Raw genomic sequence first — 111436 nt, 5'->3', positions numbered from 1 at the left:
CTTCCCCACGACGGCGTGTTCGCGCTCGCGGACGCGGATGACGACCAACTGTGGGTGGGGACGAGCGCGGGCCTGGCGTTGCTGGACCCCTCGACCGGGCGAGCGATGCGCGTGCCGCTCGTACCGGGAGGCGGCGAGGAGTTCGTGATGGCGCTGCGTCACGACCGCGCTGGCGCGCTCTGGGTGGGCACGCTCAAGGGTGGCTTGTTCCGGCTGGATCCGGGAACCCACGCCTTCGAGCACGTCTCTCCAGACGAGGGAGGCCCCGACGCGAGAGATGTCTTCAGCCTCGCCCCGGACCTGGGCGGAGGAATGTGGGTGGGGACGCGCGCGGGGCTCTATCGGATCGTGCCGGGCGAGCAGGTCCTTCGCCGCGCCAGGCTCACGCCGTCCGACGTCGTGGACAAGCTGCGCACCGTCACCGAGCTCGAGCCCGATGGGCGAGGGACGCTGTGGGTCGGTTCCTTCGGCTCGGGCCTGTTTCGGGTGGACACCGTGACCGGGGTGGTGAGCGAGGAGCGGCTTCCTTCGGCGGGGCCCGGCTACGAGCAGCGTATCGACGAGGGTTCGCTCGCCGTGGGCGCGAGCGGAGACCTGTTCATCGGCACGTTTGGAATGGGCCTGTTCCATGCGCCGCTGCGGTCCGACGTCTTCCAGACGCTGCGGGCGAGGGGTGGGGACAGGACCTCCGGGCTGACGAACGAGGACGTATGGGCGGTGACTCCCGAAGACGAGGGCCACCTGCTGGTGGGCAGCTTCGGCGGGGGCGTGGACCGCGTGGATGTGCGCACCGGTCAGGCCGAGCCTCTGCGCGTGCCCGTTCCCGAGGGTGCGGATGCGCGCGGTGTGCTGAGCCTGCTGCGCACGAGGGAGGGCATGTTGTGGGCGGGCTTCACGCAGGGCTCGTACCGCTTCGAGCCCGGGACGGGCCGGTTGAAGATGTACCGCAGTCGCCTGGACACCGGCGCGGGTGACAATCCTCGCTACGTCACCGCGCTGCTGGAGGACTCGCGCGGGCGGGTATGGCTGGGCAGTGGTGGAGACGGGCTGCAGCGCTATCGCCCGGAGACCGACGACTTCCAGGCCTTCCGGCACGGAGCGGACGCGCCGCGCTCGCTGTCCGACGACTATGTGACGGCGTTGATGGAGGACCGGCGTGGGCGCTTCTGGGTGGGCACGCGCTCGGGCGGGCTCAATGTCTGTACGGCGGGAGAGGACACGCTCGACTGCACCCGGCTGGGCGCGAGCTCGGTGCCGCGCCTGAGCCACTTCTACGTGAGCACGTTGATGGAAGACCCGACAGGGGCGGTCTGGGTGGGAACGGTGGGCGGTGGGTTGCAGCGCGTCTCCCTCGACGAGGCGGGCGTGCCCGTGGACGTGGCGTTGTGGACCAGCGCCGAGGGGCTCATCGACGACAACGTGATGGCGCTGGCGCGTGCCCCGGATGGCGCGCTCTGGGTGAGCACCCGCGCGGGACTCTCCCGCCTCGAGGTGCACACCCAGGCGTTCGAGAACTACGCCGCGTCGGATGGACTGCCCACGGGGGTGTTCAACCCAGAGGCGGTGGCCCTGCTGGGAGGACGGCTCTACTGGGGAAGCTCCAAGGGACTCGTGGACCTGGACCCCACGGTGCGTCCGCCGCGAGAGCCGCCGCCGCCCCTGGTGCTCACCTCCATCGAGGGGCTGGAGCGCGACGCCCTGCCAGACAAGCCCGTGTGGGAGCTGTCCCGCCTGGACGTGCCGTGGCATCAGCCGTTCTCGCTCGAGTTCTCGTTGCTCGACTACGGACGCAGCGGCACGGAGTACGCGTACCGCTTCACCTCCGACGAGCCCTGGCTTCCGCTGGGCACTCGGAACCAGATTTCCTTTCACTCGCTCCCGCCGGGGGAGCACTCCCTGCAACTGCGCGCGCGCAGTCCGGGGCGTGAGTGGGTCCGGATGCGCCCCTTCGTCCTGCGCGTCGCCCCGCCCCTCTGGCAGCGCACCGACGTGCGCTTCGGCACGCTCGCGGTGGTCCTCATCCTCTTGGTGGCGGGGCTCGCGTGGCGCACCCGCCTGCTGGGCCGGCGCAACCAGGCGCTGCGCACCTTGCAGGTCGAGCGCGAGCAGGCCCTCGAGGAGGCGCAGACGGGGCGCGACCGGCTTCGTCGCCTGACCATGCGACTGGAGGCGGCGAAGGAAGAGGAGCGCAAGCACCTTGCCCGGGAGCTGCATGACGAGTTCGGCCAGGCGCTCACCGCGGTGAAGCTCAACCTGGGCCTGGTGAGCGCCACGGTCCCCATCACCGGTCCCGCGGCGGTGCGCCTGCCGGACGCCGTCGCGCTCATCGACCGGCTCATCGGCCAGGTGCGCGCGCTGTCGGTGGACCTGCGTCCTCCCCAGCTCGACGAGCTGGGGCTGGTCTCCGCGCTGGAGTGGTACCTGCGCGGGGTGACCCAGCGCAGTGGGGTGGAGCTGGTGTTCACCTCGGCGGCGGCGCCTCCCTCGCTGGGCGCGGGGCGAGACATCGTCGTCTTCCGGGTCATCCAGGAGGCGGTCACCAATGCCTTGCGCCACGCGAAGGCCCGGCGCATCGACGTCAGGCTGGAGTCGGTGGGGCAGCTCATCCGGCTCGAGGTGCGGGACGACGGGAAGGGCTTCGAGGTCGACCAGGTCCTGACGGGCCGTGCACCCGGAAGCTTCGGGGTGTTCGGCATGCAGGAGCGGGTTCGAGACCTCGGAGGACGTTTCGAGGTGACCTCGCGCCCGGGGGAGGGGACGCGGGTGGTGGCGGAAGTGCGACTGGAGGACGACTCCATCGGAGGAACGCATGCGCGTGTTGCTGACGGATGACCACCAGTTGGTGAGGGCGGGGCTTCGCGCGCTGCTCGAAACCTTCGGTGGGGTGACGGTGCTCGCGGAATGCGGCGACGGGCAGGAGGCGCTGGTGTTGACGAACAAGCTCCAGCCGGACGTGCTGCTGCTGGACCTGTCGCTGCCCGGGCTCAATGGCATCGAGGTCGCGCGGCGGGTGCCGAAGCTGAGCCCCTCCACGCGGGTGCTCGTGCTCTCCATGCACACCTCGGCGGAGTACGTGGCGCAGGCGCTGCGCGCGGGCGTGGCGGGCTACCTCGTCAAGGACTCGGCGGTGGAGGAACTCAAGGTGGCGCTGGACTCCGTGTCGCAGGGGCGCACCTACCTGAGCCCCGCCATCTCCCAGACGGTGGTGGCGGGCTTCCTGCGCATCACCGAGGAGACGCCCGCGGCGAATCCGCTGGACCTCCTCACCTCGCGCCAGCGGGAGATCCTCCAGCTCATCGCGGAGGGAAACGGCACGCGTGCCATCGCCGAGCGGCTGGACGTGAGTGTGAAGACAGTGGAGGCACACCGGACGCAGTTGATGGACCGACTGGACATCCATGACGTCCCCTCGCTCGTTCGCCTCGCGGTGCGCCACGGGCTCGTCCCGGGGGAGCCCGTGGGGCCGTAGGGGATTCCTGAGGGACGGCTAGGGGGCTCCCCGATGGTGGGCTCATCCGAGGGTTATTTAGCGTCGCGCCGTGTCCTCGTCCCTCACGGAGCGCCCCCACCGCATGAGTCTCCATCCCCGTCCCCGTCTCTCCAGCGCAGTGCTGGTGGGACTCCTGAGTGTCGTGCTCACCGCTTGCGGTTCGGACCCGAAGTCGCCAGGCGAGCCAGATGCCGGAGGCGGGATAGATGCCGGAGGCGGGACAGATGCCGGAGGCGAGACAGATGCCGGAGGCGAGACACCTGTCAGCCACGCGGTGGGTGGCACCGTCACGGGCCTGCGTGAGGGCGCCCAGGTGGTGCTGCGCAACGGCGAGGATTCGCTGCGGGTGAGCGCCAATGGGGCCTTCGTGTTCGGCCAGAAGGTGGCGGAAGGGAGCGCCTACTCGGTCGTCATCCAGGAGCAGCCGGTGGGCGCCACGTGCACCACGGGCGAGGCGAGCGGCACCGTGGGGGATGCGGACGTCACTCGCGTCCTCGTGAGCTGCGCGGCGAACCTCCACGCGGTGGGAGGCAGCGTGTCCGGTCTGGTCGCGGGCTCCACGCTGGAGCTCCAGAACAACGGAGGGCCTGTGCTCACCGTCACGGAGAGCGGAGCCTTCCGTTTCGCGGAGGAGGTCGCGGACCTCACGGACTACGCGGTGACGGTGAAGACGCAGCCCGAGGGCCACGACTGCATCGTGGAGCACGGCGCGGGCACGCTGAGCGGCTCGGCGGTCACCGATGTGGCGGTCAATTGCACGGCGCGGACCTTCGCCCTGGGCGGCTCGCTGTTCGGCCTGACCCCAGGGAACTCGGTTGTGCTGAGGAACAACGGCGAAGACGCCGTCACCGTGTCCTCCAACGGCCTCTTCACCTTCGCTCGCCCGGTGGCCTTCGGGGCGACGTACGCGGTCACCGTCGAGGCGACCTATCCCGTCACGTGCAGCGTGTCGCGGGGCGAGGGCACCATGGCGGCGCAGGCGGTGACCAACGTCGCCGTCACCTGCAACACCACGCGATACCTGGTGGGCGGAACGGTGTCGGGCATCATCAAGGGAGGCGTGCTCAAGCTGCAGAACGGCGCCGAGTCGCTCCTGATCAACACCAACGGCCCCTTCACCTTCGCGCAGCCCGTGGACGACCTCGCGAGCTATGCGGTGAGCCTCGTTTCCTCGCCCATTGGACATACCTGCGAGATGGTGGGGGGAACGGGCACGCTGAGCGGAGCCAATGTCAGCTCGGTGGTCGTCACCTGTGAGCCGAAGCAGTACCACCTGGGTGGGGCGGTGACGGGCCTCTCCAGCGGTCAGTCGGTGGTGGTGAAGAACAACGGGACGGACGCTGTCACCGTCACGACCAACGGCGCCTTCACCTTCCCGACCGGGGTGCTCTATCGCGGCACCTATGCCGTCACCGCGGAGGCCACCTATCCGCTGAGCTGCATCGTGCCGAATGGCACGGGCACGCAGGGCTCGGCGGACATCACGAATGTGGCGGTCGCGTGCCGCACCCAGGCCTTCGCGGTCGGGGGCACGGTGACAGGATTCGTCGAGGGGATGACGTTCGAGCTGTGGCTCAACGAGAGCGAGGTCCTCACCGTCGGCTCCAACGGTGCCTTCACGTTCACCCGTCCGGTGGCGGACCTGGGGGCCTACGCCGTCGCGGTGAAGACGCAGCCCCCGGGGCAGTCCTGCTCGGTGCAGCAGGGGACGGGCACGGTGGGAGGCTCGAATGTCACCCAGGTGGCTGTCACGTGCAGCCCGGACTCCTTCGCAGTGAAGGGCACGGTGGCGGGGCTCGACGGCTCGCAGTCCGTGGTGCTGCGCAACAACGGAGGGGCGGCACTCACCGTTGCCGTGAATGGTGCCTTCGTCTTCCCGGCGCCGGTGGCGTTTGGTGGCGCCTACTCCGTCTCGGCGGAGATCGCGCCCCCGCTGGGGTGCAGCGTGGCGAAGGGCTTTGGCACCATGGGCGCCGGGGATGTCACTGACGTGACGGTGCTCTGCGGAGGGACGTCATACCCTGTCGGAGGAGTCGTGGCGGGGCTGGCGGCGGGCGCCACGCTCGAACTCCAGAACAACGGCGACGACGTGCTCGCGCTCTCCGCCAACGGTCCGTTCACCTTCACCCGGTCCGTGGTGGACCAGGCCACGTACGCGGTGACGGTGAAGACGCAGCCGGTGGGGCAGCGCTGCTCCGTCCGGTCCGGGGACGGCGCGGTGAATGGAGGTCCGGTCTCCGACCTCGCGGTCTCCTGTGAGGATGTCTACGCGCTGGGGGTTCACGTCGCGGGGTTGACGGGCACGTTGGGGCTGCGCTCCGGAACAGACACCCTCACCGTCGTCGCCGATGGAGAGCACGCCTTCGCGCAAGGGCTGCTCCCCGGTGAGTCGTACTCGGTGCAGGTGAGCCGTCAGCCGCTGGGGCAGACGTGCGAGGTGCTGAGCGGCACGGGCACCATGGGTGATGCGGGCCTCACCGTGGCCGTCTCCTGCGCTCCCAACGTGATGGTGCTTCACGTGGGGGGCGGCGCCTCGGCCCTCAACGCGACCGCCACCGAGGCCTTCCTCGAGGAGTACCGCCCCACGGGGGGCGCTCCGGTGCGGACCCTCCCCATTCCCGCCATGGGCCCTGCTGGCGCGAACCGGCTGACCTTCTCCGGCAGTGACGACTATCAGGGGGCCCTCGCGCTTTCCGGGAACGGCCGCCTGCTCACCTTCGCGGGGTATGACGCGGCGGCGGGAACCGCGAATGTCTCCGGCACGTCCGCGGCGCAGACGTCCCGCGTGGTGGGTCAGGTGGACGTCGCGGGAGCCTTCACCATCGGCGCTCGCCTGAACGATGCCTACGACCTCGACTCGGTGCGCTCGGCCACGACGGTGGATGGCTCCGCGTACTGGCTCGCGGGGCGGGGTGGTGGCATCCGCCACGTCCTGGCGGGCGCGAACCCCAGGGCATCGACCGTCCTCTCCAACGGGGTGAATGACTGCCGTGTCGTGAATGTCTTCGACGGGCGTGTCTACTTCACGCTCGGCATCGCGCCGGTCCCGAACCCGCAGGGCTACCGTCAGGGCGTGCACGCGTTCCCTTCCGCGCTCCCCACCGTGATGGAGACCCCGGTTCAACTGCCCTCGTTCGCCATCACGCTCACGACCTCCGGCTTCGCGCTGCTCGACCTGGACCCCGAGGTGGAGGGAGTGGACACGGCCTACGTCTCCATCAACATCAGCCTCCCTGCCTCGCAGGGTGGAACGCCGGACACGTTGCGCCTGGAGAAATGGACCTTCGACGGAGTGGCCTGGAGCAAGAAGGACTCCTTCGTGCCCACCTTCGCCGTCGCGGGGACGACGACCAACCGCATGGCAGCCCATGGTGTCTCCGCGACGAAGACTCCCTCGGGCGTGAGGGTCTACGTCACCACCTACCTGAGCAGCTCGGGTGGCGCGGGCAACATGGTGGTCACCTTCCTGGACGACGGGAGCACGGTGACTCCCTCGGTGACCGTGCTGGCGACGGCCCCGGCCAACACCGCCTTCCGTGGCGTGAGCGCCAGTCCGCGCCCCTGAGCCGTGCGCGGCGCCACGCGCCCCTAGGGGATTCCTGAGGGACTCCTAGGGGCGCCCCCGATGGTTCGCGGTTCCCTCCTTCTTCACAGTCACCATTCCCCATCCCCGGTCCTCGCGTGTCGGATGCGCGGCGCCGTGCAGAGAGGTCGATTCATGAGAGAGCGTTCCGGTCGTCGTTGGCTTCACCGCGCGTTGCTCGGGCTTGTCTCCGTGGCCGCCATCGCGGCGTGTAGCAGCGACAAGTCTCCCTCCGTGAAGTCCCTGCGGATTGCGCCCACGAGCTTCACGCTCGTCGCGGGCCTGGGGGGCGAGGTCGTGGCGACGGCCACCCTCTCCGATGGCAGCACGCGCGATGTTACGCGGGAGACGACGTGGTCCTCGGATGATGCCGCCATCGCGACGGTCTCTCAGGACACGAGTGGCGCCCCCCAGGTGCGAGCGCTGGCCCAGGGCCAGACGACCGTGCGGGCCCGGTGGGACGCGGTCTCCGCGGAAGCGCCGGTGCAGGTGACCAACGCCACGCCGGTCTCCATGGTGATTGCTCCCGCGGCGCCGTCCCTCGCCGTGGGGCTCTCCCAGCAGCTCACGGCCACGGCCACCTTCACGGATGGCGGCACGCACGTCGTCACCAGTGACGTCCAGTGGAGTTCCTCGGCCGAGACGGTGGCCACGGTCTCCGAGAGCGGCCAGGTGCGCGCCCTCGCTCCGGGGCAGACCACGGTCCAGGCCGTGCTCGGCACGGTGGAGGTCTCCGCCTTGGTGACTGTCACCGACGCCGTCGTCACCGCCATCGCCGTGACGCCCGATGCGGCCTCGCTCGCCCGTGGAAGCACCGTGTCGTTGGTCGCCACCGCCACGCGCTCCGACGGTACGGTGGCGGATGTCTCCACCGAGGCGACTTGGAGCTCCAGTGACACGGCGGTCGTGTCCCTGAGCCAGCGCCTCGCGAGCGGTCAGGGGATGGGCACCGCGCGCATCACGGCGACGTTCCGTGAGGTGAGCGGGAGCACCCAGCTGACGGTCGCGGAGGCCACCGCGCTCACGCTCTCGCCAGCGGAGGTCACGCTGGTGGAAGGACACCCGCGCCAGCTCCATGCGACGGCCACGCTCGATAACGGCACGAGCCAGGACGTCACCACCAGCGCCACGTGGAAGAGCAGCCAGCCCACGGTGGCCGTCGTCTCCATGGATGCCTCCACGCGCGGTCAGGTCACGCCGGTGGGGCCGGGTGCCTCGTCTCTCACGGCGACCTTCAACGGCCTGAGCGCCAGCGCCCAGGTGAACGTCGCGCGCCTGAGTGTCTCCGCGGTCGTCCCCACCTTCCAGACGCTGGAGGATGGGGTGGTCTCCTTCACGGCTCAGCTCGCCAAGGCGGTTTCCCCCTCCACGAAGCTGCGCTGGCGGGTGACGCTGAGCCGCACGAATCCCCCCATGACTTCGTCCGAGCCGGAGATCCAGTCTCCTGTCGTGGGGCAGGCCCTGCGCTACGACACGGGGACGGCGGGCGAAGTGTCGGACCGGCCCGAGACCTGGATGGGTGGCTTCGAGACGGACGCGAGTGGTGTCACCTATCTGGGCCCGGAGGAAGGGTTCGAGGTGGGCACGACGCAGCTCCAGACGAGCGAGGGCCAGACCTGGGCCTTCCGCACGCGCTTCGCCATCAAGGGCCGCTACACGCTGCTGCTCGAACTGCTCGATGTCAGCGAGGCGGGCGCTCCCGTGCGCCTCGGCGGAGAGACGGCGCTGAGCGCCACCGTGGGCACCCTGCGCGCGCCGGACGCGTCCGAGTTGCTGCTGTATGCCGCGTCACCGACAGGGGAGGCCACGAGCGAGGAGTCGAGCTTCCCGCAGGCGTACGCCGTGTCCCCGGACGGCACACGGCTTCGTCAGCTCACGCCGGTTCCCGCTCCCTTCGTCTCGCCTCGCGACGTGCACTCCGAGCTGACCCGTTCGCCCGACCGCAAGACGATGGCGTGGGTGGATGGGCGCGACATGTTCGGAGGCATCTTCTTCCGGGGCGTCGTCTATCTCGCGGATGCGGATGGCAGCCATGTGAGGCGCCTCTCGCAGGTGAGCCCCGCGCTGTGCGGAGAACGCTCCGTCGAGTTCTCGCCGGATGGGCAGTGGATCTCCTTCGTGAGGTCCTGTTCGTACGACCCATTCCCGGGCCGTGCCTCCACGGAGTTCCAGTACATCATCCGCCCCGACGGGACCGACGAGCGGCGCATCCTCATCGCGGACGTCAATGACATGCCGTCGCCCACGCCCATCTCGTCCGTGGTCTACGGCACCTTCTCGCGCGACAGCGCCACGCTCTACACCGTCGAGTATCTGGCCAAGGGCACCCGGCTCTGGGCCTACTCCCTCGCGGATGGGAGCGCGCGCAAGGTGCTCGACTTCGCGGTCCGGGGGCAGGAGATGGCGGCCCTTTCGAAGTTCCCGATGGTGCTGCCCAATGGTGACCTGCTCTATCACTACCGGAACCTGGACGTGACCTCGGACACCTGGCTGGAGCGTGTGAAGCCCGATGGTACCGGGCGAGAGATCGTGCGTCCCATCGGGCTCGGCAACCACGGCCAGTATCTCCAGAGCCTCTTCACGCTCTCTCCGGACGGTACGCGCGTGGCCTACGCGCAGGTGGACCCGGAGACAGGCATTGCCACCATCATGGTCTCAAACCTCGATGGCACGGACGCTGTCTCCATGGGCAATCCGCCCGCGTACTTCGTGAGGCGCGTGTCTTGGGTTCGCTAGCGCCGTCCCCGGCCCGTCTCGCACTTCGCCCGCTCTCGAGGTCCCTCTCATGAAGACTCTGCTCAGAACCCTTGCCGGGGTGGTCCTGGCGCTCGCCGGCACGCGGGCGGGTGCCAGTGCCCCTCCGAACCACGATGCGCTCCTGGAACACGCCCCCGCGCGGGACGCCGGTGCCATGCCACCGGAAGGAGCGTTCCCGGATGCCCGGGTGCTGCACACCGACTCCCGGCTCGGAGTACCCACCTTCGTCTGGGCCTCCAAGCCCATGGCGGGTGCCGCGCGGCCCCTGGCGCTTCGAGCCGACAGCGCCTACGCCCGGATGACTCCGGCCACGGCGGCTCGCGCCCAGCTCGACGCGCTGGCGCCCCTCTATGGGGACCGCTCGCTCTCGCAAGAGGGCGTCTTCGTCGCCAGCACCCGCCGCAGCCCGCTGGGCTCCTCGGTGGTGACGCTGAGACAGGAGGTGGGCGGAGTCGAGGTGTTCCGAGGCGGCGTCAGGCTGCTGCTCGACTCGCGCAATGTGCTGGTGGCCGCCTCGGGTCACCTGGCTCGGGATTCGGGGCAGGGCGCCAAGCGCTCCGCTCGGGGCGACTCGCTGGGGGCCACGCAGGCCGCGGCCGTGGCGTTCGCGGACCTGACGGGCCAGTCGCTCGACGCGAGCCTGCTGCGGACCACGGGGCCCGCCTCAGGGCGCTACACCCGCTATGAGCTGGCCTCCTACGCGCGCCCGCTCCCGGTGAGCCTGCGACTTCCCGCGCGCATCAAGCCGGTGCTCTTCGAGCTGCCCGAGGGGCTGATTCCCGCTCACTACGTGGAGCTGAACACGGGAGTCCCGGAGTCATCGACGTCGGACTACTACGCGTACGTCATCGCCGCGGACGACGGCCGCGTGCTCTTCCGCAATGACCTCACGGCGGACGCGGCACACAGCTATCGGGTCTGGGCGGATGCCACGACGCCGTACACGCCGTTCGCGGGCCCCTCCGGCAACGAGCAGATTCCTCACCCGACGGGGACTCCGAACGGCTACGTGCCGCCCTTCGTCGAGCGAAACCTGGTGACGCTCGACAGCGCGCCCTTCAGTCGCAATGACCCCTGGCTCCCGGTGGACGCCACCGAGACGACCGGCAACAACGTGGATGCCTACGTGGACGCCAGTGCGCCGGATGGGTTCGGTCCTGGGGACGTGCGTGGCCACATCAGCGGGCCGGCGACCTTCGACTATCCCTACAGCTTCGACCTGCTGCCGTATGAGACGCCGCAACAGCTCCAGTCCGCGGTGACGCAATTGTTCTACGTGAACAACTGGTTGCACGACGACTACTACGACGTGGGCTTCGACGAGGCGGCTGGCAACGGCCAGCAGGACAACCTCGGACGGGGCGGGCTGGGCGGAGACCGCATCAAGGCCGAGGCGCAGGACTACAGCGGCGTCAACAACGCGAACATGGCCACGCCCGCCGATGGGGCCAGTCCCCGCATGCAGATGTATATCTTCACCGGCACGCAACCGCAGCTCACCTTCGAGGTGACGGCTCCCGAGGAAGTCGCGCGGCCGTACACGTTCATCACCGCGCAGTTCAGCCCTCGCTTCTTCGCGGCGAGCGCTCGGGTGGTCCAGGCGCTCGACGCGGCGGATGCGGCGGGCCCCTCGACGACGGATGGCTGTTCGGCGCTGACCAACGCCGCGGAGATCGCGGGGCAGATCGCGCTCGTGGACCGGGGCACCTGCGGCCTTCACCTCAAGGTGCTGCTCGCGCAGGCCGCTGGGGCCACCGGTGTCATCATCGCCAACAGCCCGGGCCAGGCGTTGCCCGCCGGCATGGGGGCCACGGAAGGGCTGGCGCTGCCCGCCATCGGCGCGGTGATGATCCAGTCGGGGGATGCGGAGCTTCTGCGCAAGCACCTGTCCACCGGCGTGTGGGTCACCCTGGCCAAGCGGTCCGTGGGCGACCTGGACGGCACCATCGACACGGGCATCGTCGCGCACGAGTGGGGGCACTACATCAGCAACCGCCTCGTTCACGACGGCGCGGGTCTTGGAAACAACCAGGGGCGCAGCATGGGGGAGGGGTGGGCGGACTTCCATGCCCTGCTGATGATGGTGCGGGAGGAGGACGCCCAGGTCGCGTCGAATCCGAACTGGACCGGCGTGTTCCCCACGGGCGAGTACGCGACACGCAACATGGGGCCGGACTCCTCCTACTTCGGCATCCGTCGAGTGCCGTACTCGGTGGACTTCCGGAAGAATCCATTGACGCTCCAGCACATGAGCAATGGCATCCCGTTGCCCTCGGGTGTTGCGTATGCCTTTGGCGCGGATGGCTCCAGCAATGCCGAGTACCACAACGCGGGTGAGGTCTGGGCCAGCATGCTGTGGGAGTGCTACGTCGCGCTGCTGCGCGACACCTCACGGCTGACGTTCGCGGAGGCCCAGCGGAGGATGAAGAGCTATCTCGTCCTGGCGTACACGCTGACTCCGGCTTCGCCCACCTTCCTGGAGGCTCGCGATGCGTTGCTCGCGGCCGCGTATGCGGGAGACCCGGTGGACTTCGAGCGCTTCTCGGCGGCCTTCGCCCGGCGCGGCGCGGGCATCGGCGCGGTGGCTCCGGACCGGGCCTCCGCGTCCCATGCTGGCGTGGTGGAGAGCTATCGCACGGGCCCGGACGTGATGTTCGTCTCGGCGGAGCTCACCGATGAGGGCGCTGGAGAAGCCTCCGCGCGGACGTGTGACGCGGATGGGTACCTGGACAACGGAGAGACGGGTGTCCTGCGCATCACCCTGCGTGGCACGGGAAGCGAGCCGCTGCGAGCGACGAGCGTCACCGTCACTGCGGACAGCCCCGGCGTCAAGCTGGCCAACGGAGGCCAGCAGTCCTTCCCCGTCGTGGGCCTCTTCGAAACCGCGACGGTGGACATTCCGGTGTCGCTGACGGGAGCGGCGCCGCGTTCGCTCATTCGCTTCGCCATCGCCTATCGCGATGCCAATGGTGTCGTGGCGGGCGACAAGACGGCGACGCTGGTGGCCCGCGTGGAGCAGGACGAGCTGCCAGGCGCGTCCGCGGTGGAATCGGTGGATGCGAGGTACCTGCCGTGGGAGATGACGTCCGCGCTGGGTGATGTGTCCTTCCGGGTGAGTGAGAGCTCCACGCTCGAGCGGGCCTTCCTGGGCGAAGCGGTGGGACGGGTCGCGGACTTCGCGCTTGTCACGCCCGAGCTTCAGGTGGGGCAGGGCGCGCTCTCGTTCTCGTTCCGCCACCGGTACTCCTTCGAGACCTCCGGTGGGGAGTACTTCGACGGAGGTGTCATCGAGCTGTCCGAGGATGGCGGGAAGAGCTGGACGGACATTGGCGAGAGCATCGTCCTGAATGGCTATACGGGTGTGCTCACGCCGTATGAGGGCAACGTGAATCCCCTGGTGGGGCGCCGCGCCTTCCGCGGTGCCAGCTTCGCCTTCTCCCAGAACACGTGGATCACCACGAATGTGAATCTCGGCACCCGCTACGCGGGGAAGGCCGTGCACATCCGCTTCCGCATCGGCACGGACGAGGCGGTCGGCGCCGCCGGCTGGTTCATCGATTCCGTTGGCTTCACGGGCCTTACCCAGACGCCGTTCACGGTGCTCACGGACGAGCAGGGCCTGTGCACCTCGGGGCTGGTGCGAGCCGAAGCGGGCGAGGGGCTCGCCGTCGACGAGCACTCCCTGGTGAGTCTGCACGGCAGCGGGAGCAGCGAGCTGCCCGGTGTCCTGGCCTATCGCTGGGAGCAGGTGGCGGGCCCGGTCGTGACGCTCAGCGACGCGCAGACGGCCACCCCGAGCTTCACGGCTCCGGAAGTGATCGCCGATGCTACGCTGACGTTCCGGCTGACGGTGTTGAACGAGGGGCTGCAAGACCGGGACACGGTCCAGGTCCTCGTGCGCCAGGTGAACCAGGCGCCCGTGGCCTTCGCGGGACCCGCCCAGACGGTGGACGAGGGCGGTTCAGTGACGCTCCAGGGCAGTGGCGAGGACCCGGAAGGGGACGTGCTCGTGGGCTATCGGTGGACGCAGGTGTCGGGTCCGGCCGTGACGCTCACGGGGGCGGAGACCTCGACGCCGAGCTTCACGGCTCCGGCGGTGGTGAGGGGCTCGGTGGAGCTCACCTTCCAGCTCAAGGTGGGTGATGGCTTGCTGGAGAGTGAAGGCGCGACGGTAAGCGTGACGGTGCGCCATGTCGCGCTCGCGCCCACGGTGAGCGCGGGTGAGGACCTGTCCACGGAGGCCACGAGCTCCGTCACGCTCACCGCCTCCGCCGAGGATCCGGAGCAGGGCACCCTGACCTACGCATGGCGCCAGAGCGAGGGGCCTTCGGTGTCGCTGAAGGACGGGGCCACGGCGGGCGCCACCTTCACCGCGCCGGAGGTGAGCGCCCCCACGACGCTGACCTTCGTCGTGAAGGTCACCGCCGAGAGTGGCTTGTCCGCCGAGGACAGCGTGACGGTGTCCGTGAGCCCGAAGGTGGTGCCACCGAAGGAGTCCGGGTGCTCAGCCACGGGCACACCGGCGATGTTCCCGCTGACGCTGTTGTTGCTCGCGCTGCTGGCGCGGCGGCGGCGCGAGGCCCCCTGACGGGGTGATTCAAGCGGGGTGGTGGCCTGGTCGCCACCACCTCGCTTGCACGACGGACTCACCGCCCGCGATGACGAGTCGGGATGAAACCGATCTGCTCCGGGCCTTCGAGGCAGGCGAGTGCCGCATCCTGGCGGTTTCCTCGGAGCCCCCTGGTTCAACGCGGTGATGATGCTGGCACGTGAGGGCATGCACTGACGTCATGCCCTCGTGACGGCTGGCCGGAAGATGTTCGACGGCTCCGTCCACGCCTTGCAGCTCGACAGGGGCGCGCCGTCGCTCGACAGCGAAGCCAGAAGCAGCTCGCTGTATGCGAATGGTTTCCTGGTGGGAGACCTCTCCATGCAGCGCGCCACCGAGTTCAGGGCCCGTCGGGGCCAGACGTCAGAGCGCCTCGCGCGGCTGCCCTCGCGGTGGCAACTGGACTACCAGCGCCGCCTGCCCCAGGGACGTTGATGACCTGAGGTCTTCGCGCCGGGAGTCCGAGCCCGACGCGCGAGGCTCGGCGACGGTCCTGTCGGTGTGTGTGAGGTCCCTCGGGAGGAAGCCGGCGCGGTGCCGGGCCCGTCCGCGAAGGAAGTCCTCACCGCCCGCGAGGCTTCAGGTCCTCTTCTTCATCGTCCGGACCCATGGCGTCGGGGTCCGGCTCCGGCTCTTCATCCGGACCCATGGCGTCCGGGTCCGGCTCGTCTTCCATGCGCTCGGTCTCGTCGAGGCCATCGTCGTAAGCGGCTACGACGGGGGCCGCCGCATGCGCTTGCAGCTGCGACTCACGCAGTTGACGGAACGCCTGCACGCCCACCGCACCGAGCCCGATGACGAAGATGATGGGGCCCGGCGACAGTCGGATGTGCAGCAGCGCCCAGAGCAGACTCACCCCCACGACACCGGCCGACGCGAAGCGCGTCCACGCGGGCCGGGCGACTTCCGGTCGCAGCGCGAGCAACCCCAGCAAGGACAGCAACAACAGCTCCACCACCACGGACCCGGACAGGTCCCACCCGGACAGCGTGGTGATGCCAGAGCCCGCCGTATAGAGCACGTCGTCCGCGGCGCGCTGCGCGGGGATGACGTGCAGCTCAGGGGGGCCCGCGGGCACCGGCGCATCCGCCACCACGGGTAGCGTGCTCACCGTCGCCCACGGCGCGAAGAGCGTCAGCACGCACAGCGCCACGCCTCCCAGCGCCACCACCTCCGGAACGACCAGCAACTGCTTCACGTCGAAGTAGCGCGCCAGCACGCCTTCCGGGCCCACAATCACCTTGCGATACTGGTCATGGACGATGAGCCCCGCGCCCAGCAGCCACAACACGGGCGTGAAGCCCAGCCCCAGCATCCGCACCGCCAGCGCCGTCAGCAGCGCCGCGTACGCCGCCGGCACCTCGGGGCGGTAGAGCACCATGGGAAGGAGCTTCGTGACACCCGTGGCCTCGCCGGCCAGCCGCAGCTCGCGCGCCAGCACCAGGACCGCGCCCACCAGGGCCAGCACCGTGCCCACCACGCCCACGCCGTCAAAGGCGGGGAGGATGGAGAGCGCCAACGCGAAGGCGAGAATCGCGAGCCCCACCACGCTCTGCGAGTGCGCCGGCACGCTCGCCAGCCACCGGGGGCCATCGAACCTGGGCCCCGTCTGTCCCGGGTCCGTGTCCTCGGCCGTGTCGGCCGGCGCAGCAGCCTTCGCCGCTGCTGGGACGTACGCGGCGCCCAGACTGTGCGCCTCCGCCTCGTCGAGGATATCCGCTGCGTAGGACGGCTCATCCATCGCGCGCTTGGGCCGGAGCGCGGGACGCGAGCCCGTGCCTCCCTGGGGGGCCTCCGGCATCTTCGCGCCGCAGTTCTCGCAGTACCTCAGCCGACTGTTCGAGGCTTCGCCGCACTCCGGGCACCGCATGGGTCACCTTGCTGTGCGGAGGGCGGGGGGAGGCCCTCTCGGTCCAGCGCAAGCCCTGGAATAACACGCCGATTTCACCGGAAGCGAGAGGCCCCCGGTGGAGCAGCTACGGCCGTGCCGCCTCGGCGGCGGGGGGCGCCTCCGCCGTGGCCGTCAGCTCGCGGATGCGCCTGGTCAGCGACTCCGGGTCGATGGGGCCCACGTGTTTGCCCTGGATGATACCCGCCGGGTTGATGAAGTACGTCTCAGGCACACCCGCCACGCCGTAGCTCACCGCCATGCGCGAGCGAGGATCCACCAGCTGCGGGAAGCTGTACCCCTGGCGCCGCAGGAACGCGCGGGCGTTGTCCTCGGAGTCCTCGAACACGACCCCCAGGAACACCGCCTGCGAGCCGAACTCCCGCTGGCCCCACTCCAGCACCGGGTGCTCGTACTGACACGGCCCACACCAGGACGCCCAGAAGTTGATGACCACCGGGCGGCCCTTCAGGTCCGCCAGGCTCACCTTCTCACCTGTGTCCAGCGAGCGCAGCACGAAGTCCGGTGCCGGCTTGCCCGCGAGCATGAAGGGCACCTCGTGCGGATTGCGCCCGAAGCCCTTGGCCAGCACCACCAGCAGTCCCGCGCAGAGGGCGGCGAAGCCCAGCGTATAGCGCCACCGACGCATCAGGCCGCCCCCCGCTCCGCGTCACCGCCCGGTAGGGGCGAGGCCCCCGCTTCCGAACTGGCCATCGCCACCGCCGCCCGACGGCGCGGCCACAGCGCGATGATGGTGCCCAGCACGAAGAGCGGGATGCACCACCAGATCCACCCCACCAGCGGGAAGACCCAGACGTTGAAGCTCGCGTTGCCCGCCTGCTCGGAGAAGGCCATCAGGGAGATGTACAGGTCCTCACCCGCCGTCTCGCGCACCGCGGGCGTGCCGATGGGGTCCGTGCTCCGCTCGTAGTAGTTCAGGCGGGGCTTCATCTCCTCCACCTTGCCGCCCGGCGTCGTCACCTCCACGCGCGCCGCGACGAAGGTGCGGTGCGGCTCCTCTCCGCTCACCAGCCCCAGGTACTTGAGCTGATAGCCGTCCAGCATCATCGTCTGGTCCTTCTTCAGCGTGCCGGACGTGTGCTTCACGTACGAGGACGACGCGGACACCGCGACGATGAGAATCACGATGCCCAGGTGCACCACGTAGCCGCCGAAGCGGCGCTGCGCCTTGGTGGCGCTCGTGAGCACCGCGGTGACGAGGCCCTCCTTGCGCTCCGTCATGCGGACCCGGATGGGCGACACCAGCTCCCGCAGCGTGACAACGGTGACGAAGCCCGCCAGCCCGAAGGTGAGCAGCGGATACACGCCGCGCAGCCCCACCGCGAAGCAGATGGCCGTGACGATGAGACCCACCGCCGCGGGGATGAGGAACTGCCGCCGGAGCGTGGCCTTGTCCGGCGTACCCCACGGCAGTACCGGCCCCACGCCCATCAGGAAGAGCACCGCGATGCCACCCGGCACCGCCATCTTGTTGAAGTACGGCTCACCCACGCTGACGCGCACGCCGCGCACGGCCTCGGACACCAGCGGGTACAGCGTGCCCAGCAGCACCGTGAACGTGATCGCCACGAACACCAGGTTGTTCATCAGGATGCTGGCCTCGCGTGACGCGAGCGAACTCAGCCGTCCTTCGGGCACCAGCAGCGGACCGCGCACCGCCAGCAGGCCCACGCACACCACCAGCAGCACGCCCAGGAACACCAGGAACGTGGGGCCGATGTCCGACTGGGTGAAGGAGTGGACCGAGTTGAAGATGCCCGAGCGCGTCATGAACGTGCCCAGAATCGTCAGCACGAAGGACGCGAGCGCGAGCGACAGCGTCCACAGCTTCAGCATCCGCTTGCGCTCCTGCACCATCGTCGAGTGCATGAACGCCGTCGCGGTCAGCCACGGCAGGAAGCTGGCGTTCTCCACCGGATCCCACGCCCAGTAGCCGCCCCAGCCGAGCACGGCATACGCCCACCACGCGCCGAGGATGATGCCAATCGACAGGAACAGCCACGCCACCAGCGTCCAGCGACGCAGGGGCGCCATCCACGCCTCGCCAATCTCGCCGCGCAACAGACCCGCCACCGCGACGCCGAACGGCACCGTCATCCCCACGTAGCCCAGGTAGAGGAAGGGCGGGTGGATGACCATCAGGATGTGGTTCTGGAGCAGGGGATTGGGGCCGGGGCCGTCCGCCGGCACGGGCGACACAGCGCCCCAGGGGTTGGCGGGACCGGCGATGAGGAACGCGAAGAACACGCCCACCGCCAGCATGGTGCCCAGCGCCAGTTGCATGTAGCGCGCGTGCTCGCGGCGGTGCATCCACGCGAAGGCCGCGATGTACAGGCCCATGATGAGGCCCCAGAAGAGGATGGACCCCTCCAGCGCGCTCCACAGCGACACCACCGTGTACAACAGCGGCGTGTCCCGGCTGCCCACCTGCGCCACGTACTTCACGCTGAAGTCGTGCGTGACGAGCGCGAAGACCATCATCAGGTTCGCGGCGACCATGCAGCCGGCGAAGCCCCACACCGCGCGCATCACCCAGGGGAAGCCCGCCTCACTGCGGCGCAGCCCGGTGACCAAACCCACCAGCGCGCCAAAGGTCGCGAACGCGAGCCCTCCGAGCACCAGCCCGTATCCAATCGACCCGTTCACCGCGCCTCCGCGCCCGTCCCCGTGCTGGCCGTCGTCGTGCCCTCGGAGAGCGTCTCACGCCACTTGTTCGGGTCCTCGCCCTCCTTGGGGGCGCGGTACTCGTTCGAGTGGTTCACCATCAACCGGTTGGAGCTGAACACGCCGGACGCGTCGTAGGTGCCCTCCACCACGACGCCAATCTTGTCGCGGAACATCTGCGGCGGCGTCTCCGTGGAGCGCACCAGCACGCTGGGGGTGCCCTCGTTGGCGTCGTTGGCCACCCGGAAGTGCAGGGTGGTGTGCTCGGCGTTCCACTGGATGCTGCCCGGCTGCACCACGCCACCCAGGCGGATGGTGGCCGAGTACGCCTTCTCCCCCTGGGCCAGCATCTCCGAGGGGCTCCAGTAGTAGACGAGGTTCTCTCCGATGTTGCCGAAGGCCACGAAGCCCAGGCCAGCGCCCGCGACGAGCAGGGCTCCCAGGGCGAACAGTCGATTGCGAGCGACAGGCGTCATGACGGGCTCACTCCTTCGCGGCCTGGGGCCGGCGCAGCCAGAGAGACAGCGAGTAAAGCACGAGCGCCACCACGGTGATGCCGTAGCAGGCCCAGACATAGCCCCAGCCGCCCTGGATGCGGCCACTGCCCACCTGGCCCGCGGCCTGGGCGAGGACTCCCAGCGTCGTCAAAGTCGTCATGTTCAGGCCACCTTCGGGGTGTCGTGGACGGAGGCCGCGCCGCCCGTGCCAGGCAGGGCTTCCGGGAGGGCCACTTCCGCCCGGCGCTCGGCCAGGGCGATGCGATAGCGGTGCATCAGCATGGCGATGGTCAGCAGCAACAGCCCGATGGCCGACACTCGCAGGCACAGCACCATCTGCGGATCCACCGTCTTGGGGCTCGACTGCACCTGATGCAGGCTGCGCCACCAGCGCACGGAGAACCAGACGATGGGCAGGTTGATGGCGCCCAGGATCGCCACCACCGCGCTCCACGTCGCGCGCTTGTCCGGGTCCTCCACGAAGCGCCGCAGGACGAGGTAGCCGGTGTAGGTCACCAGCATGATGGCCTCCGACGTCAGGCGCGGATCCCACGACCAGTAGACGCCCCAGGTCGGACGGCCCCAGATGGCCCCCGTCACCATGCCCAGCGCGCCGAGCACGAGGCCGACCTCCGCCGCCGACTCCGCCGTCGAGTCCAGCTTCCAGCTGGCGTTGGAGCGCACCAGGTACGCCACCGCCGCCACGAAGTTCAGGAACATGGCCAGCATGGCCATCCACTGGAGTGGCACGTGCACGTACATGATGCGCTGCACGTCCCCCATCTCCCGGTCCGGCGGTGCCCACGCCAGCCCCAGCCACCATCCGGCGGCCAGCACGCCCAGCCCCACCACCGGCAGGCCCCACTTGATGAGCTTGTTCATCCGTCAGTCCTCGATGATGCGCGGGAACAGCACGAAGCCTACGCCCCAGTAAATCAGATTGAACCCCAGCAAAAGCCCCAGCCATGAGCCCAACTGATTCATGGGGTCTCCCTGAAGCACGAGCGAGGTCGCCTTGGCCAGGGACAGCAGGGCAGGGATGACCAGCGGGAACAATAGCAGAGGCAGGAGCACATCCCGCGCCCGGGCATTGCTGGAAATCGCGGCGTACACGGTACCCGGCGCGCTGAGGGCCAGGCTGCCCAGAAGGAGGACTGTTCCCAGGTCCACGAAGCCGGTGACGACCTTGACCCCGTAGAGGGCCACCATGACGGGGAGCAGCACGATGCCCAGGGCGATCAGCAGGAGCGCGTTGCCCAGGGCCTTGGACAGGTAGATGGCGCGCGCGTCCGCGGGGGCCAGTCGGATGCCGTCCAGGCAGGCGTTCTCGGATTCGACGCGGAAGGACTCGCCCATGGCCAGCACGCTGGCGAAGAGGATGGCGAGCCAGAAGTAGCCGCCCGCGTTCTTCTCCAAGAGGCGCGTGTCTGGCCCGAGCGCGAAGGAGAACATCAGGAGGGTGGCCAGCGCGAAGAAGACGATGGCGTTGAGGCGCGCGCGCGTGCGCCACTCGATGAGCAGGTCCTTGCGCAGGAGCGCCAGCGTGGCGCCGATGAGGCCGATGGGCCTGGGGCGGGGCGTACTCATGCGGCCACCGCCCGGCCGTCCTGCAGGTGCAGGCGCTCCTCGCACAACGTCATGCCCTGCTCGACCAGGTGCGTGGCCAGCACCACCGTGACGCCGCCCGCCTTGAGCTCCGCGATGATGGCCTCCATGTCGCGGATGCCGGAAGGGTCCAGCTCACCGAAGGGCTCGTCCAAGAGCGCGATGCTCGGGGCCTTGAGCAGGAGCCGGGCGATGGCCAGGCGCTTGCGCATCCCCGCGCTGAAGCCGCGCACGGGATTGTCCGAACGCTTCTCCAGGCCGACGCGAGACAAGAGCGCGCTGGCGCCATCCTTGGGCGAGGGGTGACCCAGCAGGCGCGCCAGCACGGTGAGGTTCTGGTGCGCGGTGAGGTCCTCGTAGAGGAAGCTCGCGTGGGACAGGAGCGCCACGTCGCGCCGCACCGACTCCCGGTCCGTCACGGCGTCGCGACCCAGCACCTCCACGCGTCCGGCCGTGGGGCTCAGCGCGGTGGCCAGCATGCGCAAGAGGGTCGTCTTGCCGGAGCCGTTGTGGCCGGTGAGCAGCAGCGAGCGACCGCTGGGCAGCGCGTACGTCAGACGCGCGAGCGCCCAGCGACGCCCGTAGCGCTTGCTGACGTCGTGCAACGCGAGCGCGGGGGCGGAGGTGGATGGCATCGGGAAGCCGGTTCGTAGCCGGAATCGCAACTGTCATCCAGTGAAACCCGGGCGGCAGGCCGGGCAGGGACGGAGCGGGCCTGAAGACAGGAAAGTTTTTCCAATGGGTGGGGCCTCGTGTGCCCGCGGGAGCCGTCGATTTTCCACCGCGCGTCGTGTCCACCGGTGACCACGCGTCCCGTCCCGCCGGGCTCCCCCCGCGAAGAGGTGGTTTCGCCCAGGATTCGGGTGTGGCATCCCGCCTGCAATAACCCCCCGCGCGAGTTGGGGAGTTCCGTTGGGGAACGTGGGCCAGAGGAAGCTTTTCCGCGGAGGGGCGTGATGGCGACAGCGAGGGTCTTGCGGAGGGCGGTCAAGGCGGCGGCCGCTGGCGTGCTGCACTACAGTGGGATGCGCAGGGCGATGGCGGCATATCGGAGGGTGCAGTCGGGCGGCCGGCGCATCCTCATCGTGAGCTACCACCGCGTGGTGAGCGACTTCACGGGGGAGCTGCAGCGCTCCATCCCCGGGTTGCTCATCAGCCAGGAGACGTTCCGACGCCACCTCGAGGAGGCCTCGGCGGCCGGCTTCGAGCTGACGTCGATTGGTGACGCGGTGGATGTGATGTCGGGCCGGAGGGTGGCGAAGAAGGACTTGTGCGTCATCACCTTCGACGATGGCTACCGGGACGTGTACCGGTACGCGTACCCCATCCTGAAGCAGATGGGGATTCCGGCCATCACCTACCTGCCGACGGCGTTCATCGGCACGAAGCGGCGGTTCAATCATGACCGCCTGTTCCACCTGCTGCGCCGGGCGCAGGAGCGGCACTACCACCCGGTGTACGCCGCGCTGCCGGAGGCGTCGATGGAGCTGCTCGGCCCCATCCTCTCCGGACAGAAGACGGTGTCGGCCGCGCTCGACGACTTCATCGGCGAGCACCCCACGCGGGTGCTGACGTCCATCATCGATGCGCTGGAGCAGCAGCTGGGGGGCGGGCAGGACCTGGTGCCGGAGCAGGGCGACATCATGAACTGGGACGAGGTGCGCCGCATGGCGCGCGACGGCTTCGAGTTCGGCGCGCACACGCTGGGGCACACGGTGCTGACGCTGGAGCCGCAGGAGGTGGTGGAGCAGGAGATCCTCGAGTCCAAGCGGACGATTGAAGCCGAGGTGGGCATCCAGGTGCGCGACTTCGCGTACTGCAACGGGTGGTACTCGGATGAGGTCATCCGCGTGCTGGCGTCGCACGGCTTCCGCTCGGGTGTCACGACGGAGGACCTGCCCAACCGGATTGGCGGAGATCCCTTCACCCTCAAGCGCAAGGTGCTGTGGGAGAACTTCAGCCTGGGCATGCTGGGGGACTACTCGTCGCCGCTCACCGGCTGCCAGCTGGATGATTGCTTCGGGTTGCTCGGCATGAGCCACCCGGTGCCTGGCAGGAGGACCCACTCGTTCCGGGAGACCCTGCTGGGCAACGTGTTGCTGAAGCCGACGGGGGCTTCCTTGAAGGAGGCTCCGTGAGCGGAGGTGGCTCGTCGGCCGCGTCTGGGAATTCATTCCTCGGACGCGCCGGCCCCCTGGTGTTGGCCCGGTTGTTCACCGCCGGGTTGACGCTGTCCATTCCACTCGTCCTCGCCCGGGTGCTGCACCTGGACGAGTACGGTACTTATTACCAGCTCTTCCTCATCGCCACGACGCTGTATTACGTGCTGCCTTTTGGCGTGGTGCAGAGCCTGTATTACTTCCTTCCGCGCACCAGCGAGAAGCGGCCCTACCTGGGACAGACGCTGCTGTTCATGTCCGGTGCGGGCCTGCTGGGCGCGGTGCTCGTCTATGTCTTGCTGGGCCCGGTGGCGGCGTGGTTCTCCAATCCGGCGTTGCTGGAGTACCGGGGGGCGCTCGCGGCCTATACCGCGTTCCTCCTGGGCAGCTTCCCGCTGGAGGTGTCGCTCACGGCGCAGGGACGCACGCGCGCGTCGGCCTGCGTGTATCTGATTTCAGACGCGGTGCGCGCGGCGGTGATGGTGGTGCCGCCCCTGCTGGGCGCGTCGCTGCACGGGATGATGGTGGCGGTGGCCGTCTTCGCGGCGCTGCGGTTCGTGGCGACGTGGGTCGTCTCGCTCAGGGGGTCCACGGGGCCGCTGGCGAGCGCGTCGCTGTTTCGCGCGCAGCTGGCCTACTCGGCGCCCTTTGGCGCGGCCATGTTGTTGGCCATTCCGCAACAGAACGCGCACCTGTACGCGGTGGCGGGCGCGGTGGCGCCGGCGCTCTACGCGCTGTACCGGGTGGGGTGCTTCCAGCTTCCGGTGGTGGACCTGCTCTACACGCCCACCAGCGAGGTGCTGATGGTGCGCCTGGGGGAGCTGGAGCGCGAGGGCCGCCTGGAAGAGGGCGTGGATGCGTTCCGAGACGCGGCCGGTCGGCTGGCGTATGTCTTTCTTCCGTTCGCGGCGTTCCTCTTCGCGGCGGCGCCGGAGTTCATCGGCGCACTGTTCGGCGAAACGTTCCTGCCCGCGGTGCCTGTCTTCCGCGTCAGCGTGCTGGGGGTGGTGCTCTCCATCCTCCCCATGGATGGGACGCTGCGGGCGCGGGGGCTGACCCGGGCCATCTTCGTCTCGTACGCGGTGAAGGCGGCGGTGACGGTGCCGCTGGTCATCCTCGGGGTGAAGCACCTGGGGTTGATGGGAGGCATTGGCTCCTGGGCGGTGGCGGAGGTGGTGGGCAAGGCGATGCTGCTCGTCCGGGTTCCGGCGGCGCTGTCCACTCCCCGACGCCAGCTCCAACTGGTGGACATCATTCCCTGGCAGGCGCTGGGGCGCTCCGCGCTCGCGGCGGGCGCGGCGGGCGTGGCTGTCTTCCTGTTGAGGGCGGGCGCGCAGGGCGCGTGGATGCAGCTGCCGACGGGCTTCTTCTGGCGGGTGTTGCCGCTGGCGGTGGCCGGGGTGCTGTTCTGCGTGGGCTACGTGGGGGTGCTGTACGCCGCGGGTGTGCGGCCGCTCACGGTGCTCGCGGGGTTGAGGCCTCGTAGGACGGCTTGAGGAAATCAGGGTGGCGCTTGAGGGCCTACTTCCCACTTGGGGGGCCGGTACCTAGGTTCCACCCCGTCGCGCGGTTGGGTCAGGGAGGCGTGGATGGGTGTCGATGCGATGATGTTGTACCGGGTGGCTCGCGGCCTGCGGCTGAAAGGGGTTCCCTTGCTCCCGGCCTTGCTGCGAAAGGCCATCTACTACCTTCACAGCTCCTACGTTCCGGACGAGGCCGACATCGGCGAGGGGACGCAGCTGGGGTACGGCGGAATCGGCGTCGTCATCCACAAGGCGGCGAAGATTGGCCGGCACTGCCTCATCTCCCAGCAGGTGACGATTGGCGGGCGCTCGGGGCTCGAGGGTGCTCCCGTCATCGGTGACTACGTGCGGGTCGGCGCGGGCGCCAAGATTCTCGGCAACATCCAGATTGGCGACTTCGCTGTCATCGGGGCCAATGCCGTGGTGCTCAAGGACGTGGCGCCAGGCACTGTCGTGGCGGGCATTCCGGCGCGGATCATCCGGCAGGACCCTGATCCGCTCACCACGTATCAGCGGGAGATGGGGTTGTTGCCCCGACGCTCGCCCCTGTCGGCGGTGCCTCCGTCGGCGTCCGTTCCTCGATAGGGCTCCCCATGCGTGTGCTCCTGGTTGGCGACCATCCTCCGCCTTTCGGCGGCGTGGCGATTCACGTTCAACAACTTCACCGCTTCCTGCGCAGCCGTGAGGTCGAAGCGAAGGTGCTGGACATCGGGAAGGGCGGCCGGCCGGTTCCGGACGTACTCCCGATGCGAGGCCCCGCGCACTTCGCCCTCAGGCTGACCGGGTTTCTCGCCTCGGGGTGGACGGTTCATGTCCACACCAGCGGGAACAACCCCAAGGCCTGGCTGCTCGCGGCGGCGGTGGGCAGTCCGCCGGGGGCACGCGCCCCCCGCTTCATCACCCTGCACTCGGGGCTGTTGCCCGACTACCTCGCGGCGGCGCCCTCTCGGCGGGCCTTCGCGCGGGTGGCGCTCGCGGGCTACTCGCGCATCATCGCGGTGTCCGCGGCGGTGCGCGATGCACTCGTGTCGTGTGGCATTCCGGAAGAGAAGCTCCTCGTCCACCCGGCCTTCTGTGCCTCGCAGGTTCAGGCGGGGGCCGTGCCCGTGCGAGTCGAGGCCGCGCGTGCGCGTCGCCGCCCGTTGCTGGTGATGGCGCACCATCCGTCGCCGGTCTACGGGCGCAAGCTCGCGTTTCGCGCCTTGCGACTGCTGACGGAGTCCCACCGGGGAGTGGGCCTGGCGTTGTTCGGTCCGGGCACCGACTCCGAGGACTTCCTCCGCGACGCGCGCGAGCTGGGTGTGGCGGGTCCGCTGGAGCCGCTGGGGGAGCTGGATCATCCGGCGGCGCTGGGGCTCATCGCCCGGAGCGACGTCTTCCTGCGACCCACCACGCATGATGGTGACTCCATCTCCGTGCGAGAGGCGCTGGCCCTGGGCGTGCCCTGCGTGGCCAGCGACGTGTGTGTGCGGCCCGAGGGGACGCGGCTGTTCCGCGCGGGGGACGCGACGTCGCTCGCCGCGACTGTCCGCGAGGCGGTGGCGGCGGGCCCCCTGCGCGTGGCCTCTCCCGACGTGGGGCCGGTGTTGCTCGACATGTATGAGGCGTTGTCACCCCGGCCTTCGCCGGTCAGACCGGTGCCCGTGACGTGGTGAGCTTTGTTTCATTTTCCACTCGCGGGGAGACCGCGAGGATGTTCGACACAGGAGAGAAGAGAGATGCGGCGCAGTGATGACTTGGATATGTCGCGCCGGGCCCTCCGGGGGCGCGACCTGGTGGTGTTCTCCAACGACTGGGATGGGGACCCGCTGTCGAAGGTCCACATCATGCGGATCCTCTCCCGGGACAACCGCATCCTCTGGGTGAACAGCATTGGCAACCGCGCGCCGAAGGCGAACGCGCACGACGTGAAGCGCATCTTCAGCAAGCTGGAGCGCTTCACGCAGGGCCTGCGCGAGGTGGAGCCCAACCTCCATGTCCTGTCGCCGCTGGCGATTCCGTTCTACGGCAATGAGCTGGTGCGGGGCGCCAATCGCGAGCTGCTGCGGCTCCAGGTGCGCCGGGCGATGAAGCAGCTGGGCTTCCAGCGGCCCATCTCCTGGAGCTTCCTGCCCGCGTCCGCGCCCGTGTCGGGCACGCTGGGCGAGGAGTTCGTCGTCTACCACTGTGTGGACGAGTTCTCCGCCTTCAGCGACACCAACGGCCGTCACATCGCGGAGCTCGAGGACCGGCTGCTGCGCCGCGCGGATATCTGCATCACCTCCGCGGAGCGGCTCCGGGACAACAAGTCCCGCGTCAACCCGCGCACGGTGCTGGTGCGGCACGGCACGGACTTCCGTCACTTCGTGAAGGCGTGCGACGCCACCACGCGCATCCCCGAGGACATCGCGCGCCTGCCCAAGCCCCTCATCGGCTTCTTCGGGCTGGTGGCGGACTGGGTGGACCAGGAAGCCATCATCGCGACGGCGCGGGCGCACCCGAAGGGCTCGGTGGTCATCATCGGCAAGACGACGCCGGACTGTGACGACTCGAAGCTGCGGGCCGAGCCCAACATCCACATGCTCGGCCGCAAATCGTACGCGGACCTGCCGGGCTACAGCCGGGCCTTCGACGTGGCGCTGATGCCGTTCAAGATCAGCGAGCTCACGCTGAACGCCAACCCGCTCAAGGTGCGCGAGTACCTGGCCTCCGGCCTGCCGGTGGTGTCCACGGACCTGCCGGAGGTCCGCAAGGTGGGGCTGTGCAAGATCGCCACCTCGACGGAGGACTTCGTGAAGAAGGTGGGCGAGTGCCTCGCGGACGGCCCCGGGCCCAATCGCGAGCGCGCCGAGAAGATCTTCAACGAGAGCTGGGATGCGCGCGTGGAGGAGATTCGCCACCACGTGGGCTCGGCGATGGTGGCGGCCGGCAAGACACTCTGAATCGCGGCACCACGTCCATGCGGCGGTGAGGGGCTCTTCGGGGCCGTCACCGCCGCGCGTGTGTGAGGTGGCTCACGCGCGGATGAGGGACTGTCGTCCCGTCACGGTGCGCTCCAGGTGCGCGTAAAGACGGGCCACGCGCGCGTAGTCCGAGGGCCGGATGGTGGGCTGCGAGAGCAGACGGGTGAGTTCCGCCTTCGCCTCCAGGTAGTGCGAGGCGGGGATGCCGCCATTCTCCTCGAGCAGTCGCGCGGCTTCCGCGTCCTCCAGGGCAGGGGAGATGCCCAGGCGTTCCTGCAACCGCTGGCGGAGCGCCTTGTCGAGTTCTGGAAGCAGGTCCTTCTCCACCTTTGAGCGGCGCATGAGCCAGCCCATGCTGCGCACGTACTCCAGGGCGGAGCGGTGTTTCTCCACGAGCACGGGCCTGGGGGCGCCAAAGCGCGTGCCACGGGAAAGAACGTACACACCGCCCACGGCCAGCACCTGCGCGACGAAGACCCAGATGCCACGCGACAGGGGCGGCGGGGGCGCGAGCTGGTGGTGGTACTCGTCGATGACGAGCGGCCCGCGCGCGGCGAGCGCGTTCCACAGGCGCGCGTTGTCCAGCAGCTCCAGGCGACGATTCTCCAGCACGTCCGCGCCAGCGAGGACGTAGACCTCACCCTTGCCAAGCGCGCGTCGCCACACGGCCACCGCGCCACCGAGTCCGGCGAGCGGCACCGCGTCCGGGTGGTCCATGCGCAGCCCCCGGTCCTGTGACATGCGAAGGGCCGTCAGCCCCCGGAACGGGCCCGCGCCCAGCCACACGTCCACCGTGGTGCCGCCCGCGTCCGCGAGGTCCGTGGACAGGCCGCGCTCACTCGCGGGCAGGAGCGGCCCCTCGTCGAGCCGCAGCCACGTCTCCAGCGCGGCCTGGTGCATGCCGAGCTCGCGCGTCGACAGGTACACCAGCGTGCCGCCTTCCTGGACGAAGCCCTCCACTGCGCGCACTTCCTCCTCGGACACGGGGCGGCCCGTGGGCGCCGCCAGCACCAGGGTGCGTGTCCCGGAGGCGAGCGACTCCAGCGAGGTGAGCTGGGTGCTCACGGCGCGTCCCTCCTCGCGCAGGAACAGGAAGAGCGCGCGTGCGCCTTGAGGTCCCGGGTTCTCCACGGAGGCAATGGGTGAGTCGGGGGCCTCCCGGCTCGTGGAGAGGCCCATCGCCAGCGCGAGCGCGATGAGCAGGCCGAAGACCGCCACGGTCCGCGCGTTCTTCATGAGGCACGCTCCCGCGTCCCGGTAGGTCGGTCCTTTTTACCGGGAGGACTCGTGAGGCTCATGCCGCGACCTCCGTGCCCAGCGTCCCGTGCAGTCGCTCCACCGACTCGACGAACCGCGTGGCCTCTGCTTCCGGCACGGGTGTCAGCGAGTAGAAGGCGGCGTCGTACCAGGTCACCAGTCGTTCGACCTCCCGGGTGATGGAGGCGGGGGCTCCTCGCGCGGGAAGCTCCGCCGCCAGTTCGCGATTGGTCTTCACCCGGTCCGGACGGGCCAGCCGTCGCTCTTCCAGCGAGGACAGCATGGCCAACAAGGCCTCGCGAATCGCCTCGCGCGAGTCCGCGGCCAACGCCGAGCGGGCCCGCTTCAGGTGCTCCGGTGGAGCGTCCAGCACCAACGGCGCGCCGGGCTCGGCGGCTCCCGGGCGCACGACGTTCCGGCGCAGGCGCAGCGAGCGCAACTTCAGTGCGCCCCACAACACCATCGCTATCGCGAAGCCCAGCATCACCGCGCGCGTCGCCACCGCGAAGCCCTGGGCCTCGCGTGATTCGAACAGGCCCTCCAGCCACGCCTCCAGCTTGCGCAGCAGTTGCTTCACGACGTCGCCGTGGCGCTGTCGGGCCCGGGAGAACTCGGGTCGGTCGAGCACGGCCTTGAGTCGCTCGCGCTCCTCTCCAGAGAGGTCCGTGAGGGCCTCCTCCGACGTGGCCGCGTGCTTCTCCAGCGCGCAGGCCTGCTCCAGGAAGTCCGCCACCTGTCGGGCCCGCTCGGGCGCGGTGGCGTCCTCGTCCGCGGGGGGCAGGGGCATGCCACTCATGCGCCGTCCCAGCTCCTCCACGGCCGAGGAGACCTCCGCGGGGCGGGACCTGGCGGTCTCTTCGAGGGCGCGCGCGGTGGCCTCGCGGTCGTCACACGGCAGCGAGGCCAGCAGCAGCAGGAGGGGCAGGCTTGGCACGAAGGAACTCGCGAGCGGGTGGCGTCAGGCGGCGAGGGGCGGCGACGGCTCGGTGCCCAGTCGCTGCTCCAGGTCCAGGGCTTCCCGGCGCACGCGCAGGTCCAGGTAGAAGAACGAGCAGACGACGAAGTTGACGGGGGAGAAGAAGGACTGCGCCGCCACCTGGAGGATCTCCACGGGCACCAGCAGGAGCTGCGGCGTGCGCGCCATGGTCTCCGCCGAGAAGGGGTTCCCATACGGCAGCATCACCAGCCACGCGGGGATGCCGAAGAGCAGGTGCACCGAGAAGAGGATGAGGCTCACCACGGTGAAGAGAATCATCCCGCGCACCATCACCCGTCCCAGGAAGCCCGGCTCCACGCGTCCGGACAGCATCGCTCCCGAGCGCGTGAAGGCGCCCCAGGCCCCCAGGTCTTCCATGGCGAGCACGGGAGGCAGCAGCAGGAAGCGCAGGAAGTACCAGAGGATTGCTCCGAGCATGCCCAGGGCCAGCAGCAGTCCGCCCGCCACCAGCAGCACGATGCCCAGCACCTGGGAGTCCATCGCCGTGGCGATACCACCGGCCACCATCAGCACGGTTCCGGGGATGCTCGCGACCAGCGTCACCAGGGTCGACCACCCCACCGACAACAGGAAGGCGCCCGTCACCGCGCCCACCTTGGACAGGCCCCGGCGAAGGCCGTCCGCGGGGCTCACGGGCGTGCCCAACTGCGCGGACAGCACGTAGCGGGCGGTCGCCACCGTGGTCAGCCAGTAGCTCCAGATGAGGAACATGAACAGGCCAGACCAGAGGACCAGCGACAGACTCGCCTGCCCCAGCATCTCGAAGGGCGCCTCCTTGGTGACGGCGTCCTTGTCCGTCACATAGAGCATGGGCGTCAGCCAGCGCGTCAGCTGGAGCGTGGCCTTGGTCGCGATGAAGCCGACCAGCGAGTAGCCGAGGTTCAACACGAAGAGGGGCTTGAGGTGGCCGCGCCAGAAGGTCACGGCACGGTCAATCAACTCCCCCAGGGCCAGGGGGCGCAGTTCGGAGACGGAGGAGGGCGAAGTCACGAGACGCGCAGCATAGCCCGGGGCGCGCACGCGGCCAGCAGTGCTCGCGCCGCCTGAGCCGGGTCCTCGGCTTCCAGCACGGAGGAGATGACGGCGAAGCCCGCCGCGCCGGTGAGCCTGCTCGCCCTCTCCTCGGTGATTCCTCCGAGCGCCAACGCGGGACAGGGCAGCCCCGCCGTGAGCGCGAGGAAGCCCTCGGGGCCGAGCGTTGTCCGGGTGTCCCCGGGCTTGGAGCCGGGGGCGAACACGGGGCTCACCAGGGCCAGGTCCGCGCCCCGCGCCGCGCGAGCCTCGCTCTCGTCATGGACGGCCAGGCTGATGAGCCGGCCCGGGGGCAGGCGAGGGCGGACGTCCTCGGGTGTGGGGCCGTCCGAGGGCAGATGCAGGTGCGCGCCCACGAGCAGGGCCACGTCGAGCCGGCCATTGACGAACAGGGGATTGCCTCGCGTCCGGCAGAGCGCGGCGAGGACCCGGGCGTCCTCGAGGAAGCGGCGACCGGAGGACTCGGGATGGCGGTGCTGGACCGCGACGTCAGGGCCCGCCTCGAGCGCGCGGCTCAGCGCGCCCAGGAGCCGCTCACGCGGCAGACGCCAGTCGGTGATGACGACGAGCCGGGGGAGGGAGGGCGCCACCGGGAGCGTCATGGGTGGGCGCGCCTAATGGACGATTCCGTCGAGCGGGCTGGACGCGGAGCCGTAGGCCTTCCGGGGGATGCGGCCGGCGAGGTACGCGTCCCGGCCCGCTTCCACGGCCTTCTTCATGGCGACGGCCATGCGCACCGGGTCCTGGGCGCCGGCGATGGCGGTGTTCATCAGCACGGCGTCCACGCCCAGCTCCATGGCGATGGCCGCGTCGGACGCGGTGCCGACGCCAGCGTCGACGATGACGGGCACCTTCACCGTCTCCAGGATGAGGCGCAGGTTGTGCGGGTTGCGGATGCCCAGTCCGCTGCCGATGGGGGCGCCCAGCGGCATCACCGCCGCGCAGCCCGCGTCCTCCAGCTTGCGCGCGGTGATGGGGTCGTCGCTGGTGTAGGGCAGCACGGTGAAGCCCTCCTTCACCAGGATGCGGGCCGCCTTCACCGTCTCCTCGACGTCCGGGTAGAGCGTCTTCTCGTCGCCGAGGACCTCCAGCTTGACCCACTTGCTCATGCCCAGCTCCTCGGCGAGCCGGCAGGTTCGCACCGCGTCCTCGGCCGTGTAGCAGAGGGCCGTGTTGGGCAGGAGGCGCAGCCGCTCGCGGTCGATCCACCGCATGAGCGAGGCCTCGCCCGTGGCCTTCAGGTCCAGCCGGCGCACGGCGACGGTGACCATCTCCGTGCCGGAGGACTCGTGGCAACGCTTCATCACGTCGTGGCTGGGGTACTTCCCCGTTCCGAGGATGAGGCGGGAGGCGAACGTCACTCCCGCGATGGTGAAGGGCTTGTCCTGGATGCTCATGGCCATCTCCTCGCTACCCGCCGCCGACAAAGGTGACGATCTCCACGCGGTCCCCGGGCTGGAGGTGGTGCTCGGGGTGGCGGGCGCGGCGCACCACCTCGGCGTTCACCTCCACGGCCACACCCGGACCGCCGACTCGCAGCGATTCCAGCAGCGCCGAGAGGGTGGTGGCCTCCGGCACCTCGCGTGTTTCTCCGTTGACCCAGACCTGCACGGCGTCACGGCTCCTTGCGATGGGGACCCGGGGACGCACTACAGGGGGGCATACCGTGCTGTCAACGCACACTCCGGCAGTACGTTCGCCACCGTCACCGGTATACTCGACGTCATGCTCATGGCTCCCAGCAGGCTTCTCTCCATCGCGCTCGTCGTCGCGCTCGGGCTGCCCCTCACCGCGCTCGCGGACGAGCCCGTTGCCACGCTGGACGCCCCGGTGCGCGCGCCCACGCCGGTGCTCCACGGCCACCGGTATGCCTTCGTCGCCGGAGGCGTGCTCGCGCTGGGGGGATTGGGGCTGGGCTTCTTCGCGCAGGGCGAGGCGAAGCGCGCGCAGGGGCTCACGTCGGCCCGGGATGCACGGGAGACGATGGACCGGGCCCGCTCGGCCTCCACCGCGGCGAACGTGATGTACGCCGCCGCGGGCGCCGCGGTGCTGTACGGTCTGGTGCTGGAGCTGCTGCCCGACGAGGCCGCCGACACGGCGAGCCTCACCTACCACTTCTGAACGAGCCCCCCGTGGCCCTCCGCTCTCCTGTCCCCCTCCTGGCCTGCGGCGCCGTGCTCGCCGTCGTGGCCTGCTCTCTCAACGTCGACGACCTCGCCGGCAAGGCCTGCACGGACAACTCCGAGTGCCCCACGGCCTATGCCTGTACGGCCCTGGGCGCCGACGGCCAGCGCACGTGCGAGGTCATCTACCCGCCGCATTACACGGAGGCCGACGGTGGCGCGGACGCGGGGCCGGTGCCCACGTACTGCGAGGACGTCGAGCCCATCCTCGCCGCCACCTGCGTCAGCACCTGCCATGGCGCGGACACCAGCGGAAGCAGTCAGACGTCGTTCCGGCTGGACTACTACGAGCCGACTGGCAACGGCGTGCCCGGTGCGAGGGCCAAGGCGCTGCGCATCCGGGTGCGCGCGTCGGACCTGAAGGACATGCCTCCCACGGGCAGCCCGCAGCCCACCACGGAAGAGCGCGCGTTGATTGCGCGCTGGGTCGCGGGGGGCGCGCCTCTCTGCGACAGCACGGGCACCAACGACGCCGGGCCCTGAAGTCCCCGCCGTACCTCCTCGCTTTCAGGTTCCAGGTTCCAGGTTTCAGGTTCCATGACGAGCCCCATCATGAAGAAACTCCTCGCGAGCGTGGCCGTCATGGTCGCGTTCACAGTGGCCTGCACCATCGACGTGGCGGACTTCACCGGCAAGACGTGCGAGACGGCCAGCGACTGTCCCGACACGCACGTCTGCGTCGCGGTGCGACAGGGACAGGGCCGCACGTGTGAAGTGCTCGGCCTGCCTGGTATTCCCGACGCGGGGGAGATCGACGCGGGGCCGGTGCCCACGTACTGCGACGACGTGCAGCCCATCCTCGCCGCCAGCTGCGTGAGCACGTGCCACGGCGCGGACACCAGCGGAAGCAACCAGACCTCGTTCCGGCTGGACTACTACGAGCCTCCGGATGGCGGTGGCGCGGACGGCGGAGGACTTCCGGGGGCTTTCGCGAAGGCCGCGCGAATTCGCGCCCGCACGTCCGTGTTCCAGGACATGCCGCCTTCGCCCACCACCGTCACGTTGCCCACCGCCGAGCAGCGGGCCATCGTCGCCCGGTGGGTGGAGGGTGGAGCGCCCTTCTGCGACGCGGGCACGGGTGAGCCGGATGGCGGAGCCGCCGACGGTGGCCGCGCGGACGGCGGAGTCGACGCGGGGCCGTGAGCGGTGTGAGCCCGCGCATTCTCGCGTGTGAGGGAATGAAGTGTGCCTGCCTGGGCACCTTCGTTCCTCGCACGCGGTCGTGACGGGGATTGTTCCCACGGAGAGCGGCCGGGCGACCGGGGCCTCCGTGCGCGGATCGACGCCCCTGTGTCTTCCAAACGCGCCGCGCAACCCCTGTGCAAGTGCGAGAGGAGCGCTCACTTTCTGCCCAACACCGGGAGACATGCTCTCCCGACAGCCTACCGAAAGGGGCAGGACGATATGCGCAAGCTCATGATGGCGGTCGGTGCGATTGCGGCTCTGGCGATGGTTTCCGGTTGCAGCAAGCGGGACAACGTCGCTGAACAGCGCCAGGACGTCGCGGAGGCGCAGACGGAGGCTCGCCAGGAGACGGCGGAGATCCGTCAGGACGAACAGAAGGACATCGCGGACACGCAGCGCAACGCGCAGGAAGACATCGCGGAGACGCAGCGCGAGGCGAACCAGGACATCGCCAGCGCGCAGAACGACGTCCGCGACGAGCAGGGGGACCTGGCCGAGGCGCAGCGGGACTTGAATGAGGACGTGGCCACGGGCGGCTCCGGCGCCGCGGGGGCCACCATGGCCGCGACCAGCGTCCAGGGCCGCGTGCTCTCCACGAGCGGTGACTCGCTCACCGTGGTGGACACCACCAACAACCGGCAGCTCAAGCTGAAGACGAACGACCAGAGCCGCATCCTCCAGAACAACCGCGCCGTGAAGGTGAAGGACATCAAGGAGGGTGACCAGGTCCGCGCCTCGTACGTGCTGGACGGCAAGGACATGGTGGTCCGCGAGCTGAGCGTCACCCAGGCCGTGACGCCGACGAACCAGTAACGCAGCACAAGCGGGCGGTCCGCCTCCTCGCGGATGGCCCCGGGACGGCTCCCACTCCGGTGGGGGCCGTTCCCTTTTTTCCCTGAATCCATTCCGAGGGGTTGGAAGGGTGTGTCGGACCTGGGTGGTAGGAGGGACGCGTGGGGTTTCCTCACGCCTTCCCAACCCTGGGGAGGACCTTCATACCCGGGAGCAGTCATTCGAAATGGGCACCCACCACCCTGCACAACCCCCTGCCAGACCCTTCATCCTCTTCACCGCCGGGGCCACGGCCTACGAACTCATCCGGTACCTGGGCGCGCGCGGCTCGGGAGAGCTGCTCATCGCGCGCAGGCACTACCTGGACACGCCGGGAGACCTGGTGCTCATCAAACGCTTGCAGGACGCGGGAGACGAGCTGGGGCGCGCGCGGCTTCGCGAGGAGGTCAAACTGCTGATGCGCTTGTCCCATCCGGCCATCGCCCAGGTGTTCCTGGTGCGGGTGCATGACGGGTTGCCCCACCTCGTCATGGAGTACGTGGAGGGGCACAGCCTGGAGACGCTGGTCAGCTTCGCGGCGTTGCGGCGCCGGCCGCTCTCGGAAGCCTTCGCCGCCTACGTGGGCGCGGAGATCGCGGACGCGCTCCACCACGCGCACACGCTGGAGGATGATCGCAGCCGGCCGCTGGGGCTCGTCCACCGCGACGTCAGTCCCCGGACGCTGCGCCTGGACGTGCGGGGCCACGTGAAGCTGGCGGACTTCGCCCTGGCGTGGGCCCGGCTGCCGGGGCGCGTGGCCACCGAGGCCCACCTTGTCCGGGGAGACCTGGCCTATGCGTCGCCGGAGGCCCTGCTGCGCCGGCCGCTGGACGGGCGCTCCGACCTGTTCTCCCTGGGCGTGGTGCTGCTGGAGCTGCTCACCGGGTTGCACCTGCTGGACCTGGAGGCCGTGGAGCGCGCGGCGCTTGCGTCCGGCCCGCTTCCGGACGCGGAGCTGCTCCAGGCGGAGAACCCCAGTTGGCTTTCCGCGCCCATGATGGCGGCGCGCATGGCGTGCTTCGCGCCGGAGCACGTCGAACACGCCACGCGCACCCTGTCCTCACCGCTGCGAGCCATCCTCGCGCGGCTCTTGCGCCGCGAGCCGGAGGAGCGCTTCCAGACGGCATTGGAGCTGCGGGACTCGCTGCGCGCGGTGCTGGGTGGACGGGGCTACGCGTATGGGCCCTCGGAGGCCGCGCGCGAGGCGACCCAGGTCCGTCAGGATGCCCGTTCCCGGAGGCGCACGGCGGATGTGCTGTCCTCGGATGAGGCGCTGCCCACGGGGTCGGGGCGTGGCGGCGCCTCCATGGCCGGGACGTGAGCGGGGCGGGCGTGGTGTTCAGGGGATGCACGCGGTGGGATGGGTGCTTGTCTGGCGCGCGCGGACAGGCAGACTGATGCGCCTATGGGCGACGTGAACGAACTCCACCAGCGCTGGTGCATCGCGGACGGACACGCGGACTCCCTCATGTGGAACCGGGACTTGTGCACGCGCTCGGACGAGGGGCACGTGGACTTTCCCCGGCTGCGGGAGGCGGGGGTGAAGCTCCAGTGCTTCACCATCGTCACCCGGGGCTTTCCCTTCATCGGGGGCTTCCCGGTGTTCGCCGCGTGGCGCGGCTGGCCCCGGGAAGCACGTGCGAGCGAGTGGACGCGGGCCTTGTGGCAGATAGAGCGCATGGAGGAGTTCTGCCGTCGCTCCGAGGACGCGGCGCGAATCACCACCACGCCCGCGATTCTGGAGGACAACCTCGCCCGGGGGCGGCTGTCCGCGGTGCTGGGGGTGGAGGGTGGGCATGCGATTGAAGGCAAGGTGGAGCGACTGGCGGAGCTGCACCGCCGGGGCGTGCGCTTCATGGGGCTCACCCACCTGTCCAACAATGACCTGGGGGGCTCTTCCTTCCCGATGATGGGCAACCGGGGGCTCACCTCCCTGGGGCAGGAGGTGATGGAGGAGATGGCGCGACTGGGGTTGAGCGTGGACGTGGCTCACGCCTCGGAGCGCACGCTGGAGAACCTCTTCACCCACCCTTCGGTCCGGTTCTTCTGCTCACACACGGGCGTGCGGGCGGCGGGGGGAGGGTGGCGCAACCTGAGTGACGCCTCCTTGCGCTTCATCGCGGACCGGGGGGGCGTGGTGGGAATCATCTTCGCCCCCGTCTATCTGGGAGGCGACGCGGTGGATGACGTGGTCCGCCATATCGAACACGCGGTGGACGTCATGGGCGAGGAAGGCGTGGGTCTGGGTTCGGATTACGACGGAATGGTGCCGCTGCCACGGGGGATGAAGGACGTCACCGACTTGCACCTGCTCACCACGGCACTGCTGCGCCGACATCCGGAGTCCTGGGTGGAACGAGTGATGGGAGGAAATTTCCGGCGTTTCTTCCAGACGACACTGGGTGGTTGACCGGCGGCGGTACGCTCGAAATATTGGTCGCAAGCTCATGAACCGCTCTCTCTTCGTCCTAGTGTCCGTCGTTGGTTCCCTCCTCCTTGCCGGCTGCGGTGGCGCCAGCGCGGGAGATGATTGTGACGAGGCGGGCAGCTTCGTCTGTCAGGAGAACGTCCTGGCGCTGGAATGCCGCACCGGGACGTGGCGGGAAGTTCCCTGCCGGGGTCCGCTCGGCTGCCGCGAGTCCGACGAGGCCGTGCGGTGCGACACCTCTGGCAACGTCGCGGGGGACGCGTGCTCCTCCAGCTCCGAGGGCCGGGGGCTGTGCCGACAGGATGGCAAGGCCGTGCTGGAGTGCCGCCAGGGAGTGCTGGTGGAGACGGCGACGTGCGCCACCTGTGAGGTGGACAACTCCGAGGTGACTTGCCAGCCGTGAGCCGTTGAAGGCGAGCGTCAGGAGTCTTCACTGGGGGACGTGTGGTAGCTTCGGAGCGCCGCTCGCGGGACTCCGATGCGACTTCCGATTCAAGCCTTTGGAGCCTGACACGCTGGTCGTTTCACTTCTCCCCGAGCGGCGCTCCTCTCTCCCATCTGGAGGCAGTGCGCGCGATGGCCCTGGCCGCCGAAGTCCGCATCGAACAGGTCGCTCGCGAGGACCTGGTGATGTTCGTCAACGCGTGTTTCTCCTGCACGGGCCAGCGGGAGTTCTACGGTGACGCGCGCGGGCAGTCGGTCTCCATCGAGTTCCTGCACCAGTACATCCTCGGCAATTACCGGCGCCTCTATCGGCGCACGCTCGCCGCGGGCATCAACCACTTCAATCAAGCGCAGATCATCCTCAACCTGCTCGCCGTCGGCAGTCCGGCGGACGCGGCGGAGCGGCGGGAGGAGGGCGCGCTCATCGCCGCCGCTCTGCGGAGCCTGCCGTCGCAGCGGGCCTACCGGGTGCTGGAGTCCCTGCGCTCGCGGCACATCAACAACCGCAGGACTCGCGCCATCGTCCGTGAGTACTTGTCGGGGCGCTCCAGCCTGCCGTTCGACGCGGTGAAGTACCGCGCCAAGCTGCGCGCGGCGGTGGTGCATGGCCACCTGAAGCTGGACGGCGAGCTGGGGCCGTTCCTCTTCCACGGTTGGAAGAAGCGCGTCTACACCCAGCCGTTGCTGGAGACCTTTCGCAAGGCCCACTTCGCCCAGGAGGCGCTCTACGAGCTGCCCTACACGGTGGCGGAGGGGCTGGCCCAGAAGCACGGCGTCCCCCGCGACGTGTTCCTCCAGCGAATCGAGCCCCGGCTCACCCAGGCGGAGCGGCTGCGCCTTCAGGAGTCCGCCGCGCGCGAGGGGGGCGTGGAGCCGCCGGTGGACCTGTCTCGCGCGCCGCTGACGAAGCTTGCGCTCTACGCCCTGTCGATGACGGACGAGGTCCGTGAGGCGCGCCGGGACGAGCTGCACACGGCGCTGGAGCGCGCCTCGGCGCGGGTGCTGGCGCGGGCACCGGCCTCCCTGGGCCGGGTGGCGGCGGTGCTGGACAACAGCTACTCCTCATCGGGTTCCTTGCAGAAGCGCCGGCGTCCGCTGGGGGTGGCCCTGGCGGCGCACTACCTGCTGTCCGCCTCCGCACGCGAGTACCGGGCCTTCTGGACCTGTCCCGTGGAGGAGCCGTTGCGCGTCACCGCGCGCGGGCAGACGGACCTCGCCACGCCGCTGTTGGATGCGCTGGCCTGGGGCGCGGAGCTGGTGGTCATCGTCTCCGACGGCTACGACAATGACCCGCCCAAGGCCGTGGCCGAGCTGACGCGGGTGTTCCGGGAGCGGCTGGACCCGGGGCGTCGCACGGCCCTCGTCCACGTCAATCCCGTCTTCGACGCGGAGGAGTATTCGCCGCGCTCGTTCGGAGGCGCCGTCGCCACGGTGGGCGTGCGAGACGCGGAGGACGTGCCCACGGTGCTGGGCTTCGCGCGCTTCGCGGAGGGCACCGCGTCGCTGGCGGAGCTGGAGCGTTATCTCTCCGCGCGGGTGGCTTCCTGGCTGGAGCGGGATGCTCGCCGGAACGCGAGCGTGGAGGTGGGCGTGGCACCGGGCGCGCCCGTGAGCGTGGAGGAGGGCGAGGCATGAGCGACGCGCGACTCATTCAGCGGCTGGAGCCCAAGGGCCTGAGGCTGGCTCCGTCGCAAGTCTTCGGACGCATCCGGCTGGTGCCGGTGCTGCGGGACGAGGTGAGGGGAGACCTGCGCTTCGCGCGCAGGGACTACTCGGACGCGGTCTCCGTGGTGTCGCTGGAGGGCCCGCTGACGGGGCGCGGGCTCAAGTACGTTTCCTACATTCCCCACGGCATGGTGGTGAGCTGGACGCACCGGCAGACGGAAGCCGTCTTCGGCACGCGCCTGCAGGCGCCCGAGGGCAAGCGCGTGAAGGTGGGCCCGGTCCCCGTGCGGCTGCTGCATCGGATGGTGCACCGGGAAGACCGCAACCAGCTGCGCATGCTGCCCCTGCACCTGGCGATGGAGGGCTTCCTGGCCCTGCACTTCGGCGGGCCGGATATCGCCTGGGCGGAGTACTCGCGAGAGGCCCTGTCCCACGGGTTGAGTCCGCGGGTCGAAGGCGTGGTGCCCGGGTGGGCGAGCACCGCGCTGGATGGCGCGCTGCGCACGTTCGAGGTCCACGAGAAGCAGGTGGGCATGCTGCTGTTCAACGCGGACGAGCTGCTCTCCGCGTTCATCGTCGCGCACCCGGATGACTACCGCCTCCTGCACCGGACGTTGCTCGAGGACTTCTACGGGGACCTGCTGCTGCAGTACGGCTATCTCATGGACGCTCCGGAGCTGGGGCTGTCCCTGGACGCGAAGCGGGTGTCCAGCGTGGAGGACCTGCGCGCGGAGGTGGCGCGCATGCGCGCGGACTGGGCGGCCTTCCATGGCTTCATGGCCGGCGGGCTGTTCGGCGTGGAGGTGACGTCCCGGAAGGTCTACGAGGCCGGGCCGTTCCTGCTCCAGCACTTCCACACGAGCCTGCTTCCCTCGGAGGAGAACCACCTGGGCGAGGCGATTGTGAGCCCCGACGGAACGCTGGAGTACCTCAAGACCTACCGGCTCTCGGCGGCGCAGACGCGGCGGGCGTACCTGCTGCAACGGCTCGCCACGTCCGGATGGAACCTGGACGATGCCGCGGAGGAGCTCGGCTCCACCCGACAGGACCTGGTCCTCCGTCTCCACAACGCGGGCTTCGGTTATCTGGTCAAGGACCACGTCCTGGAGGAAGCCCGGCGCTCGAAGGCGCGGGGCACCTGAGGCTCAGAGCGCCGCGAGAAACGCGTCGAGCGCCGCGTTGACCTTCTCCGGCTGCTCCTGGTTGGACAGGTGCGCGGCGCCGGGGATGACCTCCAGCTTCGCCCCGGAGATGAGGTCCACCATCTGCTTCGCCTTCTCCAGCGGGGTGATGGCGTCATGCTCGCCCACCACCACCAGCGCGGGCCCGGCGTAGCGCGCCAGGATGTCCTTGGAGTCCGGACGCAGTGCCATGCCCCGCTGGGCGGCGGCGATGCCCTGGCGCGAGGCGGTGCGAATCTGCGCCTCCACCACGCGCCCCACAGGCGAATCCGGGGGCGAGGAGATGAGTTTGGGCATCAGGGCCTGGATGACGGGGTCGGCGCCCTTCTCCAGGGCGTCCTTCGCGGAGGCCTCCCGTCGGGCCTTGCCCGCGTCGTCGTCGGCGGTGCACTGCGTGTCCATCAGCACGAGCCCGGCCACCCGGCCCGCGTCCTCGCGCAAGAGGGCCATGGCCGCGTAGCCGCCCATGGACACTCCGCCCACCACGGCCCGGTCGATGTTCAGTGCGTCCAACAGTCCCAGCGCGTCACTCGCGATGCGTGACATCTCGGTGGGGCCTTCACCCGGCATGCTCTGCCCGAAGCCTCGGATGTCCGGGATGATGAAGCGGTAGCGCCCGGACAGGGCCTTCACCTGGGCATCGAAGGCGTCCCCGTTGAGGGGAAAGGCGTGCAGCAGCAGGACGGCGAGGCCCTGGCCCACGTCGCGGTAGTGCAGGGAGAGTCCATCCACGGTGACGGTCTGCATGCATCCTCCGAGCAGGGCTCAGAGCCACTGCTTGTGCTTGAACCAGAAGAACAGGCCCACGGGCAGGGCGATGATCATCACCCACATGGCGATGTAGGAGCCCTGACTCGACAGGGCGTCGAAGTTCTGTCCGAAGAATCCGACGATGAACGACAGCGGCAGGAAGATGGTGGCGAAGATGGTGAGCTGCTTGGTGATGTCGTTCGTCTTGTTGGCCACCATGGACAGGTAGCCGTCCATGACGTTGCCCAGGATGTCGCGCCCGGCATCAATCTGCTCGTACAGGCGCACCAGATGGTCATACACGTCGCGGAAGTAGAGCGTGGAGCGCTCGTCGACGTGGGGGATGCCCCGCCGCGCCATCAACCCCACCACGTCCCGCTGCGGGGACAGCACCCGGCGCAGCTGCACCAGCATCCGCTTCATCTCGAAGATGCGCTGCAGCTGGGACTTCTCCGCCCGCTCGAAGATGGACACCTCCAGGTCCTCCAGCTCGTCACCGAAGGTGTCGAGGATGGGGAACTGCGCATCCACCAGCCCGTCCGCCAGCAGGTAGAGGATGAAGTCCGTGCCCCGCCCCAGCGTCGCGTTTGGATCCGCGCGGACGCGCTGCTGGACGCTGTCCAGCCCCGCGAAGGCCAGCTCGTGCACGCTGATGATCCACTCCTTGGCGAGGAAGAAGTGGTGCTCATGCAGCGTCAGCTCGCACACGTCCTTCCCGGCGGTGAAGCCCTGGAGGACGATGAAGACATGGTTCGGGTACTCCTCCAGCTTGGGCCGCTGGTCCAGGTGGAGGCAGTCCTCGACGGCCAGTCTGTGGAGTCCGAAGCGCTCGGCCAGCCGGGCCATCACCGCTTCGTCGGGGTGGAGGACGTCAATCCACTTCCGTCCCTCCTCGGCGAGCAGTTCCTCACCCCCGGTGAAGAGGGTTCCGTCCTTCATCAGACAGACCTGAATCATCCCGTAGCGCTCCCGGGCCTTGCGGCGCGGCCCCGATCCGAGTGCTAGAACTCCCCCGCGCGGAAGTCGAGCGCTAGAGTGTGCCCCCCGTGTCCGCTGACGCTGAAAACCCGCAGGCCTCCCTGACCCCGAGGCTCGAAGAAATCCTCCAGTCCCACCCCGACCGCGCCTTCGCGGGCCGGCTGCGCAAGGTGTACGCCGCCGCCGCCCAGGCCATTGGCCGGCTGAGTGACATGGACCTGGTGAAGTACGAGACGCCGGTGGTGGACTCCAGCCCGGACCTGTCGCTCTGGGAGGAGATGGCGCCCGTCATCCGAGACACGGTGATGGACGTCAACGCCCTCTTGAACGTCATCCGCGAGCAGTTCCCCGCACAGCCTTCCGCGGGCCTCGCGGACATCCTGCGCGAGGTGGGCGGGGCCCGCTTCCAGGACCCGGCCACGTTGCTCCAGGACGCCATGACGCAGCTCGCGCAGGGGATTACCCAGCTGGGCGAGGCGATGCGCAACCCGTCCGTGGTGAGCGACCGGTGGACGCTGCTGGCTGAAATCCAGAGCTTCCGGGCGCGCTTCCGCGAGCAGGTCAGCAACCTCGTCTTCGAGACGGCGAGCACCTTTGGCGAGGTGACACGGGCGCAGGTGGTGCCCGGGCACGAGGCGGAGGTGAAGGCGGCGGTGACGGTGCGCGCCATCACCGCGGACCTGGGGCGCATCCTCACGGCGCGGCACAACAAGGTGCGCGAGGCGGAGCCCGAGGACGTGCAGTGGAACGCGCAGCAGCTCCAGACGGAGATGGACGCCTTTGGCCGCACGGCCGCGTACCGGAACCTGCGCGCGCAGGACAAGCGGCACATCGTGGAGATGCGCGCGGAGGTGGGGCGGCTGGCGATTCTCCCCAACCCCTCCCGCCAGGACCTGCTCAAGGTGGTGAGCGAGCTGGACGCGTTCGTCCGGGGCCTGTCCGCGGTGAACCAGCGCCAGGTGCTCATCATCCATGACCGCGAGGTGTGGGCCTCTTGCGGCGTGAAGCTGGAGCGGGCCCTGATGCTGTCGGACTCGGACGCGCCGGCCTCGGCCCGACTCCTGGCCGAGGCGGCTGTCAGCGCCCAGTCCCTCTACGGGCGGGCCTCCGACATGGACGCGTTCCTGCGCAAGGCGCGAAAGCAGCCCCTGGCCCAGCTCGTGGGACCGGAGCTGCGCGCCACCATCGAAGTGTTCCAGGGACTGTTGGCCCAGCTGGACGTGATGTGATGGCGGCTGCCAGCAAGGCGGTACCGCGCCCGTTGCGCGAGGCGGACCTGTCCCGTGTCGAGGGTGTCTTCACGGACGTGGATGGCACGCTGACCACCGGCCACCGGCTGCGCGCGGACACCGTGCGGGCGCTGGAGCGGCTGTCCGCTTCGGGCCTGCGCGTGGTGTTGGTGAGTGGCAGGCCGGCGGGGTGGGGTGAGGCGTGGGCGCGGCAGCTCCCGGTGGACGGCGTCATCGTGGAGAACGGTGGCCTGTTCTTCCTGCGAGGCAAGCGGGGGCTCCGCAAGGTGTACCTGGAGGCACCGGCCGAGCGCGTGGCGAACCGGCGTCGGCTCGAGAAGGAAGTCGGGCGCGTGCTGAAGCAGGTGCCCGGGGCGCGGCTGTCGGTGGACAGCGCGTACACGGAAGTGGACCTGGCCGTGGACTACAACGAGGAAGCCCGGCTGGGTGAGGCGGGGGCGTCGCGCATCGAAGCGCTGCTGCGGGCGCGCGGGGTGACGGCGGTGCGCTCGTCCGTGCATGTCAACTGCTGGCTCGGTCGCTTCGACAAGCTGAGTGCGACGCGGCGCTTCGCGCGGGTGGCGTGGGGCGAGCGTTTGGAGCCTCGGGACGGCCGTTACGTGTATGTAGGGGATTCTTTCAATGACGCCCCGATGTTCCAGGCTTTCGAGCTGGGCGTGGGCGTAGCCAACGTGCGCGCGGTGTTGGACCGCATCGACGCGCCGCCGGCTTTCATTACCCGGGCTGCCGAGGGGAAGGGGTTCGAGGAGCTGGCTCGGGCCCTCCTCGCTCGGCGGGGCCGTGGGGCTCGTGAGGAGTGACACCGTGAATGTCGTGAAGCTGGAGCTGGCGCGGGGACTGGGGCGCCACCTGCGCGCGGGACACCCGTGGGTGTTTCGCAAGGCGCTGGAGCATGTGCCGAGGATTCCCGCCGGCAGCGTGGTGGACCTGACGGAGAACGGGAAGTTCGTCGCGCGGGGGTATTACGATCCGCATTCGGCCATCGCGGTGCGGGTGCTGACGCGCGACTCGCGGGACACGGTGGACGCGGGCTTCATCACCCGTCGGGTGCGACGCTCGCTGGCGGAGCGCCAGTCGCTCCTCGACCTGACCGACACGGACAGCTACCGCCTGATTCACGGCGAGGGGGACGGGCTGCCGGGCGTGGTGGTGGACCTCTACGCCGGCTGGGCGGTGATGAAACTGTATTCGGCGGGTCTGACGCCGTATCGCCCGCTCATCGTCGAGGCGCTCAAGGCCGGCATCCCGGGCCTCAAGGGCATCGTCGGTCGCGATGAAGTGGCGCGGGACGACGTGGAGGAGGACGAGGGTCGGGGCTCGGGGCGCATGTTGTACGGGCAGGACGCGCCGGAGCAGATCGCCATCCGCGAGCGCGGCGTCACCTTCATGGTGGACGTGTGGCGCGGGCAGAAGACGGGGTTCTTCCTGGACCAGCGGGAGAACCGTCACCTCATCCGGCGACTGGCCAAGGGCCGGGACGTGCTCAACTGCTTTAGCTTCAGCGGCGGCTTCTCCGTCAACGCGGCGCTGGGCGGGGCGAACACCGTGTTCTCGGTGGACATCGACCCGGAAGCCATCGCCCTGGCGCGCGAGAACTTCACGCGCAACGGGCTGCCCGCGGAGAAGCATGACTTCCTCGCGGCGGACGTGTTCACGGTCATCCAGTCCTTCAAGGACGAGGGCCGCACCTTCGACATGATCATCCTGGACCCGCCGGCCTTCGCGAAGAGCCAGCGCGCGGTGCAGGCGGCCCTGGACGGGTACGCGTCCCTGAATCGGCAGGCGCTGAGCCTCTTGCGGCCGGGCGGTCTGCTGGCCACGGCGTCGTGCTCGGCGCGCGTGAGCCCGGACGACTTCATGAGCGCGGTGCGCGAAGCGGGCTTCAAGGCTGGCGTCGACCTGGCGCTCGTCGAGGAGCGCTACCAGCCGCCCGACCACCCGGTGCGGTTGCAGTTCCCCGAGGGCAAGTACCTCAAGTTCTACGTGCTCCAGGCGGTGTAGCTCCGCCGCTCAGCGGGCCCGGGATATCGCCCGGGCCCGTGCGGGGAGCGGGAGCCCGTCAGGTGCCGAAGACGTTCCGCGCCACGCGGTCCAGCACGGTGGTGCCCCAGGAGAGGCTGGCCTTCATCAGCCGCTCCATGTCCTTCGTGAACGCGGCGCCCGCGGGCATCTGCGCGTACGTCCGGCTCAGGAAGAGGCTCTTGTTCTCCTCCTCGAAGTCCACCGAGCCACCGCCGGCGTCCGTGCCGTCCTGGGCTTGCTTGCGGAAGCCGTCGATGACACCCGGCTTGGGGTCTTCCCGGAAGCGGTAGACGAGCGCGCTGCACTCCAGCACCTGCGTGTCCGCGTGGTGCTCGAAGTAGAGCTGCGCGCTGCCCACCATGGTGCCGCCCAGCCCGTTCTCGTTGAGCCCCTCGCTCATCCCGGCGCCCTGCGTCTGCAGGTACCACCGGACGAGCGCGCGCGCGGCCTCGCGAGTCATGGGCCCGCCCGGAGGGGGCGGGGGTTTGGCGAGGCCCATCGTGGCCAGCAGCCACTGGATGTGACGGGAGAACGCGAGGGCCATGTCAGCGGGACTGCGCGGGGATGACCTTCGCGGCGACGCGCTCGAACACGTCCACGCCCCACACGAGGCTCGCCGCCATCAGCTTGCTCAGCTCGGAGGCGAACACCAGGTCGATGGGGCGCGTCGTGTACGAGCGACTGAGGAAGAGGCTCTTGCTCTCCGACTCGAAGTCCACCGTGCCGCCGCCCGCGTCCGTGCCGGCCTTCTGCTCGTCGCGGAAGCCGTCGAGGACGCCGGGGCGGGGCGCGTCGCGGAAGCGGTAGATGAGGGCGCTGCACTTCAGCTCGCCCGTGTCGGCCGAGTGCTCGAAGTACAGCTGCGCCTCGCCGACAGCGGCTCCGCCGAGCCCCTTCTGATTGAGACCGGGGCTCAGGGGAACGCCCTGAGCCGCCAGGTACGCCTGCACCAGTTGAGTCGCCTCGTCTCGCGTCATGGTGGCTTATCTACCACGACTGACGGGCAGCTCTCAGAACTCGCCGGCGCGGGCCTGCTCGAAGGGCACGCGGTGGTTGAGGTACGTGTCGACCAGCGAGTGCGCGCCCGAGAACACGGTGTCCTCGGAGAAGTAGTGCACCTTCGCGTCCTTGCCCGCGTGGCGCAGCATGTCCGCGGGGCTCCAGCCCTTGCCGCCCAGGCCGAAGAGGGTGGGGACCGCGTCGCGGTTGTTGATGTAGTGCACGTAGTTGGGGCCGTCCGGGTAGGTGCAGGCGGCGGCCGCGAACGTCTCCACGTTCAGCTTGCTCATCGTCTGCTGGACCTGCTCCGGCGACATCCCGTCTTCGATGCGCAGCCGGCGCGCCACGTCCGACAGCGCGCGCGAGGTGATGAGGCCACCCTGGCTGTAGCCGACGAGGTGCACGTCCCGGCCCGCCTTCAGCTCGCCGTAGACGGCGTCGGCCAGCGTGTCGACGGCGGGGTTGGTGCCCTTGCCCAGCTTGTCCTTCACGGCCTGGAGCAGGTCGCCGACGGTGCCCTCGGTGGAGTTGTGCACGCCGATGGTGCGCATGCCCGTCTCGTCCGCGAGCGCCTGCAGCTCACGCGCCTGCTTGTCCTTCTCCGTGCGCATGCCGTTCGTGTAGATGAGCGTGGCCGTCGCGTTCGGGTTGTTCTTGGGCGTGAAGGCGGGGATGTCGCTCAGCGGCGTGCCGGGCTCGAACGTCTGGCCGCCCGCGCCCACCAGCTTGCCGTCATAGACCTTGTCCTTCGAGCCGGCCGGAGCGGTGAACACCTGCGCGGCGGCCACGGTGTTCGTCGTCTTCGCGCTGTCGAAGCCATCCACCACCGCGCCGGTGCGCTGCGCGGTCGGCTGCACCGCGGGCGTCGCCACCGTGTTCGCTTCAGACGTGCGCGCAACGGACGTCCGAGGGGTGGTGCCGACGAGGGTGCGGCCGCGCTCGATGGTGCTCATGGTGGGGGGCTCCAGCGGATAAAAAGGGGGATGGAAGAAAGAGTCCTTGCCCCATTGTCCCAGGACGCCGTCTGAAGTTGCGCACAAACGCGGTAATTCGCTCCAAACGCTGAATTCCGACGCACCGCGTCGCGGACCTCGGGCGAAGACCTGGTGCGTCATGTTCCGAGGGAATCGCGGATCCCACGCCGGACCTGGGGCCCGCGCCCAGAGGCGGGGTGCGCCAGAATGGAGCATGTGCTGGGAGTATCGGCTCGGCGCGAGCCCTCCTAAGGTGGGTGACATGGTCCAGAAAGGTCAGTTCCTGGAGCGCTCCACCCTGATTCCGGTGGGGGCGGTGGTGATGGAGGGCACGGCGCACCGCGGCAAGCGCGCGCCCCCGTTGTTGATCCTCCCGCCGAGGCCCGAAGAGGGTGGGGGGATGGATCACGTCATCGCCGCGGAGCTCGCCTGGGCGGCGGCCAGCGCGGGCTTCCCCACGCTGCGCTTCAACCACCGGGGTGTGGGCGCGAGCCAGGGGACGCGGGGCAAGGACCTGGCGCTGCTCGAGGACGCCGAGGCGGCCATGCGGGTGTTGCTGGAGAACGCGGGGACGAGCGCGCTGGCGGTGGCGGCGCTCCACGGGGGGGCCCAGGTGGCCCTGGCGCTCCAGGCGCGGTTCCCGTCGGTGGGAGGGCTGTGCCTCGTCGCGCCGGCGGATGTGGACGCCTCGGTGCTGGCCCGGGTGACGTGCCCGCTGCTGGTGGTGCAGGGGGAGGAGGACGGGCGGATGCCCCGGGCGGCGGTGGCGGCCGCGGTGGCGCGGGCCGGGGGGGATTTCGAGGTCATCGATGACGCGGGGGCGACGTTCCAACGCAACCTGCCGCAGGTGGGACGGGCCGTGTCCACCTGGCTCCAGCGGCTCTCCGGCGGATGACCGATGCGCTGCAACCCACCGGACTCCTTCACATTTCTTCAGCCTCCCGCACTTGCACGCCGGGAGAGCGGACGTACAGACTGTCTGTGCAGACCCAATCGTTTCGCCGTTCGTTCGTAGGGTCTTCCGGAAGCGTGCCTCGTTCCTCAAGGAGTAGCCCGATGCGGATGGTGCGATGGACCCTGGGTGGCGCCGCGCTGGCCCTGGCCGTGACGGTAGCCCCTGCGTGCAAGTCCGCGGAGAGCGACGCCGAGCGTGCGCCCGCGCCTCCCGCCTCGCTCGAGAACCTGGCGGACGACGTGGATGTCGTCCCGCACGCCATCCTCGTGGACTTCAAGGACGGCACCACGCAGGCCCAGTTTGACGCCTGGGAGGCCGACTGGGGCGTGGACCTGGAGCTCAACTCCGTGGAGAGCGCCGACGAGGCCCTCACCCTGGCGGTGGGCGTGGATGACGTGCAGGGCGTGCTGGAGCGCATCCGCCAGCATCCCAGCGTCGAGGCCGCCGAGCCGCTGATGGAGGTCCGCGCCAGCTTCACTCCGAATGATCCGGAGTACGCGCAGCAGTGGAACCTCAAGATGATCGACATGCCCAAGGCGTGGGAGCGCAGCCGGGGCAAGGGCGTGGTGGTGGCGGTGCTCGACACCGGCATCGCGTACGAGGACCACGACGACTTCAAGCAGGTGCCGGACCTGAAGGGCGTGAAGTTCGTTCCGGGCTACGACTTCGTGAACGACGACGAGCACGCCAACGATGACCACGGGCACGGCACGCACGTGGCGGGCACCATCGCCCAGGCCACCAACAACGGCGAGGGCGTGGCGGGTGTGGCCTTCGAGGCGACGCTGATGCCGGTGAAGGTGCTCAACCACTTCGGTGGCGGCACCACGGCGGACATCGCGGACGCCATCCGCTTCGCGGCGGACAAGGGCGCCAACGTCATCAACATGTCGCTGGGCGGTGGCGGCTACTCGCAGGTGATGGCCAACGCGGTGGAGTACGCGCGCAAGAAGGGCGTCACCGTGGTGGCGGCGGCCGGCAACGGCGGGCGGGCGCGCGTGGAGTTCCCCGCGGCCTATCCCGGCGCGGTGGCGGTGTCGGCGGTGGGGCCCGAGGGCTCGCTCGCGCCGTACTCGTCCTACGGCAAGGAGCTGGATATCGCGGCGCCCGGTGGTGACAAGCGCAAGGGCGACCAGGGCGGCATCCTCCAGAACACCATCGACCCGAGAGACCCCTCGCGCTCCGTCTACGCGTCGTACCAGGGCACCAGCATGGCCACCCCGCACGTGGCCGCGGTGGCCGCGATGCTGTACGCGGCTGGCGCGAAGACTCCGGACGCGGTGGAGAAGGCGCTGTACGCCGGCGCGGCGAAGGTCGCGGACCAGGCATGGACCGAGCAGTACGGCCACGGTCTGCTCAACGCGGAGGCGTCGCTCGCGTCGCTGGGTGGCGGGATGTCGCGCTGGCCGCCGCTGTACTGGGCGCTGGGCCTGCTGGCCTTCGTGCTGCTGACCCTGCGGGGCCGCGAGCGTCCGGGCTACCTCAACGCGCTCCTGCGTCCGGCCTTCCTGGTGCCGCTGCTGCTGTCCACGGTGGGCGTGTACTTCGTGCGCACGTGGTTCGTGAGCTCGGCGGACGTGACAGGGAGCGTGGTGGAGATGGCGTCGCTGCCCATCCCCGACTGGGAGCGCATCATCTTCGGCCGTCGCACGGTGAGCCCGCTGTTCTACAGCGCGCTCATCCCGGTCCTGCTGTCGCTGCCGGCCATCGGTTGGAAGGGTCTGCGTCCGGCGGTGGGCGGACTCGCGCTGGGCTTCGCGGGCTTCCTGGCGTACTCGGCGTGGGCCGGCGCGCCCGCGCTGTCGTGGATGCCCTTCACGTTCCTGGCGAAGCCGTGGCTGGGCTTCAACACCGTCCTCTGCATCGTCGTCGCCCGGGCCATGCTCAAGAAGGAGGACGTGCCTTGAAGCTGTCCGGGCGCGTGGTCTTCCGGGACGTCGAGACGGGCGTCTGGGTGCTGGAAGGCGACGACGGCACCACCTACCAACTGGCGGGTGGCGACCGGAAGATCAAGAAGGACGGCCAGCGCATCGAGGCCGAGGGCGACGTGGACCGTGACGTGCTCACCAGCGCCATGGTGGGCCCCGTGTTCCACGTCAGCTCGTATCGCTTCGTCTGAGGGGTGAGGGGCCGTGGCTGCCCCTCGCGCCTGTCAGGGCTGTTTGGGGCCGCCCGCGCTCTTGTGGGCGCGGGCCTGACGCAGCCGCTCCTCGTGGTACGCCTCCATGGGGGCCGCGCCTCGACGAGCGGCGGCCCGCAGCTCCTCCAACGCCTCTCGCTCCGCCTGCAGCCCGGGCTCCGCGTCCTTCTTGAGCGGTGTCAGGGGATTGGCCACGTCGAAGAGGTTGAGGGAGATGCCTCGCCTGTCCACGACGCCCAGCAGGACGAGGGACACCGTCGCGGCCGTCACCCAGGGAAACAGCAGCGTCGGCAGGGACGGCACCGGCCGAGTCTCCCGGGCGCTCTCGTCGCTGTGTGGCGCGCCCACGCCCCAGACCGACGCGTGGTGGCGCGCGAAGGTCATCAGCCCCAGCAGCCCCACCCAGCCCAGTCCCGCCAGGGAGAGCACGGCCAGCGGCGAGGTGTCCGTGTCCGTCGCCCCCTGGTCCATCGCCTTGGCCGCGAGGAACAGCACGGAGGACACCAGGTTGTTGGCCGCGTGCGCGCCGATGCCCGGCCACAGCGAGCCGGTGCGCAGGTAGAGCCAGCCGAACAGCAGGCCCAGCTCCACGCGCGCCACGAAGCCCACCGGGTCCAGATGGAACGCGCTGAACACCACGGCGGAAATCACCAGGGCCTTCACCGGTGATGCCGGAGGCCGAGGCGTGATGCCCCGCTGGAAGACGCCCCGGAAGAACAGCTCCTCGCAGAAGGGAGCGGCGACCGTCACGCCCGCGAGGATGACGGCCAGCTCCACGGGCGTCTGCTGATCGAAGAGGCGCGAGCCGTCGAACATCTCCGTCAGCCACTCGGGCGCGAGCTTCTGGGCAACGAACTGGATGGGCACCACCAGCGCGAAGAAGTTGGCCACGCCCAGCAGGAAGCCAAAGAGGGTGGGCAGCGCGGGCAGCGGCGTCAGCCCGGTGTACAGCGCGGGCTTCCATCCGCCCATCCGCGGCAGCAACCAGCCCAGGCCCAGGAAGATGAACACCTCGGTGAACCAGATTCCGAAGGCCGCGTTGAGGAACTGGACCGAACCTCCCACCGCGATGAACAGCACCAACGCCAGCGCCGCCCCCGCCAGCGCGAGCCTCCGTGGGCTCCCTGGCTCAGGGCGCTCCGGGGGTGGCGGCTCGGAGGGACCCGTCGGCTCATGAGGCCGGGCGTCGCTGGGAGCGGAATCTTCCAATTTGGCGTCTCCTTGGAGCGAAAAGCTGAACTGTCCGCACTTCGACTTCTCTATACTGTGCGCACCTTGACGTCCTTCATCCTGGCTCGAACGGCGCAGCGGACGTGTTGGAAGCTCTCACAATCCCTGGGTGTGTGGTGTGCCCTGGGCGTGGGGCTGGGAGCGGCGACGTCGCACGCGTCGGCGTTCTTGGTGGAAGCGCGAACCGAGGCGCAGGCGTACCAGATTCGTGCGTGGCGTGGCAGCACACCGGATGACCCGGTGCTGCTTCCTCGGCGGCGAATCGTCCAGTACCTGGGCCTCAGCGCCTTCGAAATCGCCACCGGGCAGGACCTGGGCTTCGAGTCCAACCTGCGCATCTGGGCGGACTTCGGATTGCCCAAGGGCGAGGCCGAGCGCGTCGACGGCCTGAAGTCCGAAGACGCAGAGCTGTTGCATGCGTACGTGCGCTACGCGAAGGGCGGCTTCGAGGGGCGCCTGGGCCGACAGCTCTACACGGACGTGTCGGACATCCTCGCGTTCGACGGCTTGCGCGTGCGGTACATGAGCCGCCTGGGATTGGGCGCGGAGGTGTACGGCGGGCTGTGGGTGAAGGGCACGAGCTTCCTGGGCTCCTCCGTGTACCAGTTGGAAGGGACGCGGGAGAGCGACGCGCGGCGCCTGGATGCGGGCGTGACGGGCGCGGACTCGACGCTCGATGCGATGGAGCCCCTCATCGGCGCGAAGCTGCTGATGGAGGACGTGAAGGGCTTCCACGCGTCGGTCGGCTATCGCAAGGCGCTGGTGGAGGGGAAGACGAACCTGGAGCGCGCCACGGTGGAGGCGCGCTACGGCCGCGGGCTGGGGGTCAACGTCCTGGCGGGCGTGGACTACGACGTGCTGATGGGCAAGGTGGCGCAGGTGCGCACGCAGCTGCGCTGGGATGCCACGCGCTTCGCGGCCACTGCGGAGGTGATGCGGCTGTCGCCCGTGCTGGCCGCGGACTCCATCTGGTACTACTTCGCGTGGGCGCCCCGTGACGAGGCGCGGCTGCGCGTGGACCTGTTCACCCCTGGCGCGCTGCGCTTCTACGTGCAGGGCCTTGGCAGCAAATACAACGAGAACGTCAACCCGGACCTCGCCATCGCCGCCCAGGTGGACGCCGAGGGTGCTCCCGAGTCCACCAGCGTCGGTGGCTCCGCGGGCGCGGCGTGGCGCTCGGGGTCCTTCCGGTCGGCGTTGGATGTGACGTACCGCACGGGCTACGGCGGCGACCAGCTCTGGGGGGACCTCACCGGCGGCTACACGTTCGACCGGGAGCGCTTCACCCTGGACGCGCGGGTGTCCTTCGCGCGCATCTTCGACAGCTTCAACGCGCGCCTGGGTGGCAACTTCTACGGCGCCCAGGTGTGGGCCAGTCGATCGCTGACGCGGGCGACGCGGCTCTCCCTGGTGGTGGAGCAGAACTTCAATCCGTTCACCGACTCGGACACGAAGGGCTTCCTGCTCTTCGACCTGAAGGCGAGCCTGTAGATGCTGCCGCACCGCCAGAACCGAAACGCGCTGCTCGCCCTGGCCGCGCTCGCCACCATGGTGGGCGCCGGCGTCGCCTGGGCCGCCACGGCTCGCGAGCGCAGCCTCGCCGTGTATCCCGCGCAGCATGTGCCCCTGCGCTTCGACCATGCGCAGCACCTGGAGGCCGGGGCTGAGTGCGCCACGTGCCACGACGCGGCCCGCGCCAGTCAGTCCCCCAAGGACGTCAACCTCCCGGGGCACGAGGAATGCGAGACGTGCCACGACATCGAGGCGGGGCGGAAGGGCAAGCCCACGGACCCGAAGTCGAGCTGCAACACGTGTCACCCGGGTTTCGACGCCACGGTGCGCAAGGAGCCCGCGAAGCTGTCCATGCCCACCGCCAACCTCATCTTCAGCCACCAGCAGCATGTGGAAAAGAAGGTGGAGTGCTCGGTGTGTCACGGCGAGATGACGGACGTGAAGCTCGCCACGCGCAACCAGCTGCCGAAGATGGCCACGTGCTTCAAGTGCCATGACGGCAACGTGGCCTCCAACACCTGCGCCACGTGCCATCCGACGGAGCCCTCCGGGCGACTTAAGCTCGTCTTTGATTCGGGCCTGCTGCGTCCCATGCAGGGCAACCCGCTGGGCCTGGACCACGGGCCGCGCTACGAGTTCAACCACGGGGCGCGCGCGTCGACAGACCGGTTGACGTGCATGCAGTGCCACAGCGAGAGCTATTGCCAGACGTGCCACGACGGCATGCAGAAACCGCTGTCCATCCACCCGAACGACTACATCACGCTGCACCCGGTGCAGGCGCGAGCGGGCTCGCCCCGGTGCGAGAGCTGCCACCGTGCGCAGTCCTTCTGCGCCGCGTGTCATGAACGGGTGGGCGTGGGCATGGACGCGGACAAGTCGCTGCGTCCGCGCAACCAGAAGGTGCACCCGGACTACAGGGCCTGGGTGGAGCTGCCTGGCCCGCAGCACCACGGCATCGCCGCGTCGCGTGATTTGACGAGCTGCATCTCCTGCCACCGTGAGGAGTCCTGCATGAGCTGCCACTCCGAGCTGTCGTCGCGGCGGCAGATCAACCCGCACCCGGCGGGCTTCGCGCAGACGTGCAAGAAGCTGGCGTCCGCGAATGACCGGGCCTGCCTCAAGTGCCACTCGGCGGAGAGCCTGGCGCAGAAGGGGTGCCGGTGATGCGCGCGCGCCAGTCTTTCGTGAGGGGCACGCTGCTGGTGGCCTTGTCGGTGACGTCGCTCTCGGGGTGTCTGGAGCCAGGGGACGCCATCTACGACCGGCGCGACACGGTGCCGCCCAGGGTCATCTCCACCGACCCGGGTGGCGGTGGGGTGCTGGCGACGGATGGCACGCTGCGCATCACCTTCTCGGAGGCGATGGACGTGCGCAGCCTGCGTCCCGGCATTGCCGTGTTCGCCGCGCGCGATGAAGTCCCGCTCACCGTCCTCGCGCCGGAAGTTCCGGAGCTGGAGCAGGACGTGGAGCGGGGCGACGTGGAGTACACCGTGGAGGCCAGGGTCGCCGAGGGCTCCACGCTGTCGCCCAACACGCAGTACACGCTGGTGCTGCGCGACGTCCTCACGGACTACGAGGGCAACCCGTTGGCCACCGAGGTGCGGGTGGTGTTCCGCACCGCGCCGTGAGCCGAGCGCGCCCGGCTACATCCGCGTGAAGTCGAAGTCCTGGGCCACGGCCTTGCCGTTCTCGTCGCCTTCGATTCGCGCGGTGAGGCGGCCTGCCGAGGGGCGCTGGTAGAAGATGCGCTTGGGGTGGTCGTTCTGGGGGTTCTCGAAGAGCGCGCCGTTGCTGTTGCAGCGCACCAGCTTGAAGTCCGTGCCCGGGCGGCCCATGGGCTGGGCGACGTAGTAGAGGCCGTCGGCGCGGGCTTCGATGCGCATGTACTCGAAGAACACCGTCTTGTTGCGGACGATGGCGCGGCTCACCCCGAAGAGCGTGCCGGCGTCCGCGTGCGTCCAGTGCTCCTCCACCGTGCTGCCTGCCTTGTCCTGACGCCAGCTCCCCGACATCCAGGCGAGGTCATGGATGGAGTCCCCGCAGGTGCGCGAGGGCGTCTCGCGCTCGGGTGGCGTCGACTTGCAGCCGAGGAGGGGGGCACCACAGAGCGCGAGGGCGAGGAGGGCAGGGCGGACGAGCATGTCCGCATCCTCACATGCCTCGCTGACGGGCCGCACCGCCGATGGCGACAGTGCGGCCCGCGTGAGTGAGGGTCAGCGCTTGAGGTACTCGCGGATGGCGTCGGCGAGCTGCCGGCGTGCCTCCGCGTCCGTGGCCTGCGGCCCCAGCTTGAGCTTCTTGTCCTCTTCGACGAGGAGCTTCTGGTCCTGCAGGTACGTGACTGCGTTCTCCAGCGTCACCTTGGCCAGGGACTCGGCGGCGGTGATGCGGCCGGCGTGGTACTCCGCGCGGCCCGTCTCCAGCGCCAGGCGGATGAAGGCCTTGCGGTCCTCGGCGACGCCGTTGGCCACGTCGTTGAGCGTCATGGCCGCCAGGAGGTAGGCCTCCAGGTAGTCGCGCAGCAGGTCGGCCAGGAACTCCAGCTCCGGCTGGGCGTGGGGCTCGGGGGCCACGCGCAGGAACTCGCCCTCGTTGATGACCAGGCCCATGCGGACCAGTCGCTCCACCGTCTCCGCGAAGATGGTGTCGAACGTCGTGTTCACCCGGTAGATGAACTCGACCTTGAAGAGGCGCGAGAGGAACAGGGCGCGGGCCTTCACCGCGTCGTAGGGCGCGGGCGAACCGGCGGCCAGCATGGCGTTGGCCACGAGGCTGCGCGCCGAGACGAGGTTCATCAGCGTGTTCTTGTAGAAGGACATCTCCGGGCGGCGGTTGTCCTCCACCTGGTAGATGACGTCGCCCTTCGCCTCCTGCGTGCGCACCATCTCGTCGTCGATGAAGGTGCGCATCGCGTCCTGGATGGGGCCCATCGTCTCCGGGTTGCTGGGGGCGTTGCCCAGCTCGCGAGACTGGGGCGCTCCGTCTTCCTGGGCGATGCGGCGCAGGATGCTGATGCGGTCCGCCAGCTCCCGCTGCGTCAGGCCGCGGCGGCGGTGCGCCAGGAGGGACGTGCTCACCAGGGCATGCGGCGTCACGGTGGACACCTTGCTGATGCCGTACATGACGCGGTTGCCGAGCGCGCGGACCAGGCCCTTCTTCTGCTCGTCCGTCACGGGCTCGTCGGGGTTGAGGCCGCGTTCCTTCATGAACTCCAGGAGGGAGATGGGCTCATCGAAGCCCAGGTGGATGCGGCCGTAGCGCGCCGCGAGCACCTTGGGTGTGCTCAACAGGGCCTTGAGGTCCTCGGGCTTCTTCTCTCCGCCCGCCAGCTCCTTCGAGTAGCTGCCCGACTCGACGACCTTCTCGTAGTCGATGGCCACCGGCACGAAGAGCAGGTCATTGCGCGCGCCCTCGAGCACGGACTCCACCTGCCAGGTGAACATGCCCAGCTTGGGCGCCAGCAGCTTGCCCGTGCGCGAGCGGCCGCCCTCGGGGAAGAACTCCTGATGGATGCCGTCGTGCACCAGCTTGCGCACGTACGCCTTGAAGGACGCGGCGTAGACCTTGTCGCCCTTGAACGAGCGCCGCAGGAAGAAGGCGCCGCAGCGGCGGAAGATGCTGCCCAGGGGCCAGAAGGACAGGTTGGCGCCCGCGGCGACCAGGGGCACCGCGTAGCCCCGGTTCCAGAGCACCCAGCTCATCACCAGGTAGTCCACGTGGCTCTTGTGGCTGGGGCACAGGACGATGGGGGCGCGCGTCGCGGCCTTGAGCGCGCGGTGCAGGCCCGCCTCGTCCACGTGCATGCCGTCGTAGATGCGGTTGAACACCCACTCCAGCACGGGCGCGACGAAGGCCAGCGTCGTGGGGCTGGGCTTCGCGGCGATGGCCTCCAGGTTGCGGCGAGCCTCTCGCAGCACGCTCTCCGGCTTGCGGTTGGACTCGACGGCCTGCTCGTCCACCACCTTGCGCAGCTGCCTGTCACGCAGCGTCTCGTCGATGACGCGCTCGTGGGGCTTGGCCGGAGGGCCGAACACCGCGCGAGTCTCCCGCGACAGGTGCACGTGCAGCGTGCTGCGCACCTTGCGCGCGAGCACCTCCACCGAGTCCTTCGGGTTCTCCTCGGCGAAGGCCCGCAGGTCGATGGGCTCTCCCACGCGGAACTGGGCGCGCTTGTAGTTGCGGAAGAAGGCCAGCATCGAGTGCAGGAAGCCCGGTGCCTCCGGGCTGCCGAACACCACGTCCACCCAGTTGGGCTTGAGCCGGGCGCTGCTCTTCTCCCAGACGAACAGCTCAGGCACCAGGTACACGGGCCGGTCCGACTTGCGCGCCAGCTCCACCAGCGCGGGGAAGGGGTCCTCGTGGGTCTCCTTCCCCGACGCGTGCATGAGGGCGGTGCGGCGCAGGAAGACCAGACCGCTGCCCCCGTTCTGCTGCGCGTACTCGAAGCGCTCCTGGAAGGCGCCGGACTGCTTCGTCTGGCGCCACGGCTTGGTGAACCACGGGCGCAGGTTGGACACCGCGCGGATGGGCGGCAGCGTCCTGCGCACCATGGCCCAGGTCAGATAGAGGAAGTTCACCCAGGCCGTGGAGCGCATCACATGCACCACGAAACCCTTGGCGTGCAGGTTGCGCAGCTCATCCTCGGCCTCGGGCGGGAAGTGGACGCTCTCCAGATAGCGAGCACCCAATGCCCGGCCCATCGGGCCGAACTCGGCCTTCAGCAAGGACTCTCCCTGATTCGCAGACGGCGACAGCGCGGTTTCCAAGGCAGCCCCCGGGGCTACATGTTCTCGGGCGTTGGAATGCCCAGAAGTGTCAGACCCGCCGCGAGAGTAACCCGGGCCGCGTCCGTGAGGGCGAGTCGTGCGAAACGCAGCGCGTCATCGTTCTCGACGAGGATGCGCTTGTCCCGCTCCTGATTGCCCAGCGTGTAGTAGCGACTGAGGGCCGCGGCCACGTCCAGCAGCAGGCGCGCGACGAGGCTCGGCTCGTACTGCTCGGCCGCGTCCTTGACGACCTCGGGCAGCCGCATGATTTCGCGCACCAGGGCCTGCTCCTCGGGGAGCGTCAGCAGGCTCGCGTCGTAGCTCGCGGGCGCGCCTCCGCCCTTGCGGAGCACGTTGACGACGCGTGCGTGGGCGAACTGTACGTAGGGGCCGGTGTGGCCCTCGAAGCTGAGGACCTCGTCCCAGTCGAAGGTGTAGTCGCTGGCGCGCTTGTGCTTGAGGTCGCCGAATGCGATGGCGCCCAGGCCGATCTGCTCGGAGAGCTGGTCCGGGTCGTTCGTCTGGAGCCGACCGGCCTCCTGGTTCTCCTTCACCTTGACGGAGGCGCGCTCCTTGGCCTCGTCCAGCACGTCGTTGAGCTGCACCACCAGGCCCTTGCGCGTGCTCATGCCGTGAATGCGGCCGAAGGCCACGTGAACGCAGCGGTCCGCCCACGGCTGGCCCATCGCGCTCAGCGTGCGGAACACCTGGCGGAAGTGCAGCGCCTGGTCCTGCGCGACGACGTAGAGCGCCTTGTCGTAGTGGAACCGCTCGTAGCGGTCCTCGGCGGCGGCCAGGTCTCGTGTGGCGTAGAGCGTGGTGCCGTCGTTCTTCTTGAGGAGGATGGGCGGCTCGTTCTCCGCGTAGGGCAGGTCGACGATGAGCGCGCCCTGTGACTCCTTCACGCCGGGCTTCTTGGCGATCTGCTCGATGACCGCGTCCATCTTCCCCTGGTAGCGGCTCTCTCCTTCGATGTGCTCGAACTCGATGCCCATCCGCGCGTAGATGGTCTTGAAGCCGCGGATGCTCGTCTCGCGGAACTGGTTCCACACCTTGAGGGCCTCGGCGTCACCGGCCTCCATGCGGCGGAAGAAGTCGCGGGCCTTCGCGTCGAACTCGGGCTCTTTTTCGGCGCGCGTGTTCGCCTTGACGTAGACCTCCACCAGGTGGCCCATGTCGTCGATGCGAGCGGGGTCTCCGTACTCCTGGAAGCCCACGGCCACGAGGCCGAACTGCTTGCCCCAGTCGCCCAGGTAGTTGATGCCCTCCACCCGCCAGCCGAGCGCCCGGTAGATGTTGGCGATGCAGTGGCCCAGGAACGTGGTGCGGATGTGGTGGAACGCGATGGGCTTGGCGATGTTCGGCGACGAGTAGTCGACGGTCACCGTCTTGCCGCGTCCCGCGTCCGCGTCACCGCCGTAGGCCAGGCCCGCCGAGCGAGCGCTGTCGAGGACCTCCGCCGTGAATGGCATGAGGGCGAAGCGGGCATTCACGTAGGGGCCCACCGCCTTGATTTCGAGCCCCGGCACGCTGAGCGTCTGGGCGAGTCCGGCGGCGATGGCGGGAGGCGCCTTCTTCTGGGCCTTGGCGAGAGGGAAGGTGGCGAAGCTCAAGTCACCGTGCGCGGCTTCCGCGGGCTTGACCTGGGGTTCGATGTCTGCGGCCGGCACGCCCAGGGCGCTGGCAAGGGCCTGGGCGAATGCGGCGCGGTGGCGGGAATAGACGGAAGAGCTCATGGGACGGCGCGGATACTAGCCAAGCAGAGGCGGCTTACGGCCACCTCTTGTTCGTTCCGCGGTCCATTCCTCCCCGTTAGGGGACAGCCGGAGCCCGGCGGCTGGGCCGCACCACCGCCGCCACGGTGTCCAGCAGCTTGGGCAACTGGAGTGGCTTCTCGAAGAAGCCGTCGATGCGCTCCAGGCCCTGTCCGGACGTGAGCGAGGCCACCTCGCTGGCACCCGAGATGATGTACACGACGATGTCCGCCAGCGACTCGTTGCCTCGGATGAAGCGGAGCACCGACTGCCCGTCCTCTTCGCTCAGCCTCAGGTCCAGCAGCACCATGGCCGGCCGGATGTGCGAAAGGATGGAGCGGGCCTCGGAGGCTCCCGAGGTGGCCATCACCCGGTAGCCCTCCTGCTCGAGGACCTGCTGAAGGACCTCCCGGCAGTCCGCGTCGTCCTCCACGAGCAGGATGCCGCCCGCCTTGGGGGCCGCCTGGTTCAGGTCCGGCGAGCTCACCGCCCCGGCGAACATGGGCAGCACCATCTCGAAGGTGCTCCCATCGCCCAGCACGCTCTTCGCCTCCACGCGCCCCCCGTGCAGCGCGACGATCTTCCCCACCAGGGGGATTCCCAGTCCCGCGCCCGGCGGCCGAGGCACGCCCGGCTGCGCCCGGTAGAAGGCATCGAACACGTGCTCCAGCGCCTCGGCGGACATGCCGGGGCCGCTGTCCTTCACCCTGAGTGTGGCGAGCCCATCCTCGGCGGAGACGCTGACCTCGACGGTGTCATCCGCCTCGCTGTGGTGGATGCCGTTCTCGACGAGGTTGTGGATGGCCTCGGCGATGCGCTCGCGGTCTCCGCGGACGAAGACCTCGGGGCAGGGTGGAATCGAGACACTGACCTTGCCGTGCTCGGCGAGGACGCCCAGGGAGCGGACCACTTCCTCGGCCACGGCCTTGAGGCCGAAGGGGCGCTGGTTGAGCTGCATCTTCCCGGACTGGAGCCGGGACATGAGCAGCAGGTCATTCACCATGCGCAGCATGCGGTCGGAGTTCCGGTCGCAGATCTGCACCGCGCGGCGCTGGGAGTCAGTGAGGGCTCCCAGCTTCTCGCGCCCCATCATCGCCAGATAGGACTTGATGGTGGTGAGCGGGTTCTTCAAGTCATGGGAGACGTTGCCGAGCAGCTCCTCGCGGTTCTGCTCCAGGCTCTTGAGGCCCGCGATGGCCGTCTGGAGGTCCTTGTTCCGGCGGGCGCTGTCGTCGCGGAGGCGAGCCACCTCGTACGCGGCGGCGAGCTGCGCGGCCAGTGACTGGAGCACCGTGTCGGAGACGGTGCGGCGCGCGCCGAGGACGACGAGGACACCCGTGACGCCGTGGGGGCTCTCGAGCGGCACGGCGAGCGTGTCCGCCTCGTGCAGCAGCTTCTTCTCGGAGAAGGCGCGTCCCACCACGCCCTCGCCCGGGACGGCGGCGACGACGCGGCTGTCGTAGCGACCGCGCACATGCTCGACGTGGAGCTGCTCCCGGGAGGGGAAGTAGCGGGCCACGTAGCAGACCTTGGGTTTGAGCAGTGCGTGGAGCGTCTGGAGATGGGAGCGCAGCGCCTCGGTGGGGCCGGCGTTGTCGGTGAGGTGACGCGCCATCTCCAGGAGGGCGCGCGCGGTGGCGTCGGAGTCCGCCGGAGGAGGCGGTTTCACGGCGCGACGGGTGGACTTCTTCGAGGTGTTGGGGCGCAGCGGCACGACCTCTGCCAGGGCCCCTTTCTTCTTCGAGCGCACGGGAGAATCCTGCTTCAAGTTCCGAGCGCCTGGGAACGGCCCTGATGTGCAGGGCCATCCGGAGGACAGTGGCCGTGTCGGCTGCCCGACAGCCCGGCCTCAGGCGCGGCGCTGGATGCGGCCGTCCTTGTCCAGGACGAACGGTTCCACCAGGAGCGACTCCACCTTCGCCCGATGGCTCGCCACGCTGAAGCCCGAGTCCGCCAGGGCGGCAATCGCGGAGGTCTGCACCCGGCGGGCCGTCTCGTCGGCCGTCAGCAGCTTGAGCATGGGCTCGAGCGCCGGCTCGTACTTGAAGGAGGCGAGCGCCTTGAGGGCGGCGATCTTCACGTCGTCCGACATGTCCTCGAGGAAGGGGAGCACGGCGGGCGGCACGCGCGCGTCCTCGCGACCGGTGACGTGGTGGAGGAGGACGACCTTCTTCTCCGGGTTCTTCGTATAGGTGGCGGAAAGATGCTGGAGCGCGTTCACGCAAGCGCCCGTGGCTTCTTCCTCGGTGACCAGCTCGCCCAGGAGCCGGAGGGCCCAGGACGTGGCCTGCTCCGTCTTGCTGAGGAACTCGACGATGGGTGGGACGGCGGCGTCCTTGCCAAAGGCCTTCACCAGCTCGAACGTGTGCTCCTTCTCGTCCGCGTCCGTGGTGAGCGGGTCCACGGTGATGGTGAAGCGGGCGAGCAGCACGGAGACGGCTTCGGGATACTTCATCTCCCCCAGCTGCTGGATGGCCTTCTGCCGTGTCGCCGGGTCGCCGTACTTCTGGGTGACCTTGGGCTTGAGCTTGAGGGCTTTCTCGGGCCCCGAGCCGCCCGTGAAGATGTCGAAGAGGCCCATGTGCGCGTGTGCTCCGTTTCCTGCGGCGACGTGTAAGGAGGAAGAAGGTAGAGGGGCCGTCTATGACGGGGCGGCGCCCAGGACAAGAGACAAGACGGTCAGAGCGTCAGCTCGCGACGGACATCATCGCGGTAGGCCTTGGACAGGGTCTCCGCGGCGGCCCGCGTCTCCGGAGTGTCGGTATCCGGCACCTTGACCTGGAGGTGAAGGTAGAGGTCGCCCGGGGTTCCGCCCTTGAGGGAAGGCACCCCGCGCCCCTTGAGCCGCATCTGCCGACCGGACTGGGAGGCTGACGGAACCTTGACGGTGACCTCGCCCTGGAAGGTGGGGACGCGCACTTCCGCGCCGAACATCGCCTCGGACACCGTCACGGGGAGGTCCACGTGCAGGTCGTCGCCCTCGCGGCGGACCAGGGGGTGCTCCAGCACCTCCGTTTCGATGAAGAGGTCCCCCGGTGGGCCGCCGCGCAGGCCGGGAGCGCCCTGGCCCGCGAGCCGCACCTTGGAGCCCGTCTGGACGCCGGCGGGAATCTTCACCGTGAGGCGGCTGGGCTCGTCCGGGCCGGTCCCCCCCCGTCCTGGACGGGTGACGGACAGTGACCGCTCCGCGCCGTTGACGGCTTCCCCCAGTGTGACGCGGACCTGGGTGGACAAATCGTTGCCCCGCTCGGGGCCCATGGGGGGGCGTCGCCTGCCTCGGCCGAACACCTCTCCGGGGTCGAAGCCTCCTGGGCTGGAGCCTCCGGCGCCCCTGCGTCCCCCGAAGAGGTCGTTGAAGAGGTCGCCCAGGTCGAAGTCCTCACCCTCGTAGGGGATGCCGCCCGCCCCGCCACGAGAGGCGGCGGCCCGGTACTGGCGATAGGCCTCCGCCTTCTTCTCGTCGAAGCCGATCTTCTCCGCGTCCTCGCCGAACTCGTCGTAGAGCTTGCGCTTCTTCGGGTCCGACAGCACCTCGAAGGCGTTGCCGAGTTGCTTGAATTTCTCCTCGGCGCCCTTGTTGTTGGGGTTGACGTCGGGGTGGTACTTCCGAGCCAGCTTCCGGTACGACTTCTTGATGGCCTCCTCCGAGGCCGTCCGATCAACGCCGAGGATCTGGTAGTAGTCGTCCGCCATTTGTTCCCGCCGGGCTGTACGTGAATGAAAGTAACCAGTCGGTGGGAGTGCGCCAGCAAGGACTGTTCGGCTGGTCTCGGATGTATAAAGTCGCCGAAAGATGAGGGAGGCCATGGCAGCGCCGCGCCGAGCAGGAGCGGGGACCTTGTGGTTGGCGGGCTGGCTCCTGGTGCTGCCCGTCTCCGAGGCTCGGGCCCAGGGTGCCTCCAAGGAGGCGCGGGGCAGGGTGGTGGACCGGGTCGTCGCCATCATCGAAGGTCGGGTCCTGTCCTTGAGCGAGCTGGAGTTCGAGGCCCGGGTGGCCCTCGTCCAGCGAGGCGGCGTCCAGGCTCTCGATGCCCCACTTGACGAGGAGACCCTCCGAGGCGCCCTGGAGCTGGTCATCAACCAGCGGGTCCAGGTGCTCAACGCCGACCGGCTCCAGGCGTTCCCCGCCGAGCCCTCCGAGGTGGAGGCGCGGTTGGAGTCCTTCCGCACACGCATCGGTGGCCCCGCGGCGCTGGCGCGGTTCCTGGCGCGCGGTGATGTGGACCTGGAGGGGCTCAAGGCGGTCCTGGCTCGGGGGCTGCGGGCCGAGCGCGTCCTGGACAGCCGCATCCGGCTGAGGGCCCAGGTGGGCGAGACGGAGATTCGCCGCTACTACGAGCAGCACTCGGCGGACTACCCCGCGGACTACGAGACGGTGCGAGACGTCATCCGGGAGAAGCTCTTCCGCGAGCGGTATGCGGCCCTGGCGGTGGAGGAACTCGCTCAGGTCCGGGCCTCGGCGCAGGTGCGTCGGGTGGCGCCCTTCACGCGGGAGGCGAAGCGATGAGGCGGCTGCGGGAGGATGGCGCGCCCCATGGCTTCCTGATCCGTCAGATGACGGTGGACGACCTGGCCGCAGTGATGGCGCTGGAACAGGCGGCCTTCAAGAATCCGTGGTCGCAGGAGTTGCTCAAGCGCGAGCTCCAGCACGAGTGGTCCACCATCCTCCTGGTCGAAGAGGCCCAGGAGTCCGGGCCACCGCTGCTCCTGGGCCTGGCCATCTTCTGGATCGTCCACGACGAGGTTCACGTGCTCAACGTCGCCACCGCGCCCCAGCATCGGCGGCGGGGCGTGGCGAGGGCGGTGATGGAAGAGGTGCTCGAGCGGGGCAAGGGGCGGCGCTGTTGCCTCGCCACGCTGGAGGTCCGCAAGAGCAACGAGGCGGCCATCCAGCTCTACCGCGCGTTCGGTTTCCGGCCGGTGGGCATCCGTCCGAACTACTACGCGGACGAGGGCGAGGACGCGGTGGTGATGGTCCTCGACTTCTGAGCGCACGCGGAGTAGAGGAGCGACCTGTTGTACCCTGGGTTGTCGAGTCACTGGGAATGACCTCGCTGGCGCTGACCTGTTCGGGTCTGCGTCATGCCGTGCTTGACACGGTGGGGTCGGTCCCTATACTCGCGGCCCTTTTCAGTAGTCCTGTAGGTAGATATGCGCCGCCCCGTATTTCTGGCGGTGGCCAACCCGAGGAAGAGGTATCAGTGCCGACCATTAGCCAGCTGGTCCGCAAGGGCCGCGAGAAGCTGAACATCAAGGGCAAGAGCCCCGCGCTCAAGGAGTGCCCCCAGAAGCGCGGCGTTTGCACCCGCGTGTACACCACGACTCCGAAGAAGCCGAACTCAGCCCTCCGCAAGGTGGCGCGTGTTCGTCTGACCAACGGAATCGAAGTGACGTCCTACATCCCCGGCGTGGGCCATAACCTCCAGGAGCACTCGGTGGTGATGATCCGTGGCGGTCGTGTGAAGGACCTCCCGGGTGTGCGCTACCACATCGTTCGTGGAACGCTCGACTCCGTGGGCGTGGCGGGCCGCAAGCAGAGCCGCTCCAAGTACGGCGCCAAGCGCCCGAGCTGAGAGCAGCCGACCACCTTCGTTGTTTCAGAGTTTGGACGTTGAGCCCCGCACCCTGGGGAGCGTCCTGGTTGTTTCCTTCAGCAGATCAAGAAGCCCCGGTTGCAGCGACTCTCCAAGGAGAGTGGGGCGTAAGGGAAGAGAGAAGAGATGCCTCGTCGTCGCGTAGTCGCCAAGCGCAAGATTCTTCCGGATCCGAAGTTCCAGGACCGGCTCGTCACCAAGTTCGTCAACGACCTGATGCGGAAGGGCAAGAAGTCCATCGCGGAAGGCGTCTGCTACGGAGCCTTCGCCCTCATCGAAGAGCGCGCGAAGGAAGACCCCCTCAAGACGTTCAAGAAGGCCCTCGACAACGTCAAGCCGGTGCTTGAGGTCAAGAGCCGCCGCGTCGGTGGCGCCACCTACCAGGTGCCCGTCGAGGTCCGTCAGGACCGTCGTGTTGCCCTCGGGATGCGTTGGATCATCACGTACTCCAAGGCGCGTGGCGAGAAGACCATGCAGGAGAAGTTGGCCGGCGAGATCATGGACGCCGCCAACAACCGCGGTAACGCGGTGAAGAAGCGTGAAGACACGCACAAGATGGCGGAAGCCAACAAGGCCTTCGCGCACTACCGCTGGTAGGTCTTTCGGCCTCGCGGTATCCCGCCCGGATGCAGAGGTTGCATCCGGGCGGTTTCTTTAGGTGAAGCAGGTTCTCTGAAATCGTCCGGGTGGGTACGTGAGACGGGGCCCTGTGCCCTCCCGCCCTCATGGAGAGGTACCGACGCAATGGCTCGCGAGCATCCCCTGGAGCGCTACCGCAACATCGGCATCATGGCGCACATCGATGCCGGCAAGACGACCACCACCGAGCGGATCCTCTTCTACACCGGCGCCATCCACAGGATGGGCGAGGTGCACGAGGGGAACACCACCACGGACTGGATGGTCCAGGAGCGCGAGCGCGGCATCACGATTACGTCGGCGGCCATCACCGCCTTCTGGAGTCGCGGTGAGCATCGCTACCGCGTCAACATCATCGACACCCCGGGGCACGTCGACTTCACCATCGAGGTGGAGCGTTCGCTGCGCGTCCTGGACGGCGCCATCACCGTGTTCGACGCGGTGAACGGCGTGGAGCCGCAGTCCGAAACCGTCTGGCGTCAGGCGGACAAGTACAAGGTCCCCCGCATCTGCTTCATCAACAAGATGGACCGGGTGGGCGCGGACTTCGAGATGTCCGTGAGCACCATCCGCGAGAAGCTGGGCGCGCGCGCGGTGCGGATGCAGCTGCCGCTGGGGGCCGAGGACAAGCACCGCGGCGTCATCGACCTGCTGACGATGAAGGCGCTGGTGTTCGTCGACTCGGAGCAGGGCAGTCGCTACGACGTCGCGGAGATTCCGGAAGACTACCGCGAGCAGGCGGAGGCGGCGCGCGCGGAACTGCTCGAGGCGGCGGCGGAGCAGGACGACGCGCTGACGGAGAAGTTCCTGGAGGGCCTGGAGCTGACCGAGCAGGAGGTCCGCGCGGCCATCCGCAAGGGCTGTGTGGCGCTGAAGCTGTTCCCGGTGTTCTGCGGCTCGGCGTTCCGCCACAAGGGCGTGCAGCCGCTGCTGGACGCGGTCATCGACTATCTGCCGAGCCCGCTGGATATCCCCCCGGTGCATGGCAAGACGCCGAAGGGCGAGGATGCCATCCGCGAGACGCGGGACGATGCGCCCTTCAGCGCGCTCGCGTTCAAGATCATGAACGACCCGGCGTTCCAGTCCCAGACGCTGACGTTCCTTCGCGTGTACTCCGGGAAGCTGGAGGCGGGGACGGCGGTGTGGAACTCGGTGAAGGGCAAGCGCGAGCGCGTCAGCCGCCTGGTGCAGATGCGCGCGGACAAGAAGGACGAACTCACCGAGTGCTACGCCGGTGACATCTGCGCGGTGGTGGGGCTGAAGCTGGCCAGCACCGGCGACACGCTCTGCGACGACAAGCAGCCCATCATCCTGGAGCGGATGGAGTTCCCCGAGCCGGTCATCGACATCGCGATTGAGCCGAAGTCCACGGCGGACCAGGACAAGATCATCCAGTCGCTCCAGCGCCTGGCGATGGAGGACCCGTCGTTCCGCGTGAAGACGAACGAGGAGACGGGTCAGACCATCATCGCCGGCATGGGCGAGCTGCACCTGGAGATCATCGTCGACAGGCTGCTGCGCGAGTTCAAGGTCGATGCGAACATCGGCAAGCCGCAGGTGGCGTACCGCGAGACCATCACCACCCAGACGGAGTCCGAGGGGAAGTTCATCCGTCAGACGGGCGGCCGGGGCCAGTACGGCCACATCTGGCTTCGGGTGATGCCCAACGAGCCCGGCAAGGGCTTCGCCTTCGAGAACAAGGTGACGGGCGGCGCGGTGACCAAGGAGTTCGTGGACGCGGTCCGCGACGGCGTCGCCGAGGCCCTGCAGAACGGCCCGGTGGCGGGCTACCCCATGGTCGACGTGAAGGTGGAGGCCTACGACGGCTCCATGCACGACGTGGACTCCAGCGAGATGGCGTTCAAGATCGCCGGCTCCCTGGCCTTCAAGGACGCAGTGCGCGCGGCCTCACCGGTGTTGCTCGAGCCCATCATGAGTTGTGAAATCGTCACGCCTGACGACTTCATGGGCGACGTGATTGGCGACCTCAACGGCCGCCGCGGCAAGGTGATGGGCATGGCGCCCCGGCCCGGCCGGTTGCAGGCCATCCAGGCGCAGGTCCCCCTGGCCGCCATGTTCGGGTACTCGACAGACCTGCGCAGCCGCAGCCAGGGAAGGGCGACGTACACGATGCAGTTCAGTCACTACGCGCCAGCGCCCAAGACGGCGCTGAACCGGTACTGACGGCCACGGCAGGTGGCCCTGCGGGCGATTTCAGTTGACGTTGTGGCGGGTTTGGAGCAGGACGCAGCACCTTCGCAGTGAGTTTTGCGGGATTCGAGACGCGCCGGGTGGTTGACCGGCTCAGCCCCGGTTGAGGAGTTGTCATGGCCAAGGAAAAGTTCGAGCGTAACAAGCCCCACGTGAACATCGGCACGATCGGACACGTGGACCACGGCAAGACGTCGCTGACGGCGGCCATCACGAAGGTGCTGGCGAAGACCGGCGGCGCCACGTTCCTGGCGTACGACCAGATCGACAAGGCGCCGGAAGAGCGTGAGCGCGGCATCACCATCTCCACGGCGCACGTGGAGTACCAGACGAAGAACCGGCACTACGCGCACGTGGATTGCCCGGGTCACGCCGACTACGTGAAGAACATGATCACGGGCGCGGCGCAGATGGACGGCGCGATTCTCGTGGTCTCGGCCGCGGACGGCCCGATGCCCCAGACGCGTGAGCACATCCTGCTGGCGCGCCAGGTCGGTGTCCCGTATATCGTGGTCTTCCTGAACAAGGTGGACCTGCTGGACGACCCCGAGCTGCGCGAGCTCGTGGAGATGGAAGTCCGGGACCTGCTGAAGAAGTACGACTTCCCGGGCGACTCGATTCCCATCGTCCCTGGCTCCGCCATGAAGGCGCTCGAGGGTGATACGAGCGAGGTCGGCGAGGGCGCCATCCTGAAGCTGATGGAGGCGGTGGACAGCTACATTCCGACGCCGCAGCGCGCGACGGACAAGCCCTTCCTGATGCCGGTGGAAGACGTGTTCTCCATCGCCGGCCGTGGAACGGTGGCGACGGGCCGCGTGGAACGTGGCATCATCAAGGTTGGCGAGGAAGTTGAAGTCGTCGGTCTGCGCGATACGCAGAAGACCGTCGTCACGGGCGTGGAGATGTTCCGCAAGCTGCTGGACGAGGGCCGGGCGGGAGACAACATCGGCGCGCTGGTGCGTGGTCTGAAGCGCGAGGACATGGAGCGCGGGCAGGTGCTGGCCAAACCGGGCAGCATCAAGCCGCACACCAAGTTCAAGGCGCAGATCTACGTGCTGTCGAAGGAAGAGGGTGGTCGCCACACCCCGTTCTTCAAGGGATACCGTCCCCAGTTCTACTTCCGCACGACGGACGTGACGGGAACGGTGAAGCTGCCTGAGAACGTGGAAATGGTGATGCCGGGCGACAACATCGCGATCGAGGTGGAGCTCATCACTCCGGTGGCGATGGACAAGGAGCTGCGCTTCGCTGTTCGCGAGGGTGGCCGCACGGTGGGCGCCGGCGTCGTGGCGGAAGTGATCGAGTAGCAGGCCTCCTCCCGGCTCCCATGGACATCCCCTCGGGGAATTTCCAGGGAGCCGGAGGAAATCCAGTTGCATACACCGGGGCGGGATGGTAATCACCGCGCCCCTTCGTTCTGAAGAAACGGCTCTGTGACAACCAGGGGACGTCGGTCGTAGCGCCTCCCGGGGCGTTGGCACAAAGTTCGTTCTAAGAGGTTCTTGCGAATGGCGACACAGAAGATCCGCATCCGGCTGAAGGCATACGACTCGAAGCTCCTGGACCAGAGCGCGGGTGAGATCGTCGAGACGGCCAAGCGCACGGGCGCGAAGGTGGCCGGTCCGATCCCCCTTCCTACGCGCATCAACAAGTTCACGGTGCTGCGTTCGCCGCACGTGGACAAGAAGAGCCGCGAGCAGTTCGAGATCCGCACGCACAAGCGCCTGCTCGATATTCTCGAGCCCACGCAGCAGACGCTGGATGCGCTCATGAAGCTGGATCTGTCGGCCGGCGTTGACGTCGAGATCAAGTCCTAGGAAGCGGGTGGGCGTCCGAGTGGTTTCACTCCGACCCCCGCGAGGAAAGTGCCATGGCGAAGTTTGACGTTGTCGACCTCGATTTGAAGAAGGTGTCGGAGATTGAGCTCTCCGACGACATCTTCGGCGCTGAGCCGAACGCGCACCTCTTTTACGAGGTCGCGAAGATGCAGCAGATCAACCGGCGTCGCGGCACGGTGGGTGTGAAGAACACCTCGCTAGTCAGCGGCGGCGGCAAGAAGCCCTGGAAGCAGAAGGGCACCGGCCGCGCCCGCCAGGGTTCCATCCGCGCTTCCCACTGGGTGGGCGGCGGCAAGGCGATGGCTCCCAAGGCTCGCGACTACTTCTACCGCCCGCCCCGCAAGGTGCGTCGCGGCGCGCTGAAGTCGGCGCTGTCCCTGCGCGCCAAGGAGAAGACGCTCATCATCCTGAGCGGGTTCTCCCTGGACGCCCCCAAGAGCAAGCAGGCCTTCGAGGCGCTCACCAAGCGCCTGAAGCTGCAGAACGCTCTGGTGGTGGACGAGAAGAGCAACACCAACCTGCACCGCAGCGTGCGGAACCTGGCGAAGTTCGACGTGCTTCCTCCCGAGGGTCTCAACCTCGAGGCCGTTCTGAAGCACTCGCACCTCGTGCTCACCTCCGCGGCCGCGAAGACCCTCGAGGGGGCGCTCTCATGAATCTCAGCGACGTCATCAAGGGCCCGCTCATCACCGAGAAGCTGGACAAGGCCCGCGAGAAGTTCCGCCAGTACTCGTTCATCGTGGACCGCAAGGCCACCAAGCACGACGTGGCTCGCGCGGTGGAGACGCTGTTCAAGGTCACCGTCGAGGGCGTCAACACGAACGTCGTTCGCGGCAAGATCAAGCGCGTGGGTCGGAGCATCGGCAAGCGGCCCAACTTCAAGAAGGCGGTCGTCACCCTCAAGGAAGGCGACTCGATCGAACTCTTCGAGGGAGGGGCGGCCTGACGCTACGGCGTTGAGGTCAGCCTGAGGAACACACCATGGGCATCAAGAAGTACAAGCCGACAAGCGCCGCCCGCCGTCACATGACGGTGTCCGATTTCGCGGACATCACCAAGGACGCGCCCGAGAAGAAGCTGACCGAGCCGCTGAAGCGCTCGGGTGGCCGCAACGTGCACGGACACATCACCCGGCGTCACCAGGGTGGTGGTCACAAGCGCCGCTACCGCGTCATCGACTTCAAGCGTCGTGACAAGGACGGCGTGCCGGCCAAGGTCACCGCGGTGGAGTACGACCCGAACCGCACCGCCAACATCGCCCTGCTGACGTACGCGGACGGTGAGAAGCGCTACATCCTGGCCCCGGTGGGCCTGAATGTGGGCGACACGGTGTTCGCCGGCGAGACCGCCGACATCCGTCCGGGCAACTCCCTGCCGCTGCAGAACATCCCGGTGGGTACCATCATCCACAACGTGGAGCTGAAGCCGGGCCGTGGCGCCCAGGTCATCCGCTCCGCGGGAACCTCCGGACAGCTGATGGCGAAGGAGGGCCGCTACGCGCAGGTGCGTATGCCTTCTGGAACCGTCCGCATGGTCCTCATCGAGTGCCGCGCCACCGTGGGCCAGGTGGGTAACATCGAGCACGAGATCATCCGCATCGGTAAGGCGGGTAAGAGCCGCTGGCTGGGCATCCGCCCGACGGTTCGTGGTCTCGCGATGAACCCCGTGGACCACCCGCACGGTGGTGGTGAGGGTAAGTCCGGTCAGGGCAACCCGCACCCGGTGTCGCCGTGGGGCAAGAAGACCAAGGGTCTGACCACGCGCACCAACAAGCGTACTGACAAGTTCATCGTGAGCGGCCGCCGCCAGGGCGCGCGCAGCCAGTAAGAGGATTCGCAAGCCATGGCTCGTTCGATCAAGAAGGGTCCGTTCGTCGACGACTTCCTCGTCAAGAAGATCGAGGACATGATCAAGACGAACAAGAAGACTGTCGTGAAGACGTGGTCCCGCCGCTCCACCATCCTTCCGGAGTTCGTGGGTCACACCTTCGCGGTGCACAACGGGAAGAAGTTCATCCCGGTGTTCGTCACGGAGAACATGGTGGGCCACAAGCTCGGCGAGTTCGCCCCGACGCGTACGTTCGGTGGACACTCGGCGGAGAAGAAGGTCGCCAAGGCCCCGGGCAAGTAGCCTGGCGCATTGCCTGAGAGCCTGAGGAGATGACCATGGAGTCGACTGCACATCTGCGTTTCCTGCGCATGAGCCCCCGCAAGCTGTCCGTCGTTGCGGCGCTCATCCGGGGCAAGCCCGTCGAGGCTGCCCTCAACATCCTGAAGTTCACCAAGCGCGCCGCGGCCCTGCCGGTGGAGAAGCTCATCAAGAGCGCCGTGGCCAACGCGACGGACCTGTCCAAGGGTCAGGTCGACGTGGACACGCTCTACGTCAAGACCATCTCGGTGGACCAGGGTCCTACCCAGCGCCGGTTCATGCCGCGCGCCATGGGTCGGGCCACCCCGATCAAGAAGAAGACCGCCCACGTCCATGTGGTGCTGGCCGAGGCCAAGAAGTAGGACCCGTCGGGCCCAGCCCGGACGTTCAAGGAGATTCACGTTGGGACAGAAAGTTCATCCGATCGGGTTCCGGCTTGGCGTCATCAAGACCTGGGACTCCAAGTGGTTCGAGCACAAGAACTACGCGCAGTGGCTCCATGAAGACATCCGCATCCGCGAGTTCGTGAAGAAGTCGCTGAACCACGCGGGCGTGTCCAAGGTGGAGATCGAGCGCGCAGCCAACAAGGTGAAGGTCAACGTCCACACCGCGCGTCCGGGTATCGTCATCGGCAAGCGTGGCGCGGGCATCGAGACGGTGAAGAAGGACCTCCAGCAGTTCACGAAGAACGAGGTCTTCCTCAACATCGTCGAGGTCCGCAAGGCGGAGACCGACGCGCAGCTGGTGGCGGAGAACATCGCCACGCAGCTCGAGCGTCGCATCGCGTTCCGTCGCGCCATGAAGAAGGCGCTTCAGACGGCGATGAAGTTCGGAGCCAAGGGCATCCGCGTGGCCTGCTCGGGCCGCCTGGGTGGCGCCGAGATGGCTCGCTACGAGTGGTACCGCGAGGGCCGCGTGCCCCTGCACACCCTCCGCGCGGACATCGACTATGGCTTCGCCGAGGCCAAGACGACCTACGGCAAGATCGGCTGCAAGGTCTGGGTCTGCAAGGGCGAGGTTCTCCCGGGCAAGGGCGGCCAGGCCCCCATGCCTTCCAACCGCTAAGAGCCCTCCCGCTTTGGGCGCTCTCGAGAGAGGGCGCCCGGGGCAGGGCAGTGAAGGACAGCGACGATGCTTCAGCCTGCACGTACGAAGTACCGCAAGATGCACAAGGGCCGCACGCCCGGCGCCGCGCACCGTGGCAGCGACTTGACCTACGGTGAGTTCGGCCTGATGAGCCTGCAGCCGGGGTGGATTACGTCCCGGCAGATCGAGGCGGCTCGTATCGCGATGACCCGCCACGTGAAGCGCGGCGGCAAGATCTGGATCCGAATCTTCCCGGACAAGCCCATCACCAAGAAGCCCGCCGAGACCCGAATGGGTACCGGTAAGGGTGGCGTGGAGTACTACGTCGCGGTGGTGAAGCCCGGCCGCATCCTCTACGAGATGGAGGGGATGACGACCGAGGTGGCCACGGGGGCGCTGAAGCTGGCGCAGGCGAAGCTGCCGGTGCTCACGCGTATCGTGACGCGCACGGACCTGAGCCTCTAGGCACCGCGGCGGGAGCCGCCTTCGGGTGGGCTCCCGCACGCATGTGGAGATAGCAATGGCGACTGCGAAGGAACTGAGGGAGCTGTCGGCGGACGACCTGCAGCGGCGGGCGACGGAACTGCGTGAGACGCTGTTCCAGGACCAGCTCAAGCGGCGGACCGGCTCGCTGGACAGCCCGGCGGAGCGAACCCTGCACCGGCGTGACCTGGCTCGGGTGCTGGCGGTTCTCGGCGAGAAGAAGAAGGCGGCGAAGGCCTAAGGCCGACGTCGCGATTCCTCCAAGCGCGCTCGCCCGGAAGCGGGTGCGTGCGGCCATCCGGGACGCGAGAGCGCCCGGGTGCATGAGAGACAGTGAGAACAAAGATGGCTGAAACGACTGAAGCGCCCAAGGCAGAGACCTCCTCCCGCGGCCGTCCGAAGACGCGCGTGGGAATCGTCACCTCCAACAAGATGCAGAAGACGGTCGTGGTCACCGTCCAGCGCCGGGCTCCCCACCCGAAGTACGGGAAGATCATGAGCCTGCGCGAGAAGTACAAGGCGCACGTGGAGGACCACGACTATCCGAAGAAGATCACCATCAACGAGGGTGATCGGGTCCGGATCGCCGAGACCAAGCCTGCCTCGAAGGACAAGCGGTGGCGTGTGGTCGAGGTGCTGGAGAAGAGCAAGAACGTCTAGCACGCACCTCCACCTGCGCGGCCGTGAGGCGGTGTGGTGGAGTCACCGGCGATAGGAGATTCTCAGATGATTCAGATGACGAGCGTGCTCGACGTGGCGGACAACTCGGGCGCGAAGAAGGTGTTCTGCATCAAGGTGCTCGGCGGTTCGAAGCGCAAGTACGCGTCCATCGGCGACGTCATCGTCGTGTCGATCCGCGAGGCGCTGCCCAACTCGAAGGTGAAGAAGGGTGACGTGGCCAAGGCCGTCATCGTCCGCACCAAGCGCGAGGTGGGTCGTCCCGACGGCAGCTTCATCAAGTTCGATGGCAACTCCGCGGTCCTCATCAACAAGGACATGGAGCCCATTGGTACGCGCATCTTCGGGCCGGTGGCCCGTGAGCTCCGCGCCCGCAAGTTCATGAAGATCATCTCGCTGGCGCCCGAAGTCCTCTGAGAGGACCGCAGGCCGGACGGCGAGCAGCCAGAGAGACGAGGAAGCCATGCAGAAGATGAAAGTGGGAGACACGGTCCAGGTCATGGCCGGGGCCGAAGCCTCCGAGAAGAGTCCTGCGACGAAGCGCGGCAAGGTGCTGAAGATCGACCGCGAGGCGGGTCGCGTGACCGTTGAGGGTCTGCGCCTGGTCAAGCGTCACCAGAAGAAGACGCCCCAGAATCCCGAGGGTGGCATTGTCGAGAAGCCCGGCACCATCGCCCTGGCGAATGTCCAGGTCGTGTGCGCCAAGTGCGACAAGCCGACCCGCGTGGGGGTCAAGACCGAGGGCGAGAAGCTCCAGCGGTTCTGCAAGAACTGCGACGCGCTGATTGACTAGGAGTCCCTGTTGGGGCATGTATGCGCGCCCTTCTGCCCGCCCTGGTGGGCGGGTAGGGGGGAGTGCAGGCAACGAGGGCCTGGGTGGTTCCGGGGCCCTCGCGGTGTTTTCAGTTTCCAGATGAAGGACTGATCGGACGCGCTGGGTCCACAACGGCGCCCCGAAGCAGAGGATACGACGATGGCTGACGAGAAGAAGCCGGACCAGAAGGAAAAGAAGGCGAAGCGGGGCAAGAAGGAAGAGGCCAAGAAGGTTGGCTTCGCGGCGAACATCGAGGAAGGCCTCGAGAGCAAGCCGGCCCGCATGAAGGAGCGCTTCCGCAAGGAAGGGGTGCCCGCCCTGATGAAGGAGCTGGGCCTCAAGAACCCGATGGAGGTTCCGCGTCTCCAGAAGATCGTCGTCAACATGGGTCTCGGCGAGGCGCTCGCCAACAACAAGATCCTGGAGTCAGCGGTGGACCAGCTCGCGGCGATCACGGGTCAGAAGCCCATCGTCACGCGCGCTCGCAAGTCCATCGCGAACTTCAAGCTGCGTCAGGGCCAGGCCATCGGTGCCGCCGTGACGCTGCGTGGTACTCGCATGTACGAGTTCATGGACCGCCTCATCACCGTGGCGCTGCCGCGCGTGCGTGACTTCAAGGGCGTGTCCCCGAAGGCTTTCGACGGGAAGGGCAATTACACGCTCGGCGTGCGCGAGCAGATCATCTTCCCTGAGATCAACTACGACCAGATCGAGAAGGTGAAGGGGCTCAACATCAGCTTCGTCACCACCGCCGCGAACGACGAGCAGGGGTTGGCGCTGATGCGTCACTTCGGCCTGCCGTTCCGTCAGTAAGCCCTCGAGCCAAGGACCTCAAGACAATGGCCAAGCTCTCCAAGATCGCCCAGGCGAAGCGCAAGCCGAAGTTCGCCGTGCGCCAGTACAACCGCTGCCCGCTGTGCGGTCGGCCGCGCGCCTTCCTTCGCAAGTTCAAGATGTGCCGTATCTGCCTGCGCAACCGTGCGCTGCGCGGCGAGATCACCGGCGTCACCAAGTCGTCCTGGTAGCCGGAAGGGCAGGGTGCTGAAGGGCTCGGAAGGGCTCATCGGCACCCTGGGCGCGCTCCGGGAGGAGCTCGCTCAATCGAAGTTTCAACCTCAGCAGTGGCGGTCGGCGCGAACCCCCGGGATGGGCCCGGCAGGCGCGGCGGCCGCGAACGCGAGATGCTCGATGAGGGCTCTTGCTTGGAAGGTAGCTCATGCCGGTCAATGATCCTGTTGGCGACATGCTGACCCGCCTGCGCAATGCTTCGCGCGCGCGTCACGACAAGGTCGTCATTCCCCACTCGAAGCTCAAGCTCGAGATCGTCAAGGTCCTCAAGGATGAGGGCTACATCGGGGAGTTCGCCGTCGCCACCCCCGAGGGCTCGCCGCAGAGCGAGATCACCGTGCAGCTCAAGTACGGTCCGGACCGCAGCCCCGCCATCACCGGCATCCGCCGCGTGTCCAAGCCGGGCCTGCGCCGCTACTGCGGCGTGAGCGACATCCCGCAGGTGCTGGGTGGAATGGGTATCTCCATCCTGTCCACGTCCCGCGGCATCCTGGTGGACTCCGAGGCCCGCAAGCAGAAGGCGGGCGGCGAGCTGCTCTGCACCGTCTACTAGCCAGCTGCCTGGTGGCCGCGCCTCGTGAGAGTGCGCGCCCCGGGCATACAGGACCGAGGCAACCATGAGTCGGATTGGAAAACTGGCGATCAAGCTCGGCGACAAGACGAAGGCCATCGTCGCCGGCCAGCAGGTGAATTTCGAGGGCCCCAAGGGCAAGCTGTCCGTGAAGCTGCCCGCCCGGGTCAAGGTGGAGATCAAGGACGGCCAGGTCAACGTGCTGCGCGAGGATGATTCTCGCGAGGCGCGCAGCCTGCACGGCCTGACCCGCACCATCCTCGCGAACGCGGCGAAGGGCGTGTCCACCGGCTTCGAGAGGAAGCTGGACATCCGCGGCGTTGGTTTCCGCGCCGAGGTGAAGGGCAAGGCCATCCACTTCGCGCTGGGCTACTCACACCCGGTGGTGTTCAACCTGCCGGAGGGTGTGACGGCCGAAGTCGACAAGGCGGCCCGCACCGAGGACAGCCTCCCCACCGTGGGGCTGACGCTCCGCTCGGCGGACAAGGAAGCGCTTGGCGCGACGGCGGTGAACATCCGCTCGTTGCGTCCGCCTGAGCCGTACAAGGGCAAGGGCATCAAGTATTCCGAGGAGCGCATCCGCCGTAAGGAGGGCAAGACCGGAACGACCTAGTCGTTTCGTCTGTCCTGAGGGTTCCCAATCCCGTCGGGCCCGTGGGGTCCGACGGCATCATCCGGCGGCGGAAGTCCGCATCGCCGCCGGAAGGACAAGGAAGCAGCCATGCCGACGAAGATCGATTCCCGTCTCAAGAGGAAGAACCGCATCCGCAAGAAGCTCTCGGGCACCACCGAGCGGCCGCGGCTTTCCGTTTACAAGAGCCTCAAGCACATCTACGCGCAGGTGGTGGACGACACCACTGGCAAGACCCTCGCGTTTGCCTCGTCGCTGTCCAAGGACCTGAAGGGCCAGGACGAAGGCGACAAGAAGGCGGACGCGAAGCGGGTGGGTGCCCTGATCGCGCAGAAGTGCAAGGCTGCCAACGTCGAGGCGGTGGTGTTCGACCGCAACGGCTTCCCCTATCACGGGCGCATCGCCGCCGTGGCTGACGCCGCGCGCGAGGCCGGGCTGAAGTTCTAGCTTTCGAAAGGATTTCCAAGTGGCAACTCCGATCAATCCGAACGATCTGGACCTCACCGACCGCGTGGTGAACATCAACCGCGTGGCCAAGGTCGTGAAGGGCGGCCGCCGGTTCTCGTTCGCCGCCCTGGTGGTGGTGGGCGACGGCGCTGGACACGTGGGCGTCGGCCTGGGCAAGGCCAACGAGGTCCCCGAGGCCATCCGCAAGGGTGGCGAGAACGCGAAGAAGAATCTCTTCCGCGTCCCGCTCATGGGTCACACGATTCCGCACGAGGTGCTCGGGCACTTCGGCGCCGGCTGGGTGCTGTTGAAGCCGGCCAGCGAAGGTACGGGCGTCATCGCCGGTGGCGCGGTGCGCGCGGTTCTTGAGGCGGCGGGCATCCGCAACATCCTGACGAAGAGCCAGGGTTCGCGGAATCCGCACAACGTGCTGAAGGCCACGGTTGCTGGCCTGAAGCTGCTGCGGAGCGCGGCGCAGGTGTCGCGGCTGCGTGGCAAGGACGTCGAGTCGGCGAAGCTCGCCGGGGAGCAGAGGGGCTAGTCATGGCGCTCAAGGTGAAGCTGACGAAGAGCTACGCGGGCGCTTCCGAGGACATGCTGGCCACCATCCGTGGCCTGGGTCTGAAGAAGTTTGGTCAAGAGCGCCTGCTCAAGGACACCCCTGCCATCCGTGGGATGGCGTTCAAGGTGAAGCACCTGGTCTCCCTGGAGACGGTGAGCACCGAGGCGCCGGCGCCGAAGCGCCGCAAGCCGCGCAAGATCGCCCTGCGGGATCGCGCGCGCGCCTACCAGGCCAAGCAGACCAAGGCCTGAGCACGAGAGGACTGAGACAATGAGCACTCTGCACGATTTGAAGCGTCCCTCGCGCTCGTGGCACCGCAAGAAGCGGGTGGGTCGCGGCCAGGGTTCTGGTCTTGGCAAGACGGCCGGCCGTGGTGGCAAGGGTCAGAAGGCCCGTTCCGGCAACATGCGGTTCGAGGGCTTCGAGGGCGGTCAGAGCCCTCTGCAGCGCCGCCTTCCGAAGTTTGGTTTCAACTCCCCCAACCGCACGGTGTACGCGGTGGTGAACCTGTCGGATGTGGACACCCACTTCGACGCGGGCTCCACGGTGGATGAGGCCTCTCTGAAGAAGGTCGGTCTGGTCAAGGGTCGTTACCACGGCGTGAAGCTGCTGGGACACGGCGCGCTGACCAAGAAGGTCACCATCCGTGTCCACAAGGCCTCCGAGGCCGCGAAGTCCGCGGTCGAGAAGGCGGGCGGCGCGGTGGATGTCCTTCCGCTGATGGCCCACAAGCCCGAAGCGGCCGCGAAGGCCCATGCTGGCAAGGGCGTCAAGGCCCCTCGGCAGCCCAAGGCTTGAGCATGTTCGGCGCGCATCACTTGACGGTGGTGCGCGCCATTTCGCTTGTGTAGGCTTCTGCGCCCCTTTCCCGTCCGTGGAACAGGGGCGTTTTGTCGTCCTGGCAGAACCCTCACGAAGAGGATGGCTACCCCGTGGCTCTCAATGCCTTCGCCAACGTCTTCCGCATCGCGGAGCTGCGCAGCCGGCTTGCGTATACGCTAGCCCTGCTGGCCGTCTACCGCATCGGCATCTTCATCAATACGCCCGGCGTGGATCGGGCCGCGATGAACGCCTTCATGGACGCCCAGAAGCAGTCGGGCGGACTGGTGTCGCTGTTCAACCTCTTCTCCGGCGGCGCGCTGGAGCAGATGTCCATCTTCGGATTGGGCATCATGCCTTACGTCAGCGCCTCCATCATCATGCAGCTGCTGGCGGTGGTCATCCCCAGCCTGGAGCGGCTGCAGAAGGAGGGCGCCGCGGGGCGGCAGAAGATCAATCAGTACACCCGCTACGGCACCATCGTCCTCTCCGTCATCCAGGGTATCGGAATCTCCCGGTGGCTGGCGTCCCTGGGGCGCTCCGACGGGGGCCAGAGTGGCTTCAACCAGGTGGTGGTTCCGGACGACAGCGTCTGGTTCACCTTCATGACGGTCATCAGCCTGACGGCTGGTACGGCGTTCATCATGTGGCTGGGTGAGCGCATCACCGAGCGTGGCATCGGCAACGGCATCTCGCTCATCATCTTCGCGGGCATCGTCGCTGGCGTGCTCCCGGGCGCCAAGTCGCTGCTGGACCTGACGCGGCAGGAAGTCATCGCGGTGGCCGAGGTCCTGGCGCTGCTGGTCTTCATGCTCCTCATCATCGCGGTGGTGGTCTATGTGGAGCGCGGCATGCGCCGCATCCCCATCCAGTACGCCAAGCGCATGGCGGGGCGCCGGATGTTCGCGGGCCAGGCCACGTACTTCCCGATGAAGGTCAACACCGCTGGCGTCATCCCTCCCATCTTCGCGGGCGCGGTGCTGTCGTTCCCGGCCACGCTGGGCACGTGGTTCCCGTTCCTGCAGGACCTGCAGCGCGCCATCGAAGGCAACCTGTGGATCTACAACGGCCTCTTCGTGCTGATGGTCATCTTCTTCGCCTACTTCTACACGGCGCTGACCTTCCGGCCGGATGACGTGGCGGACAACATCAAGAAGCAGGGCGGCTACATCCCGGGCATTCGTCCGGGTCGTCAGACGGCGGAGTTCATCGAGCGAGTGCTGAACCGGCTCACGTTCGGTGGTGCGCTGTACCTGGCGGTCATCTGTGTGATTCCATCCGTCATCAGCGGCATGCTCAACGTTCGCTTCACCTTCGGCGGCACCGCGCTGCTGATCGTGGTGGGCGTGGCGCTGGACACGGTGCAGCAGATCGAGGGTCACCTCATCAGCCGCAACTACGAAGGCTTCGCCGGGCCGCGTGGCCCCCGCATCCGCGGCCGGGTGCGCGTGGCGGCCTGAGTCACGACGTTCCACGTCCCGGGCGCCTCTCCCCGTCGTGGGGAGGGGCGCCTCGTCGTTCCGGGATGGAGTCGTTCAAGGTATTCGGTGGTGCACATGGGGGGCGCTTGGAAGCTTCGTGGCCGACGACTTCCGTGCCTTCCTTGGGAGCTGAGAGGAGCACATGAACCTGATCCTGTTGGGACCGCCGAACGCGGGGAAGGGTACCCAGGCGAAGAAGCTCTTCGCCGACTTCCACATCCCGCAGATCTCCACCGGTGACATTCTCCGCAAGGCAGTGGCGGAGGGGACGGAGCTGGGGAAGGTCGCGGGTCCGTTGATGGCGGCGGGCCAGTACGTGCCTGACGAAGTCGTCATCGGTATCGTCGAGGAGCGCTTGAAGCAGTCAGACGTGGCCCAGGGCTTCGTGCTGGATGGCTTCCCGCGCACGCCGGGCCAGGCTGACGCGCTGGAAAGGATGCTGGGGCGGCTGGGCAAGCAGCTCGACGCGGTCGTCTCGCTCGAGGTGCCGCACACGACGCTGGTGGAGCGTGGCTCCGGCCGGCGCGTCTGCCCCGTGGATGGCAGCGTCTACCACGTGGATCAGAGCCCGCCGAAGCGCGCGGGGTACTGTGACAAGTGCGGCACAGGGCTGGTGCAGCGTCCGGATGACATGCCAGACGTCATCGAGAAGCGCCTCCAGAAGTACGACGCGGAGACGGCCCCGCTGAAGGCCTTCTACGCGAAGAAGGGCGTGCTCAAGAGCGTGGACGGTGTGGGCTCGCCAGACGGCATCTACGAGGAGATCAAGAGCGCCGCGGGTCGGGGCAAGGTCTGATGGCCGGACGGGCCGGCGAGCGGACGTTGGGCGCTTGCGGCGCCCATTGCCGCTTGCCACCCGTTCTCCGTGCGCGGATGGCGCGCACGGAGCGCTGATGAGCCAGGTGGCGATCAAATCTCGGGACGAGATTGCCCTCATGCGCCAGGCGGGTCGGATTGTCTCCGACGTCCTGGACGCGCTGGAAAAGGCGGTAGCTCCGGGAATCAGCACCTGGGACTTGGATGCCCTGGCGGAGAGGCTGACAGCGGAGCGGGGCGCCAGGCCGGCGTTCAAGGGCTACCTCGGCTTTCCGTGTGTGCTATGTGCCTCCATCAACGATGAGGTGGTCCACGGCATCCCCAGCAAGCGGCGGAAGCTGGCCGAGGGCGACCTCATGAAGCTCGATTTCGGGGTGTCGTACCGGGGGTGGTTCGGGGACGCGGCCAGGACGGTGGCGGTGGGAAAGGTGTCGGCCGAGGCCAGGTCCCTGTTGGACACGACGCGTGAGTCCCTCCACAAGGCCATCCAGGCCATGAAGCCGGGCAACCGGTTGGGGGATATCGGGCATGCCGTCCAGCGGCACGTGGAGGCTCGGGGGTACGCTGTCGTCCGGGATTTTACCGGCCATGGGATTGGCCGGAAGCTCCATGAGTTCCCCCACGTGCCCAACCATGGGCAGGCGGGGGCGGGGATGAAGCTCCGGTCGGGGATGGTCCTCGCGGTGGAGCCGATGGTGAACCAGGGAACCCACGAGGTGGAGCTCCTGGACGATGACTGGACGGCGGTGACGGCGGACCGGAAGTTGTCCGCCCACTTCGAGCACACCATCCTCATCACGGATGGCGGAGCCGAGGTGCTCACCCGAGGGGCGTGAAGGGGCCGGGACTGCGGGTGAAATATGAGCGTGTTATGGTGGGTTGGTAGGAATCCGAGTTTTCCCGCGCGGGACGCTTGCCACTTGCGGACCAAAGTGATAATCCGCCGCGCTTCCAGAAGGTTCGTGGTCCGGGAAGAGGGTTTGACGCTTGCCGAAGGATGATTCCATCGAAGTTGAGGGGACGGTGATGGAGCCCCTCCCCAACGCGATGTTCCGCGTGGTGCTGGATAATGGCCACAAGGTGCTCGCGCACATCTCGGGCAAGATGAGGATGCACTTCATCCGCATCCTCCCGGGAGACAAGGTGAAGGTCGAACTGTCTCCGTACGACCTGACGCGCGGACGGATCACGTACCGGGCGAAGTAGAAAAGGGCGCCGCTCTGGGACTAGGGTGGCGACCCTCATGGCTTTTCATCTGTTCGAAGGAAGGAAGTTCGCTCCATGAAGGTTCGGGCGTCCGTCAAGAAGATCTGCGACAAGTGCAAGGTTGTTCGCCGCAAGGGCATCGTGCGCGTGATTTGCGCTTCCAACCCCCGGCACAAGCAGCGCCAGGGCTAACCGCCGACAGGCTGTTGGCTCCAGACCAACTCCACTCCAGAAGGAAGACCGAAGATGGCTCGTATCGCCGGCATCGACCTGCCGCCCAACAAGCGCGCCGTGATCTCGCTTCAGTACATCTACGGGATCGGCAACAAGTCCGCGCAAGACATCATCGAGGCGGCGGGCATCGATCCCACCACCCGGACCAAGGACCTCACCGAGGACCAGGCTCGCAAGATCCGTGAGATCATCGAGGCCAGCTACAAGGTCGAGGGTGACCTCCGGCGTGAAGTGACGATGAACATCAAGCGCCTGATGGATCTGGGCTGCTACCGGGGTCTCCGTCACCGCAAGGGCCTGCCTGTCCGTGGCCAGCGCACCCACACCAACGCGCGTACCCGCAAGGGTCCCAAGCGCGGCATCGTTCGGGCGAAGCCGGCCGCTCCGGCTCGGTAAACCGCAGCGCCGGCCCGTGAGGTGCCGGCGTCGATCACCTCCTCTCAGGAGCAGCAACTCACATGGCTGACGAGACCAATACTTCGGCTGCGGCGCCCACGGGCACCGAGGGCGAGGCCCCTGCCGCGAAGAAGGCCAAGCGCAAGGGCAAGAAGAGCATTCTCAATGGCGTGGTCCACATCCAGTCCACGTTCAACAACACCATCATCACGATCACGGACGTGTCCGGGAACGTGATCTCCTGGTCCTCGGCCGGGGCGCGTGGCTTCAAGGGAAGCCGCAAGTCCACCCCGTTCGCCGCTCAGGTGGCCGCCGGTGATGCCGCGGCGAAGGCGATGGAGCACGGGCTGAAGAACGTGTCCGTGTTCGTGAAGGGTCCGGGCGCGGGCCGTGAGTCGGCGCTGCGCGCGCTGGCCGCCGCCGGTCTGAAGATCAACCTCATCCGCGACGTGACGCCCATCCCGCACAACGGGTGCCGTCAGGCCAAGCGCCGCCGCGTCTAACCCCTTCGTCCGGGCCGCCCTTCGCGCCACCGGCGTGGGGGCGGCTCCAGATCACCTTTAAGGAGAAGTCTGTGGCCCGTTACACCGCGAGCGCTTGCCGTATCTGCCGGCGCGAAAACCTCAAGATGTACCTGAAGGGCGACCGCTGCTACACGGACAAGTGTGCCATCGAGCGCCGCCCGTATCCCCCCGGCCAGCACGGCCAGGGCCGCGTGAAGTTCTCTGGTTACGGCGTGCAGCTGCGCGAGAAGCAGAAGGTCAAGCGCATGTACGGCCTGCTGGAGAACCAGTTCCGCGGCTACTACCACCGCGCGTCCGCCGCCAAGGGCAAGACGGGTGAGAACCTCCTGCAGCAGCTGGAGCTCCGCCTGGACAACGTGGTGTTCCGCATGGGCTTCGCGGATACCCGCAACGAGGCGCGCCAGCTGGTCCGCCACGGCCACTTCCAGGTGAACGGCCGCAAGGTCAACATCCCCTCGTTCTCCATCAAGCCCGGCACGTCCGTCGAGGTCGTGGAGAAGAGCCGCAAGGTGCTCCGTATCTCCGAGGCGCTGGAGACGGTGGACCGCCGTGGCGTTCCGCAGTGGATCGACCTGGACAAGAAGTCGTTCAAGGGCACGGTTCGCACGGTCCCCAACCGCGAGGACCTGACCATGCCCATCCAGGAGCAGCTCATCGTGGAGCTCTACTCCAAGTAATCGCCGCGCCAGGCCAATTCGGGCCTGGACGACGTACTCAACGCCCTGGCCGACGAGGCCGGGGCGTCGTGCTTTATCGCAGTCCCCTACGTGGCCATCCTCCCGCCCTTCCGGTGGGTAAGTCGGTGGTGGCGCACGTCTCGAGGAGTCGTACACCATGGCTGATACGTACATTGCGAAGAACTGGCGTGACCTCATCAAGCCGCGCCGCATGGAGGTGGACCAGGACAGCCTGACGCCCACCTACGGGAAGTTCATCGCGGAGCCGCTGGAGCGTGGTTTCGGTACCACCCTGGGCAACTCGCTGCGCCGGGTGCTCCTGTCGTCGCTGCAGGGCGCGGCCATCACCTCGGTGAAGATCGAGGGCGTGGACCACGAGTTCACCACCATCCCCGAGGTGTCCGAGGACGTCACGGACGTCGTGCTGAACCTGAAGGAAGTCCTCCTTCGGATGCACACGAACGAGCCGAAGACGCTGCGCATCGAGGCGGAAGGGCCCAAGGAAGTGAAGGCGGGCGACCTCATCACCGACGCCGACGTGGAGATCCTCAACCCGGGTCACCACATCTGCACCATCTCCGAGGGTGGCAAGCTCCGCATGGAGCTGACGTGCCGCCGCGGCCGTGGCTACGTGCCGGCCAACTCGAACAAGGTGATCGGCGCGCCCATCGGCACCATCCCCATCGACTCGCTGTTCTCGCCCACCCGCAAGGTGAACTACCAGGTCACCAACGCGCGCGTCGGTCAGGTCACCGACTTCGACAAGCTGTCGCTCGAGGTCTGGACGGACGGCTCGGTGTCCCCTCAGGACGCGGTGGCGTACGCGGCGAAGATCATCAAGGAGCAGCTCACCGTCTTCGTGAACTTCGACGAGACGGAGGAGCCGGTCATCGCCGAGGCGCCGAAGGAAGAGGCGAAGCTGAACGAGAACCTGTTCCGCTCGGTGGATGAGCTGGAGCTGTCGGTGCGTTCCGCCAACTGCCTGCAGCAGGCGAACATCAAGACCATCGGCGACCTGGTGCAGCGCACCGAGGCCGAGATGCTCAAGACGAAGAACTTCGGCCGCAAGTCGCTGAAGGAGATCAAGGAGATCCTCGCGGAGATGGGCCTGTCGCTCGGCATGAAGCTCGAGAACTGGCCCCCGAAGCAGGCTCCGGCCCCGGCGGCGCCGAAGGCGTAGAGTCTTCGTGGTACTTTCCTCCGTGCCCGCGACATGGCAGCACGCGGCGCGGAGGGAAGGGGACTGGTGCGGTTGACCAGGCCCAACCAGCAGTGGCGAGCCTCGTGTCGGGTTCGCCCTTCCCACCCGGTACCTGATACGGCCGGAGTGGTGGCCCCCACGCGGGGACCCGGAGCACGACGATGCGTCACAAGGTCGGACAACGAAAGCTGCACCGCACCACGAGCCACCGGCTCGCGATGCTCAACAACATGGTCACCTCGCTGCTCGAGCACCAGGCCATCCGCACCACGGTTCCCAAGGCCAAGGAGGCCCGGAAGCTGGCGGAGCGCATCATCACGCTGGGTAAGCGTGGTGGGCTCTCCAACGTGCGTCTGGCGGCTCGGACGGTGAAGGACCGCGACGTGCTGCAGAAGGTCTTCAGCGAGTACAAGGACCGCTACGCCACGCGTCCCGGCGGCTACACCCGCATCATCCGCCTCGGCTTCCGCCGGGGTGATGCCGCGGAGATGGCGCTGCTGGAGCTGGTGGACCGGCCCGAGAAGAAGGCCACGCCCGCCGCCGACGCTCCCGCCGAAGAGACCAAGGCCGAGTAAGGCCCGTCTCCATGCCCCTTCGTGAGGAGGGGCTGGTGGAAACGCAGAGGGCGCTCTTCCCGTGGGGAAGGGCGCCCTTCGTGTTTGCGGGGCTTCACGGAGCTACTTCGGTCCGAGCAGGCGCTTCCACTCGTTGAGCAGGTCCTCGGTGAGGTTCGCGCTGTCGTCGCTGCTGCGCATCTCCAGCGTGTTGAAGCGCAGGTCCGCGGGGGCGGCGCCGCTGGTGCCCATGAGCTGCTTGGGGGTGATGGTGATGAACTCACCAGCGCCCACCGAAGGCACGGCGGCGCGGTACTGGCCGTTGACGATGAGGGTGACGTCCTTCCACGCCTCCTTGCTCTCGTTCCAGATGGTGATGGAGGGCCGGTCCAACTTGTCGCTGAGCACCAGCCGCGCGTCCATGTCCCCTGTCTGAACGGAGCTGCCGGGGCAGGCGATGGCGAAGCTCGCCACCGTCAACGCCAGCCACCCGGCGACGATGGACGCCTTGTACTTGAAGAAGCGATCCCGCTGACGGAAGTCGCCCGCGAACTCCTTCAGGATGGAGAGCGCATTGAGGGCCTGATTGGACGCCTCGCCCGCGAGCCGCTGTCCGAGGGCGCCGTCCTGCTTGCCCTTCTGGAGCGGCGCGGTGCGCGCGGCGGACATCACCCGCAGGGTGCCTGGATCCGTCGGCGTGCGAGGCATGCCTGGACTGCTCGGCGTCCGGGGCTGCGTGCCGGGATTGGTTGCCGTGCGCGGGGACTTGCGGCCATCACTCATCGAGCGCGAAGTGTAGAGGGCACGACCCGTTGGTGGCTACTGGCCCTTGAGGGATTGCAGCGCACGCGAGGCGATGGCGTTCTCCGGCTGCGCCTCCAGCACCTTGGAGAGCCAGCGCTCGGCCTCCTCGGCCGCCGTCTTCCTCACCTGCGGACGCGTGGACTTCATCGATTGTTCGGTGAAGAGCAGCCCCAGCCGCAGCGAGAACTCCACATTCTCCGGGTCCTTTTCGACCACGTAGCGCAGCTCTCGTTCCGCTGCGGGGTAGTCGCCGTCGAGCTGGTACACGAGCGCGAGCTTTCCCCGTGCGGGGATGGAGTCGGGCGACAGGGACACCGCCACGATGAAGGCCTCGCGGGCCGCCGCCAGGTCCCTGCGATCGAGATGCAGGTCACCCAACCGGAACCAGGCCGCGTCCAGCAGCGGATGCAGCGCGACGGCCTTCTCGAACGACGCACGGGCCGCGTCCGGACGCTGACGGGAGGCGTAAAGCTCCCCGAGGTAGAGGTGGTTCTTCCCGTCGCGAGGAGCGCTTTCGATGGCCTGCTTGAACTCGTCCACCGCGCGGCCCGCGTCGTCCAGGCGCTGATAGGCGAGGCCCAGCAGCGAGTGCAGCACCGCCAGGTCCGGGTAGTCGTGCAGCACCTCCTCGAAGGCGAGGATGGCGTGCTGGGGGGCATCCAGGTCGTTCAGGTAGCGCAGGCCCTCTTCGAGCTTGGCCTCGGCTGCCTTGGGGATGCCACCGAAGGGGTCGCTGATCTGCTCCATCAGCGCGCGCGCCGTGGCCACGTCGGACGGGGCGGGCCGGCCTCGGACCACCACGCCCAGGGCCTCCACCGCGCCCGCCGGGTCTCCCGTGCGGTGCAGCGCCTTGGCCAGGGGCAGGCGCCAGGCGGTGCGCTCGGGGGCCAACGCCGCCGCGCGACGCAGGGGCTCCACGGCGGCGGCGTACTGTTCGGACTCCAGGCGGGCGACACCCAGGCGGTGATGGTACTCGGCCGTGTCCGGCGAGAGGGTGATGGCTCGCTCGAAGGCGGTGACTGCCGGCGCGCCGGCGTCCTTCGCCCGGGAGAACAGGGCCAGCCCGAGCATGTACTGGTCCACCGCCCGCTCGCTCGTGGCGATGCGCGCCTGGAGTTCCTCGATCCACGCGTCGGTGCGGCCCGCCTTCACCTGGGCCTCCGTGAGGGTGCGGGCCACGTCCAGGTCCTCGGGGGCCTTCGCGTGCAGGTCCTTCAGGAGTCCGAGCGCCTTCTGCGGCTGGTTCTCCTCCAGGTACGCCCGCGCCCGGGAGCGCTCGTCGGTGGGCCGGGGAGCGCCCGTCGTGGCCGAGGTGGTGTGGCCGCAGCCGGCGGCGAGCAGACCCAGGCCCAGTACGGCGGCGCGGGCCCAGGGGCGAAAGCGGAAGGCGGGAGTCGTCGGCACGGGAGAACGTCTCAGGGAGTGGAGGTGGCGCGGGCGGCGCTGATGCCTTCGAGGCCCGCGGCGGCGACGGAGTCCTCGGGGTCGCCACCCTTGCCGCCCAGCGCGAGGCTGTCGGCGATGATGACCTCTCGCACGGCGCGGGCGAGGCCCTCCCGGTCATTCTCCGCGAAGCCCGTGGTGTCGATGGGCTTGCCAATCTTCACGCGGATGGGGCCGGGAGTGATGTTCCAGCTGTCCTTGGGCATCAGGCTGCCGGAGCCCTCGATGGTGACGGGGCAGATGGGGACGCGGGCCTTGAGCGCGAGCGCGAAGGGGCCCTTCTTGAAGGGCAGGATGTGGCCGTCCGGGGAGCGAGTGCCCTCGGGGTACAGGAAGATGCTCGTCCCGCCGCGAATCTTCGCCGCCGCCGCGTCCAGAGAGGCGATGGCCTTGGAGCGGTTGCTCCGGTTGACGAAGACGTGACCGGCGAGCGCGAGATACCAGCCGATGAACGGCACCCACTTGAGCTGGTCCTTCGCCACGTAACGGAACGGCACGGGCACGGCCATGAAGTGCGCCGGGATGTCGATGGTGGACTGGTGGTTGGCCACGTAGATGGTGGCCCGCTGCGGGTCCACGTTCTCCTGACCCAGGACCTCCAGCTTCGCGCCACCCGCCCAGAGCAACACCGGGGACCAGATCCTGCGAGCCACCCAGACGGAGTTGGCCGGCCTCAACGTCAACACCATCGCCAGGATGGCCAGGACGAAGCTGATGGGGGTCCACACGCCCGCCGTCACGACACAGAAGAGCTTACGCATCCCTCAGCCCCCTCCTCGGGGCCGGTTCGTCGGGCCGACGGAAGTCGCGGCCCGAGGGCAGCCCCGAGGCCAGATGTCCTGTCCCGGACGGCCGGACAGGCGGCCGCACCCCGGGAGGTGGCGGCGCCCAGGGGCGCGGCGAGAGGGACGGCTCGGGGGCATGCACTTCTTCTACCACGAGCCTTCCTTACCTTGTTGCTGGTGCGCGCAGCTTGGCGGGGTTACAAGCAGGGGTGGCGTGGCCAGGAAAAAGTTTATCGCCATCGCGGGCAACATCGGCGCCGGGAAGACGGAGCTCACGTCGTTCCTCTGCCGGAAGTACGGGTTGACCCCGTCCTTCGAGCCCAATGACCAAAACCCCTACCTCGCGGACTTCTACAAGGACATGAAGACGTGGGCCTTCCGCTCACAGCTCTTCTTCCTGACGCATAAGTTCCGCCTCCACCGGGAGTTGGAGCGCACGCCCGGTACCGTGCTGCAGGACCGCACCCTCTACGAGGACGCGGAGATCTTCGCCAAGAACCTCCACCGCCAGCGGCTCATCGACAAGCGGGACTGGAAGACGTACTGCGAGCTCTACGAGACCATCTCCGAGTCGCTGCGTCCGCCCGACCTGATGATCTACCTGCGCTGCCCCGTGCAGACGCTGAAGGAGCGTATCGCCCTGCGCGGCCGCTCCATGGAGAAGGACATCCCCACCCGCTACCTCCAGCGCCTCAATGCCCTGTATGAGGAATGGTTCGGTGCCTACCGGTTGTCTCCAGTCCTGGTGCTGGCCACCGACAAGCTCGACTACCTGACCGACCTGGTGGACCGCGTGGACCTCTTTCAGCAAATCGAGAAGCACCTGTGATGGAGGTCTACCTCCTGGCGACCGAGCAAGAAGGGCCCGCACCGCTGGATGCCCTGCGAGCCTCGTTCGCGACGGACGAGGTGGAGTTCACGCCAGACGAGGACGGCCAGGGCTTCGTGCTCCGGGCGGACAGCTCGGAGGTGCATGTCCGGCTGACGGTGGGCCCCGAGGGCCTGCCCAAGTTCAACAAGGCCGCGTACAGCGGCAGTCCAGAGGCCTTCACGCGCCTGAGCAAGGCGAAGGCCTACTACCACCTGTCGCTGGAGCCGGGTGGGGCGCAGCCCACGCTGCCCGTGTTCGAGGCGCTGTGGGCCGTGCGCACCCTGCTGGAGCATGTGCCCGGGGTGCTCGTGGACCTGGCGGCCTTCAAGCTGCACGAGCCCGAGGACGTGGTGGAGATCACCGAGCTGGACTTCGACATCCGGGACCACGTCCACCTGCACGCGGTGGAGGTGACGGAGGGCGACACGCCGCTGTGGGTGCACTCGCACGGCATGGAGAAGTTCGGCGCCCGGGATTTGGAGATCTTCCACCTCGCGGAGCAGGACCTGCTGCCCGCGGAGAGCTTCCTGCACGAGCTGTGCACGGACCTGGCCTTCGGTCAGGGGCCCGCGCTGCGCTCCCAGGTGGGCACCAGCGAGGGGCAGGCGTTCATGGTGGTGCCCTCCGAGGAGGCGCGCGCCAACCTGCTGGGCGTGCCGCTGGAGACCTTCGAGGGGCATGAGGGCCTCTTCCTCACGGTGGTGTCCCCCCTGGGGCGCCACAACACGTCCCAGCTCCTGGCGCCGTACCGGGAGCGCTTCACCCAGGAGCCCGAGGAGCAGACGGAGTCCATGCGCCGTGAGGCCCAGGCGCTCTTGCCCTCCTTCCTCGCGCGCTTCCAGCGCCGGGGGCTGATGGAGCCGCTCACCTTCCTCGTCCGAGCCCCCTTCGACACCCACCCGGATGGAAACACGGTGGTGGAGAACCTCTGGCTGGAACTCATGGCCCGGGACGACGGCACCCTCGTCGGCAAGCTCGTGGATGGCGCGGTGCACACCACCGAGTGGCGCAAGGGCGCTCACGTCGAGGTCGAAGAGACCCAGGTCAACGCCCTGGCGCTCAGCCGCGAGGGCCGGGCCCTGGATGAAGGGGAGATCCGGACCCTGTTGAACGCCGAAAGGCCGATGTAGGGCGACACGGCGGCGCTTGCCCGCGTCCTCCGGGACGCTAGGCTCCGCGCCCCATGCCCGCACTCCTGCTGCTCACTGGCCCGTCCGCGGGGCGCCGCTTCGAGGTGCTCTCGGACATGGCCATTGGCCGCAGCCCGTCCTGCGAAATCCCCCTGCGCGATGACCAGGTCTCCCGCAAGCACGCCCAGCTGACCGTCCACGAGGGAGAGGTCCGACTGACGGACCTGGGCTCTCGCAACGGGACGCTGCTGAACGGCGCGCGCATCAGCGGCGAGGTGGTGCTGCATCCCGGAGACCGCGTCCGGGTGGGTTTGACGGTGGCCGTCTTCGAGCCGCCCCCGGTGACGCTCGTGGAGGGCGGGCCGACGTCACCTGGCCACGTCCCGATTGAAGAGGTGCTGCCTCACGTGGGCGCCGCCGCGGCGCTGTACTCGGCGGGCACGGCGCTGCTGGGGGCCACCAGCGAGGCCATGGTGTTGCGGCGACTGGCGGATGAAGTCGGTCGAGCCCTCAGCGCCGACCGGGCCGCGGCGCTGCTGGGAAGCAACACAGGGCTGCTGACCGCGGCGGTGTCGGGCGCGGAGTCCATGTCCGTGCCTCGCTCGCTGGCGCAGGTGGCGCTGGAGCGCAAGGAGCTGGTCCAGTCGGAGACGGAGATGTGCGCGCCGCTCGTGGCCTCCGGAGGGATGCCCTTCGGCGTGCTCTATGCGACGCGCTCGGACTCCTCGTTCACCGGTGGCGAGGGGCAACTGCTCGCGGCGCTCGGGCGGCTGGGGGGCGAGGCCTATACGGCGGTGCGCTCACGGATGGAGGCGGAGTCGCCCGCGCCCGTGCTCATCGGGACGTCCAGGCCGCTGCGCGCGCTGATGGACGGTGCTCGGCGGGCGGCGAACAGCGCCGCGCCCGTGGTGCTCCATGGCGAGTCCGGGACGGGCAAGACGATGTTGGGACGGGTCGTCCACGCTCGCTCGCCCCGGGCGTTGGAGCCGCTGGTGGTGGTGGACTGCCGTCAGCCCACGGAAGTCGTCGAGGAGGCCCTCTTCGGCCGCGCCAGCGCGCCTGGACAGCCTCCCGTGGCGTCCGCGTTGCTTCGCGCGGACCGGGGCTCGCTGCTGCTCCAGCACGTCGAGGCGCTGCCCCGGAGCGCCGCTGAGCGGCTGGCTCGACTGTTGGCTCGAAGGGTGGCGCCAGCGCGGCAGGGCGGCGAGGAGCCCGTGGACGTGCGGTTGCTCGTCACCGCGTCGGTTCCCGTGACACTGCTGGGAACCCACGGTGAGGTGGACGCGTCGCTCGCTCGGAGTTTGATGGGCTTCGAGCTGGAGGTGCCTCCCTTGCGCGAGCGCCGGGCGGACGTGCTGGTGTTGTTCGAGGGCTTCCTCGCGCGCGCCGCGCGCCGGGTGCGGCGGGAGCCTCCAGTGCTGGGCGCGGATGCCCGGCGCCTGCTGGCGGACTACCCATGGCCCCACAACGTACGGGAGCTGGAGTTGGTGGGGGAGCGGTTGGGGTTGCTCTACGCCGGGGGAAGGGTGGGGGCGCTGCAGCTTCCTCCAGAGGTCCAGCAGGGCGGCCCGGCCAGCGACTCCCAGACGCTCCAGTCTCGCGTGGGACGGCTGGAGCGCGACGCCATCGCCGAGGCTCTGCGAGAAGCCGGCGGCAAGAAGGTCCGGGCCGCCGCGTTGCTGGGCATCAGCCGCCCCACGCTGGACAAGAAGATCGAGGAGTACGGCCTCGCGGTGGAGCGGGGACGACGGGGGGAAGACGGGCGCTAGCCGCTCACCCGTGTCACTTCCCGCGACTGAGCACCACGCCGCCGATGATGAGCGCCGCGCCCAATCCCTGGAGCAGCGTGGGCCTCTCTCCACGAACGCCCCACGCGGTGAGCGCGGCCACGATGGGCACCCCCGTGTTGTAGAGCGACGCGCGTGCGCTGCCCACCTGCTGTACCGTGCGCCCCCAGATGAAGTAGCTGAGCACCAGCGGAATCAGCGCCGAATACACCACGCCCGCCCACGCACTGAAGCCGATGCTCCCCACGTCCAGCGCGAGCACCGCAGGCGCTCCCGCCAGCACCACTCCCGGAGCCCCCGCCAGCATGGTGATGGCGGTGATGCGCAGCGCCGACACCTCGTTGCCCAGCGAGCGAATGCCCACGGTGTAGATGGCCCAGCAGACGCAGGCCACCAGGATGAGCCCGTCTCCCAGCCGGGTGTCCGTGCCCAGCGACGGGCCACGTGCCGCCACCACCAGCAGCATTCCCATCACCGCCAGCGACATGCCCATCACCAGCGGACGGTTGAGCCGCTCGACTCCCAGCGCCGCGCCCAGGGCCGCCACCAGCACGGGCGTCACCGCCACCAGCATCCCGCTGTTGGCCGCCGTCGTGTTCGCCAGCCCCAGGATGAAGCTCAGCTGGTACGCCGTGTTGCCCACCAGGCCGAGCATCCCGAGCTTGAAGAGCACCCGCCACGGCAGCGGCTTCCACCCCTCCACCGCGAGCAGCAACACCGCCATGGCCACCGAGGCCACCGCGAAACGCACCGACATGAAGGCCAGGGGAGGAATCACCCCCAGGGCCTCCTTCACCACCGTGTAGTTGGTGCCCCAGACAACGACGACACCAAGGATGGCCAGGTCGGAGGCCGAGAAGGCGCGGGGCGGCGCAGCAGGGACACTGGCGGCGGATGTGGACACGTCGCGCGAGGGAATAAGACCCAGCGTCCTTTCGTGCAAGCCGACGTTTCCCCGCCGCTCGGCTTGTCCCCATGCCGCGCCGTGGCTTAAACGCGCGCCATGGACCTACGCTTTTCGGACGAGGTGCGTCGCGCCCTCGACTCGCGGCAGCCCGTCGTCGCCCTGGAGACGAGTGTGGTGGCCCAGGGACTTCCCTATCCGGACAACCTCGCCGCCGCCCGAGCCTGCGAGGAAGCCATTCGTCGCGCCGGTGCCGTGCCCGCCGCCACCGCCGTGGTGGACGGCGTGGTGTGCATCGGCCTGGAGGACGCGGCCCTGCGCCGACTCGCGGAGGGCAAGGAGCCCCTGCTGAAGCTCGGCTCGCGCGACCTGGCCATCGCCGTGGCCACCCGCGCCTCCGGTGGCACCACCGTCAGCGCCACGTGTGAGCTGGCCGCCGCGGCCGGCATCCGTGTCTTCTCCACGGGGGGCATCGGCGGCGTCCACCGGGGCGCCTCGGAGCACTGGGACATCTCCCAGGACATCGCCGCGCTGGCCCGCTTCCCCGTGGCAGTGGTGTGCGCGGGCGCGAAGTCCGTGCTCGACCTTCCCAAGACGATGGAGCTCCTGGAGACCGCGGGCGTGCCCGTCATCGGCGTGGGCACCCGCGAGCTGCCGTCCTTCCACAGCCGTGACTCCGGCATCACGCTGGAGCACAGCGTGAATGACGTGGCCACCGCCGCACGCATCGCTCGCGCCCGCTTCGAGACGCTGGGGCAGGGTGGGGTGCTCTACACCGTGCCGCCGCCGGAGGAGACCGCGCTGCCTCGCCATGAGGTCGAGCTGCAGATCGCCTCCGCGCTCGCCGAAGCCGAGCGCCAGGGCATCCGGGGCAAGGACGTGACGCCCTTCCTGCTGCGCGAGCTGGGCCAGCGCACGGGCGGCAAGACGCTCAAGGCCAACCTCGCGCTCCTCGTGAACAACGCCCGCTTCGCCGGTCAGCTCGCCGTGGCCTACGCACGCGGCGACTGAACCTGCTCCCTGGGGCGCGGGCGCTGTCTTCCCGCCGCGCCCTCGGGGGCCTTCGATGGATGCGCGGCGCGGCTACTGCTGGAACCAGCGCATCATCGTCTCGAGCTGCTGGCGGTCCACCTCGTCGAAGGTGGACTTGCTCGCGGAGTCGATGTCCAGCACCGCGAGCAGCTCGCGATTCTTCCCGTACACCGGCACCACGATTTCCGACGCGGAGCGCGCGTCGCAGGCGATGTGCCCCGGGAAGGCGTGCACGTCCGCCACCACCTGCGTCTCGCCCTTCGCCGCGGCGGCGCCGCAGACGCCCTGGCCGAACTTGATTTCGAGGCACCCCAGCGTGCCCTGGTAGGGGCCCACCCGGAGCAGCTTCCCCGGCGTCACCACCCGGTAGAAGCCCGTCCATAGGTGGCCAAAGGCGTGGTGAATCAGGCAGCTCATCGTCGCCATGCCCGCGATGGGGTCGTCGATGCCGGCGAGCGCTGCTTGAACGTGCTGCTGCAGTTCCTCGTAGGCCTGCGCCTTGGGAGCCGCGCGCAGGTCCAGGGTGATTTCCGCCATGATGGGGTCCTCGAGCCAGGTCTCCGCACCCGCCCGTCAGGGCCCGGCGCGGTCATCGTCGTCCCACGCTTCATATCCTGAATCCCACGCCGCACAGGAGGCACCGTGGAAACGCTCCTTCTCGATTCGAATACCTGGCTGCTCGTCCTCACCGGCGCGGGCGTCTCCGCCGAGAGCGGAGTCCCGACCTTCCGAGGAATGAACGGGCTCTGGGAGGACCAGCCCGTGGAGCAGGTGGCCTCGCCCGAGGGCTTCGCGAAGGATCCGCTGCGGGTGTGGCGCTTCTACTCCCAGCGGCGAGCAGGGGCCGCGGGCGTCTCGCCCAACCCCGGCCATGACGCGCTGGTTTCCTGGGAGCGTCACCTGGGCGACCGCTTCCTCCTGGCCACGCAGAACGTAGATGGGCTGCACTCACGTGCGGGCAGCCAGCGCGTGGTGGAGATGCACGGCAACCTCTTCAAGACGCGCTGTAGCAACGACGAGTGCAAGCGCGCACCCTTCGAGGACACCACCGTGTACGCGGCGGGCACGGTGCCCGGGTGCAAGGACTGCGGCAGCCTGCTGCGGCCCCACATCGTCTGGTTCGGCGAGTACCTGGACCCCGCGGACCTGGAGCGCATCCAGGACTTCTCGCTGCGCGCCGCCAGCTCCGGCGGGCGCTTCGTCTTCCTGGCCGCGGGCACCTCCGGCGCCGTCTACCCCGCCGCGGGCATGGTCGATCAGGTGCGCGGTGCGGGCGGGGAGACGTGGCTCGTCAACCTGGACCCCGCGGAGAACTCCCGTCGCTTCGAGCACTCCGTTCAGGGCAAGAGCGGTGAGGTGCTCCCGAAGCTGGGCCGACTCGTCTGAGTCCGCCGAATGGCGGGCACCGCGCTCCCGGGCAGCAATCCCGTGCCTGGGACGCGAGCCCCGCAGCATGACGGCTCCCGGTGCGCACGGGAGCCGGCCGGTGCTACTCGAAGACGTTGATATCCTGCCCGGTGTTGGCGGGCCGAGGCGGCTTCGGCTTGGGGGGCGTCGCGGCGCGAATGGGCTCGAGCGTCACGTCCACCGTCTGGCTGTCTCCGGCGACACGGCTGAAGTTGAGCGAGCGCTCCTCGGACTTGTGGTTCGCGAGGCGGAAGCTCAGTTGGTGGGACTTTTCTCGCGGCAGCATGAGCTCGATGGGCGTGGTGCCGATCTGCTCCTCGCCCTCGTAGATGGCGGCCCCGGACGGCGTCGAGTTGAACTTCACCCGAAGCGCCTGCGGTGTGGCATCGACCGGAGTCGTGGCCCCCGAGGGACTCGTCGGCCTGTCCCGAGGGACCTCGACGACCTGGGTCGCTGGCTGCTTGGAGCCACCCTGGCCTCCGCCCAGCACCACCGCCGCGCCGATGCCGAGCAGCACCAACGGCACCGCGACGAACGCGACCTTCTTGCCCGTGGACATGCCCTCCGGCTCGGGAGGGGGAGGCGGCGGGGTGGCCGCGGCCCGGCCCGGGGGCGGACGGACGCGGCTGGGTGACGAGCCACTTCCGCCCGGCGCTCCCGCCTGGCTGCGCGCGATGACGACGTTGGAAGGCGTGGAACCACGACCCGGTGACGCGCCGACGCGCGAGGAGCGCACGCCACTGCCGCTGCCGGCACCCGGACGTCCCGCGCGACTGCCGCTGGCCCGGCTGCCGCTCCCTCGCTCGTTGACGCCGGAGCTGGAGCCGCCGCTGGGCATCGCGTCGAACTGCTCGGCGCTGACGTCCGCCACCGAGTCCATCATCGCGTCGATGAGCTCCTGCGCGCTCTGGTAGCGGTCCTCCTTCTCAGGGGACAGGGCCTTGCGGAAGAAGGCATCCAGCGCGGCGGGGACCGGGGCGCCCTGGCGCTTGGAGTTGACCGCGGGCACCTGCTGCGTGAGTGACGCGGTGAGCGCCTTGCGCACGGTGTTCGCGCCGAACGGCGAGCTGCCCGTGAGGCAGAAGTAGAGCACGCCCGCCATGGAGTACAGGTCGGAGCGCTGGTCCACGGCCTCGCCACCGGCCTGCTCTGGCGGCATGTACTGCGGCGTGCCCAGCACCTGGCCGGTGGAGGTGAGCTGCTCCTCCTCCTCGGCTTCGAGCGCCTTGACCAGACCGAAGTCCAGCACCTTGACGAAGTCCCGCCCGCCCAGGTCCTGCACCATGATGTTGTGCGGCTTCAGGTCGCGGTGGACGCAACCTTCCTGGTGCGCGTGGGCGAGGCCCTGCGTGGCCTGCTCGATGAGGCTGGTGGCGCGGCGCAGGGACATGGGCCCCTCGCGCTTCACCACTTCCTTGAGGCTTTCGCCCTGGAGCAGCTCCATCACGTAGTAGCAGGTGCCGTCGGGCGCGCGGCCGAAGTCGAAGATGGTGATGACGTTGGGGTGGCGCAGGCGGCTGGCGATCTCCGCCTCTCGTCGGAAGCGCTCGAAGAACTGGGGCGCGGCGGCGAGCGACGGGTTGAGCGTCTTCACCGCAACGGGGCGCTGCACCGAGGTCTGCGTGGCGCGGAACACCATGCCCATGCCGCCCTGGCCGAGCACGCTCTCAATCTTGTAGCGGCCATCGAGCACCTGGCCGATGAGCTGGAGGCTCTGGCCTGAGCAGAGGTGGTCGACGCCGTCGGTGCTTCCGCAATGGGGACAGGGGGCAGCCATGTGGGGCCGGAGTATAGGCAGGCCCCGGGCAGGTCCGGAAAGGGGACGTTGGCCCCCACGGCCTCCAGACAGGCATCTGAGCCATTTCCCGAGGAGCCCAGGGCTGTTACATCCCCGGCCGCCATGAGCCTCGTCATCGCCCAGGACCTCAGCCTCTCCTATGGAAAGAAGGTCCTCTTCGACAGCGACAGCTTCACCCTCGGCCCCAAGGACCGTGTAGGCCTCGTCGGGGCCAACGGGACGGGGAAGAGCACCCTGATGAAAATCCTGGCGGGGGTCGCCCAGCCGGATTCAGGGTCCCTGACCTACCGTCGCCGGGCCCGCTGGGGGTATCTGCCCCAGGAAATCGCCGGGCTGCCGGAGGGCACGGTGGTGGAGGCGGTGATGAGTACCGTTCCGGGGCGCGACACCCTGGAGACCCGCCTCAAGGAGACCGAGGAGTCGCTCTCGGCGGCCACGGACGAGGAGGACCAGCTGGAGCTGGCCCAGTCCCTGGCGGACCTGCACGCGGAGCTGGACGACTTCGAGAACCGCTTCGGCCGGCACCACGCCGAGCGCATCCTCAAGGGCCTGGGCTTCAAGGACAACGACCTGGCCAAGCCCACCTCGGCGCTCTCGGGTGGCTGGCGGATGCGCGCGGCGCTGGCGGGACTGCTGCTCCAGGACCCTGACCTGTTGCTCCTCGACGAGCCGACCAACCACCTGGATGTCCCCACGCTCGCGTGGTTCGACGGCTTCCTGCGCCGCTCCAGCAAGGCGCTGGTGCTCATCTCCCACGACCGGGACTTCCTCAACCGGCAGATCAACCGCGTGGTGTCGCTGGAGCTCGAAGGCGTGCGCGAGTACGCCGGCAACTACGACGACTACAAGCGCCTGCGCGCCGAGGAGAAGGTGCTGCTCCAGGCCCGGGCGGAGAAGGTGGAGAACCGGCGCGCGGAGCTGCAGGGCTTCATCGACCGCTTCGGCGCGAAGGCCACCAAGGCCAAGCAGGCGCAGAGCCGCGCGAAGATGTTGGAGAAGCTGGAGAAGGTCCAGGTCCTGGAGGAGCGCTCGACGATGAAGTTCCGCTTCCCGGAAGTGGACCGGAGCGGACGCGACGTGGTGACGCTGGAGGGCATCACCAAGCGCTATGGCGCGCAGACCGTGTACGACGGCCTTTCGGGCCGGGTGGAGCGCGGCCAGCGCATCGCCGTGGTGGGGGCCAACGGCGCGGGCAAGACGACTCTTCTGCGGATGGTGGCGGGGGAGCTGGTGCCGGACTCGGGCACGGTGACCATCGGGCACAACGTGGTGGTGGGCTATTACGCGCAGCACCACGCGGACAAGCTGGACCGACAGAACACCATCATCGAGGAAGTGCGCCCGCTCGCGGCGGACAAGCCGGAGAGCTACGTGCGCGGCGTGCTCGGCGCCTTCCTCTTCAGCGGCGATGACGTGGAGAAGCCCATTGGCGTGCTCAGCGGTGGTGAGCGGGCTCGCGTGGCGCTGGCCAAGCTGCTGCTGGTGCCCTCCAACTTCCTGCTGATGGACGAGCCCACCAACCACCTGGACCTGGACTCGGCGGAGATGCTGATTGAAGCGCTGAAGCTGTACGGCGGCACGCTGCTGTTCGTCAGCCACAGCCGCAGCTTCATCAACGGGTTGTGCACCCAGGTCTGGGAGGTGGCGGACGGGAAGCTGACGCCACACCCGGGCAACCTGGACGACTACCTGTACCACCAGGAGCAGCAGCGACTGAAGGCGGAGGCCGCGGCGGGTGGCGCGAGCGCGGCCCGGGGCGACACTGCGTCCTCCGTGGCGATGACGGAGAAGGAGCGCAAGCGGCAGGAGGCCGAGGCGCGTCAGCGGCGCAGCGTGGTGGAGGGTCCGCTCAAGAAGGAGATCTCCAAGCTGGAGGAGCAGATCGCCAAGGTGGAGGCCGCGCAGAAGGAGCGCGAGGCGCAGCTCGCCGACCCCGTCCTCTACAACGACTTCGCTCGTGCCAAGCCGCTCATGGACGCGCACCGCGAGGGCAAGGACACGCTGGAAGACCTCTATGCGCGGTGGGAAGCCACGCAGGAGAAGCTGGCGCAGGCGACCGCGACCTTGAACTGAGGCGCGGTCCTCCGCCAGGCGCGCACGGGGCCGCTCTCCTGTGAGCGCGGGCCTCCGGCTCGTCTCGGCTCACTCCCCGAAGACGCGCCTGAACAGCCACAGCAGCGCGGGGCCGGTGGTGTCCCCCGTGTAACCCGCGGCCATGTTCCCGGTGTAGCCGGACAAAAGCGGGGTGCTCATCTCGGAGGAGGGCTCCGCCTTCGTCAGCTCCTCCGTGAAGGGCGCGGAGCCCTCGGGCGCGCAGCTTCCGCAGTACAGGGCTTCTTCCCAGACGAAGCCGTAGCGTGGCTTCACCTCGCGCTTGCACTCCGCGCACGCAGTCGCTCGCCCCAGCTTGAGCGTGGGCCGCACGTCCAGCGGTGAGTCGCGATACTGCGCCGCCGCTTGCTGGAGCTGTTGCAGCTCGCCCGGGTCCAATGCCACGCCCGCGCAGTCCGAGCACACTTCCACCGTGACGCCCAGAACCTGAACCACGGGCAGCGGCGCATGCCCGCACCGGGGACAGCTGGGCGCGGGTGTTCCACAGCTCGGACATTCGGGGACGTACTGGACCTTCGCCTGACAGCCCTTGCACACGCCCGGGTGTCCCTTCGCGCGGCGCACCAGCGCGTCCGACACCGAGCCTCCCATCACCTTCGTCAGCGCCTCGCCCTCGAACCAGACGGAGCCGCAGTGGCCACACTCCTCGCGGGGCAAGCCTCCCAGGAAGGTGGGCCGCATCGTCTCGTGGCAGAAGGGGCAGGCGCTCATGGCCAGACAGCCTAGCGCCAATCCCACTCAGCTTGCTCGGCGCCGCCGCTCGCGCTTGGGCCGGGGCTCCGGGGTCGACGGGGCAGGGGGCTCTCGCAGCTCCTCCGGCATGGGGAACGACTGGGAGATGCGCGTCGCGGGCGGCGGGGTGCCCGTGCCCTCCGCGACGAGCCCCTCCGCGGGCTTCTCCGCCGGCAATGCGGGCAGCCGGATGATGAACGTGGTGCCTTCGCTCGCCTTGCTCTGCACCGAAATGCTGCCGCCGTGGTTCTTCACGATGCGCTGGCAGATGGCGAGCCCCAGCCCCGTGCCCTTCTGCTTCGTCGTGAAGAAGGGCACGAAGATGTGCGGTTGCTGGTCAGATGGAATGCCCGGGCCGTTGTCGGACACGCGCACCTCCAGCACCTCGCCCCCCGCGTTGCGGAACTCGCCGAAGCGCTCCGGCTTCTCCGTGCGCACGGTGATTCGACCCTCGCGCGTGTCCAGCGCCTGCACTGCGTTCTGCACCAGGTTGATGAGCACCTGCTTGAGCTGCTCGGCGTCTCCATCCGCTCGGGGCAGGAGCAAGTCCAACTCCACCGCGAGCTGGACGTTCGCCGGCACGTCGTTCTGGATGAGGCGCATCGTCCGCGTCACGACTTCGTTCAAGTCCGTGGGCCCGAAGCTCTGCTTCATCGGCCGCGCGTAGTCGAGGAACGCCGTCACCACGCCGTTGAGCCGGTTGACCTCCTCGACGATGACCTCCAGGAACTCGCCGTCTTCACCCGGCAGCCGCATGGGGTCCAGACACTGCGCCGCGCCCTTGATGGCCCCCAGCGGATTGCGAATCTCGTGGGCGAGGCCGGCCGCCATCTCTCCCAGCGCCGCCAGTCGATCTCTCTCTCGAATCTTCTCGTACAGCTTCGAGTTCTCCAGCACCGTCGCCAGCTTCTCCGCCACCTCCAGGATGAGGGCAATCTCATCGGACGCGTACGCCTCCGGCACCCGCTCGTCCCAGAGATTCAGGAAGCCGATGACCCGGTCATTGCCCACCATCGGCACGCTGATGCCAGCCTTCATCTGCACCAGCGCCGCGCGCGTGTCGTTCAGCCGCTTGAGCTCGTCGCGGTAGCGCCGTCCCTCCACCGACTGGAGTCGCATCGTCGCGCCACGCCGCTCCACGTTCTCCAGCAGTACCGCCTTCTGCCCGCTGGCCACCGCGAACAACAGGCCGCGCGCCGCCGCCGTATCCAGGAACGACACCGGCAACGGCCCCCGCGAATCCAACAGCCGATACCCCGGCCGGTCCTCCGCGAGCAGATACACCGACGCGTGCGTCACGCGGCCCGTCTCGTGGAGCGTGTCGAGCACCAGTCGCGCCAGCTCGGAGATGTCGATGACGTTCGCCATCCGCGCCCGCAACATCCCCAGCGCGTCCAGCAACGCGAAGCGCTCGCGGAAGAAGATGCGCACCACCATCTCCTCCACCTTCGTGCGCAGCGGGTCCAACAGGATGAGGATGACGAACGCCGCCACCACCGTGTTGAAGACGAACAGCCCCGTGTCCTCGTCCACCCACGCCGTCAGCACGGTGAAGACGGCCGCGAGGATGACCGCCAGCACCGTCTGCGAGGCGATCTTCCCCAACAGCTCATGCAGGTCCATCAGCCGCAGTCGCAACAGCGTCTGCGCGAGGAAGAACAGGTACAGCGTGGTGAAGACGGGCCCGAGCGTCGGCAGCGGAATGACGGTGCCCAGGAAGTCGAGTGCCGAGAACAGGATGCCCGCGGCCGCGCCGATGGCGAGGTACATCAGCCTCAGTTGCTCGATGCGGGACTCGTTGGTCCGGACCCGGTGGAGCAGCAACGACACCGAAGCGAGCAGGGAGCCGAGCACCCAGACGCCCATGGCCACGCGAGCCCACACCTTGTCGGCCAGGGGGGTGACGGCCACCGCCAGGCCCAGGAAGACCGACAGGAGGGCGAGCCGGCGGCCGACCTGGTGTGTTCCCTTGCTGACATCCAAGAACTCGAGGAAGAACCCCACGGCCGCGCCTGGAACGAGCGAGGCGACGAGCACGGTGATGCCCAGGGTGATGCGTGCCGCCCAGGGGTAGGTCGCCGCGGGAAAGAGGCTGTGGAAGAAGAACGAGAGGTAGTACCCGGCCACCGTCAGGGCGAAGACGGAGTACAGGGTGAGGACCTTCGGCCGGGCCGGGCGCAACAACATGGACACGCCCAGGGCCAGGCCGATGATGGATGCCAGCAGAGCGCTCTGAGTCCGGATGTCCATGGGCGTGCGGACAGTCTAACCTGTGTCCACCTCCGGAAATTTTCCATGCACTCCCGGTTGTCATGGGGCGAGCCCGCGCCCACCTCCCAGGGTCCCCAGCCCCGCGTATGAAGCCCTTCCTGCCCAAGCTCGCCGTCGTCGCCTCCGCGCTCCTCTTGTCCGCGCAGGCTCCCGCACCCCAGGTCTCCACCCCCGCCGAGACGGAGGCCGCGCCGGCTCCCGCCCCCCAGGCGTCGAGCCCCACCGTGACGGAGGCCCCCTCGTCCCATACGGAGAACGCCCCTTCCGAGGCCCAGCTCTCTCCGCGTCCGGACGCGGAGAAGACGCAGCTGCCCGAGGGCTTCGTGGAGGTCCTCAACCCGGCCTTCCCCAACGCCGCGCCCCCCGCGCCCGTCGTCCACCGGGGCCGCCGCTATGCCCTGGAGGACCTGGCGCCGTACTTCGGCGAGGGCAAGAAGCAGGAGGCCCGGGCGGCCTTCGACAAGGGCCAGTACAGCCGAGCCCGCGAGCTGCTGAAGGACGAGGGCACCACGCCTCCGGTGCGCTACCTGCGCGCGCTGGCCGCGCTGCGCTCTGGAGACGAGGAGACCGCCGCGAAGGAGCTGGCCGCGCTGGCGCCGGACTACCCCGCGCTCCAAGACCGGTGCCTCACGCACGCGGGCGTGGCGCTGGAGGGACTGCGCCGCTTCGACGAGGCCGCCGTGCTGCTGGCCCAGGTGTCACCAGAGTCCCGGCTGTACGTGGACGCCCGGCTGGCGCTGTCGCGGGTGCTGCGCAAGAAGAAGGACGCGGCGGGGGCCATGGCCGCGCTGGAGCCGCTCACGTCGCGTGCCGCGCCCAGCTGGGGGCGCAACGTGGGCGCCGAGGCGCTGATGGCCATCGCCGACATCGCGGCGGAGAAGAAGGACCGCGCCGCCGAGCGCGCCGCGCTGTGGCGCCTGTGGGGCGCGCATCCGCTGTCCGCGCTGGCGATGCAGGCGGAGAAGCGCCTCAAGGGACAGGCGTCGCCGGTGGAGGCCAAGGTCGCTCGCGGTGAAGCGCTGGTGGAGCTGCACCGCAACAAGCAGGGCCTGACACAACTGGAGCCCATGCTGGCGCAGTTGAAGCTGCCGGAGCCGCTCGCGTGCCGTGCGCACTTCGCCTACGGCAAGGGCATGCGCAAGGAGCGCCAGCACACGCGCGCCATCCAGATTCTGTCGCAGGTGGTGGAGAAGTGTGAGGACCGGGACCTGCTGGCGCGGGCGCTGTATGTGCTGGGCTCGTCGCGCTCGATTGTCGACTCGGCGCGCGGGACGGACACGTACGAGCGACTGGCGCGCGAGTTCCCGGACCACAGCTTCGCGGACGACGCGTTGTTCTACGCGGCGGACCTGTACGTGAAGACGGACCGCCCCAAGGAGGCGATGGCTCGGCTGGACGAGCTGGCGCGGCTGTATCCGCAGGGGGACTTCCTGGGCGAGGCGCTGTTCAAGGCGTATTGGATCGCACGCACCAGCAAGGTGGAGGACGCGGGCCTGTCCTTCCTGGACCGCATCGAGCAGCGCTTCGCGCAGGCGGACGAGAGCTACGACGTGGAGCGCGCGCGGTACTGGCGGGCGCGCACGTTCCAGGACCAGGGCAACATCCAGGGCGCGGCGGAGCTGTTCGAGAAGATCGCGGTGGAGCACCCCGCGACCTACTACGGGCTGATGGCGCGCTCGCAGTTGTCCACGGTGGACCCGGCGCGGCTGGAGCGCATCTCCCCGGACATCTTCGCGGTGCCCGACGCGGCCAGTCCGTGGCCGTTGTTCGCGGGGCCGGTGGGCGAGGACCCGCACTTCCGCGCGGGCATCGAGCTGCTGCGGCTCGGGTTCCCGGAGGCCGTGTCATCGGAGCTGCTCGCGGTGAGCCGGACGAACCAGCCCGCGGAGGCCATCCGCCTGCTGGTGCTGGTGCTGCACGAGGCCGGTGACGAGCGCGCCGCGCACGCGGTGGCCCGGCTGGCGCTGCGCAAGGACTTGAGCGGCCGCATCACCCGCGAGACGCGCGTGGTGTGGGAAGTCGCGTATCCCAACGCGTTCCGCGAGCTCATCGAGAAGCACACGGCCGTGTCGGGCGTGGAGGCGGATCTGCTCCAGGCGCTGATGCGCGAGGAGAGCGCGTTGGATCCGAAGGCACTGTCCTGGGCCGGAGCGCTGGGCCTCACCCAGCTCATGCCGTCCACCGCGAAGGGCGTGGCGAGGGAGCTGAAGCTCAAGCGCTTCACGGTGGAGCAGTTGCTCCAGCCTGACCTCAACATCCGCATGGGGGCGCACTACCTGGGCGGACTGCTCAAGAAGTTCGGCGGACACACGCCGTACGCGGTGGGCAGCTACAACGCCGGCCCGGGCGCGGTGAACCGCTGGCGCTCGGACAAGCCGGACCTGCCGCTGGATGCGTGGGTGGAGGAGATCCCCATCTCCGAGACGCGCGGCTACATCAAGCGCGTGCTGCGCTCGTACAACACCTACCAGCTCCTCTACGGCCGGGCGCCCAAGCTGCCTGTCATCAAGAGCGCCGCGCGCTGAGCGGTGGCCGGGAAGCCACCTTCGAGCGCGGGAGGACGGCCTGCGAGCAGCCGAGGGCAGGACTGTTCCCCCGGCCATGGATCGGCTTCCTCCGTTGAGGTACGTCCTCCCTAAATCGGCCGGATGTTCTGCGCGTTCATTCCCTTGGGCCCCCTCGTCACCTCGAACTCGACCCGCTGGTTCTCCTGGAGAGACCTGAAGCCGTCCGCGTTGATGGCGGAGTGATGTGCGAACACGTCCTCGCCTCCGTCATCCGGGGTGATGAAGCCAAAACCCTTGGCATCGTTGAACCACTTCACGGTTCCCGTCGTCATACTGCCGTCCTCGTGTGCCATTCCTGGGGATGTCCAGGTGATTGGTAATGAAATAGGGATGGGCGGGAAGGATTGCCCCAGACCTGGAGCAGGGCGTGCTCAGGCTCGCATGCTCTGCGAGGGACGGCTCACGATGACCTTCGAGCAGCGGACGCGCGGTTGCCGCCGTGCAAGCAGGCACAGGGCGACGAGCGCCAGGAGCAACGGCGTCACGGAGCCTGGAGCGGCGCCGCAGCCGAGAGCCCCCAGTCGGGGCTCGGAGTCGATGGAATAAGCCGCGGACTTCTCCACCTGGATGCGCATCGTCCCTGTCGAAGCCAGTCCCGCGGCGTCGGTGACGGTGAAGACGAGTGACACCTCTCCCTCGAAGTCAGGCGCCGCCTCGTACGTCATCGAGGGAGCCTCGCCGGACAGCTCGCCTGAAGCGGGGCGCGCGCTCACCGAGTAGGTCAGTGCGTCCTGGTCCGCATCCCGGGCATCGAGTACCACCGCGCGTCGCTCGCCAGCCTTCATCGTGAGCCGCGCGTTGCTCGCGATGGGGGCATGATTCACGGGCGTGATGTGCAGCGTCACCGTCGCGAAGGTGGTGTGCTCCTCATCGCTGACCGCGAACGTGAAGGAGTCCTCGCGCGATGCGCCCGCCCTGGGCCGGTACACGACATGGGGCAACGTGCCCGTGAGTTCTCCCTGCGACGGGCCTTCGCTCAACTCGAAGGTGATGATGTCTCCGTCCACGTCGCGGCCTTCCAGCTCCAGCTCAACCGGTCCCTCCGCGGACACGGTGACCTCGCGAGAAATGGCCACGGGGGCGTCGTTGACGGGTTTGACGGAGAGGAGCACCTGGGCGGAGGTCGACTCGGTCACCCCATCACTCACGCGAAACGTGAGGTGGTCCTCGCCGTGGAAGTCGGGGTGGGGCGTATAGACGAGGTTGGGGGTCGTGCCCGAGAGCCGGCCGTGGCGGGGCAGCTCCACCAGCGAGTACTTCAGCGTGTCTTTGTCAGCGGCCAGGCTCTCCAGAATGAGCTCGACGGAGGTGTCTTCCGTGAGCACTTCCGAGCGATCAAACGCCATGGGGTCAATCTGCTCGGATTTCGGGAACCACATCCCCGGCCGCCCATGCTCATCCTCAAGGCCGCTCGTCACATAGACATAGCCTTCCTCTCCCTGGATGTCCGCAGGGGGCGTATCGGTGACGATGTTCACAAGGTCGTCGTCGGCCACGTCCTGTGCCGGATATTCGATGGCAACCTCGGGAGCTGACGGGTGCGGAATGCACATCTTGGCGTTGGAGCCTCCGGACGGCCCTCGTGCCGGAGCCACTGCGAGGGGCGCGGCGTCGTAGTCCACCGTGCGCGCGTGGACCCGGAGCGCGGCGTAGGGCGGTCCGACGAAGCGCTGGTAGGCGAGCAGGAAGCGGCTGGCCCCGACGGACGTCGCGCTCGGGAGTTGATACTCGAGCGCCAGCGAGCCCAACTCGACGGGGGTGTCGACCGTCCCGCTCGCTGAGTCGATCCTCGCGCCGAGCAAAAGGTTCGCCGTACTGTCGCCCGGCGCGGGCGAGAGCCAGTACACGAGTGTGGAGGTGCCGGTCGACGCCACCTGGGCCTGCCCCCAGAATGGCACCTCCTGCCCTGGTGACGAGAGCAGCCATGGCTCCGGGTCCACCACCATTCCCTCTGTGTCCACGCGGAGCGCGCGGACGTTTCCTCCCTCCGTCCACGCGATGACGTGGTTCGTCCCGTCGAAGGCGATGGATGGCTTTTCGGGCGTCAGCTCGCTCTGCCGAACCAGGATGCGGCCCGGCGCGAGGACGGTGCCGGCCCTGCTCACGCGGACCGCCTCCAGTCGTCGGAGCACGCCGCTGCTGGAGGGACGGACCTCCCAGACGACGAGGAAGTTCGTTCCGTCGAACGAGACCGCCGGGTAGGACTCCGGGTCCCCACCGCCCAGGTCGATGCCCAGTGGATCGAGCACGACATCCGTGGGGCTCACGCGCGCTCCCCGGGCGATATCTCCGAAGCCAGACGACACCGGCGGCTCATCCCAGACGGCGAAGCAATCACCCCCACCACAGGCGAGTCGGGGTGCGTCGAGGAAGGACCGATGGGCGTGGATGGGGAACTCACGTCGCAGGGGGACTCCGCTCGCGGAGATGCGACGGCCATGGAGTCTGGGTGTCTCGATGCCCGTTCGGGTGTCGCGCCACACGACCAGGTAGTTCGTCCCATCAAAGGCGACGGCGGGTTCACCCTGATCGCCGGCCGTCTGGGAGATGACAAAACCTCCCGGCGTCAGCTCCACGCCCTCCACGCTCAGCAGGGTGCCGTAGAGGTCCGTCCCCTGGGGAAACGGGCGCTGCTCCATCCAGACCAGCAGGGTGCGAGTGCCATCCGAGGCCACCGCGGGCTCCTCCTGGCGGTTGGTGGACGTGCTGACCAACAGGCTCTCGGCGAGCACCGTGCCCGTGTTGCTCACCCGCGTCGCACGGATGTCCTCCTTGTCTTCGCCCTTCCCCCCATACCAGGTGATGAAGAACTCAGTTCCTGTTGACGCCATCCCACTGGGAGACGCAGTGAAGTTCCTGCGGTTCGCTACGAGCACCCGTCCGTTGGGATCCAGCACACCCCCGGAGGTCGTGATGCGCGCGCCATGGATGCCGCCGTAGCGCACGCCGTCGACGTATCGCATGTCATGCCATGCGACCAGGAAGTGCGTGCCATTGAAGGCCACGCTGGCCATGGATTGATGCGCGAAGTTCGTGTGGATGATGAAGGTCCCCAGGACGAGGCCCTCGGGGCTCACCCGTGCCCCAAGAATGTCCCGATTGAAGTCGAGCGGGGTGATCTGGTCCTCCCAGACGACGAGGTGATTCTGTCCGTCGAAAGCGACGACCGGGAGGACGGGGAAGATGGCATTGGGAGGACTGATGACGAACGACCCCAGGCTCGTGCCCTCCACCGAGACACGCGTCCCCTGAACGAGATTGCCGCGCGTGGAGACGACGAGGAAGTGGGTGCCACCCCAGGAGACCGTCGGCTCCCTGCCTTCACCCAGCTCCAGGCCCATGATGTCGAGCACGGCGCCCGAGGACGAGAGCCGTGTCCCTCGGAGCATGGGGCCCAGGTCGGGGGCGTATTCGCTCCAGGTGACCAGGTACTGGCTGCCCGAGAACGCCACGGTGGGCTTCCCATACACGCTTCCCGGGGCTGCACTGGCGAGTCGTCTGGGTGCGGGCTCCACCAGTTGGCCCTCCGACGTGACATGTGCGCCCAGGATGAGGTCACCTGCTTCACCCGGCCGCGTCGCATGCCAGACGACGAAGAAGTTCGTCCCCTCGAAGAGCACATGAGGGGTGGTGCTCTTGTCCGCGATGGGGCTGATGAGGACTCCCACCGGGTCCAGCACCTCTCCCGTCGGACTCACGCGGGCCGCGTAGATGCGCCCGCTTGAGCCGCCGTGCCGGTAGTCGGTCCACACCACCAGGTGGTGCGTTCCATTCCAGGCCACGGCTCCGTCGAACTGGTGGTCGCTCGCGGGGCCCATCGTCACGGCGCCGACCAGGGTTTCGAAGGAGAGCCCTGGTGCGAGGAAGGCCGGGCGGGAGTCCGCCCACGCGGGCGTCACGGCCGCGATGCAGAGAAACGCGGCGAGGCAGGCGAAGCCTCGCGGGCTCATTCGAAGAGACGACATGTGGACCTCGGGGAGCGCGGAGTCGGGACCGGCGAGCCGCCAGTGGATCGGCGGCGGACAGGGTCAGCAGACTCCCTGAGGCGTGATTCCCGCATCACGGAACCATCATGGGTTCCTCACACGGGGTGCATTTCTTCCAATCCCCCCGCGTGCCGGATGGGCAGACTGTGGATATCCACCCTTGAACCAGGAGGTTCGTGATGAAGCCAGACACCACGGTTGCCATGAAGAAGGACGTGTCCCCGCAGCCTCGGTTGGGCATCCAGCTCGTGATGAAGAACGCGACCGCCGCGCTCACGTTCTATTCCCAGGTCTTCGGCGCCGAGGAGCGGATGCGGCTGGTGGAGCCCTCCGGTCGCCTGGGCCATGCCGAGATGCTCCTGGGCGGAGTGGTGCTGTCCATCGCGGATGAGTATCCGGAGTACGGAATCGTCGGGCCGCAGAGTCGGGGAGGGGCGACGAGCCTGCTCAACCTCTCGGTCGACGACGTGGACGCCATGGCCCAACGGGCCATCGCCGCCGGAGCCGTGCTGGAGCGTCCCATCAAGGACGAGTTCTACGGCGACCGCGTGGCCCACATCCAGGACCCGTTCGGCCACCGCTGGTCGCTCTCCATGCGCATCGAAGAGATGTCTCCGGAGGAGATGCAGCGGCGCTTCCTGAAGATGGTGGGAGGCTGAGCGGCCCGCGCGGGCGTTCGAACCGGCCCGCGCGGCCTGTTCGTCCCGCTAGCCCCAATGCCGTTCACTTTAGAGGACCTAACAAAAGTCAGGGCTGGGGTGGCCACCGACGAAGGGCATCCCCAGCTTGAGTGCATGGTCCGCGAACTCGTTCCCGACGCCTTCTGGCAGCGTGTGGCGCCGCTGCTGCCTCCGC

Annotated in this window: 109 protein-coding genes (1 of these 109 cut by a window edge); 73 read left to right on the top strand and 36 right to left on the bottom strand. The window is 68.5% G+C overall.

From position 1 onward, the window contains the following. The 6 genes from HUA75_RS39945 to HUA75_RS39920 all read left to right on the top strand — a co-directional run. Window positions 1-2832, top strand: the 3' portion of a protein-coding gene (locus HUA75_RS39945; RefSeq protein WP_217446496.1) for a two-component regulator propeller domain-containing protein. Its footprint begins 405 nt before the window's first position; 2832 of the gene's 3237 nt are visible here — the last part of the coding sequence; its start codon lies off the left edge, out of view; it ends in the stop codon at window positions 2830-2832. Further along, on the top strand, window positions 2810-3469 hold the full coding sequence (locus tag HUA75_RS39940; protein WP_141643310.1) for a response regulator transcription factor: 660 nt from the start codon (window positions 2810-2812) through the stop codon (window positions 3467-3469). The genes HUA75_RS39945 and HUA75_RS39940 overlap by 23 nt, the downstream gene beginning before the upstream one ends. 103 nt (window positions 3470-3572) lie before the next feature. Then, window positions 3573-7055 (top strand): hypothetical protein, encoded by a 3483-nt coding sequence (locus HUA75_RS39935; RefSeq protein ID WP_174489425.1) that lies wholly within the window; start codon window positions 3573-3575, stop codon window positions 7053-7055. A gap of 153 nt (window positions 7056-7208) precedes the next feature. Then, window positions 7209-9809 (top strand): Ig-like domain-containing protein, encoded by a 2601-nt coding sequence (locus HUA75_RS39930; protein WP_174489424.1) that lies wholly within the window; start codon window positions 7209-7211, stop codon window positions 9807-9809. Window positions 9810-9858: 49 nt separating this feature from the next. Beyond that, entirely contained in the window at window positions 9859-14418 is a 4560-nt protein-coding gene (locus HUA75_RS39925) for a myxosortase-dependent M36 family metallopeptidase (RefSeq protein ID WP_174489423.1), read from the top strand. Between the two features lie 210 nt (window positions 14419-14628). After that, window positions 14629-14874 carry a hypothetical protein gene (locus HUA75_RS39920; RefSeq protein WP_174489422.1) on the top strand — a complete coding sequence of 82 codons (246 nt, stop codon included), beginning with the start codon at window positions 14629-14631 and terminating at the stop codon, window positions 14872-14874. 127 nt (window positions 14875-15001) lie between these two features. Here the strand turns inward: HUA75_RS39920 and HUA75_RS39915 are convergent, their stop codons facing one another. The 8 genes from HUA75_RS39915 to ccmA form a co-directional block, all read right to left on the bottom strand. Further along, on the bottom strand, window positions 15002-16309 hold the full coding sequence (locus HUA75_RS39915; protein WP_174489421.1) for a zinc ribbon domain-containing protein: 1308 nt from the start codon (window positions 16307-16309) through the stop codon (window positions 15002-15004). Between the two features lie 106 nt (window positions 16310-16415). After that, complete coding sequence (locus HUA75_RS39910; protein ID WP_174478617.1) at window positions 16416-16976, bottom strand: redoxin domain-containing protein; 561 nt, start codon at window positions 16974-16976, stop codon at window positions 16416-16418. Then, a complete protein-coding gene (locus HUA75_RS39905; RefSeq protein WP_141643303.1) occupies window positions 16976-18994 on the bottom strand; it encodes a heme lyase CcmF/NrfE family subunit in 2019 nt (672 codons plus the stop codon). Before HUA75_RS39905 ends, HUA75_RS39910 begins: the two co-directional genes overlap by 1 nt. Then, window positions 18991-19488, bottom strand: a complete 498-nt coding sequence (locus HUA75_RS39900) for a cytochrome c maturation protein CcmE (protein WP_174458653.1) — start codon at window positions 19486-19488, stop codon at window positions 18991-18993. The genes HUA75_RS39905 and HUA75_RS39900 overlap by 4 nt, the downstream gene beginning before the upstream one ends. A 7-nt stretch (window positions 19489-19495) precedes the next feature. After that, the gene (locus tag HUA75_RS39895) at window positions 19496-19669 is read right to left on the bottom strand and encodes a heme exporter protein CcmD (RefSeq protein WP_141643301.1); all 174 of its coding nucleotides are present in this window, start codon (window positions 19667-19669) and stop codon (window positions 19496-19498) included. Window positions 19670-19671: 2 nt separating this feature from the next. Continuing rightward, the gene (gene ccsA / locus HUA75_RS39890; protein ID WP_141643300.1) at window positions 19672-20391 is read right to left on the bottom strand and encodes a cytochrome c biogenesis protein CcsA; all 720 of its coding nucleotides are present in this window, start codon (window positions 20389-20391) and stop codon (window positions 19672-19674) included. Between the two features lie 3 nt (window positions 20392-20394). Further along, on the bottom strand, window positions 20395-21096 hold the full coding sequence (locus tag HUA75_RS39885) for a heme exporter protein CcmB (protein ID WP_141643299.1): 702 nt from the start codon (window positions 21094-21096) through the stop codon (window positions 20395-20397). Then, window positions 21093-21749: a heme ABC exporter ATP-binding protein CcmA gene (gene ccmA, locus HUA75_RS39880; protein WP_174489420.1), complete on the bottom strand. Its 657-nt coding sequence runs from the start codon at window positions 21747-21749 to the stop codon at window positions 21093-21095. The genes HUA75_RS39885 and ccmA overlap by 4 nt, the downstream gene beginning before the upstream one ends. A 402-nt stretch (window positions 21750-22151) precedes the next feature. Between ccmA and exoL the strand changes: the two genes are divergently transcribed. The 5 genes from exoL to exoP all read left to right on the top strand — a co-directional run bounded on the left by exoL (window position 22152) and on the right by exoP (window position 27717). Beyond that, window positions 22152-23252 carry a spore coat polysaccharide deacetylase ExoL gene (gene exoL, locus HUA75_RS39875; protein ID WP_306440883.1) on the top strand — a complete coding sequence of 367 codons (1101 nt, stop codon included), beginning with the start codon at window positions 22152-22154 and terminating at the stop codon, window positions 23250-23252. Further along, a complete protein-coding gene (exoM, locus tag HUA75_RS39870; RefSeq protein WP_174458654.1) occupies window positions 23249-24769 on the top strand; it encodes a spore coat polysaccharide flippase ExoM in 1521 nt (506 codons plus the stop codon). Before exoL ends, exoM begins: the two co-directional genes overlap by 4 nt. A gap of 93 nt (window positions 24770-24862) precedes the next feature. Beyond that, a complete protein-coding gene (locus HUA75_RS39865; RefSeq protein ID WP_174458655.1) occupies window positions 24863-25381 on the top strand; it encodes a serine O-acetyltransferase in 519 nt (172 codons plus the stop codon). 8 nt (window positions 25382-25389) lie between these two features. After that, on the top strand, window positions 25390-26451 hold the full coding sequence (locus tag HUA75_RS39860) for a glycosyltransferase family 4 protein (RefSeq protein WP_174489419.1): 1062 nt from the start codon (window positions 25390-25392) through the stop codon (window positions 26449-26451). Between the two features lie 63 nt (window positions 26452-26514). After that, entirely contained in the window at window positions 26515-27717 is a 1203-nt protein-coding gene (exoP, locus tag HUA75_RS39855) for a spore coat polysaccharide biosynthesis glycosyltransferase ExoP (protein ID WP_141643293.1), read from the top strand. 72 nt (window positions 27718-27789) lie between these two features. Here exoP and HUA75_RS39850 read toward each other — a convergent pair whose 3' ends face one another. From HUA75_RS39850 to thiS, 6 genes are read right to left on the bottom strand one after another with little or no spacing between them, the layout of a single operon-like run. Continuing rightward, on the bottom strand, window positions 27790-28974 hold the full coding sequence (locus HUA75_RS39850; RefSeq protein ID WP_174489418.1) for a DUF4350 domain-containing protein: 1185 nt from the start codon (window positions 28972-28974) through the stop codon (window positions 27790-27792). Window positions 28975-29032: 58 nt separating this feature from the next. Beyond that, the gene (locus HUA75_RS39845) at window positions 29033-29929 is read right to left on the bottom strand and encodes a DUF4129 domain-containing protein (RefSeq protein ID WP_174489417.1); all 897 of its coding nucleotides are present in this window, start codon (window positions 29927-29929) and stop codon (window positions 29033-29035) included. A 24-nt stretch (window positions 29930-29953) separates the two neighbouring features. Continuing rightward, window positions 29954-30982: a hypothetical protein gene (locus tag HUA75_RS39840; protein ID WP_141643290.1), complete on the bottom strand. Its 1029-nt coding sequence runs from the start codon at window positions 30980-30982 to the stop codon at window positions 29954-29956. Next, window positions 30979-31626, bottom strand: coding sequence for a thiamine phosphate synthase (locus HUA75_RS39835; protein WP_174489416.1), 648 nt, complete (start codon window positions 31624-31626; stop codon window positions 30979-30981). Before HUA75_RS39835 ends, HUA75_RS39840 begins: the two co-directional genes overlap by 4 nt. Before the next feature lie 12 nt (window positions 31627-31638). Continuing rightward, window positions 31639-32427, bottom strand: coding sequence for a thiazole synthase (locus HUA75_RS39830; RefSeq protein ID WP_371746307.1), 789 nt, complete (start codon window positions 32425-32427; stop codon window positions 31639-31641). A gap of 7 nt (window positions 32428-32434) precedes the next feature. Beyond that, window positions 32435-32635, bottom strand: a complete 201-nt coding sequence (thiS, locus tag HUA75_RS47280) for a sulfur carrier protein ThiS (RefSeq protein WP_141643287.1) — start codon at window positions 32633-32635, stop codon at window positions 32435-32437. A 120-nt stretch (window positions 32636-32755) separates the two neighbouring features. Between thiS and HUA75_RS39820 the strand changes: the two genes are divergently transcribed. The 9 genes from HUA75_RS39820 (at window position 32756) to HUA75_RS39780 (ending at window position 40902) form a co-directional block, all read left to right on the top strand. After that, complete coding sequence (locus HUA75_RS39820) at window positions 32756-33145, top strand: hypothetical protein (protein ID WP_254625455.1); 390 nt, start codon at window positions 32756-32758, stop codon at window positions 33143-33145. 11 nt (window positions 33146-33156) lie between these two features. Next, window positions 33157-33690, top strand: coding sequence for a hypothetical protein (locus tag HUA75_RS39815; RefSeq protein ID WP_174458663.1), 534 nt, complete (start codon window positions 33157-33159; stop codon window positions 33688-33690). 69 nt (window positions 33691-33759) lie between these two features. Further along, window positions 33760-34350, top strand: a complete 591-nt coding sequence (locus tag HUA75_RS39810) for a hypothetical protein (RefSeq protein ID WP_174458664.1) — start codon at window positions 33760-33762, stop codon at window positions 34348-34350. Window positions 34351-34611: 261 nt separating this feature from the next. After that, entirely contained in the window at window positions 34612-35205 is a 594-nt protein-coding gene (locus HUA75_RS39805) for a hypothetical protein (RefSeq protein WP_141643283.1), read from the top strand. 205 nt (window positions 35206-35410) lie between these two features. After that, entirely contained in the window at window positions 35411-36544 is a 1134-nt protein-coding gene (locus HUA75_RS39800; protein WP_174489414.1) for a serine/threonine-protein kinase, read from the top strand. 84 nt (window positions 36545-36628) lie between these two features. Continuing rightward, window positions 36629-37633: a dipeptidase gene (locus HUA75_RS39795; RefSeq protein ID WP_141643281.1), complete on the top strand. Its 1005-nt coding sequence runs from the start codon at window positions 36629-36631 to the stop codon at window positions 37631-37633. Window positions 37634-37670: 37 nt separating this feature from the next. Continuing rightward, window positions 37671-38054 carry a hypothetical protein gene (locus tag HUA75_RS39790; RefSeq protein ID WP_141643280.1) on the top strand — a complete coding sequence of 128 codons (384 nt, stop codon included), beginning with the start codon at window positions 37671-37673 and terminating at the stop codon, window positions 38052-38054. A gap of 173 nt (window positions 38055-38227) precedes the next feature. Further along, window positions 38228-39730, top strand: a complete 1503-nt coding sequence (locus HUA75_RS39785) for a hypothetical protein (RefSeq protein WP_254628017.1) — start codon at window positions 38228-38230, stop codon at window positions 39728-39730. Next, window positions 39727-40902: a hypothetical protein gene (locus HUA75_RS39780; protein ID WP_174489413.1), complete on the top strand. Its 1176-nt coding sequence runs from the start codon at window positions 39727-39729 to the stop codon at window positions 40900-40902. Before HUA75_RS39785 ends, HUA75_RS39780 begins: the two co-directional genes overlap by 4 nt. Window positions 40903-40905: 3 nt before the next feature. On the opposite strand, the gene HUA75_RS39775 is transcribed toward HUA75_RS39780, so the two are convergent. Further along, window positions 40906-41688 (bottom strand): alpha/beta fold hydrolase, encoded by a 783-nt coding sequence (locus HUA75_RS39775; RefSeq protein ID WP_174489412.1) that lies wholly within the window; start codon window positions 41686-41688, stop codon window positions 40906-40908. A gap of 18 nt (window positions 41689-41706) precedes the next feature. Then, window positions 41707-42648 (bottom strand): magnesium/cobalt transporter CorA, encoded by a 942-nt coding sequence (gene corA / locus HUA75_RS39770; RefSeq protein WP_141643277.1) that lies wholly within the window; start codon window positions 42646-42648, stop codon window positions 41707-41709. 80 nt (window positions 42649-42728) lie between these two features. Here corA and HUA75_RS39765 point away from each other — a divergent pair, with 80 nt between their 5' ends. From HUA75_RS39765 to HUA75_RS39755, 3 genes are read left to right on the top strand one after another with little or no spacing between them, the layout of a single operon-like run. Beyond that, complete coding sequence (locus HUA75_RS39765) at window positions 42729-43898, top strand: hypothetical protein (RefSeq protein ID WP_141643276.1); 1170 nt, start codon at window positions 42729-42731, stop codon at window positions 43896-43898. Then, complete coding sequence (locus HUA75_RS39760) at window positions 43898-44719, top strand: HAD-IIB family hydrolase (protein WP_174468193.1); 822 nt, start codon at window positions 43898-43900, stop codon at window positions 44717-44719. Before HUA75_RS39765 ends, HUA75_RS39760 begins: the two co-directional genes overlap by 1 nt. Before the next feature lie 4 nt (window positions 44720-44723). Next, entirely contained in the window at window positions 44724-45920 is a 1197-nt protein-coding gene (locus tag HUA75_RS39755; protein WP_141643274.1) for a class I SAM-dependent rRNA methyltransferase, read from the top strand. A gap of 58 nt (window positions 45921-45978) precedes the next feature. On the opposite strand, the gene HUA75_RS39750 is transcribed toward HUA75_RS39755, so the two are convergent. The 3 genes from HUA75_RS39750 to HUA75_RS39740 all read right to left on the bottom strand — a co-directional run bounded on the left by HUA75_RS39750 (window position 45979) and on the right by HUA75_RS39740 (window position 47893). Beyond that, window positions 45979-46401, bottom strand: a complete 423-nt coding sequence (locus tag HUA75_RS39750; protein WP_141643315.1) for a hypothetical protein — start codon at window positions 46399-46401, stop codon at window positions 45979-45981. A gap of 85 nt (window positions 46402-46486) precedes the next feature. Beyond that, a complete protein-coding gene (locus HUA75_RS39745; protein ID WP_141643273.1) occupies window positions 46487-46918 on the bottom strand; it encodes a hypothetical protein in 432 nt (143 codons plus the stop codon). Window positions 46919-46951: 33 nt separating this feature from the next. Beyond that, window positions 46952-47893 carry a hypothetical protein gene (locus HUA75_RS39740; protein WP_141643272.1) on the bottom strand — a complete coding sequence of 314 codons (942 nt, stop codon included), beginning with the start codon at window positions 47891-47893 and terminating at the stop codon, window positions 46952-46954. 283 nt (window positions 47894-48176) lie between these two features. Between HUA75_RS39740 and HUA75_RS47625 the strand changes: the two genes are divergently transcribed. The 3 genes from HUA75_RS47625 (at window position 48177) to HUA75_RS39725 (ending at window position 50988) form a co-directional block, all read left to right on the top strand. Then, the gene (locus HUA75_RS47625; RefSeq protein WP_174489411.1) at window positions 48177-48809 is read left to right on the top strand and encodes a serine aminopeptidase domain-containing protein; all 633 of its coding nucleotides are present in this window, start codon (window positions 48177-48179) and stop codon (window positions 48807-48809) included. Window positions 48810-48970: 161 nt separating this feature from the next. Continuing rightward, window positions 48971-50776 (top strand): S8 family serine peptidase, encoded by a 1806-nt coding sequence (locus HUA75_RS39730; RefSeq protein ID WP_174458673.1) that lies wholly within the window; start codon window positions 48971-48973, stop codon window positions 50774-50776. Then, window positions 50773-50988, top strand: coding sequence for a DUF5818 domain-containing protein (locus HUA75_RS39725; RefSeq protein ID WP_141643979.1), 216 nt, complete (start codon window positions 50773-50775; stop codon window positions 50986-50988). The genes HUA75_RS39730 and HUA75_RS39725 overlap by 4 nt, the downstream gene beginning before the upstream one ends. Before the next feature lie 33 nt (window positions 50989-51021). Here HUA75_RS39725 and HUA75_RS39720 read toward each other — a convergent pair whose 3' ends face one another. Further along, on the bottom strand, window positions 51022-52218 hold the full coding sequence (locus HUA75_RS39720) for a type II CAAX endopeptidase family protein (RefSeq protein ID WP_254614551.1): 1197 nt from the start codon (window positions 52216-52218) through the stop codon (window positions 51022-51024). A 66-nt stretch (window positions 52219-52284) separates the two neighbouring features. On the opposite strand from HUA75_RS39720, the gene HUA75_RS39715 reads away from it, so the two are divergent. From HUA75_RS39715 to HUA75_RS39705, 3 genes are read left to right on the top strand one after another with little or no spacing between them, the layout of a single operon-like run. Then, complete coding sequence (locus HUA75_RS39715) at window positions 52285-53730, top strand: hypothetical protein (RefSeq protein WP_254628016.1); 1446 nt, start codon at window positions 52285-52287, stop codon at window positions 53728-53730. Next, complete coding sequence (locus tag HUA75_RS39710) at window positions 53731-54918, top strand: cytochrome c3 family protein (RefSeq protein WP_174489410.1); 1188 nt, start codon at window positions 53731-53733, stop codon at window positions 54916-54918. It abuts the gene before it with no gap. Further along, complete coding sequence (locus HUA75_RS39705; protein ID WP_141644021.1) at window positions 54918-55382, top strand: Ig-like domain-containing protein; 465 nt, start codon at window positions 54918-54920, stop codon at window positions 55380-55382. Before HUA75_RS39710 ends, HUA75_RS39705 begins: the two co-directional genes overlap by 1 nt. Before the next feature lie 15 nt (window positions 55383-55397). Here HUA75_RS39705 and HUA75_RS39700 read toward each other — a convergent pair whose 3' ends face one another. The 6 genes from HUA75_RS39700 to HUA75_RS39675 all read right to left on the bottom strand — a co-directional run bounded on the left by HUA75_RS39700 (window position 55398) and on the right by HUA75_RS39675 (window position 63967). Next, window positions 55398-55895: a DUF6265 family protein gene (locus tag HUA75_RS39700; protein WP_174458675.1), complete on the bottom strand. Its 498-nt coding sequence runs from the start codon at window positions 55893-55895 to the stop codon at window positions 55398-55400. Between the two features lie 72 nt (window positions 55896-55967). After that, window positions 55968-58520 carry a 1-acyl-sn-glycerol-3-phosphate acyltransferase gene (locus tag HUA75_RS39695; RefSeq protein ID WP_174489409.1) on the bottom strand — a complete coding sequence of 851 codons (2553 nt, stop codon included), beginning with the start codon at window positions 58518-58520 and terminating at the stop codon, window positions 55968-55970. Between the two features lie 14 nt (window positions 58521-58534). Further along, window positions 58535-60256: an arginine--tRNA ligase gene (argS, locus tag HUA75_RS39690; protein ID WP_174489408.1), complete on the bottom strand. Its 1722-nt coding sequence runs from the start codon at window positions 60254-60256 to the stop codon at window positions 58535-58537. A 76-nt stretch (window positions 60257-60332) separates the two neighbouring features. After that, window positions 60333-62024 (bottom strand): hybrid sensor histidine kinase/response regulator, encoded by a 1692-nt coding sequence (locus tag HUA75_RS39685; RefSeq protein ID WP_141643984.1) that lies wholly within the window; start codon window positions 62022-62024, stop codon window positions 60333-60335. 99 nt (window positions 62025-62123) lie between these two features. Next, on the bottom strand, window positions 62124-62855 hold the full coding sequence (locus HUA75_RS39680) for a HEAT repeat domain-containing protein (protein WP_141643985.1): 732 nt from the start codon (window positions 62853-62855) through the stop codon (window positions 62124-62126). 98 nt (window positions 62856-62953) lie between these two features. After that, a complete protein-coding gene (locus tag HUA75_RS39675; RefSeq protein ID WP_174465496.1) occupies window positions 62954-63967 on the bottom strand; it encodes a DnaJ C-terminal domain-containing protein in 1014 nt (337 codons plus the stop codon). A 112-nt stretch (window positions 63968-64079) separates the two neighbouring features. Between HUA75_RS39675 and HUA75_RS39670 the strand changes: the two genes are divergently transcribed. The 36 genes from HUA75_RS39670 to rplQ all read left to right on the top strand — a co-directional run bounded on the left by HUA75_RS39670 (window position 64080) and on the right by rplQ (window position 86973). Then, a complete protein-coding gene (locus HUA75_RS39670; protein WP_174489407.1) occupies window positions 64080-64781 on the top strand; it encodes a hypothetical protein in 702 nt (233 codons plus the stop codon). Beyond that, window positions 64778-65263 carry a ribosomal protein S18-alanine N-acetyltransferase gene (gene rimI / locus HUA75_RS39665; RefSeq protein ID WP_141643988.1) on the top strand — a complete coding sequence of 162 codons (486 nt, stop codon included), beginning with the start codon at window positions 64778-64780 and terminating at the stop codon, window positions 65261-65263. The genes HUA75_RS39670 and rimI overlap by 4 nt, the downstream gene beginning before the upstream one ends. 212 nt (window positions 65264-65475) lie before the next feature. Continuing rightward, the gene (gene rpsL, locus HUA75_RS39660; protein ID WP_043408969.1) at window positions 65476-65847 is read left to right on the top strand and encodes a 30S ribosomal protein S12; all 372 of its coding nucleotides are present in this window, start codon (window positions 65476-65478) and stop codon (window positions 65845-65847) included. A gap of 147 nt (window positions 65848-65994) precedes the next feature. Beyond that, on the top strand, window positions 65995-66465 hold the full coding sequence (gene rpsG, locus HUA75_RS39655) for a 30S ribosomal protein S7 (RefSeq protein WP_011553340.1): 471 nt from the start codon (window positions 65995-65997) through the stop codon (window positions 66463-66465). 147 nt (window positions 66466-66612) lie between these two features. After that, complete coding sequence (fusA, locus tag HUA75_RS39650) at window positions 66613-68691, top strand: elongation factor G (RefSeq protein ID WP_141643989.1); 2079 nt, start codon at window positions 66613-66615, stop codon at window positions 68689-68691. 143 nt (window positions 68692-68834) lie between these two features. After that, window positions 68835-70025 carry an elongation factor Tu gene (gene tuf, locus HUA75_RS39645; RefSeq protein ID WP_141643990.1) on the top strand — a complete coding sequence of 397 codons (1191 nt, stop codon included), beginning with the start codon at window positions 68835-68837 and terminating at the stop codon, window positions 70023-70025. 201 nt (window positions 70026-70226) lie between these two features. Next, window positions 70227-70535 carry a 30S ribosomal protein S10 gene (gene rpsJ / locus HUA75_RS39640; protein WP_002633608.1) on the top strand — a complete coding sequence of 103 codons (309 nt, stop codon included), beginning with the start codon at window positions 70227-70229 and terminating at the stop codon, window positions 70533-70535. Window positions 70536-70588: 53 nt separating this feature from the next. Beyond that, the gene (gene rplD, locus HUA75_RS39635) at window positions 70589-71212 is read left to right on the top strand and encodes a 50S ribosomal protein L4 (RefSeq protein ID WP_141643991.1); all 624 of its coding nucleotides are present in this window, start codon (window positions 70589-70591) and stop codon (window positions 71210-71212) included. Then, window positions 71209-71502, top strand: a complete 294-nt coding sequence (locus tag HUA75_RS39630) for a 50S ribosomal protein L23 (protein WP_141643992.1) — start codon at window positions 71209-71211, stop codon at window positions 71500-71502. The genes rplD and HUA75_RS39630 overlap by 4 nt, the downstream gene beginning before the upstream one ends. A 35-nt stretch (window positions 71503-71537) precedes the next feature. Next, window positions 71538-72383, top strand: a complete 846-nt coding sequence (rplB, locus tag HUA75_RS39625; protein WP_141643993.1) for a 50S ribosomal protein L2 — start codon at window positions 71538-71540, stop codon at window positions 72381-72383. A gap of 15 nt (window positions 72384-72398) precedes the next feature. Continuing rightward, window positions 72399-72686 (top strand): 30S ribosomal protein S19, encoded by a 288-nt coding sequence (rpsS, locus tag HUA75_RS39620; RefSeq protein WP_046714300.1) that lies wholly within the window; start codon window positions 72399-72401, stop codon window positions 72684-72686. A gap of 35 nt (window positions 72687-72721) precedes the next feature. After that, window positions 72722-73066: a 50S ribosomal protein L22 gene (gene rplV / locus HUA75_RS39615; RefSeq protein ID WP_141643994.1), complete on the top strand. Its 345-nt coding sequence runs from the start codon at window positions 72722-72724 to the stop codon at window positions 73064-73066. 40 nt (window positions 73067-73106) lie between these two features. Further along, window positions 73107-73769, top strand: a complete 663-nt coding sequence (rpsC, locus tag HUA75_RS39610; protein ID WP_002633602.1) for a 30S ribosomal protein S3 — start codon at window positions 73107-73109, stop codon at window positions 73767-73769. 66 nt (window positions 73770-73835) lie between these two features. Further along, window positions 73836-74255 (top strand): 50S ribosomal protein L16, encoded by a 420-nt coding sequence (gene rplP, locus HUA75_RS39605; protein WP_141643995.1) that lies wholly within the window; start codon window positions 73836-73838, stop codon window positions 74253-74255. Window positions 74256-74298: 43 nt separating this feature from the next. After that, a complete protein-coding gene (gene rpmC, locus HUA75_RS39600; protein WP_174459337.1) occupies window positions 74299-74514 on the top strand; it encodes a 50S ribosomal protein L29 in 216 nt (71 codons plus the stop codon). Window positions 74515-74606: 92 nt separating this feature from the next. Further along, entirely contained in the window at window positions 74607-74933 is a 327-nt protein-coding gene (rpsQ, locus tag HUA75_RS39595) for a 30S ribosomal protein S17 (RefSeq protein ID WP_174459322.1), read from the top strand. A 66-nt stretch (window positions 74934-74999) separates the two neighbouring features. Next, window positions 75000-75368 (top strand): 50S ribosomal protein L14, encoded by a 369-nt coding sequence (rplN, locus tag HUA75_RS39590; protein WP_046714296.1) that lies wholly within the window; start codon window positions 75000-75002, stop codon window positions 75366-75368. A gap of 46 nt (window positions 75369-75414) precedes the next feature. Beyond that, window positions 75415-75744 carry a 50S ribosomal protein L24 gene (gene rplX / locus HUA75_RS39585; RefSeq protein ID WP_141643998.1) on the top strand — a complete coding sequence of 110 codons (330 nt, stop codon included), beginning with the start codon at window positions 75415-75417 and terminating at the stop codon, window positions 75742-75744. A 303-nt stretch (window positions 75745-76047) separates the two neighbouring features. Continuing rightward, entirely contained in the window at window positions 76048-76578 is a 531-nt protein-coding gene (gene rplE / locus HUA75_RS39580) for a 50S ribosomal protein L5 (protein ID WP_174459338.1), read from the top strand. 26 nt (window positions 76579-76604) lie between these two features. Then, window positions 76605-76790: a type Z 30S ribosomal protein S14 gene (locus HUA75_RS39575; RefSeq protein WP_015350175.1), complete on the top strand. Its 186-nt coding sequence runs from the start codon at window positions 76605-76607 to the stop codon at window positions 76788-76790. Window positions 76791-76981: 191 nt separating this feature from the next. Further along, window positions 76982-77386: a 30S ribosomal protein S8 gene (gene rpsH, locus HUA75_RS39570; RefSeq protein WP_174489406.1), complete on the top strand. Its 405-nt coding sequence runs from the start codon at window positions 76982-76984 to the stop codon at window positions 77384-77386. 64 nt (window positions 77387-77450) lie between these two features. Further along, complete coding sequence (rplF, locus tag HUA75_RS39565; protein WP_141644001.1) at window positions 77451-78017, top strand: 50S ribosomal protein L6; 567 nt, start codon at window positions 77451-77453, stop codon at window positions 78015-78017. Between the two features lie 108 nt (window positions 78018-78125). Continuing rightward, a complete protein-coding gene (rplR, locus tag HUA75_RS39560) occupies window positions 78126-78482 on the top strand; it encodes a 50S ribosomal protein L18 (protein WP_141644002.1) in 357 nt (118 codons plus the stop codon). 19 nt (window positions 78483-78501) lie between these two features. After that, window positions 78502-79023 carry a 30S ribosomal protein S5 gene (gene rpsE, locus HUA75_RS39555; protein WP_046714290.1) on the top strand — a complete coding sequence of 174 codons (522 nt, stop codon included), beginning with the start codon at window positions 78502-78504 and terminating at the stop codon, window positions 79021-79023. A gap of 2 nt (window positions 79024-79025) precedes the next feature. After that, on the top strand, window positions 79026-79295 hold the full coding sequence (gene rpmD / locus HUA75_RS39550) for a 50S ribosomal protein L30 (protein ID WP_141644003.1): 270 nt from the start codon (window positions 79026-79028) through the stop codon (window positions 79293-79295). A gap of 19 nt (window positions 79296-79314) precedes the next feature. Continuing rightward, on the top strand, window positions 79315-79842 hold the full coding sequence (gene rplO / locus HUA75_RS39545) for a 50S ribosomal protein L15 (RefSeq protein WP_141644004.1): 528 nt from the start codon (window positions 79315-79317) through the stop codon (window positions 79840-79842). Window positions 79843-79976: 134 nt separating this feature from the next. Further along, window positions 79977-81323, top strand: coding sequence for a preprotein translocase subunit SecY (gene secY, locus HUA75_RS39540; protein ID WP_141644005.1), 1347 nt, complete (start codon window positions 79977-79979; stop codon window positions 81321-81323). A gap of 163 nt (window positions 81324-81486) precedes the next feature. Further along, the gene (locus HUA75_RS39535; protein WP_141644006.1) at window positions 81487-82140 is read left to right on the top strand and encodes an adenylate kinase; all 654 of its coding nucleotides are present in this window, start codon (window positions 81487-81489) and stop codon (window positions 82138-82140) included. Between the two features lie 97 nt (window positions 82141-82237). After that, a complete protein-coding gene (gene map / locus HUA75_RS39530) occupies window positions 82238-82996 on the top strand; it encodes a type I methionyl aminopeptidase (RefSeq protein ID WP_174489405.1) in 759 nt (252 codons plus the stop codon). 151 nt (window positions 82997-83147) lie between these two features. Beyond that, the gene (infA, locus tag HUA75_RS39525; protein WP_002614803.1) at window positions 83148-83366 is read left to right on the top strand and encodes a translation initiation factor IF-1; all 219 of its coding nucleotides are present in this window, start codon (window positions 83148-83150) and stop codon (window positions 83364-83366) included. 75 nt (window positions 83367-83441) lie between these two features. After that, window positions 83442-83558 carry a 50S ribosomal protein L36 gene (gene rpmJ / locus HUA75_RS39520; RefSeq protein WP_002633586.1) on the top strand — a complete coding sequence of 39 codons (117 nt, stop codon included), beginning with the start codon at window positions 83442-83444 and terminating at the stop codon, window positions 83556-83558. Window positions 83559-83612: 54 nt separating this feature from the next. Beyond that, window positions 83613-83996, top strand: a complete 384-nt coding sequence (rpsM, locus tag HUA75_RS39515) for a 30S ribosomal protein S13 (protein WP_141644008.1) — start codon at window positions 83613-83615, stop codon at window positions 83994-83996. Window positions 83997-84058: 62 nt separating this feature from the next. After that, window positions 84059-84499, top strand: a complete 441-nt coding sequence (gene rpsK, locus HUA75_RS39510; protein WP_141644009.1) for a 30S ribosomal protein S11 — start codon at window positions 84059-84061, stop codon at window positions 84497-84499. Window positions 84500-84570: 71 nt separating this feature from the next. After that, window positions 84571-85197: a 30S ribosomal protein S4 gene (rpsD, locus tag HUA75_RS39505; protein WP_141644010.1), complete on the top strand. Its 627-nt coding sequence runs from the start codon at window positions 84571-84573 to the stop codon at window positions 85195-85197. Between the two features lie 157 nt (window positions 85198-85354). Further along, the gene (locus HUA75_RS39500; RefSeq protein WP_141644011.1) at window positions 85355-86377 is read left to right on the top strand and encodes a DNA-directed RNA polymerase subunit alpha; all 1023 of its coding nucleotides are present in this window, start codon (window positions 85355-85357) and stop codon (window positions 86375-86377) included. A 182-nt stretch (window positions 86378-86559) separates the two neighbouring features. Next, window positions 86560-86973 (top strand): 50S ribosomal protein L17, encoded by a 414-nt coding sequence (rplQ, locus tag HUA75_RS39495; protein WP_141644012.1) that lies wholly within the window; start codon window positions 86560-86562, stop codon window positions 86971-86973. 102 nt (window positions 86974-87075) lie between these two features. On the opposite strand, the gene HUA75_RS39490 is transcribed toward rplQ, so the two are convergent. The 3 genes from HUA75_RS39490 to HUA75_RS39480 form a co-directional block, all read right to left on the bottom strand. Then, a complete protein-coding gene (locus HUA75_RS39490) occupies window positions 87076-87660 on the bottom strand; it encodes a hypothetical protein (RefSeq protein ID WP_246137287.1) in 585 nt (194 codons plus the stop codon). A 111-nt stretch (window positions 87661-87771) separates the two neighbouring features. Further along, window positions 87772-89160, bottom strand: coding sequence for a tetratricopeptide repeat protein (locus HUA75_RS39485; RefSeq protein WP_174489404.1), 1389 nt, complete (start codon window positions 89158-89160; stop codon window positions 87772-87774). An 11-nt stretch (window positions 89161-89171) separates the two neighbouring features. After that, on the bottom strand, window positions 89172-89960 hold the full coding sequence (locus HUA75_RS39480; RefSeq protein ID WP_174477769.1) for a 1-acyl-sn-glycerol-3-phosphate acyltransferase: 789 nt from the start codon (window positions 89958-89960) through the stop codon (window positions 89172-89174). A gap of 238 nt (window positions 89961-90198) precedes the next feature. On the opposite strand from HUA75_RS39480, the gene HUA75_RS39475 reads away from it, so the two are divergent. The 3 genes from HUA75_RS39475 to HUA75_RS39465 are packed head-to-tail and all read left to right on the top strand — an operon-like array spanning window position 90199 to window position 93754. Beyond that, window positions 90199-90813: a deoxynucleoside kinase gene (locus HUA75_RS39475; RefSeq protein ID WP_174459327.1), complete on the top strand. Its 615-nt coding sequence runs from the start codon at window positions 90199-90201 to the stop codon at window positions 90811-90813. Beyond that, window positions 90813-91985: a DUF2314 domain-containing protein gene (locus HUA75_RS39470; RefSeq protein ID WP_141644017.1), complete on the top strand. Its 1173-nt coding sequence runs from the start codon at window positions 90813-90815 to the stop codon at window positions 91983-91985. Before HUA75_RS39475 ends, HUA75_RS39470 begins: the two co-directional genes overlap by 1 nt. A 53-nt stretch (window positions 91986-92038) precedes the next feature. Then, the gene (locus HUA75_RS39465) at window positions 92039-93754 is read left to right on the top strand and encodes an FHA domain-containing protein (protein ID WP_174489403.1); all 1716 of its coding nucleotides are present in this window, start codon (window positions 92039-92041) and stop codon (window positions 93752-93754) included. 13 nt (window positions 93755-93767) lie between these two features. On the opposite strand, the gene HUA75_RS39460 is transcribed toward HUA75_RS39465, so the two are convergent. Continuing rightward, window positions 93768-94676, bottom strand: coding sequence for a DMT family transporter (locus tag HUA75_RS39460; RefSeq protein ID WP_174468749.1), 909 nt, complete (start codon window positions 94674-94676; stop codon window positions 93768-93770). Between the two features lie 99 nt (window positions 94677-94775). On the opposite strand from HUA75_RS39460, the gene HUA75_RS39455 reads away from it, so the two are divergent. Continuing rightward, the gene (locus HUA75_RS39455; RefSeq protein ID WP_141649362.1) at window positions 94776-95687 is read left to right on the top strand and encodes a pseudouridine-5'-phosphate glycosidase; all 912 of its coding nucleotides are present in this window, start codon (window positions 94776-94778) and stop codon (window positions 95685-95687) included. Window positions 95688-95759: 72 nt separating this feature from the next. Here the strand turns inward: HUA75_RS39455 and HUA75_RS39450 are convergent, their stop codons facing one another. Beyond that, window positions 95760-96245, bottom strand: coding sequence for a GAF domain-containing protein (locus HUA75_RS39450; RefSeq protein WP_141649361.1), 486 nt, complete (start codon window positions 96243-96245; stop codon window positions 95760-95762). A 105-nt stretch (window positions 96246-96350) separates the two neighbouring features. On the opposite strand from HUA75_RS39450, the gene HUA75_RS39445 reads away from it, so the two are divergent. Further along, window positions 96351-97094, top strand: coding sequence for an NAD-dependent deacylase (locus HUA75_RS39445; RefSeq protein WP_174459329.1), 744 nt, complete (start codon window positions 96351-96353; stop codon window positions 97092-97094). A 103-nt stretch (window positions 97095-97197) separates the two neighbouring features. Here HUA75_RS39445 and HUA75_RS39440 read toward each other — a convergent pair whose 3' ends face one another. Next, window positions 97198-98760, bottom strand: coding sequence for a protein kinase (locus HUA75_RS39440; protein WP_254628018.1), 1563 nt, complete (start codon window positions 98758-98760; stop codon window positions 97198-97200). 255 nt (window positions 98761-99015) lie between these two features. Between HUA75_RS39440 and abc-f the strand changes: the two genes are divergently transcribed. After that, window positions 99016-100986, top strand: a complete 1971-nt coding sequence (gene abc-f, locus HUA75_RS39435; RefSeq protein ID WP_141649203.1) for a ribosomal protection-like ABC-F family protein — start codon at window positions 99016-99018, stop codon at window positions 100984-100986. A gap of 69 nt (window positions 100987-101055) precedes the next feature. Here abc-f and HUA75_RS39430 read toward each other — a convergent pair whose 3' ends face one another. Then, a complete protein-coding gene (locus tag HUA75_RS39430; RefSeq protein WP_174489401.1) occupies window positions 101056-101736 on the bottom strand; it encodes a zf-TFIIB domain-containing protein in 681 nt (226 codons plus the stop codon). A gap of 27 nt (window positions 101737-101763) precedes the next feature. Continuing rightward, window positions 101764-104007, bottom strand: a complete 2244-nt coding sequence (locus HUA75_RS39425) for an ATP-binding protein (protein ID WP_174462020.1) — start codon at window positions 104005-104007, stop codon at window positions 101764-101766. 107 nt (window positions 104008-104114) lie between these two features. Here HUA75_RS39425 and HUA75_RS39420 point away from each other — a divergent pair, with 107 nt between their 5' ends. Beyond that, entirely contained in the window at window positions 104115-106553 is a 2439-nt protein-coding gene (locus tag HUA75_RS39420; RefSeq protein WP_174489400.1) for a transglycosylase SLT domain-containing protein, read from the top strand. 110 nt (window positions 106554-106663) lie between these two features. Here the strand turns inward: HUA75_RS39420 and HUA75_RS39415 are convergent, their stop codons facing one another. Continuing rightward, window positions 106664-106867, bottom strand: coding sequence for a cold-shock protein (locus tag HUA75_RS39415; RefSeq protein ID WP_141648572.1), 204 nt, complete (start codon window positions 106865-106867; stop codon window positions 106664-106666). 99 nt (window positions 106868-106966) lie between these two features. Further along, window positions 106967-110560, bottom strand: a complete 3594-nt coding sequence (locus HUA75_RS39410; RefSeq protein ID WP_174489399.1) for a tandem-95 repeat protein — start codon at window positions 110558-110560, stop codon at window positions 106967-106969. 200 nt (window positions 110561-110760) lie between these two features. On the opposite strand from HUA75_RS39410, the gene HUA75_RS39405 reads away from it, so the two are divergent. Beyond that, entirely contained in the window at window positions 110761-111240 is a 480-nt protein-coding gene (locus HUA75_RS39405; protein WP_254628015.1) for a VOC family protein, read from the top strand. Window positions 111241-111436 lie beyond the last annotated feature (196 nt).

Origin of the sequence: Myxococcus sp. CA040A (assembly GCF_013336725.1) — a bacterium.
GTDB lineage: Bacteria > Myxococcota > Myxococcia > Myxococcales > Myxococcaceae > Myxococcus > Myxococcus llanfairpwllgwyngyllgogerychwyrndrobwllllantysiliogogogochensis.
The sequence above is the reverse complement of the archived record's forward strand: the minus strand, read 5'-3'. Positions and strand labels throughout refer to the sequence as shown.

What these genes read in the sequence shown, in the direction of transcription:
- HUA75_RS39940 (WP_141643310.1), top strand. Translation starts at nt 2,810, where the DNA reads ATGCGCGTGTTGCTGACGGATGACCACCAGTTGGTGAGGGCGGGGCTT.
- HUA75_RS39935 (WP_174489425.1), top strand. Translation starts at nt 3,573, where the DNA reads ATGAGTCTCCATCCCCGTCCCCGTCTCTCCAGCGCAGTGCTGGTGGGA.
- HUA75_RS39930 (WP_174489424.1), top strand. Translation starts at nt 7,209, where the DNA reads ATGAGAGAGCGTTCCGGTCGTCGTTGGCTTCACCGCGCGTTGCTCGGG.
- HUA75_RS39925 (WP_174489423.1), top strand. Translation starts at nt 9,859, where the DNA reads ATGAAGACTCTGCTCAGAACCCTTGCCGGGGTGGTCCTGGCGCTCGCC.
- HUA75_RS39915 (WP_174489421.1), bottom strand. Translation starts at nt 16,309, where the DNA reads ATGCGGTGCCCGGAGTGCGGCGAAGCCTCGAACAGTCGGCTGAGGTAC.
- HUA75_RS39910 (WP_174478617.1), bottom strand. Translation starts at nt 16,976, where the DNA reads ATGCGTCGGTGGCGCTATACGCTGGGCTTCGCCGCCCTCTGCGCGGGA.
- HUA75_RS39900 (WP_174458653.1), bottom strand. Translation starts at nt 19,488, where the DNA reads ATGACGCCTGTCGCTCGCAATCGACTGTTCGCCCTGGGAGCCCTGCTC.
- HUA75_RS39895 (WP_141643301.1), bottom strand. Translation starts at nt 19,669, where the DNA reads ATGACGACTTTGACGACGCTGGGAGTCCTCGCCCAGGCCGCGGGCCAG.
- ccsA (WP_141643300.1), bottom strand. Translation starts at nt 20,391, where the DNA reads ATGAACAAGCTCATCAAGTGGGGCCTGCCGGTGGTGGGGCTGGGCGTG.
- HUA75_RS39885 (WP_141643299.1), bottom strand. Translation starts at nt 21,096, where the DNA reads ATGAGTACGCCCCGCCCCAGGCCCATCGGCCTCATCGGCGCCACGCTG.
- ccmA (WP_174489420.1), bottom strand. Translation starts at nt 21,749, where the DNA reads ATGCCATCCACCTCCGCCCCCGCGCTCGCGTTGCACGACGTCAGCAAG.
- exoL (WP_306440883.1), top strand. Translation starts at nt 22,152, where the DNA reads ATGGCGGCATATCGGAGGGTGCAGTCGGGCGGCCGGCGCATCCTCATC.
- HUA75_RS39865 (WP_174458655.1), top strand. Translation starts at nt 24,863, where the DNA reads ATGGGTGTCGATGCGATGATGTTGTACCGGGTGGCTCGCGGCCTGCGG.
- HUA75_RS39860 (WP_174489419.1), top strand. Translation starts at nt 25,390, where the DNA reads ATGCGTGTGCTCCTGGTTGGCGACCATCCTCCGCCTTTCGGCGGCGTG.
- exoP (WP_141643293.1), top strand. Translation starts at nt 26,515, where the DNA reads ATGCGGCGCAGTGATGACTTGGATATGTCGCGCCGGGCCCTCCGGGGG.
- HUA75_RS39850 (WP_174489418.1), bottom strand. Translation starts at nt 28,974, where the DNA reads ATGAAGAACGCGCGGACCGTGGCGGTCTTCGGCCTGCTCATCGCGCTC.
- HUA75_RS39835 (WP_174489416.1), bottom strand. Translation starts at nt 31,626, where the DNA reads ATGACGCTCCCGGTGGCGCCCTCCCTCCCCCGGCTCGTCGTCATCACC.
- HUA75_RS39830 (WP_371746307.1), bottom strand. Translation starts at nt 32,427, where the DNA reads ATGGCCATGAGCATCCAGGACAAGCCCTTCACCATCGCGGGAGTGACG.
- HUA75_RS39820 (WP_254625455.1), top strand. Translation starts at nt 32,756, where the DNA reads ATGGCTCCCAGCAGGCTTCTCTCCATCGCGCTCGTCGTCGCGCTCGGG.
- HUA75_RS39810 (WP_174458664.1), top strand. Translation starts at nt 33,760, where the DNA reads ATGAAGAAACTCCTCGCGAGCGTGGCCGTCATGGTCGCGTTCACAGTG.
- HUA75_RS39805 (WP_141643283.1), top strand. Translation starts at nt 34,612, where the DNA reads ATGCGCAAGCTCATGATGGCGGTCGGTGCGATTGCGGCTCTGGCGATG.
- HUA75_RS39800 (WP_174489414.1), top strand. Translation starts at nt 35,411, where the DNA reads ATGGGCACCCACCACCCTGCACAACCCCCTGCCAGACCCTTCATCCTC.
- HUA75_RS39795 (WP_141643281.1), top strand. Translation starts at nt 36,629, where the DNA reads ATGGGCGACGTGAACGAACTCCACCAGCGCTGGTGCATCGCGGACGGA.
- HUA75_RS39790 (WP_141643280.1), top strand. Translation starts at nt 37,671, where the DNA reads ATGAACCGCTCTCTCTTCGTCCTAGTGTCCGTCGTTGGTTCCCTCCTC.
- HUA75_RS39785 (WP_254628017.1), top strand. Translation starts at nt 38,228, where the DNA reads ATGGCCCTGGCCGCCGAAGTCCGCATCGAACAGGTCGCTCGCGAGGAC.
- HUA75_RS39780 (WP_174489413.1), top strand. Translation starts at nt 39,727, where the DNA reads ATGAGCGACGCGCGACTCATTCAGCGGCTGGAGCCCAAGGGCCTGAGG.
- HUA75_RS39775 (WP_174489412.1), bottom strand. Translation starts at nt 41,688, where the DNA reads ATGCAGACCGTCACCGTGGATGGACTCTCCCTGCACTACCGCGACGTG.
- corA (WP_141643277.1), bottom strand. Translation starts at nt 42,648, where the DNA reads ATGATTCAGGTCTGTCTGATGAAGGACGGAACCCTCTTCACCGGGGGT.
- HUA75_RS39760 (WP_174468193.1), top strand. Translation starts at nt 43,898, where the DNA reads ATGGCGGCTGCCAGCAAGGCGGTACCGCGCCCGTTGCGCGAGGCGGAC.
- HUA75_RS39750 (WP_141643315.1), bottom strand. Translation starts at nt 46,401, where the DNA reads ATGACTCGCGAGGCCGCGCGCGCGCTCGTCCGGTGGTACCTGCAGACG.
- HUA75_RS39745 (WP_141643273.1), bottom strand. Translation starts at nt 46,918, where the DNA reads ATGACGCGAGACGAGGCGACTCAACTGGTGCAGGCGTACCTGGCGGCT.
- HUA75_RS39740 (WP_141643272.1), bottom strand. Translation starts at nt 47,893, where the DNA reads ATGAGCACCATCGAGCGCGGCCGCACCCTCGTCGGCACCACCCCTCGG.
- HUA75_RS47625 (WP_174489411.1), top strand. Translation starts at nt 48,177, where the DNA reads ATGGTCCAGAAAGGTCAGTTCCTGGAGCGCTCCACCCTGATTCCGGTG.
- HUA75_RS39730 (WP_174458673.1), top strand. Translation starts at nt 48,971, where the DNA reads ATGCGGATGGTGCGATGGACCCTGGGTGGCGCCGCGCTGGCCCTGGCC.
- HUA75_RS39710 (WP_174489410.1), top strand. Translation starts at nt 53,731, where the DNA reads ATGCTGCCGCACCGCCAGAACCGAAACGCGCTGCTCGCCCTGGCCGCG.
- HUA75_RS39705 (WP_141644021.1), top strand. Translation starts at nt 54,918, where the DNA reads ATGCGCGCGCGCCAGTCTTTCGTGAGGGGCACGCTGCTGGTGGCCTTG.
- HUA75_RS39700 (WP_174458675.1), bottom strand. Translation starts at nt 55,895, where the DNA reads ATGCTCGTCCGCCCTGCCCTCCTCGCCCTCGCGCTCTGTGGTGCCCCC.
- argS (WP_174489408.1), bottom strand. Translation starts at nt 60,256, where the DNA reads ATGAGCTCTTCCGTCTATTCCCGCCACCGCGCCGCATTCGCCCAGGCC.
- HUA75_RS39680 (WP_141643985.1), bottom strand. Translation starts at nt 62,855, where the DNA reads ATGGGCCTCTTCGACATCTTCACGGGCGGCTCGGGGCCCGAGAAAGCC.
- HUA75_RS39675 (WP_174465496.1), bottom strand. Translation starts at nt 63,967, where the DNA reads ATGGCGGACGACTACTACCAGATCCTCGGCGTTGATCGGACGGCCTCG.
- HUA75_RS39670 (WP_174489407.1), top strand. Translation starts at nt 64,080, where the DNA reads ATGGCAGCGCCGCGCCGAGCAGGAGCGGGGACCTTGTGGTTGGCGGGC.
- rimI (WP_141643988.1), top strand. Translation starts at nt 64,778, where the DNA reads ATGAGGCGGCTGCGGGAGGATGGCGCGCCCCATGGCTTCCTGATCCGT.
- rpsG (WP_011553340.1), top strand. Translation starts at nt 65,995, where the DNA reads ATGCCTCGTCGTCGCGTAGTCGCCAAGCGCAAGATTCTTCCGGATCCG.
- fusA (WP_141643989.1), top strand. Translation starts at nt 66,613, where the DNA reads ATGGCTCGCGAGCATCCCCTGGAGCGCTACCGCAACATCGGCATCATG.
- tuf (WP_141643990.1), top strand. Translation starts at nt 68,835, where the DNA reads ATGGCCAAGGAAAAGTTCGAGCGTAACAAGCCCCACGTGAACATCGGC.
- rpsJ (WP_002633608.1), top strand. Translation starts at nt 70,227, where the DNA reads ATGGCGACACAGAAGATCCGCATCCGGCTGAAGGCATACGACTCGAAG.
- rplD (WP_141643991.1), top strand. Translation starts at nt 70,589, where the DNA reads ATGGCGAAGTTTGACGTTGTCGACCTCGATTTGAAGAAGGTGTCGGAG.
- HUA75_RS39630 (WP_141643992.1), top strand. Translation starts at nt 71,209, where the DNA reads ATGAATCTCAGCGACGTCATCAAGGGCCCGCTCATCACCGAGAAGCTG.
- rplB (WP_141643993.1), top strand. Translation starts at nt 71,538, where the DNA reads ATGGGCATCAAGAAGTACAAGCCGACAAGCGCCGCCCGCCGTCACATG.
- rpsS (WP_046714300.1), top strand. Translation starts at nt 72,399, where the DNA reads ATGGCTCGTTCGATCAAGAAGGGTCCGTTCGTCGACGACTTCCTCGTC.
- rplV (WP_141643994.1), top strand. Translation starts at nt 72,722, where the DNA reads ATGGAGTCGACTGCACATCTGCGTTTCCTGCGCATGAGCCCCCGCAAG.
- rplP (WP_141643995.1), top strand. Translation starts at nt 73,836, where the DNA reads ATGCTTCAGCCTGCACGTACGAAGTACCGCAAGATGCACAAGGGCCGC.
- rplN (WP_046714296.1), top strand. Translation starts at nt 75,000, where the DNA reads ATGATTCAGATGACGAGCGTGCTCGACGTGGCGGACAACTCGGGCGCG.
- rplX (WP_141643998.1), top strand. Translation starts at nt 75,415, where the DNA reads ATGCAGAAGATGAAAGTGGGAGACACGGTCCAGGTCATGGCCGGGGCC.
- rplE (WP_174459338.1), top strand. Translation starts at nt 76,048, where the DNA reads ATGAAGGAGCGCTTCCGCAAGGAAGGGGTGCCCGCCCTGATGAAGGAG.
- HUA75_RS39575 (WP_015350175.1), top strand. Translation starts at nt 76,605, where the DNA reads ATGGCCAAGCTCTCCAAGATCGCCCAGGCGAAGCGCAAGCCGAAGTTC.
- rpsH (WP_174489406.1), top strand. Translation starts at nt 76,982, where the DNA reads ATGCCGGTCAATGATCCTGTTGGCGACATGCTGACCCGCCTGCGCAAT.
- rplF (WP_141644001.1), top strand. Translation starts at nt 77,451, where the DNA reads ATGAGTCGGATTGGAAAACTGGCGATCAAGCTCGGCGACAAGACGAAG.
- rplR (WP_141644002.1), top strand. Translation starts at nt 78,126, where the DNA reads ATGCCGACGAAGATCGATTCCCGTCTCAAGAGGAAGAACCGCATCCGC.
- rpmD (WP_141644003.1), top strand. Translation starts at nt 79,026, where the DNA reads ATGGCGCTCAAGGTGAAGCTGACGAAGAGCTACGCGGGCGCTTCCGAG.
- rplO (WP_141644004.1), top strand. Translation starts at nt 79,315, where the DNA reads ATGAGCACTCTGCACGATTTGAAGCGTCCCTCGCGCTCGTGGCACCGC.
- HUA75_RS39535 (WP_141644006.1), top strand. Translation starts at nt 81,487, where the DNA reads ATGAACCTGATCCTGTTGGGACCGCCGAACGCGGGGAAGGGTACCCAG.
- map (WP_174489405.1), top strand. Translation starts at nt 82,238, where the DNA reads ATGAGCCAGGTGGCGATCAAATCTCGGGACGAGATTGCCCTCATGCGC.
- rpmJ (WP_002633586.1), top strand. Translation starts at nt 83,442, where the DNA reads ATGAAGGTTCGGGCGTCCGTCAAGAAGATCTGCGACAAGTGCAAGGTT.
- rpsM (WP_141644008.1), top strand. Translation starts at nt 83,613, where the DNA reads ATGGCTCGTATCGCCGGCATCGACCTGCCGCCCAACAAGCGCGCCGTG.
- rpsK (WP_141644009.1), top strand. Translation starts at nt 84,059, where the DNA reads ATGGCTGACGAGACCAATACTTCGGCTGCGGCGCCCACGGGCACCGAG.
- HUA75_RS39500 (WP_141644011.1), top strand. Translation starts at nt 85,355, where the DNA reads ATGGCTGATACGTACATTGCGAAGAACTGGCGTGACCTCATCAAGCCG.
- rplQ (WP_141644012.1), top strand. Translation starts at nt 86,560, where the DNA reads ATGCGTCACAAGGTCGGACAACGAAAGCTGCACCGCACCACGAGCCAC.
- HUA75_RS39490 (WP_246137287.1), bottom strand. Translation starts at nt 87,660, where the DNA reads ATGCCTCGCACGCCGACGGATCCAGGCACCCTGCGGGTGATGTCCGCC.
- HUA75_RS39480 (WP_174477769.1), bottom strand. Translation starts at nt 89,960, where the DNA reads ATGCGTAAGCTCTTCTGTGTCGTGACGGCGGGCGTGTGGACCCCCATC.
- HUA75_RS39470 (WP_141644017.1), top strand. Translation starts at nt 90,813, where the DNA reads ATGGAGGTCTACCTCCTGGCGACCGAGCAAGAAGGGCCCGCACCGCTG.
- HUA75_RS39465 (WP_174489403.1), top strand. Translation starts at nt 92,039, where the DNA reads ATGCCCGCACTCCTGCTGCTCACTGGCCCGTCCGCGGGGCGCCGCTTC.
- HUA75_RS39455 (WP_141649362.1), top strand. Translation starts at nt 94,776, where the DNA reads ATGGACCTACGCTTTTCGGACGAGGTGCGTCGCGCCCTCGACTCGCGG.
- HUA75_RS39450 (WP_141649361.1), bottom strand. Translation starts at nt 96,245, where the DNA reads ATGGCGGAAATCACCCTGGACCTGCGCGCGGCTCCCAAGGCGCAGGCC.
- HUA75_RS39440 (WP_254628018.1), bottom strand. Translation starts at nt 98,760, where the DNA reads ATGGGCATGGTGTTCCGCGCCACGCAGACCTCGGTGCAGCGCCCCGTT.
- abc-f (WP_141649203.1), top strand. Translation starts at nt 99,016, where the DNA reads ATGAGCCTCGTCATCGCCCAGGACCTCAGCCTCTCCTATGGAAAGAAG.
- HUA75_RS39430 (WP_174489401.1), bottom strand. Translation starts at nt 101,736, where the DNA reads ATGAGCGCCTGCCCCTTCTGCCACGAGACGATGCGGCCCACCTTCCTG.
- HUA75_RS39425 (WP_174462020.1), bottom strand. Translation starts at nt 104,007, where the DNA reads ATGGACATCCGGACTCAGAGCGCTCTGCTGGCATCCATCATCGGCCTG.
- HUA75_RS39420 (WP_174489400.1), top strand. Translation starts at nt 104,115, where the DNA reads ATGAAGCCCTTCCTGCCCAAGCTCGCCGTCGTCGCCTCCGCGCTCCTC.
- HUA75_RS39415 (WP_141648572.1), bottom strand. Translation starts at nt 106,867, where the DNA reads ATGACGACGGGAACCGTGAAGTGGTTCAACGATGCCAAGGGTTTTGGC.
- HUA75_RS39410 (WP_174489399.1), bottom strand. Translation starts at nt 110,560, where the DNA reads ATGTCGTCTCTTCGAATGAGCCCGCGAGGCTTCGCCTGCCTCGCCGCG.
- HUA75_RS39405 (WP_254628015.1), top strand. Translation starts at nt 110,761, where the DNA reads ATGAAGCCAGACACCACGGTTGCCATGAAGAAGGACGTGTCCCCGCAG.